This is a genomic window from uncultured Eudoraea sp., from assembly GCF_947490415.1.
In the GTDB taxonomy this organism is placed as follows: Bacteria; Bacteroidota; Bacteroidia; order Flavobacteriales; family Flavobacteriaceae; genus Eudoraea.
The window spans coordinates 230,687-346,029 of sequence record NZ_CANLGX010000001.1; the positions used below are offsets into that span (position 1 = coordinate 230,687).

At 37.5% G+C, this 115,343-nt stretch carries 97 protein-coding genes (2 of these 97 running past the window's edge); 58 read left to right on the top strand and 39 right to left on the bottom strand.

The window, feature by feature from the left end:
* The 5 genes from Q0874_RS00990 to Q0874_RS01010 all read right to left on the bottom strand — a co-directional run.
* Positions 1-871: the start of an alpha-amylase family glycosyl hydrolase gene (locus Q0874_RS00990; protein ID WP_299158210.1), read on the bottom strand. Its footprint begins 923 nt before the window's first position; 871 of the gene's 1,794 nt are visible here — the first part of the coding sequence; it begins with the start codon at positions 869-871; its stop codon lies off the left edge, out of view.
* A gap of 88 nt (positions 872-959) precedes the next feature.
* Positions 960-2,849 carry a glycoside hydrolase family 13 protein gene (locus tag Q0874_RS00995; protein WP_367275378.1) on the bottom strand — a complete coding sequence of 630 codons (1,890 nt, stop codon included), beginning with the start codon at positions 2,847-2,849 and terminating at the stop codon, positions 960-962.
* 73 nt (positions 2,850-2,922) lie between these two features.
* Complete coding sequence (locus tag Q0874_RS01000; protein WP_299158213.1) at positions 2,923-5,238, bottom strand: glycoside hydrolase family 65 protein; 2,316 nt, start codon at positions 5,236-5,238, stop codon at positions 2,923-2,925.
* Between the two features lie 75 nt (positions 5,239-5,313).
* Complete coding sequence (gene pgmB / locus Q0874_RS01005; RefSeq protein WP_299158216.1) at positions 5,314-5,985, bottom strand: beta-phosphoglucomutase; 672 nt, start codon at positions 5,983-5,985, stop codon at positions 5,314-5,316.
* Positions 5,986-6,005: 20 nt separating this feature from the next.
* Positions 6,006-7,037, bottom strand: coding sequence for a LacI family DNA-binding transcriptional regulator (locus tag Q0874_RS01010; protein WP_299158219.1), 1,032 nt, complete (start codon positions 7,035-7,037; stop codon positions 6,006-6,008).
* Between the two features lie 354 nt (positions 7,038-7,391).
* Here Q0874_RS01010 and Q0874_RS01015 point away from each other — a divergent pair, with 354 nt between their 5' ends.
* The 17 genes from Q0874_RS01015 to Q0874_RS01095 all read left to right on the top strand — a co-directional run bounded on the left by Q0874_RS01015 (position 7,392) and on the right by Q0874_RS01095 (position 34,649).
* Entirely contained in the window at positions 7,392-10,484 is a 3,093-nt protein-coding gene (locus Q0874_RS01015; protein WP_299158222.1) for a SusC/RagA family TonB-linked outer membrane protein, read from the top strand.
* A 17-nt stretch (positions 10,485-10,501) separates the two neighbouring features.
* Positions 10,502-12,118 carry a RagB/SusD family nutrient uptake outer membrane protein gene (locus Q0874_RS01020; protein WP_299158225.1) on the top strand — a complete coding sequence of 539 codons (1,617 nt, stop codon included), beginning with the start codon at positions 10,502-10,504 and terminating at the stop codon, positions 12,116-12,118.
* A gap of 123 nt (positions 12,119-12,241) precedes the next feature.
* Entirely contained in the window at positions 12,242-13,726 is a 1,485-nt protein-coding gene (locus tag Q0874_RS01025) for an FGGY family carbohydrate kinase (protein WP_299158227.1), read from the top strand.
* A 1-nt stretch (position 13,727) separates the two neighbouring features.
* Positions 13,728-15,053 carry a xylose isomerase gene (gene xylA / locus Q0874_RS01030; protein WP_299158230.1) on the top strand — a complete coding sequence of 442 codons (1,326 nt, stop codon included), beginning with the start codon at positions 13,728-13,730 and terminating at the stop codon, positions 15,051-15,053.
* 105 nt (positions 15,054-15,158) lie between these two features.
* The gene (locus tag Q0874_RS01035) at positions 15,159-16,811 is read left to right on the top strand and encodes a sodium/sugar symporter (RefSeq protein WP_299158233.1); all 1,653 of its coding nucleotides are present in this window, start codon (positions 15,159-15,161) and stop codon (positions 16,809-16,811) included.
* Positions 16,812-17,005: 194 nt separating this feature from the next.
* Positions 17,006-20,311 (top strand): VCBS repeat-containing protein, encoded by a 3,306-nt coding sequence (locus Q0874_RS01040; RefSeq protein ID WP_299158236.1) that lies wholly within the window; start codon positions 17,006-17,008, stop codon positions 20,309-20,311.
* Positions 20,312-20,316: 5 nt separating this feature from the next.
* Positions 20,317-23,676 carry a VCBS repeat-containing protein gene (locus Q0874_RS01045; protein ID WP_299158239.1) on the top strand — a complete coding sequence of 1,120 codons (3,360 nt, stop codon included), beginning with the start codon at positions 20,317-20,319 and terminating at the stop codon, positions 23,674-23,676.
* The gene (locus Q0874_RS01050; protein WP_299158242.1) at positions 23,669-26,923 is read left to right on the top strand and encodes a VCBS repeat-containing protein; all 3,255 of its coding nucleotides are present in this window, start codon (positions 23,669-23,671) and stop codon (positions 26,921-26,923) included. Before Q0874_RS01045 ends, Q0874_RS01050 begins: the two co-directional genes overlap by 8 nt.
* A gap of 2 nt (positions 26,924-26,925) precedes the next feature.
* Positions 26,926-28,272, top strand: a complete 1,347-nt coding sequence (locus tag Q0874_RS01055; protein WP_299158244.1) for a vanadium-dependent haloperoxidase — start codon at positions 26,926-26,928, stop codon at positions 28,270-28,272.
* A 4-nt stretch (positions 28,273-28,276) separates the two neighbouring features.
* The gene (locus Q0874_RS01060; protein WP_299158245.1) at positions 28,277-29,176 is read left to right on the top strand and encodes a GyrI-like domain-containing protein; all 900 of its coding nucleotides are present in this window, start codon (positions 28,277-28,279) and stop codon (positions 29,174-29,176) included.
* Complete coding sequence (locus Q0874_RS01065; protein ID WP_299158247.1) at positions 29,169-30,017, top strand: hypothetical protein; 849 nt, start codon at positions 29,169-29,171, stop codon at positions 30,015-30,017. The genes Q0874_RS01060 and Q0874_RS01065 overlap by 8 nt, the downstream gene beginning before the upstream one ends.
* Before the next feature lie 95 nt (positions 30,018-30,112).
* Positions 30,113-30,658, top strand: coding sequence for a lipid-binding SYLF domain-containing protein (locus Q0874_RS01070; protein ID WP_299158249.1), 546 nt, complete (start codon positions 30,113-30,115; stop codon positions 30,656-30,658).
* Positions 30,659-30,821: 163 nt separating this feature from the next.
* Entirely contained in the window at positions 30,822-31,460 is a 639-nt protein-coding gene (locus Q0874_RS01075) for a porin family protein (protein ID WP_299158252.1), read from the top strand.
* 4 nt (positions 31,461-31,464) lie between these two features.
* A complete protein-coding gene (locus tag Q0874_RS01080; RefSeq protein WP_299158254.1) occupies positions 31,465-32,514 on the top strand; it encodes a hypothetical protein in 1,050 nt (349 codons plus the stop codon).
* Between the two features lie 205 nt (positions 32,515-32,719).
* Entirely contained in the window at positions 32,720-33,130 is a 411-nt protein-coding gene (locus Q0874_RS01085) for a hypothetical protein (RefSeq protein ID WP_299158257.1), read from the top strand.
* A gap of 1 nt (position 33,131) precedes the next feature.
* Positions 33,132-33,692 carry a DUF4136 domain-containing protein gene (locus Q0874_RS01090; RefSeq protein WP_299158260.1) on the top strand — a complete coding sequence of 187 codons (561 nt, stop codon included), beginning with the start codon at positions 33,132-33,134 and terminating at the stop codon, positions 33,690-33,692.
* A gap of 78 nt (positions 33,693-33,770) precedes the next feature.
* Complete coding sequence (locus Q0874_RS01095; RefSeq protein WP_299158263.1) at positions 33,771-34,649, top strand: transporter; 879 nt, start codon at positions 33,771-33,773, stop codon at positions 34,647-34,649.
* Between the two features lie 8 nt (positions 34,650-34,657).
* On the opposite strand, the gene Q0874_RS01100 is transcribed toward Q0874_RS01095, so the two are convergent.
* Positions 34,658-35,308, bottom strand: a complete 651-nt coding sequence (locus tag Q0874_RS01100) for an outer membrane beta-barrel protein (RefSeq protein ID WP_299158266.1) — start codon at positions 35,306-35,308, stop codon at positions 34,658-34,660.
* A gap of 203 nt (positions 35,309-35,511) precedes the next feature.
* Between Q0874_RS01100 and Q0874_RS01105 the strand changes: the two genes are divergently transcribed.
* Both Q0874_RS01105 and Q0874_RS01110 read left to right on the top strand, forming a co-directional pair.
* Positions 35,512-36,195, top strand: a complete 684-nt coding sequence (locus tag Q0874_RS01105) for an autotransporter outer membrane beta-barrel domain-containing protein (RefSeq protein WP_299158269.1) — start codon at positions 35,512-35,514, stop codon at positions 36,193-36,195.
* Positions 36,195-37,316 (top strand): BamA/TamA family outer membrane protein, encoded by a 1,122-nt coding sequence (locus Q0874_RS01110; RefSeq protein ID WP_299158272.1) that lies wholly within the window; start codon positions 36,195-36,197, stop codon positions 37,314-37,316. The genes Q0874_RS01105 and Q0874_RS01110 overlap by 1 nt, the downstream gene beginning before the upstream one ends.
* A gap of 32 nt (positions 37,317-37,348) precedes the next feature.
* On the opposite strand, the gene Q0874_RS01115 is transcribed toward Q0874_RS01110, so the two are convergent.
* Positions 37,349-38,026 (bottom strand): potassium channel family protein, encoded by a 678-nt coding sequence (locus Q0874_RS01115; RefSeq protein ID WP_299158275.1) that lies wholly within the window; start codon positions 38,024-38,026, stop codon positions 37,349-37,351.
* Between the two features lie 274 nt (positions 38,027-38,300).
* On the opposite strand from Q0874_RS01115, the gene Q0874_RS01120 reads away from it, so the two are divergent.
* From Q0874_RS01120 to Q0874_RS01135, 4 genes are all read left to right on the top strand, one after another.
* Complete coding sequence (locus Q0874_RS01120; protein ID WP_299158278.1) at positions 38,301-38,939, top strand: hypothetical protein; 639 nt, start codon at positions 38,301-38,303, stop codon at positions 38,937-38,939.
* Positions 38,940-39,065: 126 nt separating this feature from the next.
* A complete protein-coding gene (locus Q0874_RS01125; RefSeq protein WP_299158281.1) occupies positions 39,066-40,088 on the top strand; it encodes a trypsin-like peptidase domain-containing protein in 1,023 nt (340 codons plus the stop codon).
* 47 nt (positions 40,089-40,135) lie between these two features.
* Positions 40,136-40,807, top strand: coding sequence for a lipoprotein (locus Q0874_RS01130; RefSeq protein WP_299158284.1), 672 nt, complete (start codon positions 40,136-40,138; stop codon positions 40,805-40,807).
* Positions 40,808-41,048: 241 nt separating this feature from the next.
* Positions 41,049-41,600 (top strand): lipid-binding SYLF domain-containing protein, encoded by a 552-nt coding sequence (locus Q0874_RS01135; RefSeq protein WP_299158287.1) that lies wholly within the window; start codon positions 41,049-41,051, stop codon positions 41,598-41,600.
* Between the two features lie 137 nt (positions 41,601-41,737).
* Here the strand turns inward: Q0874_RS01135 and cls are convergent, their stop codons facing one another.
* The 4 genes from cls to Q0874_RS01155 form a co-directional block, all read right to left on the bottom strand.
* A complete protein-coding gene (gene cls, locus Q0874_RS01140) occupies positions 41,738-43,174 on the bottom strand; it encodes a cardiolipin synthase (protein ID WP_299158290.1) in 1,437 nt (478 codons plus the stop codon).
* A 364-nt stretch (positions 43,175-43,538) separates the two neighbouring features.
* A complete protein-coding gene (locus tag Q0874_RS01145; RefSeq protein WP_299158292.1) occupies positions 43,539-45,044 on the bottom strand; it encodes an arylsulfatase in 1,506 nt (501 codons plus the stop codon).
* 355 nt (positions 45,045-45,399) lie between these two features.
* Complete coding sequence (locus Q0874_RS01150) at positions 45,400-46,083, bottom strand: hypothetical protein (protein ID WP_299158295.1); 684 nt, start codon at positions 46,081-46,083, stop codon at positions 45,400-45,402.
* A 103-nt stretch (positions 46,084-46,186) separates the two neighbouring features.
* Complete coding sequence (locus Q0874_RS01155) at positions 46,187-49,882, bottom strand: metallophosphoesterase (protein ID WP_299158298.1); 3,696 nt, start codon at positions 49,880-49,882, stop codon at positions 46,187-46,189.
* A 324-nt stretch (positions 49,883-50,206) separates the two neighbouring features.
* Here Q0874_RS01155 and Q0874_RS01160 point away from each other — a divergent pair, with 324 nt between their 5' ends.
* Positions 50,207-51,394, top strand: a complete 1,188-nt coding sequence (locus tag Q0874_RS01160; RefSeq protein ID WP_299158300.1) for a Pycsar system effector family protein — start codon at positions 50,207-50,209, stop codon at positions 51,392-51,394.
* Between the two features lie 13 nt (positions 51,395-51,407).
* Here the strand turns inward: Q0874_RS01160 and Q0874_RS01165 are convergent, their stop codons facing one another.
* Complete coding sequence (locus Q0874_RS01165; protein ID WP_299158303.1) at positions 51,408-53,777, bottom strand: GAF domain-containing protein; 2,370 nt, start codon at positions 53,775-53,777, stop codon at positions 51,408-51,410.
* 115 nt (positions 53,778-53,892) lie between these two features.
* Here Q0874_RS01165 and Q0874_RS01170 point away from each other — a divergent pair, with 115 nt between their 5' ends.
* The gene (locus Q0874_RS01170) at positions 53,893-54,795 is read left to right on the top strand and encodes a metallophosphoesterase family protein (RefSeq protein WP_299158305.1); all 903 of its coding nucleotides are present in this window, start codon (positions 53,893-53,895) and stop codon (positions 54,793-54,795) included.
* 62 nt (positions 54,796-54,857) lie between these two features.
* Here Q0874_RS01170 and Q0874_RS01175 read toward each other — a convergent pair whose 3' ends face one another.
* From Q0874_RS01175 to Q0874_RS01190, 4 genes are all read right to left on the bottom strand, one after another.
* Positions 54,858-55,580, bottom strand: a complete 723-nt coding sequence (locus tag Q0874_RS01175) for an energy transducer TonB (protein WP_299158308.1) — start codon at positions 55,578-55,580, stop codon at positions 54,858-54,860.
* A gap of 200 nt (positions 55,581-55,780) precedes the next feature.
* A complete protein-coding gene (locus Q0874_RS01180) occupies positions 55,781-57,367 on the bottom strand; it encodes a Gfo/Idh/MocA family oxidoreductase (protein WP_299158311.1) in 1,587 nt (528 codons plus the stop codon).
* Entirely contained in the window at positions 57,364-57,858 is a 495-nt protein-coding gene (locus Q0874_RS01185; RefSeq protein ID WP_299158313.1) for a DoxX subfamily, read from the bottom strand. Before Q0874_RS01185 ends, Q0874_RS01180 begins: the two co-directional genes overlap by 4 nt.
* A gap of 300 nt (positions 57,859-58,158) precedes the next feature.
* Positions 58,159-59,418, bottom strand: coding sequence for an aminotransferase class V-fold PLP-dependent enzyme (locus Q0874_RS01190; RefSeq protein ID WP_299158316.1), 1,260 nt, complete (start codon positions 59,416-59,418; stop codon positions 58,159-58,161).
* 159 nt (positions 59,419-59,577) lie between these two features.
* Between Q0874_RS01190 and aqpZ the strand changes: the two genes are divergently transcribed.
* The 5 genes from aqpZ to Q0874_RS01215 all read left to right on the top strand — a co-directional run bounded on the left by aqpZ (position 59,578) and on the right by Q0874_RS01215 (position 64,367).
* Complete coding sequence (aqpZ, locus tag Q0874_RS01195; protein WP_299158320.1) at positions 59,578-60,267, top strand: aquaporin Z; 690 nt, start codon at positions 59,578-59,580, stop codon at positions 60,265-60,267.
* Between the two features lie 107 nt (positions 60,268-60,374).
* Positions 60,375-61,691, top strand: a complete 1,317-nt coding sequence (locus Q0874_RS01200) for a gluconate:H+ symporter (protein ID WP_299158322.1) — start codon at positions 60,375-60,377, stop codon at positions 61,689-61,691.
* Positions 61,692-61,701: 10 nt separating this feature from the next.
* Positions 61,702-62,166 carry a RidA family protein gene (locus tag Q0874_RS01205; protein WP_299158324.1) on the top strand — a complete coding sequence of 155 codons (465 nt, stop codon included), beginning with the start codon at positions 61,702-61,704 and terminating at the stop codon, positions 62,164-62,166.
* An 11-nt stretch (positions 62,167-62,177) separates the two neighbouring features.
* Positions 62,178-63,290: a D-TA family PLP-dependent enzyme gene (locus tag Q0874_RS01210; protein WP_299158327.1), complete on the top strand. Its 1,113-nt coding sequence runs from the start codon at positions 62,178-62,180 to the stop codon at positions 63,288-63,290.
* Positions 63,291-63,299: 9 nt separating this feature from the next.
* Positions 63,300-64,367 (top strand): membrane dipeptidase, encoded by a 1,068-nt coding sequence (locus Q0874_RS01215; RefSeq protein ID WP_299158330.1) that lies wholly within the window; start codon positions 63,300-63,302, stop codon positions 64,365-64,367.
* 68 nt (positions 64,368-64,435) lie between these two features.
* Here Q0874_RS01215 and Q0874_RS01220 read toward each other — a convergent pair whose 3' ends face one another.
* The 4 genes from Q0874_RS01220 to Q0874_RS01235 all read right to left on the bottom strand — a co-directional run bounded on the left by Q0874_RS01220 (position 64,436) and on the right by Q0874_RS01235 (position 69,970).
* Positions 64,436-65,215, bottom strand: a complete 780-nt coding sequence (locus Q0874_RS01220; RefSeq protein WP_299158332.1) for a hypothetical protein — start codon at positions 65,213-65,215, stop codon at positions 64,436-64,438.
* A 129-nt stretch (positions 65,216-65,344) separates the two neighbouring features.
* On the bottom strand, positions 65,345-65,722 hold the full coding sequence (locus Q0874_RS01225) for a HEPN domain-containing protein (RefSeq protein WP_299158333.1): 378 nt from the start codon (positions 65,720-65,722) through the stop codon (positions 65,345-65,347).
* Positions 65,723-65,791: 69 nt separating this feature from the next.
* Positions 65,792-69,322 carry a pyruvate:ferredoxin (flavodoxin) oxidoreductase gene (gene nifJ, locus Q0874_RS01230; RefSeq protein WP_299158335.1) on the bottom strand — a complete coding sequence of 1,177 codons (3,531 nt, stop codon included), beginning with the start codon at positions 69,320-69,322 and terminating at the stop codon, positions 65,792-65,794.
* Positions 69,323-69,619: 297 nt separating this feature from the next.
* Positions 69,620-69,970, bottom strand: coding sequence for a 4Fe-4S dicluster domain-containing protein (locus tag Q0874_RS01235; RefSeq protein WP_299158337.1), 351 nt, complete (start codon positions 69,968-69,970; stop codon positions 69,620-69,622).
* A 164-nt stretch (positions 69,971-70,134) separates the two neighbouring features.
* Here Q0874_RS01235 and Q0874_RS01240 point away from each other — a divergent pair, with 164 nt between their 5' ends.
* The 15 genes from Q0874_RS01240 to Q0874_RS01310 all read left to right on the top strand — a co-directional run bounded on the left by Q0874_RS01240 (position 70,135) and on the right by Q0874_RS01310 (position 83,920).
* Complete coding sequence (locus Q0874_RS01240) at positions 70,135-71,991, top strand: 2-oxoacid:acceptor oxidoreductase subunit alpha (protein ID WP_299158339.1); 1,857 nt, start codon at positions 70,135-70,137, stop codon at positions 71,989-71,991.
* 2 nt (positions 71,992-71,993) lie between these two features.
* Positions 71,994-73,007, top strand: coding sequence for a 2-oxoacid:ferredoxin oxidoreductase subunit beta (locus Q0874_RS01245; RefSeq protein WP_299158341.1), 1,014 nt, complete (start codon positions 71,994-71,996; stop codon positions 73,005-73,007).
* A 13-nt stretch (positions 73,008-73,020) separates the two neighbouring features.
* Entirely contained in the window at positions 73,021-73,371 is a 351-nt protein-coding gene (locus Q0874_RS01250; protein ID WP_297705655.1) for an NADH-quinone oxidoreductase subunit A, read from the top strand.
* A complete protein-coding gene (locus Q0874_RS01255; RefSeq protein ID WP_367275401.1) occupies positions 73,362-73,943 on the top strand; it encodes an NADH-quinone oxidoreductase subunit B in 582 nt (193 codons plus the stop codon). The genes Q0874_RS01250 and Q0874_RS01255 overlap by 10 nt, the downstream gene beginning before the upstream one ends.
* 7 nt (positions 73,944-73,950) lie before the next feature.
* Entirely contained in the window at positions 73,951-74,412 is a 462-nt protein-coding gene (locus tag Q0874_RS01260) for an NADH-quinone oxidoreductase subunit C (protein WP_299158345.1), read from the top strand.
* Between the two features lie 6 nt (positions 74,413-74,418).
* Positions 74,419-75,540: an NADH-quinone oxidoreductase subunit D gene (locus Q0874_RS01265; RefSeq protein WP_299158347.1), complete on the top strand. Its 1,122-nt coding sequence runs from the start codon at positions 74,419-74,421 to the stop codon at positions 75,538-75,540.
* Between the two features lie 9 nt (positions 75,541-75,549).
* Entirely contained in the window at positions 75,550-76,614 is a 1,065-nt protein-coding gene (nuoH, locus tag Q0874_RS01270; RefSeq protein WP_299158350.1) for an NADH-quinone oxidoreductase subunit NuoH, read from the top strand.
* Between the two features lie 4 nt (positions 76,615-76,618).
* Positions 76,619-77,095, top strand: coding sequence for a 4Fe-4S binding protein (locus tag Q0874_RS01275; protein ID WP_299158352.1), 477 nt, complete (start codon positions 76,619-76,621; stop codon positions 77,093-77,095).
* Between the two features lie 2 nt (positions 77,096-77,097).
* Positions 77,098-77,622, top strand: coding sequence for an NADH-quinone oxidoreductase subunit J (locus Q0874_RS01280; RefSeq protein WP_299158353.1), 525 nt, complete (start codon positions 77,098-77,100; stop codon positions 77,620-77,622).
* A complete protein-coding gene (nuoK, locus tag Q0874_RS01285) occupies positions 77,619-77,936 on the top strand; it encodes an NADH-quinone oxidoreductase subunit NuoK (protein ID WP_299158355.1) in 318 nt (105 codons plus the stop codon). Before Q0874_RS01280 ends, nuoK begins: the two co-directional genes overlap by 4 nt.
* Before the next feature lie 11 nt (positions 77,937-77,947).
* The gene (gene nuoL, locus Q0874_RS01290) at positions 77,948-79,867 is read left to right on the top strand and encodes an NADH-quinone oxidoreductase subunit L (protein ID WP_299158358.1); all 1,920 of its coding nucleotides are present in this window, start codon (positions 77,948-77,950) and stop codon (positions 79,865-79,867) included.
* 9 nt (positions 79,868-79,876) lie between these two features.
* Positions 79,877-81,364: a NuoM family protein gene (locus tag Q0874_RS01295; protein WP_299158360.1), complete on the top strand. Its 1,488-nt coding sequence runs from the start codon at positions 79,877-79,879 to the stop codon at positions 81,362-81,364.
* Positions 81,365-81,386: 22 nt separating this feature from the next.
* Positions 81,387-82,814 carry an NADH-quinone oxidoreductase subunit N gene (locus Q0874_RS01300; protein WP_299158362.1) on the top strand — a complete coding sequence of 476 codons (1,428 nt, stop codon included), beginning with the start codon at positions 81,387-81,389 and terminating at the stop codon, positions 82,812-82,814.
* Positions 82,815-82,819: 5 nt separating this feature from the next.
* Positions 82,820-83,152 (top strand): hypothetical protein, encoded by a 333-nt coding sequence (locus Q0874_RS01305; protein WP_299158364.1) that lies wholly within the window; start codon positions 82,820-82,822, stop codon positions 83,150-83,152.
* 78 nt (positions 83,153-83,230) lie between these two features.
* A complete protein-coding gene (locus Q0874_RS01310; protein ID WP_299158366.1) occupies positions 83,231-83,920 on the top strand; it encodes a hypothetical protein in 690 nt (229 codons plus the stop codon).
* Between the two features lie 12 nt (positions 83,921-83,932).
* On the opposite strand, the gene Q0874_RS01315 is transcribed toward Q0874_RS01310, so the two are convergent.
* Together Q0874_RS01315 and Q0874_RS01320 are read right to left on the bottom strand one after the other, a co-directional pair.
* Positions 83,933-86,122, bottom strand: coding sequence for an acylase (locus Q0874_RS01315; RefSeq protein ID WP_299158368.1), 2,190 nt, complete (start codon positions 86,120-86,122; stop codon positions 83,933-83,935).
* A gap of 15 nt (positions 86,123-86,137) precedes the next feature.
* Positions 86,138-86,374, bottom strand: coding sequence for an alkylphosphonate utilization protein (locus tag Q0874_RS01320; RefSeq protein WP_299158370.1), 237 nt, complete (start codon positions 86,372-86,374; stop codon positions 86,138-86,140).
* Positions 86,375-86,525: 151 nt separating this feature from the next.
* Between Q0874_RS01320 and Q0874_RS01325 the strand changes: the two genes are divergently transcribed.
* Positions 86,526-88,262: an ABC transporter ATP-binding protein gene (locus Q0874_RS01325; RefSeq protein WP_299158372.1), complete on the top strand. Its 1,737-nt coding sequence runs from the start codon at positions 86,526-86,528 to the stop codon at positions 88,260-88,262.
* Between the two features lie 59 nt (positions 88,263-88,321).
* On the opposite strand, the gene Q0874_RS01330 is transcribed toward Q0874_RS01325, so the two are convergent.
* The 7 genes from Q0874_RS01330 to Q0874_RS01360 form a co-directional block, all read right to left on the bottom strand.
* Positions 88,322-88,561, bottom strand: a complete 240-nt coding sequence (locus tag Q0874_RS01330; RefSeq protein ID WP_299158374.1) for a NifU family protein — start codon at positions 88,559-88,561, stop codon at positions 88,322-88,324.
* Positions 88,562-88,563: 2 nt separating this feature from the next.
* Positions 88,564-89,703 carry an Mrp/NBP35 family ATP-binding protein gene (locus tag Q0874_RS01335; protein ID WP_299158376.1) on the bottom strand — a complete coding sequence of 380 codons (1,140 nt, stop codon included), beginning with the start codon at positions 89,701-89,703 and terminating at the stop codon, positions 88,564-88,566.
* A 157-nt stretch (positions 89,704-89,860) separates the two neighbouring features.
* Positions 89,861-90,208: an MGMT family protein gene (locus Q0874_RS01340; RefSeq protein WP_299158378.1), complete on the bottom strand. Its 348-nt coding sequence runs from the start codon at positions 90,206-90,208 to the stop codon at positions 89,861-89,863.
* A gap of 1 nt (position 90,209) precedes the next feature.
* Positions 90,210-90,839 carry a LysE family transporter gene (locus Q0874_RS01345; protein WP_299158380.1) on the bottom strand — a complete coding sequence of 210 codons (630 nt, stop codon included), beginning with the start codon at positions 90,837-90,839 and terminating at the stop codon, positions 90,210-90,212.
* A 3-nt stretch (positions 90,840-90,842) separates the two neighbouring features.
* Entirely contained in the window at positions 90,843-91,514 is a 672-nt protein-coding gene (gene trmB / locus Q0874_RS01350) for a tRNA (guanosine(46)-N7)-methyltransferase TrmB (protein ID WP_299158382.1), read from the bottom strand.
* A 56-nt stretch (positions 91,515-91,570) separates the two neighbouring features.
* Positions 91,571-92,632 (bottom strand): ATP-binding protein, encoded by a 1,062-nt coding sequence (locus tag Q0874_RS01355; protein ID WP_299158384.1) that lies wholly within the window; start codon positions 92,630-92,632, stop codon positions 91,571-91,573.
* On the bottom strand, positions 92,632-93,318 hold the full coding sequence (locus tag Q0874_RS01360) for a response regulator transcription factor (protein ID WP_299158387.1): 687 nt from the start codon (positions 93,316-93,318) through the stop codon (positions 92,632-92,634). The genes Q0874_RS01355 and Q0874_RS01360 overlap by 1 nt, the downstream gene beginning before the upstream one ends.
* 271 nt (positions 93,319-93,589) lie before the next feature.
* On the opposite strand from Q0874_RS01360, the gene Q0874_RS01365 reads away from it, so the two are divergent.
* The 3 genes from Q0874_RS01365 to Q0874_RS01375 all read left to right on the top strand — a co-directional run bounded on the left by Q0874_RS01365 (position 93,590) and on the right by Q0874_RS01375 (position 95,470).
* Positions 93,590-93,901, top strand: a complete 312-nt coding sequence (locus tag Q0874_RS01365) for a T9SS type A sorting domain-containing protein (RefSeq protein ID WP_299158389.1) — start codon at positions 93,590-93,592, stop codon at positions 93,899-93,901.
* Between the two features lie 189 nt (positions 93,902-94,090).
* Positions 94,091-94,414, top strand: a complete 324-nt coding sequence (locus Q0874_RS01370; protein WP_299158392.1) for a T9SS type A sorting domain-containing protein — start codon at positions 94,091-94,093, stop codon at positions 94,412-94,414.
* A 78-nt stretch (positions 94,415-94,492) separates the two neighbouring features.
* Positions 94,493-95,470, top strand: coding sequence for an acyl transferase (locus tag Q0874_RS01375; protein ID WP_299158394.1), 978 nt, complete (start codon positions 94,493-94,495; stop codon positions 95,468-95,470).
* Between the two features lie 24 nt (positions 95,471-95,494).
* On the opposite strand, the gene Q0874_RS01380 is transcribed toward Q0874_RS01375, so the two are convergent.
* Both Q0874_RS01380 and tyrS read right to left on the bottom strand, forming a co-directional pair.
* A complete protein-coding gene (locus Q0874_RS01380) occupies positions 95,495-96,253 on the bottom strand; it encodes a sterol desaturase family protein (protein WP_299158396.1) in 759 nt (252 codons plus the stop codon).
* 13 nt (positions 96,254-96,266) lie between these two features.
* Entirely contained in the window at positions 96,267-97,565 is a 1,299-nt protein-coding gene (tyrS, locus tag Q0874_RS01385) for a tyrosine--tRNA ligase (protein ID WP_299158398.1), read from the bottom strand.
* A gap of 100 nt (positions 97,566-97,665) precedes the next feature.
* On the opposite strand from tyrS, the gene Q0874_RS01390 reads away from it, so the two are divergent.
* Positions 97,666-98,685, top strand: a complete 1,020-nt coding sequence (locus tag Q0874_RS01390; RefSeq protein WP_299158400.1) for an NAD-dependent epimerase/dehydratase family protein — start codon at positions 97,666-97,668, stop codon at positions 98,683-98,685.
* Here the strand turns inward: Q0874_RS01390 and Q0874_RS01395 are convergent.
* From Q0874_RS01395 to Q0874_RS01405, 3 genes are read right to left on the bottom strand one after another with little or no spacing between them, the layout of a single operon-like run.
* On the bottom strand, positions 98,664-99,047 hold the full coding sequence (locus Q0874_RS01395) for a DUF4296 domain-containing protein (RefSeq protein WP_299158402.1): 384 nt from the start codon (positions 99,045-99,047) through the stop codon (positions 98,664-98,666). The genes Q0874_RS01390 and Q0874_RS01395 overlap by 22 nt on opposite strands.
* Entirely contained in the window at positions 99,047-100,381 is a 1,335-nt protein-coding gene (locus tag Q0874_RS01400) for a dihydroorotase (protein WP_299158404.1), read from the bottom strand. The genes Q0874_RS01395 and Q0874_RS01400 overlap by 1 nt, the downstream gene beginning before the upstream one ends.
* A 3-nt stretch (positions 100,382-100,384) precedes the next feature.
* Positions 100,385-101,107: a polyprenol monophosphomannose synthase gene (locus Q0874_RS01405; protein ID WP_299158407.1), complete on the bottom strand. Its 723-nt coding sequence runs from the start codon at positions 101,105-101,107 to the stop codon at positions 100,385-100,387.
* 133 nt (positions 101,108-101,240) lie between these two features.
* On the opposite strand from Q0874_RS01405, the gene Q0874_RS01410 reads away from it, so the two are divergent.
* The 3 genes from Q0874_RS01410 to Q0874_RS01420 are packed head-to-tail and all read left to right on the top strand — an operon-like array spanning position 101,241 to position 104,313.
* Positions 101,241-102,905, top strand: a complete 1,665-nt coding sequence (locus tag Q0874_RS01410; protein ID WP_299158410.1) for a glycosyltransferase family 39 protein — start codon at positions 101,241-101,243, stop codon at positions 102,903-102,905.
* Positions 102,905-103,561 (top strand): DUF4271 domain-containing protein, encoded by a 657-nt coding sequence (locus tag Q0874_RS01415; RefSeq protein WP_299158412.1) that lies wholly within the window; start codon positions 102,905-102,907, stop codon positions 103,559-103,561. Before Q0874_RS01410 ends, Q0874_RS01415 begins: the two co-directional genes overlap by 1 nt.
* A 5-nt stretch (positions 103,562-103,566) precedes the next feature.
* Positions 103,567-104,313 (top strand): uroporphyrinogen-III synthase, encoded by a 747-nt coding sequence (locus tag Q0874_RS01420; RefSeq protein ID WP_299158415.1) that lies wholly within the window; start codon positions 103,567-103,569, stop codon positions 104,311-104,313.
* A gap of 40 nt (positions 104,314-104,353) precedes the next feature.
* On the opposite strand, the gene pckA is transcribed toward Q0874_RS01420, so the two are convergent.
* The gene (pckA, locus tag Q0874_RS01425; RefSeq protein WP_299158418.1) at positions 104,354-105,949 is read right to left on the bottom strand and encodes a phosphoenolpyruvate carboxykinase (ATP); all 1,596 of its coding nucleotides are present in this window, start codon (positions 105,947-105,949) and stop codon (positions 104,354-104,356) included.
* Between the two features lie 92 nt (positions 105,950-106,041).
* Positions 106,042-106,425 (bottom strand): DUF423 domain-containing protein, encoded by a 384-nt coding sequence (locus Q0874_RS01430; RefSeq protein ID WP_299158421.1) that lies wholly within the window; start codon positions 106,423-106,425, stop codon positions 106,042-106,044.
* 81 nt (positions 106,426-106,506) lie between these two features.
* On the opposite strand from Q0874_RS01430, the gene Q0874_RS01435 reads away from it, so the two are divergent.
* The gene (locus tag Q0874_RS01435; RefSeq protein ID WP_299158424.1) at positions 106,507-107,880 is read left to right on the top strand and encodes a saccharopine dehydrogenase family protein; all 1,374 of its coding nucleotides are present in this window, start codon (positions 106,507-106,509) and stop codon (positions 107,878-107,880) included.
* Positions 107,881-107,929: 49 nt separating this feature from the next.
* On the top strand, positions 107,930-108,400 hold the full coding sequence (locus tag Q0874_RS01440) for an Lrp/AsnC ligand binding domain-containing protein (protein ID WP_299158427.1): 471 nt from the start codon (positions 107,930-107,932) through the stop codon (positions 108,398-108,400).
* A gap of 27 nt (positions 108,401-108,427) precedes the next feature.
* Here the strand turns inward: Q0874_RS01440 and Q0874_RS01445 are convergent, their stop codons facing one another.
* From Q0874_RS01445 to leuS, 3 genes are all read right to left on the bottom strand, one after another.
* Complete coding sequence (locus tag Q0874_RS01445; protein WP_299158430.1) at positions 108,428-109,132, bottom strand: zinc metallopeptidase; 705 nt, start codon at positions 109,130-109,132, stop codon at positions 108,428-108,430.
* A 92-nt stretch (positions 109,133-109,224) separates the two neighbouring features.
* Positions 109,225-110,325 carry an alanine dehydrogenase gene (gene ald / locus Q0874_RS01450; RefSeq protein ID WP_299158433.1) on the bottom strand — a complete coding sequence of 367 codons (1,101 nt, stop codon included), beginning with the start codon at positions 110,323-110,325 and terminating at the stop codon, positions 109,225-109,227.
* A gap of 324 nt (positions 110,326-110,649) precedes the next feature.
* Positions 110,650-113,484: a leucine--tRNA ligase gene (gene leuS, locus Q0874_RS01455; RefSeq protein WP_299158435.1), complete on the bottom strand. Its 2,835-nt coding sequence runs from the start codon at positions 113,482-113,484 to the stop codon at positions 110,650-110,652.
* An 80-nt stretch (positions 113,485-113,564) separates the two neighbouring features.
* Here leuS and Q0874_RS01460 point away from each other — a divergent pair, with 80 nt between their 5' ends.
* The 3 genes in view from Q0874_RS01460 to Q0874_RS01470 are tightly spaced (at most 9 nt apart) and all read left to right on the top strand, a layout consistent with a single transcriptional unit that may run on beyond the window.
* Positions 113,565-114,443, top strand: a complete 879-nt coding sequence (locus Q0874_RS01460; protein WP_299158438.1) for an ABC transporter permease — start codon at positions 113,565-113,567, stop codon at positions 114,441-114,443.
* Between the two features lie 9 nt (positions 114,444-114,452).
* Complete coding sequence (locus tag Q0874_RS01465) at positions 114,453-114,725, top strand: DUF3098 domain-containing protein (RefSeq protein ID WP_299158440.1); 273 nt, start codon at positions 114,453-114,455, stop codon at positions 114,723-114,725.
* On the top strand, positions 114,726-115,343 hold the 5' portion of the coding sequence (locus Q0874_RS01470) for an undecaprenyl-diphosphate phosphatase (RefSeq protein WP_299158442.1). It continues 177 nt past the right edge of the window; the window shows 618 of its 795 coding nt (coding positions 1-618); its start codon is at positions 114,726-114,728; its stop codon lies beyond the right edge, outside the window.

The following is a 115,343-nucleotide window of genomic DNA, read 5'->3' on the forward strand; positions in this document are numbered from 1 at the left end:
ATCCATCCACCCCCATCTCCAACCAATACAAGGCAATATCTTTAAATTTTTTCCATGAATCGGGAATGTCCTTATCCGACCAAAAAGCGTAGTGGGCTTTGTAATCCTTTTGAGCATATTCATCGGGCAAGGTTTCAAAATCATACGACCCATCCGGCCGAACCCCATAATTAATTTTCACAGTTTCGTACCAATCATTAAAATCCGGCTGGGCAAGACGTGAACCATTCCCCGTCCATTTTGCCGGATTCTCATCAAATTTACCATCTGCCAAAGGGTGCTTTTCGCCACCAAGAGGTAAGTAACCGTTTTGCCATACCGGCACTTTGAAGGATTCTTCTGTTATATAATAATAATTGTTATCCTTATGGTATTCTATTGTAGTATCGTCCTTTGCTCCAAATGGTTCTTTCCCCTTTGGTGTTGACCCGCCTTCGTATTTTCGCGCAACATGATTTGGAACTATGTCTATCAACAATTTTAACCCCACATCGTGCGTTCGCTCTATCAAAGATTTAAATTCTTCCAATCGATTAATCGGGTCATCTGCCAGGTCAGGATTAACGTTGTAGTAATCTTTAACTGCATAGGGAGATCCTGCCCTGCCTTTCACGACATCCGGGTCATCATTAGAAATATTGTATGCCGTATAATCTGTTACCACTGCATGATGCGGCACCCCCGTATACCATATATGGGTAATACCAAGATCTTTGATCTCCATTAAAGCCTTATCCGTAAAATCAGAAAATTTACCAACCCCATTTTCCTGGATAGTTCCCCAGGGTTTATTAGTGGTGTTTGTATTTCCGAACAAACGTGTAAACACCTGATATACTACTTTTTTATTTGATTGATTTAAGCTCTTCATTTTTTTAATATTTGTCCGTTCTTTTTCCTCAGCACACCCTAATATAAATACAAAGCAACTTAAAATAACCAATACAATCTTTTGCATCCTAATTAGATTTTTTGCTGAGTATTAGTACTCCATTATTTTTTAAATGCAATTCATTTTTCAAAAGAACTTCTTCTGAGGTAAGAATATCTTTAAATCTATTCCCAATAAGATTCATTTCATTAAAACGTTCCAAGTTTAATGTATAAGGTATCTCGTTTTTGTTTAGTATTAGCATTACTGTTTCATCTTTATTCTGCCTGAAAATGACATAAACCCCATCCTTTGGGGCGAAATGCGTGGTTTTGCCAGTTTGAATTGCCGTACTTCCTTTTCGATAGTTCACTAATTTTCTTGTAAACTCCTGCATTTCTTTCTGTTCCCTGGTAAGGCCCTCACCAGTAAAAGCGTTAACACTATCGTTTTCCCATCCCCCCGGAAAGTCAGACCGGATAAGACCATGGTCTCCGGGATTATCACTATTATTTAATAAAACTTCAGTGCCATAATAAATTTGAGGTATGCGAGGAGCTGAGATTATAAATGCCAGTGCCATTTTGGTTTTTTCAAAATCTTCATTCAACTGTGTAAAAAGACGGTCCATATCATGATTATCTCCAAAAAACAAAATCGAAGAAGGGTCGTAATATGCAAAATCATTGGCAAGTCCTTCATATAATTTTACCAATCCGGAATCCCAATTCTCCTCCGCATTAAGTGCTTCAATTAATGTACGCTGTAAGGGAAAATCCATTGTTGTTTTAAGGTTAGATTCGTAACCATCTGAATTGGTTACCCCTTGTTGCCAATAGCGAACCAAAAGTGGGTTATAAGTCCATTCCTCTCCAACAATATTAAAATTTGGATATTCGTGCATAATGCTCCCGGCCCATCTGCTCATAAATTCCTTATCTGGATAAGGATAGGTATCCTGTCTGATCCCGCCAAGTTTTAAAGTCTCTATCCACCAAATACTATTCTGAATAATATAATTGGCCATAAATGGGTTGTTTTGGTTTAAATCTGGCATTGAGGGTACAAACCATCCATTATCCATTAGATATTTATCAGCTTTTGAAGCGTAAAGATCCTGATTTACCGTGCGCCGGTGATTTGTAACCTTCGCATCTGCTCCTTCCTCATACTCTGATTGAAAGTTTACCCAATCGTGGAACGGTAAATCTGACATCCACCAATGATTGGCCCCGCAATGATTGGCAACCTGGTCCATGATTAATTTTATTCCATTTTCCGCCGCTTTCTGCGAGAGCATAATATAGTCCTCCAGATTTCCAAAACGTGGATCTACCCGATAAAAATCGGTCATTGCATAGCCATGGTACGAAGACTGGGGCATATCGTTAATCAATAAAGGGGTAGACCACAAGGCAGTAAACCCCATGGAAGCTATATAGTCTAAATGATTAATAATTCCTTGAATATCCCCTCCATGACGCGCATAGTCATCTTTCCTGTTGATCTTTTTTTCAAGAAGTCCTGGGACAATATTTATTTCAGGATCACCATTGGCGAAACGATCCGGGGTAATTAAATAGATTACATCTGAAGAATCAAAACCCAAATATTCCTCAGATAGTTTTTCTCTTCTGTTTAAAGGATATGAATAAGAGATTTGATTTCCGCCCTCAGTGGTGAGCAAAATTTCCATTAGACCGGGGAGAGTATCTGCAGAAATCGTAATATCCAGGAATAAATAATTCGGATTTTCAGCCCTATGGAAGGCTTCCAGGCTAACTCCATTGTATAGAATTGACGGGGTAGTTGTGCCAATTCCACTACCATGCAACATTAGCTGTAATCTGGCATTCTTGAACCCCAGCCACCAATTAGGAGGCTCAACCCTATCTATCTGAGCGGATGAAAAAGATACCATCAAAAAGAACATGCCAGTTAAAACATTTGATTTTATTAACCATCCAATTTTCATCATGGGTTAATTTCTTGTCAAATACAATCTTTATAAAATGATTCAATAAGGTAAATAAATTATCAAACAGGATTTTTTAAGTGTTTTGTTCTATAGTTTCCTGAGATGGTTTTAAAAGTACCCTTTTGCCATTTACCCGTATAGTCATTTCAGCAGCCCCATCATGTTCAAAACTAGTCTGATTTTTGGTGACATTAACCTTAATAATCCGATTTCTGAAATTTACTTTAAATGAATACGATTTCCACTGACTTGGAATTTTCGGAGCAAAAGACAATTTATCATCTTTCATTCGCATTCCTCCAAATCCCTCTACGATACTCATCCATGTTCCCGCCATTGAAGTGATATGTAAACCTTCTTCAACCTCTTTGTTATAATCATCCAGATCCAGTCTTGAAGTACGTAAATAAAACTGGTACGCCTGCTCCATCCTGCCTAATTTTGCAGCCTGAATACTGTGCACGCAAGGCGACAAAGACGATTCATGGACGGTAAATGGTTCATAGAAATCGAAATGTCTTTCAAGTTCTTCTAAACTGAAATGATCTTCAAATAAATAAAATCCTTGTAAAGTATCTGCCTGTTTTATGTAGGGTGAACGCAAAATCCTGTCCCAGCTCCATTTTTGATTAATTGGTCTTTGGGAAACATCAAGATCTTCTACTGTGATAAGTTCTTTGTCCAAAAATCCATCTTGCTGAAGGTAAATATCCAATTCGTCTGAAAAGGGAAAGTACAAATTTTGTGAAATCTCTTCCCACTTATCAGTCTCTGCCGGAGTAAGTGAAGTGCGCCCAATGATCCTGGTATAGTCTTCTTTATACCCTTCTTTTATCTTTTGCAGCTGTTCCAGCGTATATTCCATACACCATTTTGCAAGGTAATTGGTATACCAATTATTATTGACATTGTTTTCGTATTCATTGGGTCCCGTTACCCCAAGTATTACAAACTTGTTTTTGTCTTTTGAAAATGTAGCTCTTTGTCCCCAGAAACGGGAAATCCCGATTAATACTTCGAGACCCATTTCAGGAATATATGAATAGTCTCCTGTATATCGGTAATAATTGTATATGGCAAATGCAATTGCTCCATTGCGGTGAATTTCTTCAAAAGTAATCTCCCATTCATTATGGCATTCTTCCCCGTTCATTGTTACCATTGGGTATAAGGCTGCTCCATTAACAAAACCCAATTTCTGGGCATTCTCAATAGCCTTTTCCAGATGATTATACCTATACTGCAGCAGATTCCTGGCCACAAGGTGATCTTTGGTCGCCATATAAAAAGGAATGCAATAGGCTTCAGTATCCCAATAGGTACTGCCCCCATACTTTTCTCCTGTAAACCCTTTTGGGCCTATATTTAGTCTGGAATCCGTGCCTAAATAAGTTTGATTTAAGTGAAATATATTAAATCTAATGCCTTGCTGAGCTTTCACATCACCCTGAATGCTTATGTCACTCATCTCCCAAATTTGGGCCCAGGTTAATATTTGTTTTTCCAATAATTTATCGAACCCAATGGAAGAAGCAGATTTAAGGGCCTTTTTTGCGGCATTCACCAATTCATCTGGCTGGTGATCTCTGGAAACGGTATAACCTCCATATTTATAAAAAGTAACCGCTTCACCTTGTTTAACCGCATGAGTATATTCATGCCCAACCCATAATTCTTTGACTTCTTCTGTAACATCAACAGGGACTTCTGTACCATTAGAAGTTAACTGGCATTCCATAAAAGTGCAAACCTCAAAGTGGGTTTTCATGGTATGAGCTTCTATAAAAGCCTGTTTCCCTGCAGAACTCACCTTAGTAACATTCCAGAATTTATCGGCCCAATTACTGTCCTCATTGGTAATACCATTATCTAAATATGGCACAAAACGAACAGATGCATTTCTATCTACTGGTGTAATTTTATACTTTATAGCCCCTACTTCATCAATATCCAGGCTTAAAAACCGAATTACTTCAACATCAACTGTAATAGAATTGGGTAATGTAGCGGTGAAATTTCTTTTATACCAACCCCCCTTCATATTGAGTTCTCGCCTGAAGCCGGTAATATTCGTGCACGTATTAAGGTCTAAAGGCTCTTCATCGACATAAACGTTAATCCCAATCCAGTTAGGTGCATTTAAAACTTTGGCAAAATATTCCGGGTAACCATTCTTCCACCAACCTACCCTTGTTTTATCCGGATAGTAAACTCCAGCAATGTAGCTCCCCTGAAACGTCGGACCGGAGTATTGTTCCTCAAAATTTGCACGCTGCCCCATGGCACCATTTCCAATACTAAAGAGGCTCTCGGAAGATTTTACGTTCTCCTTGTTAAACCCTTCCTCAATTATAGACCATTCGTCTGCTATTATATATTCTTTATTCATATTATAATACGTTAAAACCTTTATCTAAGAATTGATTAAAATAGGCAAATAAGTATAATTTGCAGGATAAATACCTTAATTTTTACTCTTTAGTACTAAAATTAGGTCATTTAAAAACCCTAGATCTATTTCAGTGAAGTTATTAAAACCGTGGTCGGCATCAGACAAAATATTCACGTCTCCAATACCTATGCTTTCCATACCTGCGGCGTTGGCGGCCTCTATTCCGGCTAGTGCATCCTCAAAAACAACGCAATTTTTGGGTTTTACCCCTATTTTTTTTGCGGCTATCAAAAAGACCTCAGGATCAGGTTTAGCTTTGGTTACCTGTGTGCCATCTACAATAGCGTCAAAATAAGACATTAACTCAACCTTTTTTAAAATTGAAACAGCATTTTTACTTGCAGAACCAAGCGCCATTGGAATTCCTTTCTCTTTAAGATATTCTAAAACCTTGGGCACATCAGGAAGTATTTCACTTTTGTCCATTTTGGAAATATATTTCAGATAGTCCTCGTTTTTTTCCTGCAACCACAGGTCGAATTGTTCTTTTGAAACGGAAATATTTCCCATTTCCAATAAAATCTCGAGACATCTTTTACGACTTACACCTTTGAATTTCTCATTATCATCTTCGGTGAATTGAATACCGAGTTCATCGGCCAGATTTTTCCAGGCCAGGTAATGGTATTTTGCGGTATCGACAATTACTCCGTCTAAATCGAATATAAATCCGGTTTTCTTCATTTGACTATTAATGTGTGTAATTAGTTAATTGTAGATTCTCTTTCTATCAGCGTTGCTTCGATAACTTCCGTTCTAAAAGTTTCTTCTTCCAATTCCTTTTCATCATCTCTTTCAATCTTCTCAATGAGCATTCTGGCAGCAATTTCACCCATTCGTTCTCCATGTTGGGCAACCGATGTAAGTGCAGGTGTAGCCAGTTTAGACAAAATACCATCCGTAAACCCAATAAAAGCAACGTCTTCCGGGATTCTCAATCCATTTCGCTGTGCTATCCTCATAGATCTGACTGCAAAAATTTCATTAACACATAAGACCGCATCCAAATTAGTTGTTGCAAAGAAGGTTTCGCTCATTATTTCATCTTCGAATTGATAAGGCAAACGTAAAATTAAACTTTTATCCAGTTCAAGGTTGTGATCTTTCAGAGCCTGGTAATAACCTTGAGCTCTTTTTTCACTTACATTCAAATAACTTTCGGTTGTTACCAGTGCAATTCGTTTTCTGCCATCGTCGATAAGTTTTTTTACCGCCATATAAGCCGCTTCAAAGTCGTTAATAACTACCTTATCACAGATTACTTCATCCGTAACCCTATCAAAAAGAACCAGCGGCATACCCTGATCAATTGTTTCCTTTAAATGGTGGAAATCATTTTTTAGCTGTGTTTCTGCAGATAGAGCCATAATGAAACCATCAATACTGCCATTTGCCAATAACTCCATATTGATCACCTCCTTTTCAAAAGATTCATCAGATACACATGCAATAACATTGTACCCCTTTGTATCTGCAAATTGCTCTATCCCTCTAAATACTGTAGTGAAAAAATGATGAACTATATCAGGAATGATTACCCCTATATTTTTAGTACGCCTGCTTTTAAGGCTTAAAGCAATATTGTTAGGTTTGTAGTGGTAAAGTTTAGCAAAGGCCTGAATTTTTTCTGTTGTATCCTTGCTTATTTCTCGACTGTTTTTCAGGGCCTTCGAAACTGTTGAAATAGACACTTCCAATTCCCTGGCAATTTGTTTAAGAGTAATCTTTTTTTTCAAATCTTAAAGAATAAAAATATTCCAAATGTTAAAGCAATTAAAATTAGCCAACTTATAAATATATTCTTTTTTAACATATAAAAATGCCCATAACCATTTAAACTAGTATCTTTATAAGCTTGCGGAATAAAAAAAATACTATATTTGTTCCGTTTTTAACAAAGTTTGAACCCATAAAATAGGGATAACATAATTTTGCCAATCCGATATTGTCAGACTGTTATTTAACAAAAGTTATTAACACGAAACCGTTTTCGTTGTTAATACGTGTTGTTAACAGAATGACATTAACATATTTTTTACATAGGTTTAACCTTTGATACTAAAATTAACTAAACTCAAAATTAACTTTTTATGAAGATTACGCTACTAAAGAGCTTTTTATTGGTTGGAGCTATTTTAAGCTTCGGACTTGCAAAAGCGCAAGAAGTATCAGGTACAGTTTCTGATGCAAATGGTCCTTTACCAGGGGCCAGTGTTGTTGTAAGAGGAACTACCAACGGTACACAGACAGACTTTGATGGTAACTTTACAATAAACAATGTGGACAGCGATGCCACTCTTGTTATTAGTTATATCGGTTACACTACTCAAGAAGTCGCATTAAATGGAAGAACTACTGTTAATGTAGTTTTGGCAGAAGATGCACAGGCATTGGATGAAGTAGTTATCATAGGTTATGGTACTACTACGGTTAAAGATGCAACAGGTGCTGTCTCAGCAATTAATTCTGAAGATTTTAACGGAGGTATTATTGCTTCTCCGGAGCAACTGATCCAGGGTAAAACTGCAGGGGTACAGATTACTCAGTCTAGTGGTGAGCCTGGTGCCGGAGTAAACATTAGGATCAGGGGTGCTAACTCCATCCGTTCCAACAATAGTCCGCTATTCGTTGTAGATGGTGTTCCTCTGTCATCTGAATCTACCACTCCTGGTGGTGGTGATATAACTGGTGGCGAAAATGCTTCAAGAAATCCATTAAATTTTATAAACCCCTCTGATATTGAAAGTATCTCTATCTTAAAAGATGCCTCTGCAACAGCTATTTATGGGTCCAGGGGAGCTAACGGGGTAGTAATCGTAACCACAAAAAGTGGTAAAACTGCTTCAGGTGGTGTATGGGAATTAGACCAAACCCTCAGTATTTCAACACCAAGACAGAATTTTGACCTTCTGGATGGACCAACATTTCTTGCACAGACTGCCGAATTTCGTGGCCAGGATATCGCGAACGATATTAATGCAGGCTCTAATACAGACTGGCAGAAAGTAGTGCTAAGAACCGTGGCTTCTCCTGTTACCAATTTATCCTATTCCAATAATTATGGTAGCGGTAATGTAAGAGGAACTTTCTCTTATGGAAAACAGTTTGGAGTTATTCAAGGTTCTTCTCAAGAAAGAATAACAGGAAGGGTAAATATAAATCAACGCTTTTTGGATGACAGGCTAAAATTTGATTTACAAGCCTCACTTGCGCGTGTCAATGATTTAGCCCCTCAAATTAGTGGAGGTTCCGGTGCCAGTGGTAACTTAATTGGAGCCACATATTCCGCAAACCCAACATGGCCTAACAATCCATCATTTGTTATTGCAGGTAACCTTTTAAATCCTGCCAACCTTTTGGCTTATTACCGCCAAAAAACCAATACAGACAGGTTTTTAATCAATTTTGCGACTTCTTATGATATTATCGATGATGACGATAATGAACTGAGAGCTAAAATAGCTTTGGGTTATGATGACTCTGATGCTACAGCAAGCGCAACTATCTCACCTCTAGTCACAAATCAGAACAGGGTAAGTGATAACGGGCAGGCCTCGTTTAATGAATTGCGGGCTACAAGTAAATTACTTGAGGCGACCCTTAATTGGCAGAGAGATTGGACTAACGTCTCTTTGGATGCGATTATAGGTTTTACCTATCAGGATTTTCAACGACAAGGATTCAATTCTCAGGGTTGGGGTACACCTGAAGTTAACCTGGACCAAATGGGTACAAACTTAAGACAAGACATAAATAATGCAGCTAGTACCATCGCAGGCCCATACCAACAATTTGGTTATGATGTTAACGGTACTTTTGTAAACACTCTTAACCCATTCAATGATAGCGCAGTGCTTGGCTCCGTTCAGGGCAGACAATATGCCGCTGTCTGGGTAAATAACTACAACAATACTGATGAATTACAATCGTACTTTGCAAGGGCTAATGTAAACCTGCATAACAAATACCTATTTACTGCAACTTTTAGAGCAGATGGTTCGTCTAAATTTTCACCGGACAACCAATATGGTTATTTCCCATCAGGTGCTTTTGCGTGGAAAATTAATGAAGAAGAGTTTATTGGTCCTGCCATTTCTACATTAAAACTAAGATTAAGTGGAGGTATCACAGGTAACCAGGATGGTTTATCATATGGTCAGTTTATTAAAAGACAACGTTTTGCTGACCCGAGTATTAATGATGATGGTAGTATTAACAGACCAGGTCTGGAAACCGTAGCAGTTCAAAATCCAGATTTAAAGTGGGAAGAGACCACTGATTTGAATGTGGGAATTGATTTTGGTTTCAACCTAGATCGTTTTACAGGCTCACTCGACTTCTACAAAAAGGAGACAAAAGATCTTTTGTTCAGACAAGCGGCGGCTGCGCCGGCTTTTGATCCTTTTGTCTTTAAGAATCTTGAAAATGGTAAATTAGTCAACCAGGGAGTAGAATTGGCCGTTGCCTATGATTTTATTCAAAATGATAAATTAACTTTTTCAGGAGCATTTAATATCTCTTATAACGATAACAAGGTTAAAGGACTAGAAGGTACAACTGCAGATTTCGGAGAAATTAATGGTCCGGGGCTTACCGGTGCTTTCGCCCAACGTCTGGGAGAAGGAATATCTATTTTCTCCTACTATATGGCAACATATTCTGAGGATGCCAACGGAAACCCTAACTTCAGTGCTGACGATAAAGATTTTGTTGGCGAAGACGCTGTGCCTGATGTTCTTTCGGGACTTACACTTAACTTAAATGCGGGCAGATTTGACGCCAATGTCTTCTTTGCAGGACAGTTTGGGTTCTCGGTATACAACAACACAAGAAATGCCTTCTTAAACAGGCCTACCTTCTTAACTTCCAGAAATACAGATGCCGAAGGTTTAGCGCTAGTATCGCAAGAAGTTTCTACGCTGTATTTAGAAAAAGGCGATTTTGTTAGATTACAAAACGCAACGGTTGGCTATAATGTGCCTCTTAAGGAAGGAACGTTTAAGAATTTAAGGTTCTCAATAACTGGACAAAATTTATTACTGTTTACTGGCTATAGCGGTCTGGACCCTGAGGTTTCGGCTAACACAGGTGATTTTGGTACTGGTATCCCTAGTCAGGGAATAGATTATACCACATTCCCAAGACCACTGACAGTGACTTTAGGTATAAATGCTAAATTTTAATTTAAAAAAAAACTGCAATGATTAATTATTTAAAAACACGATCAAAAATTTTGATGTTTTCGTTACCGGCATTGGCACTTTTTTTCTCATGTACCGATCTGGAAATCGAACCAACCGATTCTTTGCTTGCCACTAACTTTGAGGGTATTGCAACTGCCGAAGAAGCGGCAAGTCAGGTTACTTCTATGTATAATTCCATAAACGGATTCATTGGTGACCAGGCTAACCTTTATGCGCTTAGTGAAGTTACCACAGATGAAATGTTAGTTCCTACAAGAGGTTCTGACTGGGGAGATAATGGTATATGGAGACAATTGCATCAGCACTCATGGACTCCGGATCACCAGTATATTACTACTGTTTGGAATCAATGGAATGAGCTTCAGCTCGTAGCGAGTGAAGTATTAGACTCCAGGTCTGCATCTTCGCCAGATTCAAGGGCAGCTGCATCATTCTTCAGAGCTTTAGCGGTATATGTAATATTAGACAATTTTGGCCAGGTGCCTATCAGGGATACTGAGGCTCCACCATTGACGGATCCTGAAGTTTTGACTGGTGAAGATGCCATAGCTCTTATAGTTTCCGATTTGGAAGCCGCTATTTCAGGTCTTCCCGCTACGGGACCTTCAGGTGCAGAAAACGTAAATGTCTCAAAAGCTGCAGCCCGATATTTATTGGCTAAAACTCATTTGAACAGACATATTTTCAACGGATCTGGCAGCCCTGATGCTGCAGATATGGCAAGGGTGATTACCCTGGTAGATGAAATTACTGCCGATGGTTATGAATTAGAGGAGGGATACTTTGACATATTTAGAGATACCCCGGATAATGAAACCATATGGTGGATCAATACACAGGTTGGTAACAGGATTTGGAATGGTTTGCACTATAACCTTGTTACACCAGAGCAATCGGGTGGTTGGAATGGCTTTTCTACCTTATCTGAGTTTTATGATTTATTTGAAGGACCAGAAAGTAATTTAGAAAATGCTGGGCCCAGGGATGAAAGAAGAGGTTTTGTACCTCTTCAAGGTTTACCTGCCGGAGTTGATGGCACCGTTGATGATAATGATGATGGAATTGCGGACGGTACCAATATTGGTTTTGGTTTCCTTAAAGGACAGCAATATGGCCCAACGGGTGCACCGCTCACAGAGCGAGGTGGCGCGCCTTTGGTTTTTTCCAGAGAATTTGTTAGTACTGTCGATGGCCAACCAAGCCTTTTAGATAATGATGAAATAACAGGTATAAGAGTACTTAAGTACCATCCCAGCTATGGTGGTTTCGTTTCACATGAAGTCTTCTTCAGATATTCTGATGCTTATTTAATGAAGGCAGAAGCCATGCTTAGAAGCGGAGGCGATGCAACGGCAATGGTTAATGATCTGCGTGTTTTACGTGATGCCAGTCCTATAGCCACTGTAACATTAGATGATTTGATAGATGAAAGAGGTAGAGAACTATATATAGAGTTTTGGAGGCGTAATGATTTAATCAGATTTGGTCAATACACGCGCGATTGGGAATTTAAAGACCCTGCCGCTATTGGTAACTCAGATCGTGAATTATTCCCTATTCCTGCTACACAGATTATTCTTAACCCTAATTTGGTTCAGAATCCTGGATACTAAGAAGTTTCTTTAAGTTTATTTTTAAAAAAACCCTGATCTTAAGATCAGGGTTTTTTATTTTTAATACCTTGGCATATAGCCATAAAAATAATATCTTACCGTGTCAAAAAACTATCCAAAAATATGTACACTTTAGGCTATGATCTTGGAAGTTCTTCAATAAAAGTAGCTTTAGTAGAGATAACCTCCGGTAAAAGCCTGGCCGTAATAAGTGAACCTAAAAAGGAAATGAATATGCTCTCCGTTAAAAAAGGGTGGGCAGAACAAGATCCTGATGATTGGTGGACACATCTTTGTAATGCCACAAAACAAATACTGAAAGAAACTAAAGTTTCTCCAGATCAAATAAAAGGAGTTGGCATCTCTTACCAAATGCACGGCCTTGTTTTAGTCGATAAGGATGGTATTCCTTTAAGAAAATCAATTATATGGTGCGATGGAAGAGCTGTTGATATTGGAAGAACAGCATTTGATGATCTGGGCCACGATACCTGTGCAGAAAAACTTTTAAATTCCCCTGCAAATTTTACAGCGTCTAAATTAAAATGGGTAAAGGAAAATGAACCCGATCTTTATAAAAATGGCTTTAAAGCCATGCTCCCTGGCGACTATATCGCTTACAAGTTAAGCGGGGAAATAAATACCACCATTTCTGGTCTTTCGGAAGGTATATTTTGGGATTTTAAAAAAGAAGAAATTGCCAGTTGGCTTTTAGACTATTATGGAGTAAATGAAGTGCTTATCCCTGAAATTGTAGCTACTTTTTCAGATCAGGGTCACATTACTGCCAAAGGAGCTTTGGAAACTGGTCTGGCAGAAGGCACTCCTATTCTTTACCGCGCCGGTGATCAACCCAATAATGCCCTCTCATTAAACGTATTTAATCCGGGTGAAGTAGCAGCAACCGGAGGTACCTCCGGTGTGGTTTATGCAATTACTGATAATCTGTCTGTTAAAGAAAGTTCACGCGTAAATAATTTTGCCCATGTAAATTATTCCCCCGAAAAGATGCGTATTGGTAAATTGCTATGTGTAAATGGGGCAGGAATTATGTACAGATGGCTATTGAATAATTTAAAAATTACTTCCTACCAGGAAATGAATGAGTTAGCTGCTAGAGTGCCTATTGGTTCTGAAGGAGTTATTATTTTACCTTTTGGCAATGGCCCGGAACGAATGCTAAACAATAAAGATTTAGGAGCACAAATAGGAAATATAAACTTAAATATTCATTCTAAGGCACATCTTTGCAGGGCTGCTCTTGAAGGAATTGCTTTTTCTTTTGTTTACGGGATGGAAATATTAAGGGCAGATGGCATCAAAGCCAAAGTAATCAGAGCAGGTAATGATAATTTATTCAGGTCTGCTATTTTTTCAAATACCATAGCTAGTTTAATAAATCAGGAAATTGAAATTTATAACACCACCGGTGCTATTGGTGCTGCTCGTGCCTGTCAGCTACATAATGGAAACTATGCTGCTTTCGGGAAACAAATTATGGATAATGATTATATTATGAGTTACTCACCCTCCTCTGAAAAAGAGGAATATAAAATGGCTTATGAACTCTGGAAAAATGAACTGGAATTAAAATTAAAAAACAATTAATATGGCACTTATTGGCAACAAGGAATTTTATAAAGGAATAGGCGAAATACCCTTTGAAGGCAGAGAATCTGATAATCCGCTGGCATTTAAATACTATAATCCGGAACAGCTTATAGCCGGTAAAACCATGCGAGACCACTTAAGATTTGCTGTGGCTTACTGGCATACCTTCTGTGGTGTAGGGGCAGATCCTTTTGGCCCGGGTACACAAAATTTTCCCTGGGATAATTTTAGTGACCCTTTAGATGCAGCTAAAGCAAAGGCCGATGCTGCCTTCGAATTTATAACAAAAATGGGGTTTGACTATTTCTGTTTCCATGATTTTGATCTGGTAAGAGAAGGGAACTCATTTTCAGAATCTGAGAGGAGGCTTTCAGCCATTGTCGACTATATTAAAGAAAAAAAAGCGGCTTCAGGAGTAAAACTTTTATGGGGGACCGCCAATTGTTTTTCGAATCCCAGATATATGAATGGCGCCTCTACCAATCCGGATTTTAATGTATTGGCCAGAGCAGGTGGACAGATAAAACTAGCTCTGGATGCTACTATGGCTCTCGATGGCGAAAATTACGTTTTTTGGGGAGGTCGCGAAGGGTATATGTCTTTATTAAATACAGACATGAAGCGGGAATTAGACCATATGGGCCGTTTTTTGGCAACAGCAAGAGATTATGCCAGAAAACAAGGTTTTAAGGGAACTTTCTTTATAGAACCTAAACCCATGGAACCTATGAAGCATCAATATGACTTTGACGCCGCAACGGTAGTTGGCTTTCTGCATCAGCATGGCTTACAGGATGATTTTAAACTGAATCTTGAAGTTAACCACGCTACCCTGGCCAGTCACACCATGCAACACGAAATGGAAGTTGCCGCCGCTCATGGCATGCTGGGCAGTATTGATGCAAATCGGGGTGACTATCAAAATGGTTGGGACACAGACCAATTCCCTAATAATATTACTGAAGTTACAGAAGCCATGCTAACATTTCTTAAAGCAGGAGGATTGCAAGGGGGTGGAATTAATTTTGATGCTAAAATAAGACGAAATTCCACTGATCTGGACGATGTATTTTATGCTCATATTGGTGGCGCAGATACCTTTGCAAGAGCACTGCTTATTGCCGACAAGATTATGACTTCTTCCCCCTATAATGAATTGAGAAAAAAGCGTTACCAGTCCTTTGATTCAGGTAAAGGAAAGGATTATGAACTTGGGAAATTAGATTTGATAGATCTGTATGAAATTGCAAAGTCAAATGGTGAATTGGAATTGCAGAGCGGCAAACAGGAATTGTTTGAAAATATAGTTAACCAATACCTATAGCCATAAAGTTAAAACCTAATAAATAATATGGCATTTTTTTAATTAAAGAAGAATTTTACCTAAATTCAACAATTAGCATTTATTAAACCACCAACCAAACTAATTATGACATCATCTTTCGGATTTTGGGATTATTTTATTTTTATAGCCTATGCCTTCCTGATTTTAGGAGTAGGTCTATGGGTTTCAAGAGATAAAAAAGGGCATCAGAAAAATGCTGAAGATTATTTTCTGGCAAGTAAATCATTGCCATGGTGGGCAATTGGCGCGTCCTTAATCGCGGCCAATATTTCAGCAGAACAGTTTATCGGGATGTCAGGTTCAGGTTTTGCCGTTGGCCTGGCAATTGCCTCTTATGAATGGATGGCAGCTATTACTTTGCTTATAGTAGGTAAATACTTCCTGCCTATTTTCATTGAAAAAGGGCTGTATACGATTCCGGAATTTGTAGAGCAAAGGTTTTCTACGAATTTAAAGACCATCTTAGCGGTATTCTGGATTGCGCTCTACGTTTTTGTAAACCTCGCATCTGTATTATACTTAGGTTCACTTGCATTGGAAACCATAATGGGGATTCCCATGGTTTATGGTGTAATTGGGCTGTCTTTGTTCGCAGCTGCCTATTCCCTTTATGGGGGCCTTTCCGCTGTTGCATGGACCGATGTAATTCAGGTTATATTTCTGGTCTTTGGCGGTTTAGTGACATCATATTTAGCACTAAATACAGTCTCAGACGGGCAAGGAGTTATAGAAGGTCTCAAAATTGTTTACGATACAGTCCCTGAGAAATTTGTTATGATATTGGACAAATCCAACCCGGAATACGATAATTTGCCGGGTATCGGTGTTTTAGTTGGCGGACTATGGGTTGCCAATTTATATTATTGGGGTTTTAATCAGTATATAATACAACGAACACTGGCTGCGAAATCACTTAGAGAATCACAAAAGGGAATTATTTTAGCTGCAGTTTTGAAACTTGTTATTCCAGTAATAGTTGTGGTTCCTGGTATTGCGGCCTATGTAATGATTAATGATCCGGAAACTATGGCCAGATTAGGCGATATAGGCATGCAGAATTTGCCTTCGCTGGAACAGGCAGACAGGGCATACCCCTGGTTACTGCAATTCCTGCCTGTCGGGCTTAAAGGAGTGGCTTTTGCAGCACTATCTGCCGCTATTGTTTCGTCTCTGGCGTCGATGTTAAATTCTACATCCACCATTTTTACAATGGATATCTACAGGCAATATATCAACAAAAACGCATCAGACAAGACAACTGTAAATGTTGGTCGCCTGTCAGCTGGAGTCGCATTGGTAATTGCATGTATCATGGCTCCTTTATTAGGTGGAATTGATCAGGCCTTCCAATTTATTCAGGAGTACACCGGTTTGGTGAGTCCTGGTATATTAGCAGTTTTCATACTGGGCTTGTTCTGGAAAAAAACTACGAACAAAGCCGCTATTATTGGTGCCCTTGTTTCGATCCCAATAGCCCTCTACTTCAAGATTGCGCCTAATGGCTGGTCTACAAGTTCCTTTTTTCTGGATGTCCCGTTTTTAGATCAAATGGGGTACACCGCACTTCTGACCATGTTGGTCATTGTTATTGTTAGTTTATCACAAAATAAGGGCGCAGATGATCCTAAAGGCATTCCTTTTACCAAAGATCTTTTCAAAACGAGTCCAAAGTTCAACATTGGGGCATTCGCCGTGATGTTAATCATTGCAATGCTTTATGCGCTCTTTTGGAATTAATGCCTTGTAGTAAATAAAATAAAAAGAAGGATTGAAAATCATCAATCCTTCTTTTTTCTTATTATGATTATTAGTTAATTGTTAGGCTCTGGCAACAACCTCATTTTTAACATGATACTTAGTATAACATTAACTCGGAATACATTCTTATTTCTGCTGGTTTCATTATCTTGCCGTCCTATTTTGGAGCATAAATGAAAAGGATCTTAGGACTTTCTTTAAGCATAATTGTACTTTTAGGTGCTTGTGACGAAAAGAAGGAGAAACTGTTTAACAAAGTTACCTCTGCTCATTCCGGAATTTATTTTAAAAACCAGCTAATAGACACCCCAGAACTTAATATTCTTAACTATCTGTATTACTACAATGGAGCCGGGGTCGTTTCGGCGGATTTTAATAATGATGGACTGGTAGATCTTTATTTTACGGCCAATCAGGGTGAAGACAAACTGTACATTAACAGAGGAGGCTTAAAATTTGAAGATGTCACCAAAGTGGCTAATATTCATAATCCCGGAAACTGGACGACAGGAGCTACGCATGTAGATATTAACCATGATGGTTTACTTGACATTTATGTTTGTAAAGTCGCCAATTACCAGGGAATGAAAGGCAGAAACCTGCTTTTTATAAACAAAGGCGCTAATGAAGAGGGCATTCCAAAATTTACCGAAGAGGCATCTTCCTATGGCCTTGATTTTAGTGGGCTTTCAACTCAGGCTGCATTTCTTGATTTTGATCTGGATGGGGATCTGGATATGTATCTCTTAAATCATTCCGTGCATCCCAACAGAACTTATGGTAAAGGATCGCAACGTTTAGAAATAGACTCACTTTCCGGTGATCGTCTCTATAGGAATGATGATGGAATGTATAAAGATGTTTCAAAAGAAGCTGGTATTTTCCAGGGTAAAATTGGATATGGTTTAGGACTCGGAGTTAGTGATATTAATGACGATGGATATCCTGATATTTATGTAGGTAATGATTTTTTTGAAAATGATTATTTGTATATAAACCAAAGGGATGGAACCTTTAAAGAACTTATTTCATCAGATAACAGACGCCTGGGGCATACTACGCATTACTCAATGGGTAACGACCTGGCTGATGTAAACAATGATGGATTAACCGATATCCTTTCTTTAGATATGCTCCCGGAAGATTTGGAAACTTATAAAACATCCGGATTAGAGTATTCATTTCCAACCTACCAATACTATTTAAAAAATGGATACGCCCCTCAGTATATGCAAAATACCCTACACCTAAACCTAGGTACTGAAAATTTTAGTGAAATAGGAAACTTAAGCGGGATTTCTGCTACAGAATGGTCATGGGGGGTTCTCACTGCAGATTATGACAATGATGGTTATAAAGATATTTACATATCCAATGGCATTAAAGGGGCTACGAATGATATGGATTTTATAAGTTACATAGCCAATGAGAATATTCAAAAAAGAATAAGTGCAGGAATGTCCCAAACTGATATGGCTTTTATTAAGGAATTACCCGAAAAGAAAGCTGCAAACTATCTCTTTAGGAATGACAAAAATCTTTCTTTTAAAAATGTTACTAAAGAATGGTATCATGAAGAAGCTTCATTCAGTAATGGCTGTGTTTATTCAGACCTGGATAATGATGGAGATCTGGACCTTGTGGTTAATAACCTTAATGAAGAGGCCTATCTTCTGGAAAATAAGTCGGATTTAAATAAGGATAGCAATTACATTACGATCTCCTTAAATGGAGAAATGAAAAATAGGTTTGGTATTGGTGCCAAAGTGATGGCTTATACGGCATATGGAATTTTGAAACAAGAAAATTTTGTAAACAAAGGATATTTATCGGCTGTTTCCAATAAAATTCATCTGGGTGTTGGCCAAGTTACTTTAATAGATTCCATAAGGGTAATATGGCCTGATGGGAAGTACCAAACAATAAGGTCTGTTAAATCAAATCAGGACCTGGTAATCGACGAACAATTTGCCCGTGGTAATTTTTACAAAAAACCCTTATCCAAAAATAAAAGTTTCCTTGTCAACACTTCTGAAACATTAGATTTTAGGCATCAGGATCCTGCAACTCTTGAATTCAACAGAGATCCCCTGGTGCCCTTTGCAAATACAAATGAAGGTCCTGCCATTTCTGTATGCGATTTTAACAAGGATACCAGAGATGATCTATTCATTAGTGGTGCTAAGGGGCAAGCTTCCGCACTCTTTTTACAGGATAGTTTAGGTAAATTTATTAGTGTTCAGGAAGCTGTTTTTGCGCCGGATGCCATAAGCGAAGATGTGTCTCATGTATTTTTTGATGCCAACGGAGATCAATATGATGATTTATTGGTTGTTAGTGGCGGTAATGAATTTAAAAATGGCAAACCCCTTCAGCCAAGGCTATACCTGAATAATAAAGGTACCTTTAAAATAGATTCTATGGCATTTAGGAATATTCAACTTAACGCCTCAATGGTCACTGCCTCCGATTTTGATAATGATGGGGATTTAGATATAACTATAGCTTCAGACCAGCTACCTTTGATATTTGGGGCTATTCCAAATCAATATTTACTTAAAAATGATGGCAAAGGTAATTTTGAAGATGTAACTGCAGAAAAAGCTCCGGAATTTCAAAAAATGGGGCTTGTCAAGGACTTACTATGGAGAGATATCGACGATAATGGATACAAAGACCTTTTGGTCGTTGGTTATTGGATGCCTGTATCTGTTTTTATGAATGATGGCACTAAATTGAAATTGCAAAATAACAATGGCCTCGATTTTACCAATGGTTGGTGGAATACCATTATAGCGGACGATTTTGATAATGATGGAGATACAGACTTGGTCTGTGGAAATTGGGGTCTGAATACTAAATTAAAAGCATCTAAACAATTCCCGGTATCACTCTATAGCTTTGATTTTGATGAAAACGGTACTGTAGATCCTATTGTTACCTACTTCCATAAGGATAAAGAAACCCCGTTTGCATCCAAGGATGAGTTGGTAAAGCAAATGCCTTATTTAAATAAAGAATACCTCTCATATAGGAATTTTGCAAAGGCCAGCCTGGAAGATCTTTTTACTGCCAGCAAATTAAGTAAGGCCAGTAAAATGTATGCATATGAATTAGCTAGCTGTTATTTTGAAAACGATGGTAATGGCACATTTAAAAAGAAGCTATTACCACCTATTGCACAGGCCTCTTCTATAAAGGCCATAGCCGTTGATGACTTTAACAAAGATGGGTTTCAGGATATGTTAATTGTAGGTAATAATTATGAAATTAGCACCCAATTAGGTAGGATGGATGCCTTGCATGGCGTAATTTTGCAAAATGATCAAAAAGGAGGTTTTGTAAAGGTTAACCAGCAGAATTTCGATGTTCCGGGACCGGCAAGAGATCTTAAAAATATTACTATAGCAGGACGTGACTACTACATTGTAACCATTAATAATGATTCTCCTATTATTTTGGCAAAAAATAACGAATAAACTATATGATAATATCAGGATTAAAAAGAATAGCAGGTCTTATACTTTTACTTTCAATTACCATATCGTGTAATTCAGAAAAGGAAAATTCTAAGGATGATACAAATATTCAAAAAACACTCTTTACACTTCTGCCTTCGGAGCAAACGGGCATTGACTTCCTTAACAAAGTTGAAAATCAAAAAAACTTCAACATCTTTAAATATAGAAATTTCTATAATGGCGGCGGAGTAGCCATTGGGGATATCAACAATGATGGATTGGCCGATATTTATATGACCGGCAATATGGTTTCCAACAGACTTTACCTCAATAAAGGCGGTTTAAAATTTGAAGATATCTCAGAAAAAGCCGGAGTTAAAGGATCCAAACCGTGGTCTACGGGAGTTGTTATGGTTGATATAAACCAGGATGGGTTGCTCGACATCTATGTGAGTAACGCGGGTAATATGAAGGCAAATAATCATGATAATGACCTTTATATAAATAATGGTGACCTCACTTTTACTGAAATGGCCTCGGATTATAATTTGGCCAAAACAGGGTTTTCTACCCATGCCTCGTTCTTTGATTATGATAAAGATGGGGATCTGGATGCATATATCCTCAACAATAGCAACATTCCTGTAAGTAGTTTGGGTTATGCAGAACAAAGAAATACCAGAGCTCAGGACTGGGAAGGTGTCCCCGATATTTTTAAGGGTGTTGGAGATATGCTTTTGAGGAATGATAATGGAAAATTTGTTGATGTAAGTGAAGAAGCAGGGATCTATGGAAGTCTGATTGGATTCGGATTAGGGGTTATGATTACTGATATCAATAAAGACCTGTATCCGGATATCTACGTGTCTAATGATTTTTATGAACGGGATTATCTATACATTAACAATCAGGATGGTACTTTTAATGAGGAGATCAAAGATTGGACTTCCCATCTCTCTTTATCCGCAATGGGTATTGACATCTCGGATATTAATAATGACGGTAACGCCGATATTTTTATCACAGATATGCTTCCGGAACCTGATCATAGGGTAAAGTCGGTTATGGAATTTGAGGGTTACAATATTTATAAATTAAAACAAAGCAAGGACTTTTATCAACAGTACATTCAAAACACACTTCAGCTAAATAACGGGAACGGATCGTTTTCAGAAATTGCCTATTTCAGCGGAGTAGATGCCACAGATTGGAGTTGGGCCGGACTTCTTTTTGATATGGACAATGACGGACTTAGGGATATTTATATTACCAATGGCATGAATCACGATCTTACGGACCTGGACTTTAACGATTTTTTTGCCAATGAAATCATTCAGAAAATGGTGCTTACCGGGAAGAAAGAGTCTATAGATTCTATCATCAATAAAATGCCTATCCGACCCCAACCCAATTATGCCTATAAAAATAATGGAGATCTAACATTTTCGAATGCTAATAAAGATTGGGGATTCGAAATACCCAGTTTATCCAATGGTGCTGCATATGGAGATCTCGACAATGACGGGGATCTGGATATTGTGGTCAATAATGTCAATATGGAGTCCTTTGTTTATGAAAACAATGCTACTTCGCTCACGGAAAACAACTATATAAAACTAAAATTTGAAGGTGCAAAAGAGAATAAATTTGCTGTTGGAACAACAGTGATGCTTTACTATGACAAAAATATAATATTACAAGAATTAGTGCCCTCCAGGGGGTTTCAATCTTCTATGGACCATGTAATGACCATAGGTTTAGGCAAATTCAAAACCATTGATTCTCTGAGGGTTATTTGGCCTGACGATAAAACGGTAAAGTTAGAAAACGTTGTTGCTAATCAATTCTTAACCATTAAACATTCTGATGCCGAGGAGGTATATACCCCTATTATTAAAGAAAAGAAATCTACATTATTAAAAGAAATCCCAAATAATCAACTTATTGCTCATAAAGAGAATGTATATAATGATTTTGATTATGAAGGCCTTATCTATAAGAAACTGTCACAGGAAGGGCCGGCCCTTGCTGTAGGTGATATTAATGGAGATGGCAACGAGGATGTCTTTATCGGAGGAGCTAAAAATGAGTCTGGGATTGTCTACCAACATAGTGGAAATGGAATGTTAAAAGTTACAAATCAAAACTCGTTAGAAAAAGATGCCGAATATGAAGATACGGCTGCCGCTTTTTTTGATGCTGACGGGGATTCGGATTTAGATCTTATTGTTGGTTCAGGTGGGAATCAGGTTGGTGAAGAAAAAAACTATAGGGCACGACTATATTTAAATAATGGTAAAGGCACTTTTGTAAAGTCCTCAGAAAAACTTCCTTCAACTTTCACGAATATTTCGATCATAGCTCCTTTAGACTATGATAATGATGGTGATACTGATCTATTTATAGGCTCCAGAAGTGTAGTAGGTACTTATGGAATTGATCCAGATCATTTGTTATTGGAAAATAAGGGTGATGGCACTTTTGAAAATGTAACAGAAAGAAATGCCTATGACCTTAAAGATGCCGGAATGATTACAGACGCCGTTTGGGCAGATATGGATGGGGATTCTAAAAAAGATCTGATTATTGTGGCGGATTGGGGTACTCCGAAGATTTTTAATAATTCGGGCCGACGCTTGTCCAGGAAGGCTTCCATGCTCGATAGCCTTCATGGATGGTGGAATGTAGTAGAAGCCGTGGATATAGATAAAGATGGAGATAACGATCTGATCTTAGGCAATCAGGGAGCTAACCTCCACTATAGGCCTGCTATGGATAGACCAATGAAGATGTGGGTTAATGATTTTGATGAAAATGGTACCATTGAACAGATAGTTACCCAGAATATTGATGGGAAGGACTATCCTCATCATCAGAAAAAGGATTTAACCACTCAAATGGTAGCATTAAAAAAGCAAAACTTAAAGGCTTCTGAATATTCCAAAAAAACCATATCTGAGTTATTCCCTGTACAAATTATAGAGAACTCAATTATGAAAAAATCGGTCATCTCAGAATCCATTATTGCCGTTAATGAAGGTGACGGCAATTTTACGGTAATAAAACTTCCCTCAAGGAGTCAATTGTCTTGTATTTGCGGTATTACATGTGCAGATGTAAATAGCGATGGTAATTTAGACCTGATAATGGGAGGTAATGATTTTGAATTTAAACCGCAGTATTCCAGATTAGATGCCAATTACGGTAATGTTCTGCTAGGCGATGGTGCATTGGGCTTTGAATGGCAGGACTATGATACCAGTGGTTTCTTTATACGGGACGAGATTAAGCATTTGAAGCAGTTTAAAGATAAAACGGGAAAGACTTTTATTATCGTTGCTATCAATGAGAAAAAACCTAAGATATTTGAACTCAATGAATAAATTTCTAATAGGTATTCTTTTAATTTTAATAGTGATAGGTTGTGGTTCCAAGGAAGGTGAGTTATTTTATAATCCAACTCCCAAAGAAACGGGATTGTTGTTTGAAAATACACTTACAGAAACAGACGATCTCAACATATTGGATTACCTGTATTTCTATAATGGCGGGGGTGTAAGCACAGGTGACATTAATAACGACGGCCTTGCAGATATCTTCTTCTCCGGAAATATGGTTAAGAATAAACTATATCTGAACAAAGGAGGACTCAAATTTGAAGATATTACAGAACAAGCGGGTGTGGCTGGCAATAGCACCTGGAATACAGGAACCGTAATGGGTGATGTGAATGGTGACGGCCTATTGGATATCTATGTATGTGCTGTGGTTGGGATTAACGGTTTTGACGGTTACAACGAACTTTTTATCAATCAGGGAGATTCAACTTTTGTAGAAAGCGCTGAGGAATATGGTCTGGATTTTGATTCTTTTAGTTCTTCGGCTACATTTTTAGATTATGACCTTGATGGTGATCTGGATATCTACCTTCTAAATCATGCGGTACATACTCAGGAATCTTTTGGTAAGGCAGATCTTCGATATAAAAGGAATTACCAGACCGGAGACAGGTTACTTCGAAATGAAAATGGAAAATTCATTGATGTAAGTGAAGAGGCTGGCATCTATGGTGGTGTAAATGGATATGGCCTGAGCGTTGCCGTTTCGGATTTTAATCAGGATGGATACCCGGATATCTACGTGGGCAATGATTTTCATGAAGATGATTACTATTACCTGAATAATGGTGACGGGACCTTTACTGAAGGTATTAAGAAGTATTTTGGGCATACCACCAGATTCTCTATGGGTACAGATGTTGCAGATATTAATCATGACGGATGGCCGGATATTCTGTCTTTAGATATGCTTCCCGAAGATGAAACCGTTCTTAAATCTTCAGAAGGAGATGACAATATTCAAACGCAGAAATTAAGAATCGAAAAGTTTGGTTACCACTACCAGTTTACAAGAAATATGCTGCATTTAAACCAACCGGGAAGTAGCTTCGCTGAAATAGCTTTATACAGCGGTATTGCTGCTACAGACTGGAGTTGGAGCGGACTTTTTGGAGATTATGACCAGGATGGGGAACAAGATTTATTCATATCCAACGGTATCCCTAAACGCCCCAATGATCTCGATTTTATAAATTTTGCGTCCAACGACCAGATTAAGAAAAAGATTAACAACACAAAACTGGTAGATCAACAGGCTCTTAATATGATGCCTTCGGCTAAGGTGCATAACTACCTGTTTAAAGGAACATCTGATCTATTATTCGAGGACAAATCAGGATCATGGATTGTTAATGACACGCTTATTTCCGGGGCTACCGCGGTAGCGGATTTTGACAATGACGGAGATCTGGATCTTGTAACCAATAATATAAATAGCCCTGCCAGTATATATATCAATAAAACGGATGGGAATAACAACTACCTGAAAATTAAGCTAAAGTATTCATCTCTGAATTCATTTGGTATTGGAACTAAATTGTTCTCGTACCATAATGGTATTCTGCAATATAAGGAATTATACCCTGTCAGGGGATTTCAATCATCTTCGGAACCTATAATTCATTTTGGTTATGGTAAATCCAAGACGATAGATTCTCTAAAAATAATCTGGCCTGATGGCCAATTTCAGAATCTAAAAAACGTAAATACCAATCAAACAATAAGTATTTCACCAGAAAATACAAGCCCTTTTGATTATGGATCGCTTCAGCCTTTAAAGATTCAAATCTTTAAAGAGGTTCAAGATAATCTTGGGATCAACTTTACACATAAGGAAGATAATTATGTGGATTTCAACAGACAAAAACTTATCCCCTATCAAATATCCGACAGGGGGCCGGCAACGGCAATTGGAGATATTAATAATGATGGTAAAGCTGACATTTTCTTTGGAGGCTCCAAATTTATTCCTTCCAGAATCTTTTTACAGACAGACTCTTTGTATATGGAAGAAATAATCCCTGAAATTTTCAGAGATAGCATAAAAGAAGATGTTGCAGCCGTTATTGCGGATTTTACTTCCAATGGCAAAGCTGATTTATTTTTGGGTTCCGGGGGTGCTGATTTCTATAATAAAATGACCCCTTTGTTAGATACTTATTATGTTCAAAACGATTCCGTTTTTGAAACCGCCGTACTTCCTGAATATTTTGAGAATGCTTCCGTAATAGAAGTCAATGACTTTGATAGTGATGGGGACCTGGACATTTTTGTTGGCAACCAGGCAGTATCCAATGACTTTGGCAAAATTCCTCTTTCGTATCTTCTGAAAAATAATAATGGCCAATTTACCATTGAAAATAACAAAGGATTACAAAATGCAGGGATGATTACAGATGCCTTGTGGGAGGATTTTAATGGAGACGGTCTTCAGGATCTCATCGTGGTAGGCGAATGGATGTCTCCTAAATTTTTTGCCAATATCAATGGTGAACTTGTTGAAAAGAAAGTATTAGACAAGGAAATAAATGGCCTTTGGCAAAGTGTTACGGTTTTTGATATTGATGGGGATGGTGACAAGGATTATCTATTGGGAAATTGGGGAGTAAATAATAAGTTCAGGGCATCTGAAGACTTCCCCCTAAGGATGTATTATTCAGATTTTGATGATAACGGAAGTACCGAAACTATTGTTGCTATTCCTAAAAACGGAAAATATTTTCCACTTGAAGGATTAGATGGTATTGCCGGACAAATAGTAGCGTTACGTAAAAAATTTACCAATTACCGTGATTTTGCGGGCAAAACCATGGAGCAGATATTTGATAAAAAAACACTGGCTAACGCAACTGTTTTAAACGTATCTGAATTGAGATCAGGATACCTCGAGAATAAAAATGGTAAGTTTACCTTTGTGCCATTTGAAATGGATTTACAGTTGGCCCCTATCATGGATTTTCTTGCTTTCGATTTTGATCAGGATGGAATCGAAGAAGTTTTGGCCGCAGGCAATTATTTTGGGGTTAAACCTTACCATGGACGTTTTGGTTCATTTCCCGGGGCTATGATAAAAAGCAAAAATGACGTAATTTTGGGACATAAGATGGGGCTGGATCTTTCACAAAAATCAACACGTCATCTTAATATAATTACTTTAAACAACCAACCTTATTTACTGGCAACCTTCAATAACGAGAAGGCCCGCGTTTATGCATTAATAAAACAAAACTGAAAATGAAGAAGACATTAGTAATTTTGCTGGCAATAGGAGCTCTTGTGGCCTGCAATAAGAACGAAGAACCCATTGTTGTTACTCCAAATGAACTGCATATGGCCATAAACCAGGTTACAGAGATTATGATCCATGATATTTTTTCTCCACCTGTTGCCAGTAGAATCTACGCCTATCCAAATATTGCCGCCTATGAAATAATAGCGCTAAATGATGAAAATTACCTTTCCCTGGAAGGCCAGGTTCACGAACTAACAGCTATCCCCAAACCAGATGCATCAAAACCGGTGAATTATTCCTTAGCCGCCTTAATAGCTCATATGGATGTAAGTAGCAGAGTAATATTTTCTGAGGATAAACTGGCAAGCTTTAGAGATAGTCTGTATACGGTCTGGGAATCTCAAAATGCAAGAGAATTTAATGCCTCCAAGGAGTATGGAAAGCAGGTTGCCGAGCATATTGCAAAATGGATGAATGGCGATAATTATAATCAAACAAGAACAATGCCTAAGTTTACAGTTGATACGGATGACCCCTCAAGATGGCAACCCACCCCGCCGGCTTATATGGATGGGATAGAGCCGCATTGGAATAAGATACGTCCTTTTGTGATAGATTCATCAAACCAGTTTATCCCCACTCCTCCCCCTCCTTTTTCTATGGAAGAAGGTTCTGAATTTTACAAAGAAGTAAAAGAAGTTTATGACATTAGCCTGGAAATTACTGAAAAGGGAGATGCCTCTGAAGAAATTGCCATAGCACAGTTTTGGGATTGCAATCCATATGTTTCCGTAACGCGTGGTCATTTGATGTTCGCGACTAAGAAAATTTCTCCCGGAGCCCACTGGATTGGTATAGTTAAAATAGCTGCCAAAAACACAAATAGTGATTTTAACAAAACCGTATACGCCTATACTAAAACATCCATGGCCATAGCCGATGCTTTTATTAGCTGTTGGGATGAGAAGTACAGAAGTAACCTTATCCGGCCTGAAACTCTGATCAACGAACATATTGACGAAAACTGGAAGCCTGTATTACAAACCCCTCCATTTCCGGAGTACACCAGTGGGCATAGTGTAGTTTCCGGAGCAGCTGCAACCGCACTTACTGATATTTTTGGTGACAATTTTACCTTTGATGATGATACTGAAGTTCCCTATGGACTGCCTACCAGAAGTTTTAATTCATTTAATGAAGCTGCAGATGAAGCGGCAATTAGCAGAATGTACGGAGGAATTCATTACAGAAAAGCCGTTGCAGTTGGTGTAAAGCAAGGAAGAGATTTAGGCAAGTTCGTATTAGAAAATCTTACTATGACCAAGAACCCCAATTTAGTTTCCAATTAGTTATATGAAAAAAGTCATTTTAGTTTTAGGGGTGCTCTTACTTGCAGGCCTTGTATGGTATTTGTTTATAAAACCCTATGATTATGTGGTATCTTTTAAAGCCAGAACGTTTCCCGGAACCATTAATCAATCACTAAAAATTTGGAATTCTACTCTGAAAGATGCCCAATTAGTGAATCAGGAAGGTCTAACTCACCTGGAACAAAATATAAAATTCAACGATTCTACATATTTATATCAATGGGATATTATTCCACTAACGGACTCTACTTCGAAGGTAAAGGTTTATGTAAAGGATCTTGATCATAGTTTTAAAAACAAAATTGCAATTCCATTTTTCAATACAGATTTTGAAAAGAGAACCGTAAGCACGGTTAAAGATTTTAATGAAAAACTAAATGAACATATAGATAAATTCAGGGTTAAAATAACCGGTAAGAGTGAATTGTCGTCAACGTATTGTGCGTATGTTTCTGTGAAGACCACTCAATTTGGAAAAGCAAAGGGTATGATGTACAATTATCCTCTACTAAATACTATCCTCGCTAATAACGGGATTGAGTTAAATGGAAGACCATTTTTAGAGGTCACACAATGGGACAAGGAAACAGACAGTATACAATTTGATTTTTGTTATCCGATTATTAAATCGGATTCATTGCCTCAGCATCCGGATCTGAAGTATAAACAGTTCAATTCAAGAGATGCACTTATGGCTGTTTATAATGGCAATTATATAACTTCCGACAGAGCCTGGTATGCTCTTTTGGATTATGCCGATAAAAATGATATTGAAGTTACAGGTCTGCCTGTAGAAGTTTTTCATAATAACCCTAATATGGGTGATGATGCGCTTAATTGGAAAGCTGAGATTTATTTTCCTTTAATAAATGTAGATGACTAGATATGTTGCCATCTTAATATTTAGCTTTTTGACAAGTTGTGCCAACTATGGTCAACTTACTTACATCACTAAACTCCCTAAAAAACTGGATGAAAATTCAGGAATGGCAATTGGAAAAGATTCAACCGTATGGCTAGTAAATGACGGTGGTAACCAGGACAAAATATATCAGATAACTAATAAGGGAAAGATCATAAAGGAACTTGAAGTAAAAAATGCCAAAAACAAAGATTGGGAGGATTTGGCTAAGGATAAAGATGGTAATGTTTATATAGCCGATACAGGAAATAACGCAAATAAGAGGAAGGACCTGGTTATCTATAAAATTCCAGATCCCGGTAAAGAAAAAGGAGATAAGATTGAAGCAGAACAAATAGCATTCAATTTTCCAGATCAAAAAAAATTCCCTCCTAAAAAAAGTAAATTGTTATACGACACGGAGGCAATTTTTTATGCTAAAGACAGCCTCTATCTTATCACAAAAAACAGATCCCAACCCTTTAATGGAAATGCCCGGATATACAGAATTCCATCAAAAAAAGGGAACTATAAAGCCAATTACCTCGGAGAATTCATTCCCTGCACGGATATTTCTGCCTGTAAAATAACAGCAGCGGATATTTCCCCGGACGGCAAAACTATCGCGCTGTTGGGCTATGGTAAATTATGGCTATTCACCAATTTTGATCTTTCAAATTTTTTCGAAGGGGACCTTAAAACAATTGATCTGGGTATTAGAACACAACTGGAATCAATTTCTTTCTTAAATAATAAAACATTGCTGCTTTCAGATGAGCAATTAAATAAAACGGGGAGAAATTTATATTCATTTAGCTTCTAAGGATCTTTGCCGTTTTTTTTCTATTTAAATTGTTGGGCTTTAACTAATTAAATTTATATCTTGACCTTCTATAAATGTTAAAAAATAGTTTTTCTATGAAAACTTCACACTCAATTAAATTACCAATTTTTACTTTATTTCTGTCATTAATTATTTCTTCAACAACCTATTCTCAGGCGGGTTGGAATCCTGAGTTGGATAGCGACTGTAAAGAGGCAATTTCTGAAATGAAAAAGGATGCGCCCAAACTTGATAGCTATTTTTCCAAGGCTTATGGATATGCCATATTTCCAAAAATCACCAAAGCTGGCTTAGGATTTGGAGGAGCCGGAGGGAAAGGCATAGTATATCAAGGGGGTAAAGCTACAGGAGAATCAAAACTTGGACAAGCTTCCTTTGGGCTTCAGGCTGGAGGTCAGCAGTATAGTGAATTAATATTCTTTGAAGACAAAGGAGCTTACGACCGTTTTACCGGAGGTAAGTTTAAATTTGACGCTCAAGCTTCTGCTGTAGCCATTACAGAAGGTGCCGCTGCCGTGGCTCCATACCAGGATGGTGTGGCCATATTTACCCGCGTTAAAGGAGGTTTGATGTATGAGGCCTCTGTAGGTGGGCAGAAGTTTACTTTCGATCCTTATTAAAACTTGACTTCAGATGGTCAACAAACCTTAAAAAGATCTTATTAATATATATACGAAAAATAAATATTATTATATTTTTTTAATACTACTCTTTAATGTGTGGTGTGGTTATTCTCAAGTCCTTATTGCGGCAGTTTTTGGAGATAAACTAAATTCACCAGATTTGGAGTTTGGTCTTGAAGGGGGATATAATTGGTCTGAAATTTCGGACCTAAACAATGGAAAAAGTCTTTCAGAATTTAACCTGGGTTTTTACTTTGACATCAGGTTAAAAAACCAATGGTATCTGGATACCGGAGTATTGGTAAAAGGCAGAATGGGAGCCGCAGAATTAAGCACAGAGGATCTCTCTCTTCTAGGAATTACTTTACAGGATGAAGAAGGCGATTATAGCCAAAAAATCAGCTATTTTATGGTTCCTGCCCTTTTTAAATATCGTTTTAAAAACAAAATTTATCTTGAGGCAGGGCCACAATTCAATCTAATGTATAAAGCTTTTGTTGAGTTTAATGCTGAAGATGGTGATATTGATGTACGCACAAGACAAAATAATAAGGACGCTATTAATCGATTAGGAGCAGGGGTAACATTTGGCGCTGGTTACCGACTCTCTGACCGAGCAGCGGGTATTACTTTAGGCCTAAAATATTATTACGGTTTTACCAATGTTTACAAAGATATAAGTGGTCCTAAAAACAGTTCGTTATTTTTAAAATGTAATATTCCTATTGGCGTAAAAAAAAGTCAGGAATTAAGGAAACAAAAGGCATTAGAAAAAGAAAATGCTCTAAAAAAAGAATAAAAAAATGCAGCCATTAAAAATCTTTTTTCTATTCTTCGTCTTATTGGGAATAAATACTGTTTCCGCTCAATATGCGACGACCAAAGTACGTTCAAAGCATCAGGCTTATACAGATAGTCTAAAACAGGTAAAATATGATAACGTACTACCCATTTGGGGACAAAAAGCCTATAAAAAGGGATTTGATATACCCTATCCTACAGGCGCTATGATCAATTTTGTCTGGGTAAGGCAAGGTTTATTGATTGATAATATTTCCTTAGGATTAAAAACAGACAATACAGACATACCCCTTACCGAGGTAGACTTTATTAAATTCGGCAATAATTATTCAGAAGCGAACACCGTGTTGTTTAGACCCGATATCTGGGTATTTCCCTTTTTAAATATATATGGCCTTTTTGGCTTAGGGTCTTCCAGAACGGAGGTTAACTTAACTATTCCCACAGAATTAAGATCTGTGGTAGATCAAAGACTTACCACCTATGGTTTTGGTGCGACGGCTGCCGGAGGAATCGGCCCTGTCTGGATTGCTGTCGACGCCAATATCAGTTGGAGTAAACCAGAATTGTTGGATGATCCGGTAACAGTTAAAACCTTTGGAGTAAGGGTTGGCCATAATTTTGTGCAGGATGATAAACCCTATAGAAATTTTGGAGTGTGGATAGGTGCTATGAAGGTAACCCTCGGCTCTGAAACAGTTGGGGCTATCCAATTAAAAGATGCCTTACCCCCAGAGGTTTTTGAACGCGCACAGGAGATAGAAGCCAATTATTTTGAATGGTTAAATTCCCTCAATCCTAATAACCCTATTGATGCAAGAAAAATAGAAATAGCTAACGAGGTCCTAACCCCTATTTTTGAACGTATCGGTGCTGCCGATGGCGATGCCATTGTTCGTTATAGCCTTGCAAAGAAGGTAAAGGAGCCATGGAATGGAGTAATAGGAGCTCAATATCAACTTAACAAGAATTGGATGTTCAGAGCAGAAGGTGGCGTTATAGGTGATAGAAAATCTTTACTTCTTTCCGTAAACTGGAGATTTTTACTTTAGAAAATAAAACAAGATCGGCTACTATGCGTTATATATTTTAGTTTTAAAATATAATAACTGTTATTCAATTCTTTTATATGTTTATTTTTGTGATCGTTAAGTCGAAATTAATCCCCTTAGCGACTGGCAACAAGAATTATACGCGTATCTAACGAATTTTGCATTGATCATTATACCCTAAAAAATTCTCTAAAACCAATTTTCTATGACTCGAATTAAACTAGTTTTATGCATTACTGGCCTTCTTATATTCTCCAATATAAAGGCACAGGAGCTCAGCAAAGAAGAAAGAAAGGTTCAAATTTTTTCATCAGAAGAAAAGGACAACCTTCAACTCTGGTTTCATGATGAAGTGAAAAGAATGGACCTCAATGAAGAGGAAATGAGTCAATACAGCAGTATTATTGTTTATTATATAGCTAAAATTTCGCGCTTAGATGATATGGATAAAGAGTATTCAGAGGAGCGATTTAAAAAGGAATTAAACAGTTTATTAGCCAAACAGGATAAAGAGTTAGAAGATTTACTCACTCCGGAGCAATTTGAAATACATAAAGAAATTTATGGTGAATTTCTAAGGTCGGCCTATAGGAGATGGGGAATAACAAATGACTAATATGGGATTACTATTTAAAAAATTAAGTGTTGTTTTCCTTTTTTGTGCAATTCCTTTCTTAGGAATGTCCCAACTCCTGGTTTCCTATAATAAAGCTTCCAAGGTAGATTTTAAAAAATATAAAACCTATCAGGTATATGGTCTTAATGTTGCAACTATTCCCGAATTTGAACCCAGAAAAGAGGCCTTAAATTTTTTAATTACGGAGATTGACAGTCAAATGGATGCAAGGGGTTATGAAAAAGTCAAAGCAAATCCCGATTTAATCCTCAATATTGGGGTTGTGATTTCTGCAGAACAAAAGACAAGGCAAACTGATATTAGAGATGCTCCAAGATATATGGGAGAGCGAAATTACCATTGGGAATCACAAGAAATTGTAGTTCAAAACTATAACGCAGGAACCGTGATCCTGGATGTTGTTGAAAGTGAAAATAACAAAATGATCTGGCAGGCCGTATCCAAGGGAATGATTTCAGAATCAATGGATAAAAATAAAATTAGGATCACAAAAGCGGTTAAAAAAATGTTTAACAAATATCCGGTTAAGATAAAGAAGTAAAAATATATTTAAACTAGCTCATGACATATGGTGAATAAAAAACCATTAATTCTTAAATGTATTTTATCGTGCTGCGTTATGCTTTATCTGCAGCAGGGCTTTACACAGGATGTAGAACCTCGCAGATGGGCGTCAATACCTTTAGGTCTAAATGTGATAGGTGCAGGGTATGCTTATACTTTCGGGGATGTCTTTTTTGATCCGGTCATAGGGGCAGAAGATGTGACTTATCGCGGTAACGGCTTGGTTGCTTCATATGTACGACCCTTTAGATTGGGAAATAAATTGGCTCGGGTAGACGTATTACTGCCTTTTACTTTTTCACGATGGGAAGGTCTTTTAAATGGTGTCGCCACGAGTGTTAGCAGAACTGGTTTCGCGGATCCAAGAGTAAGATTATCATTAAATTTAACAGGACCACCACCCTCAGGGCCTAAGGAATTTCAAGAATACCTGGCTACCCACCCGGTTTTCACAACCTTTGGTGTTTCTTTGGCCGTATCCCTGCCTTTTGGGCAATACTTTAATGATAAATTAATAAATCTGGGGGGTAACCGTTTCGTCATAAGACCACAGATAGGAATGGTTCATTATTGGGGGCCCTGGTCATATGAACTTACAGGCTCTCTAGTCATTTATTCCACTAATAATGACTTTTTTAATGGTGGAGAATTAAAACAAAAGTCTCTTTTTGCATTACAGACCCATCTGATAAGGCAATTTGACAAACGCTTTTGGGCTTCAATAAGTGCCGGATATAACCAAGGAGCATCTTCTGTGGTGAACAAGCAATTTAATAATGATCAAAGAGCCAACTTTATAGGTGCCGCCTCTATTGGAAGCAGTTTTGCCGGAAGCCAGGGTCTTAAACTGGCATATGTCTATTCAAAAGCTCAAAGGGATGTGGGCTCCACCACCAATAGTCTTCTATTGGTTTGGACAGTAGTCTTTAAATAAGGTGCCTGTTAATCAAAGGTAAAAACCAAACCTCCGCTAACTCCACCCATAAGAGTTGTACCTGATACTGCAACACCGCCACCAATACCTCCGGGGCCTCCGGCAACATAAAGACCTCCCCACGAAACAGGAAACATAAGGTCTCCTTGTATTTTAATCCCAACCACATCACTTACATTAAATATGACTCCGCCTTTAATAGCAAATGAAAATTCAGTAGTGGAACTTAAACTTCTATTGATCACTGCCGTATTCTCATTTTTAGGTGTAAATACGACAACTCCCGCACTCACCCCAAAAAAAGGCGTCATATCACTAGACGTATCAAAATACCTGGAACTACCCAGATGAATCCAATCCATGGCTAAATCGGACAAACGATCTTCTGCAGGACTTATCACAAAATCTCTGATAAATAGTTCTGTGTCCATTTTCATATACGTTAATTCAAGCATAACACCATTGTTTACTTCAAAACCGGCAATCCCTCTAAAAAATCCACCGTCTGATGCCTTTAAATAATTGGATCCGTAATTTAATTTAGTGCCAAATTGATACCCATAATCTAATGATAAATCTATGCGCTGCGCTTGTGCCTGAAATACAAAAGCAGATAAGGTTAGAAAAATTACTAATTGAATTATTTTTAATTGCCTCATATTGGTTTGTGTTAACTGGGTTTTCTTTTTTTTATAGTTTTGGAGCAAAATATTTCGGGCAAATATACAGTGATTATCTATATTTTCAATTCTAAAATAAATACTAGTGTCGACAAGAATAAATACTAGTGTAGACAAGGAAGTTTAGAGGGATTTTGCGTAAATTTATATATTACGTTAATAACCTGGTTTAATTAAAAGCAATGCAGAAATTCATCGCATTTTTCAAAGTGTTTGTGTTTCTGTGCGTGGCTTTCAGTGGTACTTTGGTATATTCTCAAAATACAGTTCCCTCAGACACTGTAGCCTCTGTACTTACACCTTTCCGCAAAGGACGTTGGTTAACTTCTTTGTCCGGAAGTATTAGCAGCTCCAGTTATGAATTAAAATCAACCAAAGACAAAACAATATCCAATGAGTTTGGAATAAACCTGTCAACAGGCAAATTCTTTAAAGACAGATGGTTTTTTGGGGTTACTTTTCAGGGGGAGAAGCAGGAAGCGAGAGGCGACATAAATACTGTTGGTGAGTCTTTATATATTGGTCCTCAATTTGCCCGGTATTTTACAAATAATAAAGATGGTTCACTATTTTTGAATGTTTCCCCAGGTTTTGTTCTCTATCGCAGTCTTGCCACCATAAATGAAATTCCCGATTTTAGAGAAGAATCTGAAGGAAATGGATTTGGCACTCTGGTTAGTTTAGGATATTCATATGTTATTCGGGATTTAATATCCTTAAACATTGGTTTTAATCTTCAATATGCCTGGATTGGTGCAGATACTTTTAACGAAACGGGGGATATGATTGGCACAGAAAATATTACCATTAGTAATATTTCATTTACTTTCGGATTTGGTGTAATTCTTGACGATTTTTTCTTCTGATGAAAAAGCATATTTTATACATAAGCCTGCTTATTGTTTTACTGTCTTCGACAGTGTATGCACAGCGTAACAATGAAGATGGCTTTATTCAATCTGATACCATTAGAAAAGGCAAAAGTCTTCAGTTTGTGGCATTACCCATTGTCTTTTATACCCCGGAAACCAAATTTGGATTTGGAGGGGGTGGCCAGCTTTTTCTGCTTAATAAAACCAATGAATACAATCAACGTTTGTCCAATATTTTCTTTAGTGCAATCTATACTTCAGAGAGTCAATTTATATTTGAAGCTACCCCACAAATCTATCTGGGACAAGGAGATTATTTTATTGATATGTTTTACACCTATAGGGTTTTCCCAAATTCTTTTTGGGGCATTGGACCTTCAACCCCAGAAATAAATAAAGAATCCTATAACCAAACCACTAATAAATTTGATATAAGCCTATATAAAAGATTACCCCCAAATTTAAATTTTGGATTGTCTGTTAATTATGCAAATTATCAGATCACTGAAGTTCTGGAAGGTGGCATTTTAGATTCCGGGACTATACCTGGCAGTGAAGGCGCAGTGATAAGTGGACTGGGTGCCATATTTAATTTGGACTCCAGAGATGATATTGGCGCACCCCAATCTGGTAATTATCTGAGTTTAGCAGCGCGATTTTCAAGTGAACTCTTTGGGGCGACCCATGCTTTTAATAAGTTTATTTTAGATTTAAGAACGTATCAACCGTTAGCAAAAAAAAGTATCTTGGCGTTTCGCATTTATGTAGAAAATAATTTTGGTGATGTCCCATTCCAGGGTATGGCCAGTTATGGCGGCAGTAAAAATGCCCGAGGTTATTTCAATGGCAGGTTTATTGACAAGCACATGTATATTATTCAAGCAGAATATAGATGGCGATTTAAAGAACGATGGACTTTAGCCGGTTTCGGATTGTTTGGCAGTGTAAATGACCTTGGCGGTGATCTTTTTAGCTTTGATAACATGAAACCTAGTGTTGGTGGGGGAATACGTTTTAAGCTTATTAAAGATAAGAGCACCTGGCTTAGGCTAGATTACGCGAGAGGGCTAGATGGCCAAAATGGTATTTACTTCGGTGTTAATGAAGCTTTTTAAATAAATTTCTCAAGTACAGGTTCTACTGCTTTTCATTCCAACTTACCACTGTGCCTGATATACTTTTCTACAACCACAGCAGTAACTATAACAAGATAAAATTGTCCCAGAAGTCCTATAATCACTGAAGCATTGCGAGCAAGCTGGGATACAGGTAATATATCCCCATACCCTATTGTTAAAAGTGTAATGAAGCTGTAATACATTAAATCATCCCCGTTTCCCTCATTATTCAACTGCTGACTGACCAGGCCAGAAAAAGAATCAGGTTCTATAATCTCAACAGACATGCAAATAAAAAATCCTACAATACCTAAACTAATATAACCACTCATAAGGCCAAATATTACTCCTCTGGTCACCTTCTTACTTTTCCAAACCTGGGTAATAATCTCATAAGTTACAATGGAATAAAATAAAAATAAAATGCCAAATCGTATATAAGTCAATGATTTTTCATCTATAGTTAAAAGAGAGGAAAGTATGTAGATGAAAATGATTGTGAAAAATAAGAAAACAAAGAGGTTTTTTACTTTCTTTTTCTTCCAAATTAATAGAATACCTGCCAGTATATTTACGATAAAAAATAAAGGGTTAACAAAAACAACAAATAATTTGGAGGGTATGAAAAGTGTTCCGAAAAGTATAAACAAAAGGCTGACAAGAAATATGGTAAATCTGTATGGGTATAAATCAAATAAACGTTTCATTATTCTACTAATTCTTAATTAAAAGGTATTCATTTAAATAAACCTTTATGAAATGTTCCAAAAGTTAGGGAAGGATATGTATTTGTGTAAATATACTTTTTTTATTTGATCGATAAGGGAGTATAAATAAGGCTATGGCTTTGATAATTTTTTCTAAAAAACCTTTGCACAACAAAATCTTAACATGTTTTACATCGAAGCAAGTTGAATTAATAGGTTGTATAAGTTGATGATTAAGCTTAATTTTCAAAGCCCAAAAAATTCATCGAATTTTATGATTAAAAATTTTGTCATTATATGGTTTTATACCAATTTACTTATGGGTTGCGGGAGTTCCTATCTCAGGGAATCAACCAATGTCAGTAACATCAAAAAACAATATGACAAGATTTTGGTAGTGGCCCATACCAAAGACAAAGTAGCCCGGATAAGAGCAGAAGGATTGGTCGTTAAAGAACTGGGGCTACGGGGCGTAAAAGCTGAATCCTCTGTAGATGTGATTAAACCCGAAAACTTTTCCCAGAAAATGTCGGAGAAGGAAATTGAAACCTTAATTTCTCAATTACTTGATGCTGATTTCTCAGGTGTATTAATTACCAATGTAATAAACACAGAGCAGTACAAAGATGTTATTCCTGGAGGCAGCAATGTGGAATACCAACCCCCTCAATATGGTAGGTTTGGCCTGTATTATAGTTATTACCCTGCAACCTCCTGGGAACCTGATCGCATAGTAACAAGTGTGGACTATACAGTAGAAAGCTGTTTATACGATATAACCGTGACTCAGAAGGACAATTTACAGTGGGTTGGCAGATTTAAATTGAAAAACCCTGAGGATATAAAGGAAGCTATAGCTCAATATTCCAAAGAGCTTTCAGACGCCTTACTAGAACAAAGTATTATGCCTTAAATAGGTTCCGCGATGTGAAAGAAATAATATCTTCGGCCAATGATTTGGCAAAGACCTTACGATGACTTTAATGAAAATTTTAATATAAGCTGCGATCTTAAATACAACCTCTCCAAAAAAGTTAAAATGAAAAATATATTCTTAGTACTTACATTCCTCATTTCCCTTAACTCAAGCGCCCAAAATCTGGCAGAGTTATATAAAGAAGTTAATTCCTCGGTAGTAGTTATAAATATCATTAATGTTTCCAGGGAAAGTGAAGGAGAATATATTCAGGTCGTCACAGAGGAATCTCAGGGTTCTGGAGTATTAATAGCTGAAGAAGGCCTCATATGGACTGCGGCCCACGTGGTACAAACTGCGGAAGAAGTTCAAATTGAGTTTCTTGATGGTGATATTTATGAAGGGACCGTTTTAAGCTCTGTTGCCCAAGCCGATGTTGCCCTCGTAAAAATAAAAGGAGATTTCCAGCTAAAGAATAAAAAAGTTGCCCTTATTGGAGATTCCGATAAAATATCTGTGGGCGAAGATGTCTTTGTTCTAGGCGCACCTCATGGTTTTAAACAATCGCTGTCACGCGGCATCCTCAGTGGCAGGTTTGTTCCTGTGCATCTAAGCAATGATTTTGTAAAGATTGAATTTCTGCAAACAGATGCTTCGATCAATCCTGGTAACTCTGGGGGTCCTATGTTCAACATGAAAGGTGAAGTAATAGGAATAGCAAGCAGAATATACAGCAACTCAGGCGGATTTGAGGGAATTGGTTTTGCGATGTCATCCAATGTGGCAAATAAATTACTTATGCAGGAGCCGAGTATTTGGGGAGGTATGGAATCAATATTAATCGACGGAAACCTTGCAAAAGCCCTTAATGTGCCACAGGAAGCAGGCTTATTGATCACAAGTTTATCATCTAAAGGCTCGGGCAGTGCATTAGGCCTAAAGGGCGGTACTATTTCGGCCAAAGTTGAAGAAACAGAACTGACCATTGGAGGAGATATTATTTTGGAATTAGCCGGTATAACGATTAAAGATATCAACTCTATTTTCCAAATAAGGAAGATAATAGCTGAAGCTCAAAAAGGGGAGGTCATTACAATGACTGTTCTTAGAAACGGAAGAATTGGTAAAGCCGAATTTATCAAATAGGATTGATTCAAAAAATTATCTATAAATTAGCCGTTCAAATAAAAAATATGAAAAAGATATCACCTTTTATTTTACTGCTTGCTGCATTCTTTTTAACTGGTTGCTCAAGTTTTAAAATTATTAAATCCTATAAATCCGATTCTGTTTATACAATGCAGGATAAAAACATTTTGGTTGTTGGCAGATCAACAAAGAAGGATGTGAGGATGGCTTATGAAGACGCTATTACCAAAAAACTTGTTGCCAGTGGGTATAAAGCAACAGCCAGCTATAAAAAATATCCCGATTTCAAACCAAACACTAAGGTATCTGATGACCAAAAACAGCATATCCGAACTATTTTGGAAAAAGACGGATATAATGGAGTTGTACTTACCTTATTAAAGGATATTGTAGTTAATTCGCGTGAGGTGGGTGCAGAACAGTATGATGCTGCGGTGATTTATGGTGGCGCAAGTATGCCCTCGGTTTATGGAGGATTTTATGCTTATTGGGACTTGCCTGGCTCATATTCCGTCGATCAGGTTGCTTTAAAGCAAGAGGGTACTACTATTACTTCAAAGCTCTATACACTTGAAACTGTAATCTATAATTTGGACAAGGAAGATGGCGAGCAGCTGGAGGCGTGGATAACCGCATCAATTGAAAACCCCGACAATGTAATAAATACAGCAACTGCATATGCAAATTCTATTGCAAAAGGTTTTAAAGGTAAGTAGTCCACTTATTAATTTCACCGGCATTACTTTAATTATTCTATCAGGATATATCGGCATAATTATTGGATCTAAACAACCAGAAATATTTCAATAAATTTGGGATACTTTCCCTTGTTTTTTGTACCTTTTTAGCCTTTTAATAGCGGCCAAATATTACATTAAATTTTTGACTAATATTGGCGCTAAAATACTGTATAATAAAAAGTTCCTAAAAATAATTTAATAACTTAATAAAATTAAAATGAACACTATCCATCTTAAAAAAACGAATTTTTTAGTACTCTTTGTATGTTTTGTTTTTTCGCTTACTTCTTATGCCCAACTAGCGGGCTGGAAACCAGAATTGGAAAAAGACGCCAAAGAGGCTTTAAGCAAAATGATTTCAGACGCTCCAAAATTACAAACCTTTAAAGATCAGGCCTATGGCTATGCTGTTTATCCCAAAATAACTAAAGCAGGATTAGTAATTGGCGGTGCAGGTGGAGAAGGAGTAGTTTACAAAGGTGGCGCAATTACCGGTTCTTCTAAATTGGGACAGGGCACATTCGGACTTCAGGCAGGGGGCCAACAGTATAGTGAAGTAATTTTCTTTGAAAATAAAGCAGCATATGATAAGTTTACAGGAGGTAAGTTTAAATTTAGCGGTCAGGCCTCTGCAACTGCTATTTCCTCTGGTGCTTCCGTTGATGTCGCTTATCAGGATGGAGTTGCCGTTTTTACCAGGGTAAAAGGCGGACTTATGCTGGAAGCCTCTGTAGGCGGACAACATTTTTCTTTTACACCAGTAGAATAAATTATAATAATACCTCAATAATTTAAAGGCCTGGATATCCGGGCCTTTTCTAATTAAAATAGCCTGTCTATTGATTTAACTACCTGGCATCCTTTACACATCTGAAACCTACATGGTTAAAAAAGGAAATAGCTCCTCTACATCAAAGGACTGCTTAATCTTGCCAGTTTTTCTTTTACCCTATCAATTTGAGGCCTGGCTGAATGTTCTTCAAGCGTTAGCTGCTTGCTGTTTTTTTGAAATGCCGAGAATTGCTTTTTCATAGTAATTGTTTCTTCCTTACTATAAATAAGGGCGTTCACCTCAAAATTTTGTTCCAAACTCCGAATGTCCAAATTGGCAGTTCCAATTGAACAAACGGAATCATCTGAAAGAATTACCTTCGAATGGATAAAACCTTCCTGAAACAAATAAATCTTAACCCCTGCCATGAGAAACCTGCTAAAAAATGATTGTACTGTCCAATGAATCATGGCCGATTCAGAATTCCTGGGAACTATTATCCGCACATCTATGCCACTTAAGGCAGCGGTTTTAATGGCTAATGAAAGAGTAGAATCAGGAACCAAATAGGGATTCACAATATACACATACTCTTTTGCCTGATATAAAATATACAGGTATTGTTGCAGGATATTAGGATAATCAGCGTCTGGTCCACTGGATACAATTTGGATAGGGGTGTCTCCCATGTTATCCATCAATTTAAACATGTCCGGTTTAATCAAATTTTCCCTGGTGACAAAAAGCCAATCTGAAAGAAAGACAAAATGAAGGAAGTTTACGCTCATTCCCTGAATCATTAAATGAGTGTCTGTCCAGTGGCCCAAAACCTCATCACCTCTAATATATTTGTCATCTACATTTATTCCACCCGTAAAACCAACTAAGCCATCCACAATTAAAATCTTCCGGTGATTACGATAATTTAAACGGGCCAACCTGCCAAACCTGACGGGCATAAAAGGAAATATCTGCACCCCAATTTCCCGGAATTTATTTATCATCTTATTTGATAAATCCCAACTGCCCAGGGCATCATAAATAAGTCTTACTTTAACTCCCTGTGCTATTTTCCTTTCGAAGAGTGTGATAAAACGATCTGCCAATTGTCCATCAATGAAAATATAGTATTGCAGGTGAATATATTTTTCTGCATTCTCACAAGCCTCAAAAATGGCCTCAAAGGTGTCTGGTCCATCATTGAGTATCCTAACCTTATTGTTAAAAGTAATGATAGAGCTGTTAACTCTGGTGAGTAATCGTATAAGGTTTAAATAAGCAGGGGTTACATCGTGTCTTTTTAATAAACTTAGTTCTGCTTCTGCTGAATACTTCTTAACAAAATTCTCGAATTGAATGTAATCAATCTCTTTTTTCAGATCGAAAAGCTTTTGTCTTCGAAGATTGACTCCAAAAAAGAAATACAACATTGCCCCAATAAAAGGAATAAAAATAATAAGCAGTATCCATGCCCATATGCGTATGGGTTTACTGCCATCCTTAATTAACAAATATAAGGAGGTGAGCGTAAGGGCAATTTCCACCAGTGTGATAAGGAGAACCCATGTCATATTAAAATATTAACTATTAATTTATTCTTCAATATATCTCAATTTTCTTAACTCCTGTTAATTTTATGCCCCTTTATCCATTCCCCGCTTAACCTTATTATCTCCACCCAATCTTCGTCCTTAATGTATATAGATTCATGCGTTCCGCCAATTCCCTCATTGCCTTGAGATTCTCATTCATATTAAATTGATTTTTATAGATAATAACCTATCACAAATATGATTTGGTATTAATCTAAAAATTAAAAACCCTGCATCCAAGTAAGACTTGATCATACAGGGTTTTAAAATCTAAGCTGTCCACTGCCGGTATTTTATTATGAAACACCCACAATTAAACTTATTATCCTGGTTTTACTAGATTCTAATTCTGTGGTCTGGACCCCAGGGTCTTCACCACTTTATCTATTCCAAGAGAACTGCCCGAGACAGGCGGGAATTCCTTAAAGGTTGCCAGAAACTTACCCACATAAGCCTGGGCAGGTACAAAAAGCCACATATTATCCCCATACCATCTGGTATACATTGAAGATTCCCATGAGACTTCAAAGGGATCTGCTCGTAAGTTGATTACCAACGGCCATGATGGGGTTTTTCTGAAGCCTTCGTTGATAGAGCCTTCCATATAGGAAAAATGTAGTTTCCAGTTATTATACCGTACAGCATTAAGATTACCTGCAGCATCAAAATAGAAGATCTCTTTCCTTGGGCTTTCTTTGACTTCTCCCTTCCAAAAAGGCATTTGGTTATAGCCATCTAAATGCACTTTAAAATTCTTGCCGTTAGCCTCATATCCTTTCAATAATCGTTCTTTCACATCCGGAACTCCGGCCGCTGCCAATAAGGTAGGCATCATATCTTCATGGGAATGGATTTCATTGAAAATTGTCCCCGGTTTTATCACTCCGGGCCAGCGAATAACGCAAGGCACCCTAAAACCACCTTCCCAGGTAGAGCCTTTCTCACCTGCAAAAGGGGTAGTCCCGCCATCAGGCCAGGTAAACTTCTCAGCCCCATTATCTGTAGAATACATGATGATGGTATTGTCTATGATACCCAATTCTTCTAATTTCTTTAAAACACGGCCTATGGCTTTATCGTGCTCTACCATCCCATCAGGATAAAGGCCTATGCCTGTTACACCTTCACTTTCTTCCTTAAGATGGGTCCAAACATGCATTCTTGTGGCACTTAACCATACAAAAAATGGTTTCCCCGCATTATGGGCTCTTTCTATAAAGGATATGGCGGCATCTGTAAACTCGTCATCTGCGGTCTCCATTCTTTTTCGTGTCATTGGGCCGGTATCCTCTATTTTGCCATCCGCATAGGAATGCAATACTCCTCTGGGACCAAACTCCTTATGAAAGGCAGGGTCTTTTGGATAATAGTAGGTTTCTGGTTCCTCTTCCGCATTTAAGTGATATAGATTTCCAAAAAATTCGTCAAAACCATGGTTGGTTGGTAACATCTCGTCCCGATCCCCTAAGTGGTTCTTGCCAAACTGTCCTGAGGTATACCCCTGGTTTTTCAATAATTCAGCTATGGTAGGCTGGTTGGCTTTAATCCCCTGAGCGCCCCCTGGCATACCAATGGTTAACAAACCTGTCCTAAAAGGATGCTGCCCTAAAATAAAAGCCGCCCTTCCGGCCGTACAGGATTGCTGTGCATACCAATCGGTAAAAACAGCCCCTTCCTTACCAATACGATCAATATTTGGGGTTTTATAGCCCATCATGCCCTGGCTATTGATACTGATATTGGAATATCCGATATCATCACCCCATATCACGAGGATATTCGGCTTTTTCTGCGCAAAACCAATAGCGATAAACGCCATAAAAAGTAATAAGAAAATTTGTTTTTTCATAAGTGCAATTTTTTTGGTTTATAATATAATTGAGGGGAAACAATTGAAGTGCTAAAGATAATATAATGTATTAGAAATATTTAATTAAGCAGGCTGGTTTTTGGGGACATTTCATGATTTTTAATACAAACCCGAACATGTTGATTACTATGAACGCTCTTCTTAGTGTTGTCTTAAAATGCAGCGCACATTAAAAGAATATTCTCTCTATACATCATGGTTTTTGCAGTTCAGTTCCTGTAATGTATGAAGGTAAGGTAGCTGATGTACATTGGATACGGATAAACCAGCATTCAAATTTTTTGCTCAAATCTTTTTACATTATAGCAGAGGCTTAAAAAATGGCAGGCCAGAGCTATTTCTCGAAAGCTTTTACCATAGTTTCTACATACTTTTGAGCCGTTTTATATGCTTCCTTAGGATCATCCAATTCGGATGTTACTACAGCCACTAATTGGTTTTCCTCGGGCTCATCAAGATTATAAAATACGGTCTCTAAAATATACGTAGTTGAAGTACTGGTGGATGTAGAAGTGGGAATATAGCCTCCAAATGAATCATAGTAAGAACCATATGCATAAGGAGTCCTGTAATAACTATTAAATCCGCCGTAATAACCTGGATATCCGTAACCCCCTGATACACCCATGTAAACTCCGCTACTGGAGGTTGTGGTTGTACTCTCCTGATCCTTTACAACAACAATAACAATTCCATTATACCCTTCACTATCCAGAATGCTTTGGACAAAAGCTACCCGTTCTTCTGTAATTTCCTTGTTCGTATAAATTTTTGGAAATTTTTTAAAACTTTCTGAAGCCTTGTAGCCTTCTGCCCTCAATTCATTGGCGAGCGCTTCTTCAAAAGCTATTCTGGCGGTATTGTCGGCAGTTCTTGCCAAAACCAGAATATTTTTTTCCTTGAATTTAGCTATAGTCTCTTCTTCCGCGGTCCAGGAGTCTCGAACTTTTACACTACCGCAGTTTTGAAACACAAATGAGAAAACAAGCAATACTAGTATGGTAAGATTTTTTTTCATAACAATTAGAGAAATTATAGATTTTTTATTTAAGTGGACCAAGCTACTAAAAATATACCACCTAATTGTGCTGGATATCTAATTATATTACATTTGAATCTTACTATAACCCCAAAATAAATCCAAAATAAAATCGCAGTCCATCATCTGAACTAAATAACCCAAGATTAGCAGTGATCAAATCTGCACCATTTACAAAAACACCGCCCCCCACAGAGGTATTCCAGCTTTTTTCATTAAATGCAGGTTCCACAATCAGGCTGTCGTCTACCCAGATTCTGCCTACATCAAAACCACCAAATATACCCACCTCAACCGGTACAAGGCCAGTTTTATATCTTTTAAAGTTAAAGCGCAGATCAGAACTCTGATAAAATGATGATTTTCCCGTAAAACGTTGGTTTCTATAACCTCTTAAGCCGTCGTCTCCCCCTATACTCGCTGCCTGATAAAACTCAAAATCATCACCAAAAATTAGATGAGCCTTAGATTTAGTGGCTAAAACTAATTGCCCGTTTGGTGATATCTTGTATGCAAAACCAAGCGTTGGGATTAAATACCCAAATGTATTTGAATTCTCAAGATTGGATGTAATTCCGGTTTGTAATTCCGCTTCCATACCCAAGGTGGGGAAAGCGGGGTTATCATTATTCGCATAACTATAAACCGCTTCGGCACCCACAAAATTGTTTTTTTCTTCCTGAGGTATAAAATCCGAAAACAAATTGATATATCTTCCTTCAGTCTCTTCCAACTCGTAGGATTTATAGTTTACCCCTATACCAAATTCTCCCCCATTCTCGCCATGCCATACCAAACCTGCAGAACCTCCTAATGTTCCCAGTTTAACGCGATTGTAATTCAGATCAAAATTTTCCTCATCATCGGCATTAGGATTCGGGGTTGAATTTCCAAATCCAAAAAAGTTTATACTGTAATTAGGGCTTGTAAATACCCCATTAATCGCCAGATTCCATTTACCCACAACATGAGCAAATTCGCCCCAATATCTCAAATCAAAACCACCTGTAGAAGTATAAAGGGCGGCAGCTATCCTGTTGGTAGACGTAAACGGATTTCGTTCAAATCCATAAGCGGTATGAGCACCAATAACACCTATTTTGAAGCCATCATCCGGGTTAATTCCAAGTAGTGGGAGTAATGCATTAACATTATACTTTGGTTTTCTATAATCATAATTATTATTCTCATAATCGTCTCTGATATGTTGCTTACCCTTATTGGTAATCAACGTATTAGGTTTACTTTTAAAATCATAGATATGTGTTTTTTGCCCATTTACCACCTCATATCTATCATTATTAGAACCCCCAATAACCCGGAGTTTTATCAGGTGGTCTCCATTGCCCGAAACGTGAAAATAATCTTCATCATCCAGACCATATATCCAAATTTCTTTCGTGCTGCCAACCTCAAATGTCCGTTTAAAAAATACCGGTCCCTTTTCACCTTTTTTAATCCGGTATCCGGTAACTTTTGTCCTACCTTCAGGCATTCGTTCAATTTCAAACCAATCATCCTTATCTGTACCTCGTACTACTGCATATTTGTTTACCACTTTGAAATACGCATCGGAAATTTTTCGCAAATTAGAACGCCTTCCTTTTAACTTGCGCTTTATATCCTCCATATTCTCATCCTTCACTTCGTCAGGCAACTTTTCAAATGCGGCTTCTATTACCTCATCTGTTATATGAGAGACTACATAAGCCGCTTGTTCATCCCAAATTGCCTTATCTGATTCTTGTATCACGACAACATCAAGTACATATGGATTTAAATTGCTCCATTGAACATCTTTAATATCCTCATCGTATGAATTTAAGACACGTGCGGGAGCTGCCAGTAACGTAGCCAGCCCCAGGGCAAAACCATCATTCATAATTGAAAATGCCTGATCGCGATCTCTGGGTACCGGCTTATAGGTAGTCACCCCATTTTCTTCAAAAACGGCCCAGCGCCACTGATCCTGATGACGATCCCAATCTCCTAAAAGCATATCAAAAAGTCGGGCACGCACATAGGTGGTTTCATCTACCCTGTGATTTTCATTCTTTTTCAATTTGTCGATCATATCATGAGTACTGATCATCTCATTGGCATAGCCAAAACTGGCTTTATCGCCATGGCCGTCTGCTGTCCTTTCCTCAATCGTATACAATGCGTCGCCAAATTCATTGTTAAAACGGCCTATTGCATTTTGTTTTGGCACATAAAACAATTTAGGATTGGTGTGGTATATCCCTACGGCATCAGATAAATCTCCTATAATAAATGGCATATAAGGATGATCTCCCGTAAATACGTCTAATATAAGTTCCTCTGTTTTTGTATTTTTAAACTCGTCCTTAACATATTGATCCTTAAAACCAACGGATTGTATGTAGAGTAGTGCATCCTTCCGCATTCCCCGCATAATATATTCCTGCCCTTTCTTATTTACGAAACGCAATGAACTAGACTGGTGCCCTCCTCCTTTTCGCACAGGACTTAGTCCGCCGTAGAGGGTATCCAGGTTAACGGTTGGAACGGTTACTTCCGTACTAAATAATTTTCGATAACGTTCTCCCCATAGCCATTTAAACGTTTTACCTTTAGTTGTTTCTTCTTTGGTATAAATTGAAGTTGTTTTTTCTCCCGGGAAGTTAGCCGGATAGTCAATTGCAATTGGACGATCTTCAGTTAATACCTGAGTTTCAAATACTATTTTATCCTCTTTGGAAGAATAAAAACTCAGGTGAGAAGAACCATCCTTATAAACATCCAATCTTGCGTAACCGGGAGATCCATAGGAAAATTGGCCTCCGCCCACATTCCGGGTAGGTGTAGTTTTAGAGCCTGCCCCACTAACTATTTGAGGCAAACTTTCCTCAACCAAATATTGAAGGCTGTGTTCATGGCCAGAAACAAATATTACTTTATCATTTTCCTGAGATAAGGTAATTATTCGATCTCTAAACTCATCATATCTTTTGTATTGTATATCTGCCGGAGAAACGCCACCTGCGCGTCGGAGGACATTTTTTAAAGTCCCTAAAATTGGAATTGGGGTCATATGCTGACCAACTGAAAACTGGCCCCCATGCGGTCCATTTGTAAACAAGGGGTGATGCATGGCAACAATTGTGGTTTTACCTCTGGCCTTTTTTATTAGACTTTCATATTCAATAAAGAAACGGCCACGGGTTCCAATTTCACATTCATCATTCAATGTAGGAAACTTGTCCCATTTGGTGAGATACCATTCAGTATCAATGATAATTAACTCCACATCATCATTAATTTCTACTTTTCGTATTGGGCAGCCATCCTCAGGAAGGAAGGTGTTTTTACCAAGTTTGTCTTCAACATACTCCTCCTGGCGTTTGAGACCTTTAGGGCCTTCACTGTACCAATCGTGATTTCCCGGAATAAAAATTGTTCTCCCGGCAAAGTCTTGTACCGCATCTGTTTGTACATTCAGCTGATGTTCTGCAAATTCTCTGCCTTCTGCACCTCTTTTGGGCAGACCTTTTGGATAGATGTTATCACCCAAAAATAAGGCTGTACTGTTTTTAGAGGCCCCTTTCAATACTTTTTCAAAATCTTGCAGTGCCTCAGATTTTGATCCTAAAGGTGAATTCCCCGCATCTCCTATTAAATAAAAAGTGTGTTGTATATCACTTTCAGAATGTCGTGGAATCATAGCCTCTTCCTTGTACTGGGCCTTGTACGTAGCACAGGAATATAATACTAAAAAGCTGACTATTAAAGTCAGTGACTTGGATATACTGTTCATTTTCAAAGCAAAAGACTATAGCCTGGTTGAATTAACTGAATCATTACCTATTTGCCAAAACACAACTAAATTTTACAAAGATCTTGTATGGTTTGACTTTTAAAATTCCCATTTAATTAGGAAAATATAAGCTATAAAGATAACCAATCCACTAGAATTGAAAACAACTAACCAAAAGGTCGGTGATTGGAATAAAATGAAGTTAATTCTCGGAGAATTACATTCCTGATTGATATTTAAATAGATCCAAATAAACTTGGTTGAAGTTAGATAACTTTAGATGAAACCATATAATTTGTAATTTTTGTTTTATAAATTTGAAACATGTCTGAAATTCTTTTAAAAACCGAAGCCTTTGTCGTTGATTTATTATCGACCAAGTTGGACGAAAAATATCTTTATCATAACCTGAGACACACCCAACGGGTAGTAAAAAGCACCCGGGAATTGATAGAAGCTCATACGATAAATGATAGGGAAAAGGAATTCCTGTTATTGGCCTCCTGGCTGCACGATACGGGTTATACAAAGGGTCACGAGGAGCACGAAAGTAGTAGCTGTAAAATTGCAGCTGAATTTCTGGAAAAGGAAGGTTATGATGCGGAGGGAATTGAAAATGTACAAGCTTGTATAATGGCTACAAGGAGGCACTATGAACCCAAAAGTTTGAGTGAACAGATTATACGCGATGCCGATGCCTCACATTTCGCACAAAAAAGCTATTTGGAAACTTGTGAACTGCTGCGGGAAGAACTTTCACTGTTGGGGATTGCTAATTATACTGTTAAAGAGTGGATGGAGGAGAATATCAAAATGTTCAGAACGGAACACCATTATTATACAGATTATGCCAAAGCAAACTGGCTCGAGAGAAAAGACAAGAATCTGATGATTCTTTTGAAAGAGGTAAAAAAAGAAAAAGAAATTGCCAAAAAAGAACAATTAAAAGCAAAATATAAAACTGAAAGTCCGGATAGGGGCATACAAACTTTATTTAGGGTTACCTTAAAAAACCACATTACGCTAAGTGATATTGCAGATACTAAAGCAAATATTTTGCTATCTGTTAACGCAATTATGATTTCTGTGGTACTGTCCAACCTAATACCAAAACTAGATAACCCCTCCAATGCTTATCTCATCTACCCCACTCTAATTTTTTTATTCTTCACCCTGACTTCAATGGTGATGGCCGTTATAGCAACCCGTCCTAATGTAGGCAGCGGTAAATTTAGCAAGGCTGATGTAGCCAATAAAAAGGTGAACCTCCTATTCTTTGGTAATTTTCATAAAATGAAACTGGAAGACTATGAGTTGGCCTTACAAGAATTGGTAAAGGACAAAGATTATATTTATTCATCGCTCACTAAAGACCTCTATTTTCTTGGCTTAGTGCTTCACAGAAAATATAAGATCCTGCGCTGGACTTATTCTATATTTATGGTAGGGATTATAGTATCCGTAATCGCTTTTGCTGTTGCTTTTAACTATTTAGGTAAAATTCAGTACTAATCTCGAAGCCTTTCTAGGCTTTTAATTCATCCATCAAATCCTCATAGGTAAAGGTTTTTTCTTCTTCCGTATTTTTACTGTAGAGAATCTCAGCCCTTATTGCCTTAAGCCCCGATACACCCTGAAGACCCTCCAATTCTACTATTTCAATATTATTAGTAAAATATCCTTTAGATTTCAGGTAAGAAATATATCTAAGATATTCCAGTTCATCTTTTTTCTGAGAGTAAACTATAGACAGCTTCCCTTTTTGGGTTAGCCTTTGATTAGTTCCCTTGATATATGACTTGTCAATGCGCTTTTTTATTATTTCATATCGGGCATTATAGGTACCATCCACATCAAATCGTTTTTCATCCATTCTGAAGCGAATAGATAAGGATGTACTATATACCAGAATAAGCGAAGCCACGTCGAGCTGTACGTCCAATTCCGGTTTAAGGCTGTAATACTTGTTTTCCATCTCGCACATCACCTGCAGCTGCCATAATCGAAGATTCTTTAAGTATAAAGTATCAAAATCCCTGTCTTCTGCAATAGAACTTCCAATATACATATTATGTTCTATGCCATCTGTCTTATAGCGTTCGTAAAAGTGAGGAAACATTTCCTGTGCTGCTTCCTGATGCTTATCAATTACAGAGGCCAGTTTTTTATTAATCCGCATCACGCTATCATCATATTGTTTTCTATGGTCATAGTAGGAATGTGTTTCCGAATTAATGGTTTTTTCATATTCCTCTACCATTTTAGTTACTTCATTATTTTGCTTTTTTAGATGTGTGAATATCGGTAATACATCGTCATTAACGAAGTCGAAAATAGTCTGTTCGCTATTCGAAAATAAGGTCTCTTTAATATCTTCTGTAAAAATGTCTATTCTGTAAATCAGTTCTTCGTAAATAGGTAAATCTTCAAATTTCAATGCAGCATTCAATACTTCTTTGATATTCGACAATTGAATCATCAGATCTCGCTGAATAGCGGTATTCCTGGACTGTGAAGAGGCTTTTATGTCGATTTGGCCGTATAACGGATATACATCATGAAAGACTATTTCTTTAAATGAAGGTTGCCTGCCCTCTATTCCGTCAATAATAAATTGTTTGGCTTCCTCTTCAAATCGCCAGTGAACAGATTTATGCACCGAAGTACATTCATTTTGAATAATAGCGTCTATTAAATTTTCCTCTTCAATTTTAGAGCGCACTACGGCAGCAACAATATAGGGCATTACATCATCCAGCTTGGTTGCGTTAACCCCATTTAACTCATTTTTTCTAGTGGATACCAATTCCAGGACTCCTAAAAGTTCTCCTTCATTAACGATAGGCGCAAAAATTGCACTTTTTATTCCCTGTTCAAACAAGCCTTTATAGGGCTCAATCCCATCAGATAATTTATAATATTTATCAACATCAGAGACCGTAAAATATCCCTTCTGATTCACTATTTTATCATAGGATCCTATGCATAAGGCATGATTGCACTGCTCAGTATCTTTCCCTCTAAGCAGAAAGCTTTCCATTCCATTGCCATAAACACGTTCTAACCGATCATCTTTTGAGTTATAGGTGACGAAACCTATTTTTAATTCTTTTATTTTAAAGAATGATCTGAAGGTGTCCTGCAAATCAGAGATAAAGGTTTCGCTTCCTCTTTTATCACTTGAGATAAGATTTGTTTTAATTTCAGATATGGTATGTTCGGTTGTTACATCAAACATATTTGAGATTACAAAACCTTTGGAAATAAAACTATTTGGAGGAATCATTTCCTTCCACAATTGCAAATCTTCGGGATTTTCTAAAAGCTTATCAACATCTTCCTGGGTTAACTTTTTAGACAATTTTGTAGGAAGTATCTCCATAAAATCGGCATTGTATAAAATACGGTAATGGCGCATTATTCCATTCGCATCCGGTATATCATAAAAGTATGGCCTGCTAAAATCAAGGTTAAATCCATAATGGAATTTAAGAATGATAGTACTTGCCATAATATAATTTATTCCTTCATCCTGATTGCGTATAAAAGGTTGAAAATCTATACCGGCATTTTCCAAAATCTTTTGAAATCTTTTGGACTTATTAAATATAATATCGAAATAGGGTAGTGAAGCTGCTTTAATTTCATTTTCGCTCAGTACTTCAGTAAATGAATCCTGCAAAATAATATGAATAACATCTTTATATTTTTCTAGAAGTTTAATATCTGAAAACCCATCCCTTAATTCTGGATAAGGTGCCTGAGCTTCCAATATATATTTAGCCCTGGATGATAGTAACATATCATCGCTTTTGGCCATTATATCATACTGCTGTAATAGCTTATCAAAGCTAATGACCATTTGCAGTGGCATATCTTTATTTATAGATCCCATAATGTTATTTGTCTACAGCTTCGCGGTAAAATTACAAAACTATTCGATTTCTTTTTGTTAAAGGAATTTTCACGGTGTTCCGTGCATTTTTTGGATATTTATGCAAATTTCATTCATGTCTTCAGATAAGAGACTTAATAACGCATACAAAAGGGCTAAAACCTTAGCATTTGATGACATGTCAAAGTTTATTCTTTTTAGTGATTGTCATAGGGGTGATAATAGTTTTTCCGATGAGTTTGCCAATAACCGAAATATCTATTATCATGCTTTGAAACATTATTATAATAATGGGTTCCAATATTGTGAACTCGGAGACGGAGATGAGCTCTGGGAGAATCTAACTTTTGAAGCCATCTTTGAAGCCCATAAGAATATTTACATGTTAATGAAACGTTTTCATGAGGAAAACAGGTTGCATATGATATTTGGCAACCACGATATGGTATACAGAAACCCGGCATATGTAAAAAAACATCTTTATACCTACTTTGAGCCCAAAGATGAAAAGGAAACCACTTTATTAGATCAATTGCAGTTTCATGAAGCAATAGTCTTAAAACACAGTGAGAGCGGACAAGAGCTATTTTTAACTCATGGGCACCAGGCCGATTTTATGAATTATCACGGATGGCGGTTTAATCGATTTTTGGTGCGCGTTCTCTGGAAACCCCTTCAAGTTTGGGGCATAGCTGATCCTACCAGTCCGGCCAGGAACAACCGTGAATTAATAAAAGTGGAGAAACGGATTAAGAGATGGATTTTACGAAACAACTTAATAATAACCGTAATGGGTCATACACACAGACCCAGATTCCCGGAACCCGGTGATATTCCCTTATTTAATGATGGAAGCTGTGTACACCCAAGGAGTATTACGGGGATTGAAATAGAACACGGAGTAATTTCACTTATAAAATGGCAGATAGCAACAAAAGAAGATGGCACCCTTCAGGTTGTAAGGGTTTTACTGGAAGGGCCTCAAAAGTTGACGGATTATAAACAAAATGAGGATTGATTCTTTCCAATACCTGGGTATTAGTTGAATCAATCCTCGGGAAATAGTCATGTTCTCTATTTCTATTGAATCATAAAGTTAATAGGGATACTATAAGGAACTTTAACTGATTTTCCGCGTTGCATCCCAGGAGTCATATTTGGGAGTGCAGCAATAATTCGTTCTGCTTCTTTCTCCAATAATTTGTCTGGGCCTCTTGACCTTATAGCCTCTACATGACCTTTAGAATTAATCATAAATTGCACAAATACTTTTCCTTTTATTCCAAGTTCAAGTGCACTCTCCGGATAATTAAATTCTTTAACGATATGAGCTTGTATCATTTTTTGAAAACAGGCTTTTCGTTCATCATTTCCTTGTGCACTCTCACATCCGGGATAGATAGGAACATTTTCTATAATTGCAAAGGGAACTACAATATCTTCTTCTTCTTCTCCAACTTCCACGTCGTCAACGGCTATTACCTCTTCAATCACTGATTCCTGACTAGTTTCTGTACTCTCAATAATTGTTTCTTCTATTTCCTCTGTGTCTTCAACTACTTCAATTACCTCGGGAGCGGCTGGGGGTGGTGGCGGAGGTGTTGTTTTTATAATCTCTGTTACCGGTACATCTTCCTTAAGGTCGTCCACCGCCTGAGCAATGTCCAGAGTTGTAGTGTCGCTAGGATACGATTTGTATTCCAACGCGCGCCAGGTCAAAAATAGAACGACTGTAAGTCCTATTACAAAATACAGCCCACTATTTCTATTCAAATCGAATTTTGGGTTTTTTTTGACTTGCATGACTATTTGTATTATGATATACATAAAATTACGTCATGTAGAATGCAGATAATATGATATTTATCAGGTTTAATTCTCTATTTCATAAATTTGCGCTATCTAAAAAATAAGGCATAAACAAGTAATCAGGACTAAAAAGAGCCCTGATTACCTGAATTATAAGTCGGCAGATTCACATATGAAGAATATGCCTTTCTCTATTAAATACTGGATAATAGCACCTCGTCAAAATTAATACCTTCAATGGGTACAATTCGTTGTTCAACAGGGTCCCAGTCTATTCTTCTACCAAGTTTATAGGAAAGTCCAGCCATGTGTGCTGATATTGCTTCGTCAAATCCTTCGTTTATTCCGCAACTAACTTTGTCTCCATTCCTTGTACTGCTGAGCCATTCCCTCAGATGAAGAAATGTTGAATCAACTCTTGCTCCGTTAATATAGGTCCACATTAGGCCCTTATCCGCAAAATATTGGGATGTCGCTGAAGAAACCGCATCGGGTACACTAGCCCCCGGATTGTAGGTATAAATCGGAACCGATGGTTTCATTTTCTCAGATTCAATCTGGTCAGCATATTTTGTGGACCTGCTATCAGGCCATATTGTGAGCCGGTTACCCAGTTCCATGGTGCCATCATGTCCCATAAGAATAGTTGGCCTACTAAAGCCATTGCCTAGGGTCGCACTGTAGACAAAAGTCATTCCTTTTTCCTTACCCTTTTTCTGACTACTCCCTGTGCTATAATCCGGAAACTCCATATTTACCTGAAGTACATCAGGAACATTACGTCCATCATTATGGGTATATATTCCTCCTGAAGTGCTGACAGAATTTGGGATACCCATCTGCAATACGCAATTAAGACGATCATAATCATGCGTTAACAAATCGCCGGAAAGACCAGATCCGTATGCCCACCATTTTCTCCATCTGAAAAAATGATTTTTATTAAAAGGTATTTTTGGGGCAGACCCTAAAAATTGATCCCAGTCTATTGTTTGAGGATTTGCCTCATCTTCTATATGATAATTCCATGCACCGTTATCATCGTTCCTGTTGGTATTAGTCTGAACAAGAGAAACATGACCAAGTACTCCTTTAGACACGATATCCTGTGCCGTTTGAAAACTTAAAGTTTGTCTGTGTTGGTGACCAACCATTAGTACCGCCTTAGACTTTTCAGCGGCTTCCTTTAGCCTGTAAGTCTCTTCAACAGTATGTGTCATTGGTTTTTCCACATAGGCATGTATCCCATTTTCAAGCGCGTCAATGGCCATAGGTGCATGCCAGTGATCCGGGGTAGCTATAATTACCGCATCTACTTTCCCGCTGCGGATCATTTCCTGATAAGTCATAAATCTAATCACCTTGGTGTCCTCCGTGGAAAAAGATTTAATTACCCGGTCTGCCCTGACATCATATACATCACAAACTGCAGTGAGTTTTACATTTAGTTTATCCTGATTCATAAAATCTTTCAATCGGGAATGATTAGGATCTTCCTCTGCAGCCAATCTCATTTCTTCCAACCATTCTTTTGTTGCAAATCCTAATGCTCTGCATAATTGCTCTCCCCTAATTCCAAAACCAATAATTCCTACCCTTACAGGATCACCGCTTATTGCTTTTACTGCTGAAGGTAATGAAGGCTGTATATTTAATTGTTCAAGTATGGCTTTACGCTCCCTGTTTTTGGATACCGAATTTGAAGCACCCGCCCACCATACAGCACCTAGAATAGGAATTCCGCCTAAGCCTTTAATTACATCTCTTCTTGTCCATTTCATAAGGTTTCAGTTTTAGTTTGTTCTTTGTTTTTATTAAATAGGTGTGATAGACCAAAAGTTTGACCGGTTGGAAATTGATAAATAACCATACAGGCAGCAAGTTCTATTAAATTTTTATTGACAAACCAATAACTCCCCTCAACATTTAATTGCTGTAGCCAGGGGAAAGGAGGGTGTGCCAAATAATACAAAGCAAGTAATAGAATCCCCACTAAAGCACCTTTTTTCTCAAAAATCCCTAATAAAAGAGTAATCCCCACAAACATCAGCGCTAACCAATTAAGGGTGTCTGCCCAACCAATTAAGGGTTCTTTTGCGATTGCCAAAAACATAGGTTCCAGCGGACCTTGCGCTGTAGCCAGGTAACCAAATGAGGTCCAGTCAGGATTGTAAAGCTTTATAACACCTTCATATAAAAAGTGCCAGCCAATAAGTACACGCATCAACACAATACTGTGTTTTAATTGCCATTTTCCTTTAGTTTCAGTCATATTGTTTAGTTAAAGTTATGAATCCGTTTTCTACCTTAGAAGGTTTTTTATTTTGGTTTTAATATCGCAAGCCTTGGTTAAATACAATAACAGTAGCTATGCTCTATAATATATTTTACTAATAAAAGATTTGGGAAATTACTTCTTTCCGTACTAACAAAACCTTATAAATTTTAGCCTTTTAAATAGAACAAAACTGATCAAAACTAGACCCTCAACCCTAACTTTCCTATGACAAATATCAGGTTTCTCTATTGGCGATGCCATCTAAAATATTTGGGCCTTATAGCTATTAAAACCTCATGTTCTAGAAGCCAATGTATTCATAGCTTCTACAAAAGTATCCAGTTCTTTTGTAGTTGTGTATACATTAGGAGTAATTCTACATCCATGAACGTTGGCATTATCTATAGCTACGGTAAATATATAAAATTCATTAAAAAGAATTTTTGCCAACTCTGCAGGAGCTATTTTATCAATTCCCACATTGGCAATCCCACAACTTCGATAATCCTCAACCGGTGTATTTACATTGATATTTTTTACATTCCTTAATTTTTCACTCCAATACCGCTGCAAGAACCTTAATCTTTTTTCTTTTCTTTCCAGGCCAATCATTTCCAGATAATCTATTGAGTCTTCAATAGCAAGATCGGTATAAACCGGGTGAGTGCCCGTATGATTCAACCTTGTAATATCATTTGGATCCCGGTCATGTTCTGCTAAAAGTGGCCAAATTTTGGATATCTTATCGCTAGCAACATATAGTAATCCGGCACCTAAAGGTGTGCTTAACCATTTGTGAAGACTGGAAGCGTAGTAATCGCAGTTCAGATCATCTATCTTCACCTGAATATGGCCAATACAATGAGCTCCGTCAACCATGACCTCAACACCATGTTTATGTGCCATATCACAAATCTTTCGGATAGGTAGTATTTGTCCTGTAATGTTGATCATATGGCACACCATAATTAATTTGGTGTTAGCCGTAATCTGTTCCTCGTACAGTGCAACCAATTCATCATCCGAAACCGGATGGTTAGGCAAGGAAACTATTTTATTGACAACCCCGTACCGTTTTGCGATCAATGCAAAATGATCCTGCATGGAGCCGTAATCCTGTTCTGCAAAAATTGCCTCATCATTCTCGTTCCATGGATAACCCCCAATTATCAAGTCCAAAGATTCCGTAGTGTTACGAGTAATGATCAATTGATCAGATGAGCAGCCAACCAAAGCCGCTAAACGTGTGGTGACTCGTTTTTTATTTTCCCACTGAACCGTTCTCATATAGTAGGAGCCCTCATAGTTAATGTTTTTAACATGCTCCAGAAACCTGCTCATGGTTGGCTGAGGGGTAATATTGTAGTATCCGTTTTCCAGGTTTATATACTCAGGCTTTAACAGATAATCTTTCCTGATGCCCTTCCAGAAATCCTCTTCGTTATTCCCATAATCCCGCTGAAATTCAATTTCCCTTGCATTCAGGTTATAGGGCAGAAAAGGCGTAATTGCTACCATCTTACCCATACTTTTTAAGAAAGCCCTTTTATCCATCCCTTCTATATTACATACAAGATAATAAAAGCAATTCAATATTTATTAATTGTAATTTTTAAGTAATCAATATCATTTTCTGATCAGGTGTTCAATTCCAACCTTTATTAAAAATGTTTATCTTGAAAAAAATTATTAATTAACCAACAAAACAAAAAAATGAAAAAACTACTAGCAGAATTTATTGGCACCCTTTGGCTGGTGCTCGGTGGATGTGGAAGTGCCGTACTGGCGGCAGCGTATCCGGAACTTGGAATTGGTTTCTTAGGAGTATCCCTTGCTTTTGGTCTTACAGTGCTGACTATGGTCTACGCAATTGGTCATGTTTCCGGTTGTCACCTTAATCCCGCTGTTTCTATTGGGCTATGGATAGGTGGGCGTTTTGAAAGTAAGGAATTGATTCCTTACATAATTGCGCAGGTATTGGGAGGTATTGCCGGAGCCGGGATATTATATCTTGTTGCCACTGGTAAATCCGGATTTGAAATTGGCGGATTCGCCAGCAATGGTTACGGGGAACATTCCCCGGGGGGTTATAGTATGTTAGCTGCCCTTATTACAGAGGTAGTTATGACTTTTATGTTCCTTATCATTATCCTTGGGGCAACGCATTCGAAAGCTCCGAAAGGCATGGCAGGTTTAGCTATTGGACTTGGGCTTACACTAATACACCTTATAAGTATCCCGGTTACAAATACCTCTGTTAATCCTGCCAGAAGTACTAGTCAGGCTCTTTTCGCGGGCGACTGGGCAATTGGCCAGTTATGGCTTTTTTGGGTAGCCCCCATAGTGGGTGCAATATTAGCAGGTCTCGTTTATAAATATATTTCACCAGAAAGTAAAAGTTAAAATAATAAGGGGCCAAATTGGCCCCTTATTATTGTTTTTACCAAACGCACTTATTTCTTTTATGAAATAGTATATTTATTTTTTAAATACCAAAACCAGCTCTCAGCATGCCATTACTAATAGTAATTATAGGAATATTACTTCTGTTTATCCTGATTGCCAAATTTAAACTTAATGCTTTTATAACATTTATCATTGTTTCTCTGTTTGTAGGCATTGCAGAAGGAATGACTTTGGAAACCGTGGTACAATCCATTCAGAATGGAATAGGAAATACGCTTGGTTTTCTGGTTATGATTTTGGGTCTTGGTGCCATGTTAGGGAAATTGGTAGCCGATAGTGGAGCCGCACAGCGTATTACCTCCAAACTGGTAAGTAAGTTTGGAATAAAAAATATTCAATGGGCCCTGGTACTTACTGGATTTATCGTGGGTATCCCAATGTTCTATTCAGTGGGGTTTGTTATTTTAGTCCCTTTAGTCTTTACCGTAGCTGCAGCCACGGGACTACCCCTTTTATATGTGGGATTACCAATGTTGGCTTCACTGTCTGTAACTCATGGGTATCTTCCTCCGCATCCGGCTCCAACTGCAATTACCGTTATGTTTGATGCAGATCTGGGTAAAACCCTGGTTTATGGGATCATAATAGCAATCCCGGCAATAATTATAGCAGGTCCTTTGTTCTCGAGAACCATTAAAAATATTAAGGCAACCCCTCTAAAGGAATTTATAAATCCCAAAATATTGAAAGACCATGAAATGCCGGGCCTAGGAATAAGCATCTTTACTGCCTTATTACCCATTTTGCTTATTGCGACAGCCACTTTGGCCGATCTTTTTTTACCGGAGGATTTTTACCTTAACCCAATTATAGGTTTTCTTGGCAATCCAGTGATAGCGATGCTTATTGCTGTACTAGTTGCAATTTATACCCTGGGACTTGCCCGTGGTAAAAAAATGCCAGAAGTAATGGTTTCTGTTAGTAGTTCAATTTCCGGAATTACTATGGTACTTTTGATTATAGCGGGCGCAGGTGCTTTAAAACAAGTTTTAATAGATAGTGGCGTAAGTGATTACATAGCTGGCATGCTACAAGGATCTGCCATTTCTCCGTTGATATTGGCCTGGTGCATAGCAACGATCATAAGGGTTTGTGTGGGGTCTGCAACCGTTGCTGGCTTAACAGCGGCAGGGATAGTTTTACCTTTGGTTTCCAATCCCGGGGTAAGTGCAGAATTAATGGTTTTGGCCATAGGGTCGGGGAGTTTAATGTTATCTCATGTAAACGATGGTGGATTTTGGCTTTTTAAGGAATATTTCAATTTGTCTGTAAAAGATACGCTGAGAACATGGACTATAATGGAAACAACTGTAGGCGTTATTGGCCTTATTGGTGTATTGGTACTCAACACATTAATTTAAATCGAACGATATGAACAATTTACCATCACAACGAATAGAAACTTTAGGGTTGATTTTGCCTCCGGCTCCTCCTCCTGCAGGGGTATACAAACCTATCTTAGTAGTAGATAATTTTCTTTATGTTTCCGGTCAGGGGCCAATGCAGGCCGACGGAACCTACATGACAGGGAGAGTTGGAGATGATCTTACTCTGGGACAGGGTAAACTGGCAGCGGAACAAGTGGGCTTGACAATGCTTTCAACGATTAAAACTCATTTTGGAGATTTGGACAGGATAAAAAGAGTAGTAAAGGTACTGGGCATGGTGAATTCTACTCCCGATTTTGGGCAGCAACCCCTGGTGATAAACGGCTTTAGTGAACTCATGGCTGATGTGTTTGGAACAGAAAATGGCGTAGGTGTTCGCAGTGCTGTGGGTATGATGCTACCTGGTAATATCCCGGTTGAAATTGAAGCTATGTTTCAACTGCATTAAACAGATTTAAAATGGCAGGTAAAAATTGGTATGAACTGGATAATCCCGAAGAAATAGTTTCTCCCTCTTTATTGGTATATCCGGATAGAATTGAAAAAAACATTGAGTTGATGATTTCAATGATTGGGGATCCCTCCAGACTTCGTCCGCATATAAAAACCCATAAAACAGCGGAAATTATAGAGATGCAAATGCAACATGGTATACAAAAATTTAAATGTGCCACCATTGCCGAAGCAGAACTTTTAGCACAATGCGGCGCCAAAGACATACTACTGGCCATGCAACCTGTTGGCGCTAATTTAAACAGGTTTTTTAAACTGATTGCCTCCTATCCCAATTCTGAATTTTCAACTATTGTGGATAATGAACTTACCATTGGCCTTATTTCAAAAATGGCCGCTTCCAATAACATAACTGCTGCATTATTCCTGGACCTCAACACCGGTATGAACAGAACGGGGATAGAACCAAATGACCATGCGGTTGAGTTGTTTAAGCAAATTGAAGAAGACCCAAACTTAGAAGCACGTGGCCTTCATGCCTATGATGGCCATATCAGGGATACTGATTTAAAACTTCGAATACAAGTATGTGACGCTGCTTATAAATTAGTAACAAATCTTAAAAGCAAAATCGAAGCTATAGGGATAGAAGTAAAAACACTGGTTATGGGAGGATCACCTTCTTTTCCTATTCATGCCGCAAGACAGAATGTAGAGACCAGTCCCGGAACAACATTGCTTTGGGATGAGCGATATGGAACTTCTTTTAAAGACATGCCATTTTTACCTGCAGCGGTATTACTTACCAGAATTGTCAGCAAACCTAAAAGGGGAGTGATCTGTCTGGATTTGGGGCATAAAGCAATTGCTCCCGAGATGGATTTTCCAAGGGTAAAAATCTTTGGACTGGAAGATGCAGAGCAAACCGGGCAAAGTGAAGAGCATTTAGTGCTGCATTATGCCAAAAGTGAAACCTTGAAAATTGGGGATGTTTTTTATGGTATTCCTATGCATATTTGCCCCACTGTGGCCAAATATTCCAAAGTTCTGACTGTTAAGGACCATCAAATAACAGGGGCATGGAAAATTGCCGCAAGAGATCATCAAATGCAAATTTAAAAAGCACATATGTTTATTTTTGACGCACATCTTGATTTAGCGATGAACGCAATGGAATGGAACCGCGACCTAACCTGGTCCGTTGGGGATATCCGGGCGAAGGAGGAAGGGATGACTGATAAACCCGATAGAGGTAAGAATACAGTTTCCCTGGACGCAATGCGCGAAGGTAATATAGGCTTGTGTATGGCTACTCAGATCGCTCGATACGTAAAAAAAGAAAATGAACTCCCTGGATGGAATTCAGCCTACCAGGCCTGGGCACAAACTCAGGGTCAACTCGCCTGGTACAGAGCCATGGAAGCCATTGGAGAAATGGTTCAGATTACCAATCTGACAGAATTAAATAGCCATTTAGACCTTTGGAATTCTTTGGATAACAGCAAAAATCCCATTGGCTACATTCTTAGTCTGGAAGGAGCCGACTCTATTATTACCCTTGATCATCTAGAGAAAAGCTATGAACAGGGCCTTCGAGCCATCGGGCCTGCTCATTATGGACCTGGGACCTACGCTCATGGCACAAATTCCATTGGAGGAATAGGCCGGAAAGGAAAAGAGCTTTTAAAAGAGATAGCACGGCTCAATATAATTCTTGACACCACCCATTTATGTGATGAAAGTTTTTGGGAAACCATGAAGGTCTACCATGGGCCTCTTTGGGCCAGTCATAATAACTGCAGGGCACTCGTAAACCATAACAGGCAATTTTCAGATGAACAGCTTATTGAGCTTATTAGAAGAGATGCAGTAATTGGTATTGCCCTGGATGCCTGGATGATGGTACCTTACTGGGTCAAAGGAAAATCCACTCCTGAAAGTATGGGTCTGACTCTGGAGCATATGGCAGATCATATAGACCATATTTGTCAACTTGCCGGTAACGCTTTACATGTAGGAATCGGAACAGACCTGGATGGCGGATTTGGAAGAGAGCAAAGTCCGGCTGATATAAATACTATTGCCGATTTACAGAAACTACCCAATTTGCTTCATAAAAGGGGTTATAAGAATGAGGATATTGAAAACATTATGCATGCAAATTTCATGCACTTTCTTAGAAAGACCTGGAGCTAATCACAAAAAAATCCTCCCGGTATTTTGGGAGGATTAGGTTCAATAACCATTTGAAATTATTTGCTGAACTAGCGTACTTTTCTGACTAAAGTAGCATGGGTAACTGATTTTAGGTCTCTAAGCGTATTCATTTCCTGATATGCTTTTTGCTGAGCATCAGTTACTGGACCATTGCTCCCTCCGTTAAAAAATTGATCATAACCGGTATACATATCAAACACAATATGTGTGGCATATGCCTCCGTAGCATAACCTAACATATTCCTCAACATACCCCAACTTGCGCGGCCACCTGATTCTACATCGCTTTGATGAAATGGTTTAAAGACTTCAGATTCCATTTTCTCATAGGCTGCTGATTGTCCCGGTTTCGCCTTCATAAAGTTAATTACTGCCAGAGTTCCAATAGGCATATCAAAATCATCTTTGGTTAAATCAATTTGACGAAGGAATACCCTATGTGTCAAATCCCGGCTTTTTGCGGTCATCTCCATTTTTGCGTTGCTTTCTGCCTCAGTTAAATCTGGATAAGCACCGTTCCACGCCTTCATAAAATCTCCTCCATCCATCATTTTTACCGGATCATTGTAGAGACTAACTGTCATATACTGAGATCCCTGCTTTTGTCCACTCGGTTCAAGACGCCAAAGATCCCAACCAATGCAGTCCCCATTTTTAACTCTTTGTACATGTACTTTTTCCCAAAATGCCTCTGTTTCTAAATAAGCAGTGCCCTGGCCTTCATCTACATGCATAAACTCGAATAGCAAAAATAGAGGTTCTTCCTCCTGTCCGATAGCGACGGTAGTGAACAAAGCCATTACCATAATCATAAATAATTTTTTCATCTTCTTGAATATTATTGGTTTAATACAAGTAATGAAAAGATTATAGCAATAGGAAGTATTCTAGGACGAATACAACTTATTAATGTCCCAGGCAAGGGTTCTTTTTACCCAATGAAATTACAATAGTAATCAACTAATGATTTTTTCCTCCCTTAGAAACGTATCAAGGCTATCTGCAATGTTAAAACATCTGCTTACGTTGGTTACGCTGCTGCAGAACCTTGAATCTAATTGATGGGCCTCGCATTCAAAGCCGGATAAATTTACTTTTTCAAAATTCCTGTTCACAGCTTTACATTGTTCATATAACTTATCAACAGATGCGCTTGCGTCCGGCTCTATATCATTTTCTATTAAAAACCCCTTTAGGTAATTATCGATGGCAATATGAGAATTCTGGCATACCATAAAAGCAACAACGTCTTCCGCAGGCCTGCATAATTCATCATTGGCTTCTTTCAGTTTTTGAATGGCAGTCTCGTAGAGCCTTTTTGCTTTGTCTTCCATAAACTGTGTTAATTTAGAATTGACTTTAAATACTACATTGTTATTTATCTCTTTATCTGAATGTCAGAGTTACATATCCCTAAAAAGTTCCAGGCGTTCCCATTTGGTTTCTACCTCTTCCTGAGCCTGCTTCAAGAGATCTGCACCTAATTCAGCATTTTCTTTTACTACCCTTGTAAAACGGGTTTCATTATACATAAAATCACTAAGCGGAGCGGTGGGTGCCTTCGAATCTAATCTGAACTTCTTCCCTTTAGGTTTAGAAGGATCAAACCTGAATAATGGCCAATACCCGGTCTCAACTGCCTTTTGCTGTTGCAATGCCCCATCTTTTAGGTCATATCCGTGTTCGCCGCAATGTGAATAGGCAACAATTAGTGATGGCCCGGGATAGGCTGCAGCCTCTTCAATTGCTTTGAGCGTATGAAGGTCCTTCGCGCCCATTGCTACCTGAGCCACATATACATTCCCATAAGAAACGGCCTGAAGAGCCAGACTTTTTTTACCTGTTCGTTTTCCGGATACTGAAAACTTAGCACTTGCCCCTAGAGGAGTAGCTTTAGATGTCTGACCTCCTGTATTAGAATATACCTCGGTATCCAGAACCATAATATTCACATCTTCACCTGAAGCCAGGACGTGATCAACGCCTCCAAATCCTATATCATAAGCCCAACCATCGCCACCAAGTATCCAGACTCCTTTTTTACGGAGATATTCTGTAAGTTGACCTAGTTTTACTGCGGCCGGATTATCTTTTTTCTTTGACAATATTTCTTTAAGTTTATCAATATCAGCAAATTTCTGGCTTCGTTCCGCTTCCGTTTTTTCCGGATTGTTAAGAATCGTTTCTGTCAATTCAGCGCCAACCACATTTTTAAGCTGCTTTAATAGATTCACCGCAATTTCCTGCTTCTTGGTTAGAGCCAGTTTCATTCCAAAACCAAACTCGGCATTGTCTTCAAATAAGGAATTTGCCCAGGCAGGACCTCTTCCCTCCTTGTTGGTTTTGTAAGGCGTTGTTGGAAGATTCCCTCCATATATTGAGGAACAACCTGTTGCATTGGCAATGAGAATACTATCACCGTATAATTGGGTTAGCATTTTAATATAAGGAGTCTCACCACATCCAGAGCAGGCACCTGAAAATTCAAATAACGGCTCTAAAAACTGAGAACCTTTAACATTGGTGATTTGCAAGGCCGCTCTGTCATAGTCTGGCATGTTGATAAAATAATCCCAGTTTACATTTTCCACTTCATCAAAATCAAGTTTCTTCCTCATATTGATGGCTTTAAAATCCTCAATTTCCTTACTTTCAGCAGGACAAACGGCTACACAAAGGTCACATCCAGTACAATCCTCAGGAGAAACCTGTAATACATAAGATTCTGTTTCTGCGGTAAATGGTCTTCCCTTGGCAGGAACTGATTTCAAACTACCCGGAGCATCTGCCATAACTTCATTAGGAACGACTTTAGCTCTAATTGCAGCATGCGGACATATGGCTACACACTTATTACACTGTGTACAAAGTACTTCATCATCCCATATGGGAATATAATTGGCTATCCCGCTCTTCTCGTATTGGGTAGTGCCGGTTGGGAAAGTCCCATCTACCGGAAATGCACTAACCGGCAATTCGTCTCCATGCCCTCCTAATATTTTTTCCAGTACGTCCTTAACAAAACCATCCGGAGCATTGGTCATTGCGGAAAGTAAACCTTTCTCACTGCTCACTTCTTTTGGATAGTCTACCTGATATAAATTCTCTAGTGATTTGTCTACAGCATTAAAGTTCATCTGAACTACAGCATCACCTTTGTGAGTATATGATTTAACAATGGCATCCTTTATTTTTTGAATAGCCTCATCTTTAGGCAGAATGCCGGATATTGCAAAGAAACAAGTTTGTAATACGGTATTTGTTCTTTTCCCAAGATCAGCTTCATGGGCCACTTTTGTAGCATCCACTACATAAAATTTTGCCTCTTTTTCAATGATTCCCTTTTGCATCTTTTTGGGTAATTTATCCCAAATATCCTCTTTAGAAAAAGGAGAATTTAACAGGAATGTGCCTCCGGGTTTTAAATCGGCTAGCATATCATATCTTTCAATAAAATTAAATTGATGACTTGCTATAAAATCGGCTTTGTCTATAAGATATGAAGAGTAAATTGGTTCCGGACCAAAGCGTAAATGCGAAATAGTCTGTGCACCCGCTTTTTTGGAATCATAAACAAAATACCCCTGAACATAATTGTCCGTGGTATCGCCAATTATCTTAATGGAGTTTTTGTTCGCTCCAACAGTACCATCAGATCCAAGTCCATAGAACATACAATTAATAGTTGTACTTCTCACATTAAAATTATTATCGGATTCCAGACTGGTATGAGATACGTCGTCATTTATACCAACAGTAAAATGATTTTTGGGTTTATCCTTCCTTAGTTCATCAAATACGCCTTTTACCATTTGAGGTGTAAATTCTTTGGACGACAAACCGTATCTGCCTCCTATAACTGATATATTTCTATGGCTCTCTACCAGGGCAGTAATCACATCCTGATACAATGGTTCGCCCGTGCTTCCCGGTTCTTTAGTTCTGTCCAGAACTGCAATCTTCTTTACAGATACAGGTAGGCTTTCTATAAAATGAGATACAGAAAATGGCCTGTATAATCGAACAAACACTACACCAACCTTCTCATCTTTATTTACCATTGCCTCAACGGCTTCTCGTACAGCTCCCTGGCCAGATCCCATAATTACTACAACACGCTCGGCCTCAGGGTGACCTAAATAATAAAATATGCTGTACTTTCTACCTGTATGCTTGTAAAATTCATCCATGACTTCCTGTACAATTCCAGGTACTTTTTCATAGAAAGGATTAGCTGCCTCCCTGGCCTGAAAGAAAACATCGGGGTTTTGAGATGTTCCTCGTATTACAGGATGATCCGGATCCAATGATCTTTTTTTATGTTCCATGATCTTATCCTCAGGCATCATCGCTTTAATTATATCATCCGGAATTGCATCAATCTTGGAGATTTCGTGTGAGGTCCTGAACCCATCAAAGATGTTTAAAAAAGGAACTCGCGAACGCAGAGCAGCCACTTGAGAAATAAGTGCAAAGTCCATGGCTTCCTGAACTGACCCTCCAAACAGCATAGAAAAACCGGTTTGTCTTGTTGCCATTACATCAGAATGATCCCCAAAAATAGACAGGGCATGGGTTGCCACTGTTCTTGCTGCCACATGAATTACAGAAGGCAACAATTCGCCTGCAATTTTATACATATTGGGTATCATAAGAAGCAACCCCTGGGATGCAGTAAACGTAGTAGTTAATGCCCCAGCCTGCAAAGAACCGTGTACCGCACCGGCAGCTCCGCCTTCACTTTGCATTTCCACTATACGCGGGATATTCCCCCAAATATTATTTTGTCCTTTAGAACTATAAACATCCACATGTTCCCCCATAGGCGAAGCCGGGGTTATAGGATAGATTGCACATACTTCATTCGTTTTATGAGCAACTCGTGCAACAGCCTCGTTAGCATCGCAAATTAACTTTGGAAATTTTTTCTTCATGGTGATTTTATTATTAAAGAAACAGGCAGTTTAGAAAAAATAAGAACCATTGTAAGATGTTCTTATTCCAAGAACTGCAAGTGATAAAAATTTTAAATTTCCGATAAAATTAGGGCCATTACCAAAAGTATACTATGACAAATGTCAGGTATTTGAGTGCTGGAAAAACAGGTAACGAAGTGTGAATTCTGAAAAGAAAAGGACCAGAGCTATTTCAGATGATTTGTTCAATCCTTTAAATAGCAACGCCCGCTGCAAATTCAAGCGGGCGTTTATTTGTTTTTATGCCAGGAAGGGTTATTCGCCGTGCATCCAGACTTTTTTTGCTAATAATTCTTCCTCAGTTTCCACGTGGTCCTCATCAGGGACACAGCAATCCACCGGGCAGACAGAAGCGCATTGAGGTTCATCATGAAAACCTTTGCACTCTGTACATTTGTCAGGAACAATAAAATAAAATTCGTCTGAAATAGGTTCGTTCTCTGCATCAGCATCAATCTCTTCCCCAGATGGTGATGTTACCATTCCGCTCAATGAAGTTTCGTCTGAATATGACCACTCCTGATCTGGTTCATATATTGCATTATTCGGGCATTCTGAAACACAAGCATCACAGTTGATGCATTCATCTGTTATGATAATAGCCATAATTATATGTTTTTGAAATAATTGTCCGTAAATTTAATGTACCACAAATATCCATCTAATGATAAAAGTCATATTTCTTTATAAATGTCCAATTTATATTTGGCACCAATATTTTGATCAGATGGGATTTAAGATAAAAATAAGCAAAAAATAAATATGTATAGATGATTGCTTCAAAAACAAAACAAAAACAGGAGGTTCTGGAAGCCGTAGTAGTTAGATTCGTTGGTGATTCCGGTGATGGTATGCAATTGACCGGAACACAGTTTTCTGACACATCTGCTATGTTCGGAAATGATATTGCCACTTTCCCGAACTACCCTGCCGAAATTAGAGCCCCCCAGGGGAGCCTTTATGGCGTATCGGGTTTTCAAGTCCATATTGGCAGTGTTGAAATAAGTGCCCCGGGAGAAAATGTAGACCTTTTGGTTGCCATGAATCCTGCCGGGCTCAAAACTAACTTACATGCTGTAAAGCCTGGCCATACGATAATTGTGGACACAGATGCCTTTTCCAAAAAGAATTTAGAAAAAGCGCAGTATGAATCCAATCCCCTCGAAGACGGAAGTTTGGATAACTATCATGTGATAGAAGTTGCGATGACATCACTCACAAAAGAAGCACTAAAAGAGGTTGAGGGATTAGATAATAAAAGTATCACCAGGAGTAAAAATATGTTTGCCCTTGGAATGGTCTATTGGATGTACAACAGGTCTACAGAGCATACTATAGAATTTTTCAATAAAAAATTTAAGTCTAAACCAGAATTAATTGAAGCCAATACAAAGGTGTTAAATGCAGGTTTCTATTTTTCGGAAACCCTGGAATTAATTCCCAATTCCTATACAGTTGCTCCCGCTAAAATGGCAGCTGGTACTTACAGAATAGTTATGGGAAATACAGCCACTGCGTGGGGATTTTTAGCAGCTGCAGAAAAATCTGGTCTGGAACTATTTTTGGGTTCATATCCTATTACCCCTGCTTCTGATATTCTTCATGAACTGGTAAAGCATAAGCACTTCGGGGTTAAAGCTTTACAGGCTGAAGATGAAATTGCAGGCATCACATCTGCTATTGGCGCGGCTTTTGCCGGCGATTTAGCCATTACTACCACTTCAGGTCCTGGTTTGGCTTTAAAAGGCGAAGCCCTGGGTCTTGCAATGATACTGGAATTACCATTAGTTGTTGTTGATGTCCAAAGAGGAGGCCCGTCTACAGGCCTGCCTACTAAAACTGAACAGTCAGATTTGCTCCAGGCTTTGTATGGAAGAAATGGTGAAAGTCCGGTCATTATTATAGCAGCCAGTACTCCTGCTAATTGTTTTAATTATGCCTATGAAGCATCAAAACTGGCTATTGAACATATGACTCCGGTTATTCTATTGACAGATGGTTATATTGCCAATGGTTCTGCGCCCTGGAAAATAAAATCTGTGTCTGAAATGCCCGAAATAAAAACCAGGCTAATTAAAGAGGCAAAAGAAACATGGAATCCTTATGACCGGGATGAAACGACTCTGGCACGTGACTGGGCAATTCCCGGAACCTTTGGATTGGAACACAGAGTAGGTGGCCTGGAAAAAGATAAAGTGACAGGTCAGGTATCTTATGTTCCTGAAAATCATGAATATATGACCAGAATCAGAGCTGAAAAGGTAAAAAGAGTAGAAAATTATATCCCATTACTGAAAACAGAATTTACAGATGAAGGTGATTTACTGGTTATTGGATGGGGCGGCACCTTTGGCACATTATACTCTTCGTTAAAAGAGTTAAGACAAGAAGGATATTCCTCTGTTGGCCTTGCACATTTTAACTATATAAATCCCTTGCCGAAAAATACGGAGGAGGTCTTAAAAAGATTTAAAAAAATTGTAGTCTGCGAATTAAATACAGGCCAGTTTGCTTCGGTTTTAAGGATGAATTTTCATGGTATTGAGTTTTTACAATATAATAAGATACAAGGATTACCTTTTGGTAATAGTGAGCTTATAGAAGAATTTAAAAAAATAATGAAATAGCAATGGAGACAACAGCAACACCGAAATATACATTTAAAGATTTTGCCAGTGATCAGGAAGTAAGGTGGTGTCCCGGTTGTGACGATTATGTCATCCTCCGCTCCATGCAAAAGGCACTTCCCGAAATGGGCCTTAAAAAAGAAGATGTCGTATTCATTTCCGGAATAGGATGTTCTTCCCGTTTCCCATATTACATGAACACGTATGGAATGCACAGTATTCACGGCAGAGCACCTGCAATAGCTTCAGGGGTTAAACTTGCCAATCCTGACCTCAGCGTTTGGATTATAACCGGAGATGGGGATTCCATGGCCATAGGGGGTAACCACTTTATTCATTTACTCAGGCGAAATCTGGATTTGAATATTATAATGTTTAATAATGAAATTTACGGCTTAACCAAGGGACAATTCTCCCCTACTTCCCTTGTTGGCCAAAAAACAAAATCTTCTCCTTATGGCAATACACAACCTCCATTTTTACCGGGAGAATTGGCTATTGGTGCGCAAGCCCGATTTTTTGCCAGAATTGGCGGAAATACTCCAAAAGAAATGACAGACTTGTTCATTAAAGCCGAAAAATTTAAAGGCACTTCTTTAATCGAGGTCCTTCAAAATTGCCCGATTTTCAATGATGGTTGTTTTTCAAAATATACTGATAAGGCCGTGAGAGAAGACAAACAATTATTTGTTGAACATGGAAAACCGATGATATTTGGCAAAGAACGAAACAAAGGGCTGGTCTTAAACGGATTAAAATTAGAAGTAGTGACTATAGGAGAAAACGGAGTTACCGAAGCTGATCTGCTTGTTCATGATGCCGAAGAAAAAGACCCTACCTTACATCAGATGCTGGTAAGGTCTGAATATCCATTAGTAACCGGTATCATTAGAGCTTTTCCGGATGTTACTTTCGAAGAAAGGGTTAATGAATTAACGGCCGCTGTTAAAGCTGGTTCCAGCTTTGCAAAGACTGATGATTTATTCTTCTCCGGAGAAACTTATGAAGTTAAATAACATAAATTAGTTTATGGGTTCTGAAGCCATTATTGTATTTTTTCTTGCTGGAATTGTCCTGGTCGCAGGAGCAAATTTTTTATCAAATTTAATTTCACACAAATCAGATAATCCTCAAAAGCGGGAACCTTATGAGAGTGGTATGACCACTATCGGGCCAACATGGGTTCAGTTTAAGGTGGGTTATTATTTATTTGCTATACTATTTTTGATTTTTGATGTTGAAGTGGCCTTTTTGGTTCCATGGGCTGTTGTATTTAAAGATATTGGAGCAATTGCATTTTTTGAAATATTAATCTTTCTTGTCATTTTAGGTTTGGGCTTACTATATGCATGGAAAAAAGGAGCATTAAAATGGGAGTAGATAAGACAAATGACCCAATGAGTCAGCCTGGGAAAGTACCTGAGGACTTTCCAGGAAAAGTAATCCCGGCAGGCAACGGTGCTAATGTTATCGTGACATCTTTAGATAAAATAATTAACTGGGGCAGATCTAATTCTCTTTGGTCATTATACTTTGGAACAAGTTGTTGTGCTATTGAAATGATGCAGACCGGTGCAGCGCGGCATGATTACTCCAGGTTTGGTTTTGAAGTTGCCAGACCTTCCCCCAGACAAGCTGATTTGATAATAATAGCGGGGACAATAGTTAACAAAATGGCTCCTGTGCTCAGACGACTATATGACCAGATGGCTGAACCCAGATATGTTATCGCCATGGGTGCCTGTGCTATTTCCGGAGGTCCTTTTTTCTATAATACTTATTCAGTGGTAAAGGGTGCAGACCATGTTATCCCTGTTGATGTATATGTGCCTGGTTGTCCTCCCAGACCTGAAGCATTGTTAGAAGGTATGCTGATGCTACAGGATAAGATAAGGACAGAAAATATGAAACATAAAAAAAATCCAATTGACGGGTTTGATGAAGGCTTATAGAAAATAGATGAAAAACGAAGAATTACAGGAATTAATAGGCAATTGGAGCCCCAATTTAGAATTTACTGAAGAAGGGTCCCAATACCTTAATGTAACGGTTCCCAAAGAAGAATTGCATGCTATCATGTTCAAATTGAAACATGATGATCAATCAAGTCTTGATTATTTGTTTTGCTTAAGTGGGGTAGATTGGGGTGAAGAACTGGGAGTTGTTTACCATTTAGAATCCACAAATTTCAGGCACAGCCTGGTAGTAAAAACGCAAATAGCAGAAAGAGAAAACCCTGTTATAGCTTCAGTCTATGATATATGGGCAACTGCTGAGTTTCACGAACGTGAAGTATTTGATTTTTTTGGAATAAATTTTACCAATCATCCTAACCTTAAACGCCTTTTCTTAACGGATGATTGGGTTGGTTTTCCATTACGAAAAGATTATGAAGACAACATTAATATGATTATCAAATAATCAGTTATGGAAACAGTCACCCTGAATAGCAACTTTAAATCTGAAGAATATTTTATAAACATGGGGCCGCAACACCCTGCTACCCATGGTGTCCTCAGGCTTTTGCTTACAATAGATGGTGAGATTATAAAAAAAGTGGAACCAGACCTGGGTTATATTCATCGTTCTATTGAAAAAATGTGTGAACGCGATAGTTATCAGCAAATCGTTCACTTAACAGATAGGATGGATTATTTGTCGGCCAACATTAATAATGAAGCTGTTTGCCTTACCATTGAAAATGCCTTGCAACTTGAAATTCCAGAAAGGGTTAAAGTAATAAGAACAATTATTGGTGAACTTACCAGAATATCCTCACATTGTTTATGGTGGGGAGTTATGGGTATGGATGTTGGTGCGTTAACCACCTATTTTTATGGCTTTAGAGACCGCGAACTCCTTAATGATATATTTGAGGAAACCTGTGGTGCCCGCCTAACGATGAATTATAATGTCCCAGGCGGACTAATGTTCGATATTCATCCCAATTTTGTAAAAAGGGTTAAAGATTTTATTGCCCATTTCAAGACTAAACTTCCGGAATACGACCGCCTATTAACAGATAATATCATTTTTCAAAAAAGAGCCATGGGTGTAGGTATCCTAAGCAAAGAAGACGCTATATCCTATGGCGCTTCCGGACCTGTAGGCAGAGCTTCAGGGTATTCCTGTGATGTAAGAAAACACCATCCCTACAGTGCTTTGGATAAAGTGACCTTTAATGAAGCATTGAGAACAGAGGGCGATACTTATGCACGATATCTGGTGAGAATTCAGGAAATGTGGGAATCTATGTCAATTGTGGAGCAATTAATTGACAACATCCCGGAAGGAGAACACAGAGTAGCAACAAATGCGGTAATAAAACTTCCAAAAGGAGAATATTACCAAAAAGTGGAAACAGCCAGAGGCGAATTAGGTGTATATATAATTAGTACCGGATTAAAAAGTCCGTATCGTTTGAAATTCAGGTCCCCCGGTTTTTCAAATCTTTCATTGCTTAACCATATTGCAGTTGGTGGAAAAATAGGCGACCTGGTAGCTACTATGGCAACCTTGGATCTTGTTATTCCCGATATAGATAGATAAAAGAATACTATGAATAGTGCTTTAAGTATCACAAAAAATATTCACGATTGGCTCTTTAGCATTATGCCTGAAACGGCAGCCAATATTGCTGAGATGGTATTGATAGCCCTTGTTTATCTGGGAATTTTTGCAATTGCCGGTTTGTTCCTTGTATTACTGGAAAGACGGGTTGCTGCCTGGTTTCAATTAAGGATAGGACCTAATAGGGTTGGTTTCCAGGGTTTGTTACAAACAATGGCCGATGCCATAAAGCTTCTTTCCAAGGAGTTAACCGGTACTACCAAGGCAGATAAATTCCTGTATAATTTAGCGCCGTATTTTGTGATAATCTCTTCGCTAATGGCATTGAGCGTCTTTCCTTTTACCAAGGAATTTCAGGCATTCGACATTAATATTGGAATCTTTTTTTTAATTGCTGTTTCATCCATAGGAGTAATAGGTATTTTATTAGGTGGATGGAGTAGTAACAACAAATTTGCTATGATCGGTGCAATGCGAAGTGGTGTACAAACCATTAGCTATGAACTCTCAATTGGTTTATCACTCCTAACCATGGTTCTAATAACGGGAAGCCTTCAACTTTCTGAGATTGTAGAAGTTCAAAAGTCGGGTTGGTTAATTGTTCAGGGGCATATCCCTGCGATTATTGCCTTTATGATATATATGATTGCGGGTACTGCTGAAACCAACAGGGCCCCTTTTGATATGGTTGAAGCCGAATCGGAATTGGGGGCCGGATTCCATACTGAATACTCAGGGATGAAGTTTGCCTACTTCTTTTTAGCCGAATTCATTAATATGTTTATTATTGCAGCCATTGCCACAACTATATTTTTTGGTGCCTGGTTGTCTCCCTTTGGAATTACGGAATCTATTCCTTTGTTGGGAGTATTTTGGTTTTTGCTTAAAGCTCTTATCCTTGTTTTCTTAATGATGTGGTTTCGGTGGACGTTCCCCAGGTTAAGAATAGATCAACTTCTTACCTTGGAATGGAAGTATTTATTGCCTTTAAACCTGGCAAATATTATGTTAATGGCCTTACTCGTTTGGCTTAATTTAACTATAAGTTTTTAAAATTATGAGTTACTTTTCAGATATCTATAGAGGCATAAAAACCTTGCTCACCGGAATGAGTGTTACCGGGAAGTATTTTGTGACATCCAGGAAAGGTGCCATTACTCAGCAATATCCCGATAATAGAGAAACTCTTAAGATGTTCGATCGTTTTCGCGGTGAGGTCATTATGCCACACAATGAAAATAATGAACATCGATGTACAGGCTGTCAAAAATGCGAAATAGCCTGTCCAAATGGAACCATTGAAATCATTTGGGACAGGGGTATTGATGAAAATACTGGTAAAAAGAAGAAAAAAATAGATCAGTTTGTATATCATTTAAGCATGTGTACCATGTGCGGACTCTGCATAGATGTCTGCCCTACAGATGCAATTAAATGGGGGCAAAATTTTGAGAATTCTGTATATGACCGAACTGCCCTTACAAGAGTTTTAAACGAACCGGGTTCCACGTTAGAAGCCGGTGTAGAAGATTAAATATGGAAAGAATTGTTTTTTATTGCCTGGCCGCAGTTATTATTGCTTTTGGTGTAGCTTCAGTAACGAGCAGAAAAATGCTTCGTTCTGTGATTTACCTTTCTTTTGTTCTGATAAGTATTGCCGGGATATTCTTTTTAGTGGATTATAATTTTCTTGCTGCAATTCAACTCACAGTCTATGCCGGTGGAATTGTTGTGCTCATCATATTTTCAGTATTACTGGTGCACCATATTGAAATGGAATTGGAAATGGCTAAAGCATCTAAAAAGATAGTGACGGCTATTGCTTGTTTAATAGGTCTGGGCGTTTTTTTAACGGCTATTTACTCCTATGATTTTAATGTGATCAATAACTCTTTAACCACAACTACTGCTGATATTGGTACCGGCCTGTTAAGCTATGAGGCCGGGGGATTTATATTGCCATTTGAGGTAATTAGCGTACTCTTATTGGCATCAATGATAGGTGCTATAGTAATTGCCAAAGGGAAAAAGTTAACTGAGAAAAATAATCAACCACAATGATACACGGAATAAGTATATATGAAATTCTTACTGTGACTTCAATCCTGTTTTTTATAGGGGTATATGGCTTTATCACAAGAACCAATCTCATTTCCATTTTAATTTCCGTAGAATTAATTCTAAATGCCTCAGTTGTAAACTTCGTGATCATTAACAAGTATTTGTTTCCTGAAGTCCTGCAAGGCGTTTATTTTTCAATTTTTATTATTGCCGTAGCTGCTGCAGAAACAGCTCTTGCCGTGTCTATTATTATTAATCTATACAGGCAAATAAGCTCGGTGGAAGTCAAGGACATTGAAACTATGAAATATTAATACGACCGGGCATGAATCTAAACCACATCATCTTAATTCCTTTAATACCCCTGGCGGTATTTTTGATCCTCGGTATTTTTTATAACAAAATTAAACCCGCAGTTTCGGGATATGTAGGAGTTTTGGGTTTACTTACTGCCACCGGCTTAGCATTTTATTCTGCCTATAATTACTTTATTGTAATCGGAAAAACAGAAGGAGTTTATCAAACTATCGTAGAAAAAACAGTTTGGATGAACTTTACAGATAGCCTGCGAATTGATATGGGAATCCTTATAGATCCTATTTCTGTTATGATGCTGATTGTAGTTTCTGTTATATCTTTAATGGTTCATATTTATAGCAGGGGATATATGAAGGGCGATCCGGGTTACACCAAATATTTTGCCTTTCTATCCTTGTTCACATTTTCCATGTATGGCCTGGTTTTGGCAACCAATCTATTCCAAATATACATCTTCTGGGAATTGGTGGGGGTCTCCTCCTATTTATTAATTGGCTATTATTATACAAAGGAATCTGCTGTTGCGGCAGCTAAAAAAGCCTTTGTTGTTACCCGTTTTGCGGATCTGGGATTTCTAATTGGTATCCTGATAATTGGATACTATACCGGCACATATGATTTTGAAACTTTGAATAACCCTGAAGGAACAAGTATTTTAAACTGGGCGTCCACCTCGTTCATGGGACTCTCTGTTCTCACCTGGGCGCTTCTTCTGATCTTTATTGGAGGAGCCGGAAAATCGGCTATGTTTCCGTTGCATATTTGGTTACCCGATGCTATGGAAGGGCCCACTCCGGTTTCGGCATTAATCCATGCAGCCACCATGGTAGTTGCGGGTGTGTACCTCGTAGCTCGTTTATTCCCAATGTACTATTTTATTGAGGATGGCTTTGCATTAAATATTGTGGCTTTCGTCGGGGCCTTTACAGCTCTTTTTGCGGCTGTAATAGCGATTACGCAAACAGATATTAAAAGAGTATTGGCTTTTTCAACCATGTCCCAATTGGGCTATATGATGCTTGCACTCGGTGTTTCAGGATATGAAGGTCATGAAGGTCTGGGCTATATGGCATCTATGTTTCACTTGTTTACTCATGCCATGTTTAAGGCCCTGTTGTTTTTATGTGCAGGTTCTGTAATTCATGCAATTCACAGTAATTTCCTTAAAGACATGGGAGGATTACGAAAATACATGCCCATTACCAATATTACATTCTTAATAGCCGCGCTGGCAATTGCCGGCGTACCCCCATTAGCCGGATTTTGGAGTAAGGATGAAATTCTAGTCGCCGCCTTTGAACACAATACTTTCTTATATGTAATTGGGCTATTCGTTGCTGGACTTACGGCATTCTACATTTTTAGAATTTACTTTGGAATATTTTGGGGTAAAGAAGGCAATTATAAAGATAAACCCAATGAATCTCCTGGATCTCTGACCGCACCTCTTTTGATATTGGCATTTTTTAGTATCGTTGGCGGATTTATCCCTTTTAGTGAATTTATAAGTGCAGATAAAGCCGGGTTTGAAACTCATGTTAATTATCCATTGGCTGCTATTGCCGTTTTTGCAGGATTAATTGGAATTGCTCTTTCCTGGATGTTTTATAAAAAAGAAAATGAACTCGCAGACAAATTTGCAAACGGTTTCGGAGCATTCTACACATGGGCATATCATAAATTTTACTTTGATGAATTATATCTGTTTGTAACCAAAAGAATTTTGTTCAATGGTATTGCAAAGACTGCCGCAAGATTTGATAAAAAGTACGTTGATGGGACAATGGTTGGAATAGGAAATCAAACTCTTAATACTTCTGAGAAAATTAAAGGTATACAGTCTGGTAAAGTTCAGGATTATGCTTTCGCATTTATTGCCGGAGCGGTTGTACTTGCCATTATTTGTATCTATTTATGGACGAATTAAATATATAATATGGATATTTTATCCCTTTTTATTGTGGTGCCGGCCTTAGCCGTCTTGGTTTTGATTTTTACCAAAAATCTAAAACAGGCCAGAATGGTTGCATTAGCGGGAAGTCTTGTACAGCTGGGAATGGCAGTTAATCTGATTTTTTCTTACCTCAAGGAAATAGAGACCAATGATGCTATTATGGTCTTTACAAAAGATGTGGTCTGGTTTAAAAATTTTAATATTCATTATAACATTGGGGTAGATGGCATTTCCGTTGCCTTGCTGCTATTAACCGCCATTGTAGTACTAGCGGGTGTCTTTATTTCTTGGAAAATGGAAGATTTGCCAAAGGAGTTTTTCATCTCGCTGATAGTACTTTCTATTGGTGTGTATGGCTTCTTTATTTCTATTGACCTCTTTACAATGTTTGTATTCTTTGAGATTGCGGTTATCCCGATGTATTTATTAATAGGTATTTGGGGTACTGGGCCAAAGGAATTTTCTGCAATGAAACTAACCCTCATGCTCATGGGTGCCTCTGCTGTTCTGCTGGTTGGAATTTTGGGGATTTACTTTAACTCTAATGCAGACGGGGGAGCATTAACATTTAACATTCTGGAAATAGCCAAAGTAAATATTCCTTTTGAAGTGCAAAGATTGTTCTTCCCAATTACCTTTATTGGCTTTGCAGTCATTGGAGCTTTGTTCCCTTTTCATACCTGGTCTCCCGACGGTCATGCTTCAGCCCCTACAGCAGTTTCAATGTTACATGCCGGAGTATTAATGAAACTAGGCGGATATGGTGTGTTTAGGGTAGCTATATTCTTATTACCCGAGGGAGCCTTACATTGGTCCTGGTTTTTTATTATTCTATCTGCCTTTGGTGTCATCTATGGAGCGTTCGCGGCTATTAAACAAACAGATTTAAAGTACATCAATGCCTATTCTTCCGTAAGCCATTTGGGACTAGTTCTCTTTGCTTTGCTTATGTTGAATAAAACGGCCTGGAATGGTGCCATATTACAATCGCTCTCACATGGTTTTATGACAGCACTTTTCTTTGCCTTAATAGGCATGATTTACGGTAGAACACATACCCGTGATGTCACCAAACTGGGGGGGTTGTTAAAGGTAATTCCTTTTATATCGGCAGTTTATGTTATTGCCGGTCTGGCTTCATTAGGATTACCTGGTTTTAGCGGTTTTGTTGCTGAAATGAACATCTTCGTGGGGGCCTTTGAAAATGATAATGGCCTTTATAGAATTGCAACCGTAATCGCCGTCTCTGCTATTGTAGTGACCGCTGTATATATATTACGTGTTGTGGGTATCATGTTAATGGGCCCTGTAAAAAATGAAGCCTACTTAAATCTTGAAAGAGTACAATGGTATGAAAAACTTGGTGTTTTATTACTCCTTTTACCAATAATAGCTATTGGTATTGCACCCTTGTGGTTAAGTGAAATGATACTGAAAAGTCTGGATCCGTTTTTAAAGGGAGTGTTATAAACTGAATATTAAATAACCAAAAATGAATTTTAGCAGCTTTTTATTAATGAGACAAGAAATTGCCTTACTGGCAATTATCCTGATTCTGGTTATAGCCGAGATTTTTATCCCTAAAAACAGAAAAGCCAGCATTGTACACCTTACTGTATTTTTGTTTGGCATACACACAATTATTGGATTTTTTCAGATTGATGAAAGTTATCTATTTGGAGGAATGTTTCGCACCAACCACCTGATTCATTTTTTCAAAAACGTATTAAACATTGGTGTGCTTATCTTATTACTACAGTCTGCAGACTGGATACAGGAAAAAATAATGAATCAGAATAAGGGTTCTGAATTCTTTATCTTGTTGTTCTCATCCTTGTTGGGTATGTATTTTATGATATCGGCAGGTGATTTTTTAATGTTTTATCTGGGACTTGAGTTATCCACACTTCCGGTAGCCGCTCTTGCTGCTTTTGAAACTATGAAAAGGATTTCAAGTGAATCGGGGATTAAGCTAATACTTTCATCCGCGCTTGCATCCGGAGTTTCATTATTCGGAATTTCTATGCTTTATGCCACTACTGGCTCTATATATTTCAGTGAAATTGTTCAAACGCTCTCTTCCACCAACCTAACGCTGCTGGGTATGGTATTGCTGTTTGCCGGCATAAGTTTCAAGATTTCTCTGGTACCATTTCATTTTTGGACTGCGGATGTTTATGAAGGGGCCCCTATTAGTGTTGCCTCTTATTTATCAGTTATATCTAAAGGCTCAGCTGTTTTTATTTTAATGATCTTATTATTTACAGTTTTACAGCCATTGGTTCATATTTGGGAAAACATGATTTATATTATTGCCATCGCAACAATGTTTATTGGCAATTTGTTTGCTTTAAGACAGCAGAATATGAAGCGCTTTTTGGCATTTTCATCTATAGCTCAGGCTGGATTTATTTTACTGGGGTTAATTGAAGGTTCTCAATTAGGCACAGCCACAGTGGTATACTTTGTACTTATATACATATTCTCCAATTTAGCAGCTTTTGGCGTAGTACAAGCAATTTCCTTACAAACCGGCAAGGAGCAAATAAAAGATTATGAAGGATTATACAGAACTAATCCAAACCTGAGTCTGGTGCTAATGCTTGCACTTTTTTCTTTAGCCGGCATTCCCCCGGTGGCAGGATTTTTTGGAAAATTCTTCCTATTTACAGCTGCAGCCAGTAAAGGGCTCTATTTACTTGTATTTTTAGCGGTAGTGAATGTAACTATTTCTTTGTATTACTATTTATTGGTGGTAAGGGCAATGTTTTTGCGAAAAGGTGATAATCCAATTCCTTTTTTCAGAAATAAATTTTATATGAGAATTGGTCTGGCAATTACGGTCCTTGGCATTTTACTACTTGGTATATACAGTCCCTTATACGATTATATTTATGAATTAAGTAGTGCTTTTAATTAATGGTTATGAGTTTAGGAGGCAAACATTTATTTGGTAGTATTGACGAAACGAGGGTAACTTTTGTAGAAAAAAAAGTAACTAAAGAACGTGTTGAATTTTTAAAAAAACTTCTGGAGCACAACGGATTTGAGGTTCTTATTCAGGAAGAAAAGCGAGCTTCAGAAGAAGAACCGCAATTATACACTTTAGGAGTCACAGATATGGTATTCAATCCCACTATCTGGGTATATCAGCGAAAGCTTAAAACTTTTGACGGGCACAAGGTTACGCCCGATTATTGGGAACAGCGTTCAGAAAATACCCCTCCACAATATTGGAAAACCCCGAAAGACAATTAGCTTGTCTTGTCTAATAATTGATGTTTTTTCCTCAACAAAATCTTAATTTCATCGATTTTAACAGCAAATTAAGCCCCTATGGCAAGGTATTTGCTAAATTTACCCCGTAGAATTAAGGTTATGAAACACCAATATATACTAGCATTATTTCTTTTATCAGTTATTTATGTGAACGCACAAACTGATTTTCCAAAAAACCAGCCTTTAAAAATAGAGGCTGATAAAGATTTGGATTTAAAGAGTAATCCCAATAGTGGAACAGCCTTAAAAATGCCATCGCTGCTGGATTATAGCCCCAATGCAAGTATTAAAGAAACCAAAAATTCAAGAAATGTAAAAATGCTTCCCGAAAAGGAGTTGAAGCAAGCAGGTTTTGATTTAAAATTGGATACTAAAGTTGGTGAGCGCCAAAATGCCAATTCCAAAAAGCACTTTGGAAATATGTATTTGGGTGATGTGAAAACTGGTGGTAATTTCGTGGGGATAGTCTGTCGCGATCATGAATATGTTGATGGTGACCGTGTTCGAGTATACGTAAATGGCGAAGTGGCTGAGTATAATATCCTGCTTACAGGAAGTTTTAAAGGCATAAATATAGACCTGCAAAAAGGCTTTAACCGATTAGATTTCGAAGCTTTAAACCAGGGTTCTTCGGGGCCGAATACAGCTCAGGTAGATGTTTATGATGATAAAGGAGAATTGATTCATTCTAATCAATGGTTGCTTTCAACAGGATCAAAGGCATCTTTAATTGTTGTCAAACAATAAAACAACTACTCCTTATTCCATCCCCGGCTTATATGAAATCTTTGCTCTTTTAAGTACATCTTCTTTGTAGTATGCTGCTTCTTTAAATTTTACCTTGGCGTAAGGAATTGTCTGATCATCAAAATGAGGTGATTTTGGATTACCACTTTGACCCCCTGCCAAAATTGTTTTAGCCCTGACTTTTGGGCCAAATTCTACTACGGCCACAAAACTATTTCCCCTGGTACCATATAACTTTTTTGTATTATTGTTATATCTGGCGCCATATGCTGCAAGTGCACCCCAGCGACCAGATGCGAATCCAATTGGAATACTTGGTTTATTATCATCAAAAGCTTGCCGTATATCACCATTTAAACGCTGATACCTGTTAACCTCGCCCCAGGGAATATTCCAATTTCCAAAATCACTTTCCAATTGTAACACTACCTCTTTAAAAATTGACAATCGCTCTTCCAACGGAGATTCCGAACCGAAATAGGACATTAATTCCATATCGCTCATAGGAGCTGGTCGTATTCCTTTTTTACCATACAATGTCCCGTAGAAATGTGCCAGGGTCATGGCTACAGATTCTTCTGAAGTTCTGTAATCCCAATTACGAAGTATTTGAATTGCCCCGGCCAACTCAGGCATTTTAGTTTCTGATTGGTCATAAGCAGATACCAACCCGGGGATTAATTCTGCAAAAGATGGAAGGTATGAATCATAAGCAAGGGAAATAAGGCTATCTATAGTATACCCACTTCTGTCCCTAAGTAATTCAATAGCATGGATCCCTCGAAAATTTTCACGGTCTACAGACATATACTTCGGGTAATTTTCTCGTTTTGGACTATTTTCCAAAGCGGCTGTAAAAGGAGTAGAGTTACAATTTTGAATCCATCCATTTTTAGGGTTTAACACAAGTATATTTTCATCTACGGTATGTAATCCCTTCCAATCAGTCTTAGGATTACTCCCATCAACAGGTTGGCTAAAATCAAAAATAGTATCCCTGACGGGCACAAAATTCCCATGAAAATAGGCAATATTGCCTTCGGAGTCGGCATATACGGTATTATTAGAGGAGTTGGTGCGGATATCCATCATCTTACGAAAACCACTATAGCCCTTTTGTTTGGTTCTTATATAGGATTGTTCCAATGCCTTTACTGGTTCCCACATCATTGCAGAAGCCACAGGCGACTCATTAATTTTATGTGTTATAGGTCCGTGGTGTGTGCGGTAGACGGTAAATGTTTTTTCTTTTATTCCTTTTTCATCCTTATATTTTAAAATGATCTCCTTTTCAATCACGGGGCGTAATTCCTCTCCATATACATAAAAAAGTTTGTTGTCTATTTCTTCAATTACCTCAACAAATTCGTCCATAACATCTGTATAAGTAGAGGTATGCATCCATCCCGTTTTCTCATTAAACCCCTGATAGACAAAAAACTGTCCCCAGGTAACTGCACCATAAGCATTAAGACCTTCTTCACTTACCACATGCACTTCTCCCCTGAAATAAAAAGAAGTATGTGGATTTATGAGTAACATGGCGTTGCCACTTTGTGTTAGTTTTCCGGAGATAGCAATACCATTGGAACCCTGAGGTTCCAATTCTTCATTACGTTTTTTTATTTCGGCCTCTTCAGCTTTTCCAAAAACTACTCCTTCTTCATAAAAAGCGCGTATTTTATCTGTACTTATCCGTTCAATATCTCCCCCAATGGAGCCTTCGCTAAAATACATCGGCATCCAGGGTTCAAATCGGGTTATTAGCTTAGGCTTCACCTCGGGATGCGTATACAAGTAGTAATTTATCCCATCAGCAAATGCATCGCAAAGTTTCTTCAACCAATCCGGACTCTTTTCATAATTGGCAATTGCCTCTTCCTTACTCATGAACATATTGGCCCGTAAATCGCTATACAATGCCTCTTTTCCCTCAACTTCGGCCAATCTGCCAATTGCCCATATATAATTCTGTTCCACCCGGTTAAAATCGTCTTCACATTGGGCATACAATAGACCAAATACGGCATCTGCATCGGTCTTACCGTAAATATGGGGGACGCCAAAATCATCTCTGATAATTGTAACATTCTCTGCTCGTTCCTTCCATTGATCTATTTCGGAATGTCCATTTATGGTTTTACATGAAGTGATAAGTGCAAGGGATAGAATTAAAATATAGTTAATCAAAGGAAATTTCATAGGTGATTTCTGTATTTATATTAGGGAAAACATTAGTGCATTTAGGCTTTTTTTTAAAAACTGGGTTTTGAGAACAATCTGACTTTTGCCTATTCTACATTCCACTTCCTGAGGATTGTTAGTTAACCTTATATTCTTTATGATATTACCTCGTTTTAAGGTTTTAGACATCCCTTTTATTTTCAAGTCCTTGATAACATGTACATTATCTCCATCTTCAAGAATATTTCCATTGCTGTCTTTTGATTCCATAATTTATTTTAAGTATTTGTGAAAATAAAAGTATTAAAACTTATATGCTAATTCTTCCTTAAAATATGACCAGGTCATATGGATTTGGCCAATGGACGGCAATTTTACTGTAAATTGCAGCCTTTCTTAATAAAATATAGCTAAATCTCCAATGTCCGATAAAAGAGTAAGTATCCTAAAAGCATTCAAAACCATCATTTGGCCCAGAAGGAATCTGGTTTTTATAGGTTTGGCATTGATAATAGTGAGTAAAGCTGCCAGTTTTGTTGCCCCATTGTCCCTTAAATATTTAATGGATGACATTATTCCCAATAAAGACCTGGAATTCCTTAAAATTCTCTTAGGAGTAGTCATCATTGCGATTTTAGTACAGGCTGTTACTTCTTTTCTTTTAACTAAAATACTTAGTGTTCAGGCCCAATATATGATCTCGGAATTGCGGGCTCAGGTACAAAAGAAAATTTTGTCTTTGCCAATTCGATTTTTTGATAATACAAAGTCGGGTGAATTAGTATCCAGAATAATGACTGATGTAGAAGGCGTACGAAATCTAATTGGTACAGGGTTGGTGCAATTGGTGGGGGGAACAATTACTGCGGTTGTTTCTTTGATTCTTCTACTGAATATAAGTCCCAGCATGACTCTTTTCGCATTAATCCCTCTTGCTATTTTTGCGGTTATAGCACTAAAGGCGTTTAAAATAATTCGACCTATATTCCGCAATCGGGGGAAAATTAATGCGGAGGTTACCGGGAGACTTACAGAAACACTTGGAGGAATAAGAGTAATTAAAGGATTTAATGCCGAAGAACAGGAACATATGGTTTTTGAAGAAGGTGTGCTCCGGTTGTTTGAAAATGTAAAAAAAAGTCTTACGGCAACCGCGTTTATGACCAGTTCTTCAACTTTTCTCCTTGGCCTTGCTACCACAGGTATAATGGGTATGGGAGGATATAAAATAATGATCGATGAGCTCACGATAGGTGAGTTTTTAACATTTACCTTCCTTTTAGGATTGATGATCGCCCCAATAGTACAAATGAGTAATATTGGGAGTCAGCTTACTGAAGCACTGGCCGGACTTGACCGAACAGAGGAGTTGATGAATATGCAGCCCGAATCCAATGAAGAGGTGCGTACGTTATCGTTGAATGGCATTAGAGGAGATATGATATTTGATTCTGTTTCATTCGCATATGAAGAAGAAAAAGAAGTAATACATGATATTAGTTTTTCAGTAAATGCGGGCACAGTTGTAGCACTCGTAGGGAGTTCAGGTTCAGGAAAAAGCACCATTGCCGGACTTGCTGCAAGTTTTCTAACTCAGCAAAGCGGTAAAATTACTGTAGATGGTAAGGATTTATCAAAGGTAGACCTTAATAGTTTTCGAAAACATTTAGGAGTAGTCTTACAGGATGATTTTTTATTTGAAGGAACCATACGGGAGAATATTTTGTTTCCCAGACCAAACGCCTCTGAAGCTCAGTTACAGGAAGCTGTTAAAGCGGCCTATGTTGATGAATTTACAGATCGTTTTGAAGATGGTTTGGATACACTAATTGGTGAGCGGGGCATAAAGCTGTCTGGAGGTCAAAGACAGCGTATAGCCATTGCAAGGGCCGTTTTAGCTGATCCCCGAATATTAATTTTAGATGAAGCAACCTCAAATCTTGACACCGAGAGCGAAGCTTTAATCCAAAAGAGTTTATCAAATCTAACAGAAGGAAGAACGACATTTGTAATTGCCCACCGATTGAGTACCATTAGAAAAGCCGATCAGATTTTAGTAATTGAGAACGGTAGAATTGCAGAACAAGGTACACATGAATCACTTATTGCAAAAGAAGGAAGATATTATAATTTATTTACCTATCAGGCAAGAATTTAGTGATACAGACTGAGCTGAATATAGCTGTTATGTCCGTAATAAGCTAAGAGGCGTATATTCTAATCAATATTGATCACTTTCTCTATTTGTGGAGCGTGTTTTTTAATTGTCATTTCCACCCCACTCTTCAGTGTCATCTGGTTAACGCTGCACCCTACGCAATTTCCTTCAAGCTTTACTGTTACAAATTTATCGTTATCAATAGATATTAATGAAATATCTCCCCCATCACTTTGTAAAAAAGGGCGGATTTCATCCAGCGCTTTTTCAACAGTAATTTTGAGTTCCTCAGATGTCATGATTATTTCTTTTTAACAGCAGCACAACCAGCCATTGTTGTTATCTTAATTGCTTCAGTAGGTGGTAAGCTTTTGTTTCGTGAAACAACTTCCTGAACCACGTTCTTGGTAAGTTCTTCAAATGCCATTTCTACCGGAGTGGCGGTTTGAAGAGCAGCAGGCCTTCCAATATCTCCGGCCTCACGAATACTTTGAACTAAAGGTATTTCTCCCAAAAAGGGAACATTAAGATCCGCAGCCAGGTTTTTTGCACCGGCTTTACCAAAGATATAATATTTGTTGTCTGGAAGCTCCTCCGGGGTAAAGTAAGCCATATTTTCAACAATTCCTAAAACAGGTACATTGATGGCTTCCTGTTGAAACATTGCTACTCCTTTACGCGCATCCGCTAACGCTACCTCCTGAGGTGTACTTACAACGACAGCTCCTGTAATCGGCATAGATTGCATAATACTTAAATGTATATCACCTGTACCGGGTGGCAAATCCACTAACATAAAGTCTAATTCTTCCCAATGTGCATCAAAGATCATTTGATTTAAAGCTTTTGACGCCATAGGCCCTCTCCAGATTACTGCCTGATTAGGTTGAGTGAAAAAACCAATAGATAAAAGCTTTACCCCATAGTTTTCTATAGGTAACATTTTTGAATTTCCATTTATAGTAGTTGCTAAGGGCTTTTTATCTGCTACATCAAACATAATGGGCATAGAAGGACCGTAGATATCTGCATCCAGCAAACCAACTTTAAATCCCATTTTAGCTAATGTCACCGCCAAATTAGCGGTTATCGTAGATTTTCCGACACCACCTTTCCCAGAAGCTACAGCAATTATATTTTGTATCCCAGGTATTGGTTTCCCCTTAATTTCATTAACATTCGCCTTAACCGGAGCATCAACCTTAATATTTACCGTGATTTTTGCCTTTTCATAAACCTCCTTGTGAATTGCTTTTAAAATTTCCACTTCGGATTTCTTCCTTGCCTGGAGGCTTGGGTTATTTATAGTAATATCTACTACAACCTCATCACCAAATACCTGAATATTATTGACAGCGCCACTTTCAACCATATTCTTTCCCTCACCCGGCACTGTAATAGTTTCAAGGGCTTTTAGTATTTCTTTCTTATCCAACTTCATGAGCTAAGGTAATTATGTGTTTATGTAAAATGATTCTAAACAACAAAGATAAGTTATAGGTGTGAAACTATAAAGTTGTGGTATTGAAAAGGACAATATCAATATAGATTTGCCAAATATAGGATAGGTGGTGGTCTAAATTTCTATGGATACAACCCTAAAAGTTATCAAAAGGCATCTCTTTGGCAGGATCCCAGAAGTATTTTTCAAAATTCACAATTTGATTATCCCGTATTACAAGGCCCTCATTTTCCAACAATTGTTGCATTAAGTTGGTGCCATCAAAGTGATGTTTGCCGGTTAATAAACCCTTTCTATTTACAACCCTATGTGCAGGAACCCCTTCAATTGCCCCTGCTCCATTCATAGCCCAACCCACCATTCTAGCACTTCTGGCCGCCCCCAGATACTTTGCAATGGCCCCATAGGAAGTAACCCTTCCAAAAGGAATCTGTTTAGATACCCGGTAAACTTTTTGAAAGAAGTTTTTGTTTTCCGAATCCATATTATTTATAAAATACCCTGAATATGGTTATTACGAGTAAGACCAGCATTAGTAAACTAAGAACGTAATTCGAATTTTTAGAAAAGCGGTCTGTTTTAGCTTCTAATTTATAAAAATACACGGTGTACAAATACAGTACTGTGAAAGTGCCACTTCCGGCAGCTATAATAAATGTAAGAATATCCCAAATTTCAAATTTAATCCAGCCAGATGCATTCCACATGGCATTAAGCCCACTGTAGTAAGGAATGGTGAGCAAATTAAGTGCCGCAAGCAGCATTCCTTTAAAATAACTATTCTTCTTACTAACCTTTACAATTTTTATTTTTTTCGCTTTTTCACGCCTGGCTGAAATAAAAAAATAAAGGGCAAAAAAAGCAAAAACACCGAGCGCAATCTTCAGTAGTAAATCTATAATTTCAGGATGTCTGTATAGGTATTTTGAAATCATAACCGCAACGTAAGCCTGCATCATTATCATGGTAGCTACACCGAGACTAAACATGATTCCGTTCAGTTTTCCCTTTTTAACACTTGTTTTGGCCGCATTCATATTTAACAATCCGGGAGGAACCGTTGCCATAAAAGCAGCCGAAAAGGTGACAAAAAAAAGTATGATTAAATGCGCCATTGGTTAATTGACCGTAAACTTTATGTATGTAATTGGTTTTCCTTTTTCAAGATACTGCTTTTCATAGAAAGTTTGTATATCCATAACTTCTTTTGGGCTACCCTCATTCCTGTAAATATCATGATTTGCGTATAATATTTCGCAACCCAAGCCATGCAACAATCCCAACGTGTACCCATGCAAAAATTCACTATCGGTCTTTAAATTTATTACACCTTTATCTTTAAGCACAAACTTATACTTCTGTAAAAAAGCCATGTTGGTCAATCTATGTTTAGTTCGTTTATACTTTAGTTGCGGATCCGGAAATGTAATCCAGATTTCATCTACCTCATTTTCAGCAAAAATTAAATCTATCAATTCTATCTGGGTACGTAAAAATGCAACATTCTCTAAATTCTCCTCCAGGGCCGTTTTGGCGCCTCTCCATAACCTGGCACCTTTAATATCCACACCTATAAAATTTCTGGAAGTATTAAGTTTAGCAAGACCAATTGTATATTCCCCTTTGCCACAACCCAATTCTAAAACTATTGGATTATCATTATTAAAAAAACTCCTCCATTTTCCTTTTAAAGGAAATTTGCCGTCAATAAGTTCATCCCTGCCAGGTTGAATAACATGGCTAAAAGAATTGTTTTGTTCAAATCGTTTGAGTTTATTTTTACTTCCCAAAGCAAAGGGTATTAATTTGTATCAGCAAAACTAAGGAATTCTTTTGGAGAGCAGATTTAGGTGTTCTTGGGTTTCGCTTTTTCTAATGTAAATGAAAATTCAGATCCTACATCCACCACACTTTCAACATATATTTTTTCGCCATGCGCCTCTATTATATGTTTTACAATGGACAAGCCCAGGCCGGAACCCCCTTCTTTCCTGCTGCCACTTTTATCAACCCTGTAAAAACGCTCAAAAAGTCTAGGGATATGTTCTTCTGGAATTCCTTCACCATTATCAGTAATTCTGACAATCACTTTATTCCTTATTAGATTTTCCACACTCACTTCTGTAGTACCATCATGATGTCCATATTTTATAGAATTCACTATCAAATTAGACAACACCTGCTGTATTTTATCCCTGTCTGCCCTAACATAGACCGGAGCTTCATAATTCATGTCAAAAGTAAGCGAGATGTTCTTTTTGCCGGCCTTTATCTCCAATAGCTCAAAAACACTTTGTATAAGTTCAATAATATCAAAATCACTTAACTCTAAATTGAGGTCTCCAACTTCTAACTTTGTTATCAGATCAAGGTCCTTGATAATATAAATAAGTCGTTCCACCCCTTTTTGGGCTCGCTGCAAATATTTTTTCCGAACTGCTTTATCTTCCAAGGCACCGTCGAGAAGTGTAAGAATATAGCCTTGTACTGTAAATAAGGGAGTCTTGAGTTCGTGTGAAATATTACCTAAAAAGTCCTTCCGGTATTCCTCGCGGATTTTTAGTGTATCTATTTCTATTTTTTTGTCCTTTGCAAATTTTTCTATCTCCTCCGTCAGAGTTTTCATATCTGTTGTAACGGGATGGGCAGTAAAAGAAGAAGACTCCAACAAAGAAACATCATCATAAATTTTCTTAATCCTGCGGTAGATATATCTCTCGACACGAACCTGAATTGTAATAAATGTTACTGCAAAAACAATTATTGTAAAAAAAAGTAACATAAGCCAGGTGTCTTCCAGCTGTTTTTGGTATAACAGAAATAAACTTAAAGATAATGCAAGAATAATAGTAATTATGAGGGCGGCCCGGAAGGCAAATTTATATGACTTTTTTAACCTTGTAGACATTACAGTACAAACTTATAGCCCACACCCTTCACAGTTTTAAAATGATCATCACCAATTTTTTCGCGTAGTTTTCTAATATGTACATCAATTGTTCTTCCTCCGACCACTACTTCCTGACCCCATACTTTATCCAATATAACTTCACGCTTAAATACCTTATCCGGTTTTGAGGCTAATAAGGCTAAAAGCTCAAATTCCTTTCTAGGTAGAATAATCTCTCTTCCGTTATTAACTACTTTGTATTCTTCGCGGTTAATTTCAATGTTTCCAACCTTGAAGATATCTTCATTCTGGTTCTTTTCTTCATTTAAGCGCCTCAATAAGGCTTTTATCTTACTTACCAATAGTTTCGGTTTTATCGGTTTGGTGATATAATCATCTGCACCGGCGTCAAAACCCGCTACCTGAGAGTAATCTTCTCCTCTGGCTGTTAAAAAGGTAATTAAGGTATTCTCTAATCCTTTTGTATTTCGTATGATCTCACAAGCTTCGATCCCATCCATTTCGGGCATCATGACATCCAAAATAATCAAATTCGGTGTTTTTTTCTTTGCCTTTTCTACACCTTCAATTCCGTTCTTAGCAGTAAATACCTGATATCCCTGAGAGGAAAGATTATATTTGAGAATCTCCAAAATATCCGGTTCATCATCTACAATTAGAATTTTAATGTCCTGCTTTTTCATGGGCCTATTCTTTGATCATTCTGACCAAAAGTAAAGATAATACTAATATGCTTTAATTACTTAACATTGATTTAATGCTGATAACATTAAAATAACACCAAAGAGGCAAAAATTGGGATTTTTAAAGTTCAAATGTAATTTAATAGTATCTGTTCATGTAGTGTATCTGTTCATGCATTTTATCGAATTTTAATGATTTAAAAAATTCATGGAGTATAATGCAGAACTAAAATTTCTATATTTGTGATAATTAGTTTGTTGAATAGTATTTATGAAGAAATTCTACCTCGTTTTTTTCTTTCTTTTTATCTCTTTTAGCTACGGCCAGGCAGTACAAAATGTTGGTGGTGAAATTGAGGGTTTTAAGCTATACCCAAATCCTGTTACCACTGGAAAAGTATATATCCAAACTGCATTGAATGCCCCGAAAAGAATACTCATCTTTGATGTTTTTGGCACTCTAAGACTTGAGACAACAATTCTAAGAAAGGAGTTGAATGTCTCTAATTTTGTTGCCGGGGTGTATGTACTTAGAGTATATGAAAAAGATAGAGTAGCAACTAGAAAATTGATAATTAAATAGTTCTACTTGCTCAAAATAAGCCGGTTAAACTTCCTTCAAAAATTTGATTTTCATCGATAAAATGCATAATTCATCGATTAACGTTACGGCTATAATAGTTAACCTACAAAAATTTAGCTTTCACAACAATTTCTATTAGGGGAAAAGCTATTATCTTATATTTACCTAGTTGATCCCAAATCAATGTTGATGCAAAAAGCCTACTTATTTTTTTTACTGGTTTTTACTTTAGTGCTTTCCGGGCAGGAAAAGCTTCCGGCTATAGATGAAAAGGATCAGGAATCTTCTAATTTTACGCTATATCCAAATCCCGCTATTGATGGTATCGTTTACATTAAAACTTTAAATAACAGGAGTAAGGATGTAACCGTATACGACGTCTTTGGTAAAATAGTACTTCAGGATCGGATTTCAACAAATATGCTCAATATAGGAAGGCTTTCACCAGGTGTTTATGTAATTCAAGTAATAGAGAATAACAAAACGATGACCAGAAAACTGGTTGTAAAATAGTATTTCATATATATCCATTATTGCGCTCTCTGGAGGAGCCTTTTTTATTTTAACTATTTTTGTAGTCTTCAAGTCGATATGGATATCAATAGAATTTTTGAGATCACAAACTCATCTCAGTTCAACAAGCTTGCATTGGAAATTTTTAATTTTCAATATGACAACAATACTATTTACCGGAATTTTTGCGATTATTTGGGCAAATCTAAGTCCAATGTAACTACAGTAAAAGATATTCCATATTTACCGATTGAATTTTTCAAATCCAAAAAAGTAATAACGAAGAACCAAAAACCCCAGATCGTTTTTGAGAGCAGCGGGACAACGGGACAACTTGTTAGCAAACATTATGTATCAAACCTGGCTATTTACGTAAAAAGTTATTTGAAAACCTTTGAGTATTTCTATGGGAATATTGAAGATTATTGTGTGCTTGCATTATTACCTTCTTATATGGAACGGGAAGGCTCTTCACTTATCTATATGGTAAAAGACCTTATAAAGAAAAGCAGGCATCCAAAGAGTGGTTTTTATCTTGATAACAAAGTCAATTTATTGAAGACCCTTATAAACTTGGATCAATCTGCTGGTAAAAATATCCTTATTGGTGTTTCATATGCCTTGCTGGACCTTTCCGAAGATCACTCAATAAATTTAAAAAATACAATAATTATGGAAACAGGCGGGATGAAAGGGAGGAGAACGGAATTGGTGCGTGATGAATTACATAGTATTCTTAAAAGAAGTTTTGGCCTGGATGCCATTCATTCAGAATATGGCATGACTGAACTTCTTTCTCAGGCATATTCCAAGGCTAACGGAATTTTCAATTGTCCTCCCTGGATGTCAGTCTCTATACGCGAAACAGAAGATCCTTTGACAACTGAAACTTTTGGCAAAATAGGAGGTATAAACATTATAGATCTCGCCAATATTTATTCCTGTTCGTTTATTGCAACACAGGATCTTGGAAGGGTTTATAAAGATGGAAGTTTTGAAGTATTAGGCAGATTTGATCATTCAGACGTTCGCGGTTGCAATTTAATGGTCCTTTAGTGTTGAGGCTAAAAACTAGTTAAATCACTTCTTAACACTTTCAGGACTTTCCGTACCCATCCACTTATCCCAAAATGTAAAGTATAATCCAAAGTTATAATTAAATTTTCTGTGATGCTGATCGTGATGAGTAGCGCCAATGATCCAATGCCCAAACCACTTTCCATATTTTCCTGAAGGGTATATTTCAACTCCGGCATGATTAATTGTTGCTGAAATTGTCATGATCAGCAGCATAAATAGTAAAGCATAATAGTGCATAGGTACAACCAAAACTATTAACGGAAGAATAATAGCCTGTAACACCGTCTCCAATGGATGAAATGAGAAAGAGGTCAATACTGAAGTGTGTACACTTTTATGATGAATCTTATGAAAATACCTGTAAACAGATGGCTTGTGCATCCAACGGTGTATCCAATAATAATAGGTATCCTGAATGAATAAGGTTAATAAAACACTTATCGGCAAATACCATAATGGATAGGCATTTATATCCACATAGATTGCTGTAGCCCCTATTGACCATAAAAAATAAATGAATATTCCAAAAATCGCAAAAATCAACCCGCTTATTGCCGACCAATACAATTCCTTGTATAATTGCTTCTTCTTTAATGCAGTATGATCTAATATTCTTTTATCAAATCTTTTTCGGAACAAAAAGAAAAATGCATAGTGATATGCTCCTGAAACAATCAAAAAGCGAATAAATATGATCAGAAAGAGAACAAAAGTTAAAAGTAGTACCGCACTAAAGTCAAAAAAATCAATTTCCTTCATTTATATCCCCCATTTATGATTTTACAACCAGGATAAAATAATTCTTTTTACCTCGCTGAAGTAAAACATATTTGTTGTTTATCAAATCTGTTTCCGTTATCAAAAAATCTTCTTTTACTTTTTCTTTATTAACGGAAATAGCATTTTGTTTTAGTTCCCTCCGTGCTTCGCCATTTGAACCCAAAAAACCTGTTTTGGCAGACAATGCTGCAATCATATCCAATCCATTTTCCATTTCAGATTTGGAAATCTCTGCTTGTGGGACTCCGTCAAAAACATCTAAAAAGGTATTCTCGTCTAAGCCCTTTAAATCTGTAGAAGTTGATTTTCCAAAAAGAATAGAACTGGCAATCACGGCATTTTCAAATTCTTCTTTGGAATGAACCATAATGCAAATTTCTTGTGCCAGGCGTTTTTGTAGTATTCGTAAATGAGGTGCCTGAGACTGTTCGGCAATCAAATCTTCAATTTCATCTTTAGGTAAAAAAGTAAAGATTTTAATGTATTTTTCTGCATCTTCATCTGATGTATTCAGCCAATACTGATAGAATTTATAAGGCGAGGTTCTATGCGCGTCCAACCAGATATTACCCCCCTCTGTTTTTCCAAATTTGGTTCCATCGGCCTTAGTAATAAGAGGGCAGGTGAGTGCGTATCCTTTACCCCCCCCAATTCTGCGAATAAGTTCTGTTCCGGTCGTAATATTTCCCCATTGGTCACTCCCACCCATTTGAAGTGTACAATTATAATTTTGAAACAGATATAAAAAATCATACCCCTGAACTAACTGATATGTAAACTCAGTAAAAGACATACCTTCTTTTTCATCTGGCGATAACCTTTTCCTGACAGATTCTTTGGCCATCATATAGTTTACGGTAATGTGTTTGCCAACATCACGAATAAAATCCAGGAAAGTAAAATCTTTCATCCAATCATAGTTGTTCACGAGCACCGCAGAATTTTCTGCCAGGCTATCAAAATCAAGAAAGCGGGACAATTGCTCCTTTATTGCTTCCTGGTTTAATCGCAAGGTAGTTTCATCCAATAAGTTTCGCTCAGTTGATTTACCGGAAGGATCACCTATCATACCTGTAGCTCCACCAATTAAAGCATAAGGTTTATGGCCAGCGAGCTGAAAATGCCTTAACATCATTACACTTACCAAATGACCAATATGAAGTGAATTTGCGGTTGGATCTATCCCAACATATGCAGATTGCATCCCAGTAAGCAGATGCTCTTCGGTTCCAGGCATAGCATCATGTACCATTCCCCGCCATTTTAGTTCCGAAACAAAGTTTGAAGTCATTTTGTAATCTATTAAAATAGTTGCTGCAAATATAATAGAAATAGCCAGCAGCTTTCCTCATTGATCAAATTTATCCAACCGAAATGAGTAAATTAGGCCCATGATTTTAGTAACAGGAGGAACCGGGCTTGTTGGATCCCATCTTATATTGTATTTGCTCAATAAGGGGGCATCTGTTAAAGCTATTCATCGAAAAAATAGCAATATTCAAAAGGTAAAGGAGGTATTCTCATATTATCATGAAAATTCGGAGGTGTTATTTAATAAGATTCAATGGATAGAAGCTGATATTAATGATATCCCTGCTCTCGAATTGGCATTTAAGGAAGTTACTCTGGTTTATCATTGTGCTGCATTTATTTCGTTTGATCCTAGTGATTTTAATTCTCTACAAAAAATAAATAAAAGGGGTACGGAGAATATTGTAAATATATGTATTGATAAGAATATCAAAAAATTGTGTCATGTCAGTTCTACCGGAACAATAGGCAAATCTACAACAGGTGAAATGGTCAATGAAGAAAATGAATGGAATGACACCTACGCAAATGTATATGCAACTTCAAAACACTTTGCCGAAATGGAAGTCTGGCGGGGGGCTCAGGAAGGTCTCGCTATGGTAATCGTCAACCCTGGCGTTATCCTGGGTCCGGGATATTGGGAAAGTGGTAGTGGGTTTCTCTTTAAAACGGCTGCAAAGGGTATGCGGTTTTACTTTCCCGGTGGTACAGGATTTATATCAGTGGGTGATGTTGTAAAAATAATGGTACAACTAATGGATTCTCCCATTAAAAATGAGCGCTTTATTGCTGTAGCAGAAAATTTGTCTTTTAAAAGTATTTTAGAGACCATCTCGCACGGGTTTAACAGGCCTTCCCCCAAGATAGGGTTGAAATTTTGGCAATTGGAAGTTTTCCGGAGAATGGACTGGTTTATAAGTTTATTTATATCCAAAAAAAGGAAGTTAACTAAGCAAGGGCTCACATCTTTGCGCTATCCTCAAGTTTATGATAATTTAAAAGTACAGGAAGCACTTAACATCGAATATGAACAAATACAATCATCTGTTTCCTTTTCATGTCAAAAATATATGGAGGCTCACTCTTCCTCCTTCTCCTGAATTAAACTGTCTTTTTTTTTATCTGCCAGTTTTTGAAATCGCTCCCTTTCTTTTATAATCCTGTCTTCTAGTTTCTCATAAATATCTTCATATTCCAGAGGTTTGGATGCGTAATATAAATCACTGGATACAAATTGCATACTATCAATTTCATATTTATTATAAATAAATTCCATGGGGACAAAATTCTTATTTTCCATTGCATGAGGCCCAGTAGATTTTGCGGCATCTATAATAGCCAGATCGTAAAGGATATCAATCATTTTCTCTTTGGAAATAAGATTCACGGGCTTATCAATGACCTCTTCTCCACATGAGAAAAGAATGATAAATGTTATTAAAAAAAATATCTTCCGCATCATTATCTATCAAAAGTAAGCCTTTTAGCATTCCTGAAACTGGAAAATTGTCCTTTATCATAAGCCAAATGTCCATTTACAAAAGTGTGTGTGATTTTTGTTCTAAACCTATTACCATCAAAGGGTGACCATGCGCATTTATAGGCAATATTGTTTTTATCGACTGTCCAGGGTGAGTTCATATCTACTATTACTAAATCTGCATAATAACCCTCCCTTATATAACCGCGTTTTTCAATTTGAAACAATTTAGCAGGATTATGACACATTTTTTCAACCACTTTCTCTACATCAATTTTTCCTTCCAAAGATTTTTCCAACATAGCAGGTAATGCATGCTGAACCAGAGGGCCACCAGAGGGTGCCTTCATATAATTATTTTTCTTTTCTTCTAAGGTATGCGGAGCATGATCTGTTGCCACAACATCAATTCTATCATCCAGCAGTGCTTGCCATAATTGATCCCTGTCTGCAGAGGTTTTAATTGCAGGATTCCATTTAATTAACATTCCCTTTTCCGAATAATCCTGATCTGAAAACCAAAGGTGATGAATACATACTTCTGCCGTAATCTTTTTTTGTTCTATTGGAATGTCATTTCTAAAAAGATGGGTCTCTTTGCCTGTCGACAAATGAAAAACGTGTAATCTTGCTCCCGTTTTCTCTGCAAGGGCAATCGCCCGGGATGAAGAAAGGTAACAGGCCTCTTCACTTCGTATTAAAGGGTGAAATTCTACAGGAATATCATCTCCATATATGGCTCTGTATTTCTGGGTGTTTTCTCTGACGGTTTTTTCATCTTCACAATGCACCGAAATAACCAGTTCTGTATTATTAAATATTCGCTCGAGAACCTCTTCATTATCCACCAACATATTTCCGGTTGAAGAACCCAGAAATAGTTTTATACCCGAACAGGCATACTTATCTAGTTTTTTTATTTCCTCCAGGTTGTCATTAGTACCGCCAAATAAAAAGGAATAATTAGCGTATGACTTCCTGGAAGCCAGTTCAAATTTTTGCTCCAATTTTTTAATGGTGGTAGTTTGCGGATTCGTATTTGGTTGTTCCATGTACGAAGTTATTCCACCTGCGATGGCCGCCCTGCTTTCTGAAGCTATATCCCCTTTATGGGTAAGTCCGGGCTCTCTAAAATGTACCTGATCATCTATTATTCCGGGTAAAACAAAATTTCCGGCTGCGTCAAGAATTTTAGCCCCGTTCGTAGAAAGGTTACTGCCAATTTTTTGGATAATCTCATCTTGAATTAAAATATCCGACTCAAATCTTACCCCTTCATTTATGATAACAGCATTTTTAATGAGTGTTTTATCCATAACTTAATTTTTAGCAAATAAACTTCTAAATTTCATAGTAATAACACCAAATATGGCTTCCCAGATAATTGATGAATTCATTTTAGATTTACCTTGCTCCCGATCTGTAAAAATGATGGAGATTTCCTCAATTTTAAATTTTTTAAGGTATGCCCTAAATTTCATTTCTATCTGAAAAGCATATCCAACAAATTTTATGGCATCCAGGTTTATCGCCTCCAAAACACTCCTGTGATAGCAGACAAAGCCGGCAGTGGGATCATGAATTCGCATTCCGGTAATTAATTTTACATAAAAAGAAGCTCCATAGGATAATAAAACCCTATAAAGTGGCCAATTAACAACATTTACCCCTTTTTTATAACGCGATCCAATTGCCACATCTGCACCATTCAAGCAAGCCCTGTATAATCTTAGCAGGTCTGAAGGTTTGTGTGAAAAATCGGCATCCATTTCAAAAATGTAGTCATATTCTCTTGCCAATGCCCATTTAAAACCATGAATATAAGCAGTACCTAAACCAGATTTCTCTTTTCTTACTTCGAGAAACAACTGTTTGGGATATTTATTTTGTAATTCAATGACTTTATTAGCAGTACCGTCCGGAGAATTATCATCCACAATCAGGATATCAAATTCTTTTTTAAGTTGAAAAACAGCATCTATTATAGCTTCAATATTTTCAATTTCATTAAAAGTTGGAATAATTACTAAGCTATCTGTCATTTGGCTTTTGGCAATTTTAACAAAAATACTACTTTAAAAAGTCAAGCAGAAAATACCAAAGTAATTTTATCGTTTCTTTAAAGGAATTAATTAGTCCAATAATTTGTAATTTTAAAGCGAATCTGCAACCGGAATGAAACTTAAACTACCCAGAATTTTCATTTATTTATTAGCATCAATTTTTTTATTAAACCTATTACAAGGTTATTTTACTGAGCTAATTTTTGATGAAGCTTATTATTGGTATTATGCACAGCGTATGGCTTGGGGCTACTTTGATCATCCGCCAATGGTTGCTTTGATTGTCAAGATAAGCAGCCTGTTTTTTGATGGAGAACTAGGAGTTCGCTTTATAAGCAGTGTTCTTTCTGCTGGCACTTATATAGTCCTCTGGTTTTTAATTGATAATCATAGAAAGAATAAATATGTACCCCATTATTTTATATTGATTTTCTCTATGACCCTTATTCATGCCTATGGATTCCTAACATTACCCGATACCCCATTACTTTTTTTTACTGCCTTATTTTTATTGATATATAAGAAGTTTATAAACGCCCCTTCCATTGGTTTATCTGTCCTTTTGGGAATTGTTATGGCTGCCTTAATGTACAGTAAATATCATGCTGTTCTGGTTATACTGTTTGTATTGATGTCTAATCTGCGGCTTGTCTTTAACAGATATGCCTGGCTTTCTGTTCTAATTGCATTAATATGTTATACCCCCCATTTTATATGGTTAATTGACAATGACTTTGTTTCAATAAAGTATCATTTGTTTGAAAGGCCAAACAGGGCCTACGAATTTGGGGATTTTACACTGGGGTTTTTTGTGAACCTGATAGTGCTTTTCGGCTTAACATTTCCATGGATATACAGAGCGTTATTGAAAACAAAAAAATCAGATAAATTTAATAAAGCGCTTTTGTATTTAATTTATGGAGTAATTGCATTCTTTTTTATTTCCAGTTTTAACAGACGAGTACAAACGCAATGGTTAATTGTTATTTGTATTCCAATGATTGTAGTGGTATACAATCAAATACTCCAGGATAGAATCACCAGAAAATGGATCTTTAATCTTGGAATAGCTAATATCATAATTTTACTGTTCCTCAGAATAGGTCTGATTTATGCTCCTCTTTTCCCCATTGTTTATGAAACCCATGGAAATAAAGATTGGGTAAATGAAATAAGCTCAAAAGTCGGGACAATTCCTGTAGTTTTTGAAAATTCCTATACCGAAGCACCTATGTATACTTTCTATTCTGGTAATACTTCTTATTCACTAAACAATATCAGGTACAGGCAAAACCAATTTACGATTGACCAGTCTGAAGATCTGGTACAAGGGCAAAAAATACTTTATGTATCCAAATTCATGGATAAAGGTGACATCTCTTATTACGATGCAAAAGGAGAGCCGCATTATGGTGTCTATATTGAGGATTTTGAATCTTTTAGAAAGTTGAGAACTATTATTGATACCCCTCTTGAATTATTGAAAGACAAGAGTTTAAATTTTAAAATATACAATCCATACACAACGGATATCGAAATATCAAAACTGGAATTTGGGATAGTTTTTCTTAACAAATACAAAAATTTCAGAGAGGTACAAGCAATTCAAGCCAGCCCATTGCAGGAAGAGATGAACGTTCTTAAATCTAAAGATACAACGAGCTTTAAATTTTTAATGCCTGAACCAAAAATAAATGATGCACACTATTTTAAGATAAGTATTTCTGAAAACGGACTTTATTGGGGTATAAATGGTGAAAACGTTAAATTGCCATAATGGAACCTGTTCATAGAGTAATCAACAATATAGATTGGATAACAGCTATTATCTTTTCCAGTATATTTTTTATGGTTATTGCTAAGAATTTATTTTACCAGAGGTTTTTAAATTTTATTATACTCCCTTTTAATAACAAGTATATTTTTATGTACAATAAAAAGGATAAACTATTAAATTGGTTCAATATCTTTTTTACATTATTCCAACTTCTGAATTTTTCACTTTTTATCTATTTGGCCTCAAATATTTTGACCATTTCAGAAAGTGACCAGTATCCTGTGGTTTTTTTAATTATTCTGGGATTTTTATTCTTGTTTTTATTTGGTAAAATATTGCTACAAATGGGATGTGGCTTTGTCTTTAATAATAATAAGATAATATCTGAATTCATTTTTAAAAAGTTGTCCTACCTTAACTACAGCAGTATCATCATGTTAGCATCCAATATTATCATTACTTATGTGCTTACAGATTCGAAAATAGTAGTGTTTGCCAGTATTTTCCTGATAGTAGTGGTAAATGTTATTGGCTGGATAACTATTATAAAAAACTATCAAAAATTAATCTCAGGCTACTTTTTCTATTTTATTTTGTACCTTTGCGCTCTCGAAATTGCACCCTTTGTAATCATTGTGAATTATCTAAAAGACTAAGGTACATGAAGATAAAAACGATTTTGGTGTCCCAGCCAGAACCTAAAATGGAAAATTCTCCTTACCTAAGGCTAATTGAAAAGGAAAAAGTTAAGGTAGACTTTAGGCCTTTCATACATGTTGAAGGGGTTGACGCCAAAAGTGTACGACAACAAAAGATTGATCTTAAAGATTATTCCGCTATAATCCTTACCAGCAGAAATTCTGTTGATCATTTCTTTAGAATAGCTGAAGAAATGCGTTTTAAGGTTCCGGATACCATGAAATACTTCTGCCAATCTGAGGCAGTAGCTTTTTATCTTCAGAAATATGTTGTTTACAGGAAACGAAAAATTTATGTAGGCAAAAGAAATTTTAGTGAATTACTTCACTTATTTAAAAAATACAAGGAGGAATCCTTTTTACTGCCTTCGTCAGATGCATTAAAACCCGGCATTCCGGAAACATTAAATGAACTGGGAATTAATTGGAATCGGGGTATTTTCTATAAAACGGTTATTAGCGATCTCTCTGATTTAAGAAATGTCTATTACGACGTTCTGGTATTTTTTAGCCCGTCGGGGATAGAATCATTACTTAAAAATTTTCCTGACTTTGAGCAAAAAGATACAAGAATTGCGGTCTTTGGGAATTCAACTGTCGTCGCGGCAACGGATGCAGGCCTGCGAATAGATATAAAGGCACCGACACCGGAAACTCCTTCCATGACCATGGCTTTACAGAAGTATATTACCAGCGTCAACAAAAAATAAAAACTCAATAAAAAGGTCTCAGTAAATGAGACCTTTTTAATTAATAGTTATAACGCTGGGGTCCTCCTCGCCTGATTTCTTCACTGGCATAGGACTCGAACTTTTTAAAATTCTCACGGAAAGCATTGGAAAGTTTAAATGCAGTATCATAATAAGCTTTATCATTATTCCAGGTTGCTCTCGGGCTTAAAACATCAGTAGGGACACCCGGGCAGGTTCGTGGTTGTGCAACACCAAACACAGAATGAATATGGTACGTATCATAGGTATACAATCCTAATTCGCCATTAAGTGCAGCGCGAATCATAGCTCTTGTATATTCTAATTTCATTCGCGTTCCAACCCCGTATGGCCCACCGGTCCATCCCGTATTAACCAACCAAACACTAACCTGAGATTCTTTCATTTTTCTACTTAATACTTCTGCATATTCTGCCGGATGCAAAGGCATAAACGGCGCACCGAAACAGGCAGAAAATGAAGGTATAGGCTCTACTACCCCTGTCTCAGTGCCTGCCACCTTGGCGGTGTATCCCGACATAAAATGATATGCAGCCTGACTGGGAGTTAACTTTGATATAGGGGGTAATACTCCAAAGGCATCCGCTGTAAGGAAAAAAATATTTTTGGGGTTTTCTCCAATTGAAGGAATTTGTATATTGGAAATATGATCAATAGGATAACTGACCCTTGTATTTTGAGTTATTGATGTGTCTTCATAATCGACAATCCCTCTTGAATCTATACTAACATTTTCCAAAATTGCCCCCTTTTTGATAGCGGCATAAATCTCAGGTTCCTTTTCGGCACTAAGATTGATCACCTTGGCATAACAACCACCTTCAAAATTAAAAACTGTATTTTCTTCAGTCCATCCATGTTCGTCATCCCCAATCAATTTTCTATATGAATCTGTAGACAAAGTTGTCTTACCGGTGCCGGAAAGTCCAAAAAATAAGGCTGTATCTCCTTTTTCCCCGACATTGGCCGAACAATGCATAGGCAAAGTATTCTTATATAAAGGCAAGATAAAGTTTAAAGCAGAGAAAATTCCTTTCTTGATCTCTCCAGTGTAGCCGGTACCCCCTATCAAAGCAACTTTTCGTGTAAAATTCAGAATAGCAAAATTGTGCTGTCTAGTGCCGTCTGCCAAAGTATCTGCCATAAACCCTGGAGCATTTATCACCGTCCATTCCGGCTCAAAATTTACTAATTCCTCTTCCTGAGGCCTAAGAAACATATTATACACAAATAAATTGGACCAGGGGTATTCATTAATAACCCTTAAATTTAATTGGTAATTAATATCTGCACAGGCATAACAGTCCCTAACAAATACGTCCTTGTCCTTTAAGTAATTAATCACCTTATTATAAAGCAAATTAAATTTCTCAGGGGAGAAGGGAATATTTATATCCCCCCACCAAACTTTATCCCGGGTTATATCGTCTTTAACAATAAAACGATCCATTGGAGAACGTCCAGTAAATTCTCCAGTGTTAACAGCCAAGGCTCCGTTTGATGCCTCTTTGCCCATCCCGCGTTCAAGGGTCATCTGATGAAGTTTTTCAGGATCTAATTGGTAAAATATCCTATTGGTTTCAAAGCCATACTCTTTTAACGAAATTGATTTCATTGAAATGTCCTTTATTGCTATTTATATTGTATTCCAGTTGGTAAAATCTTGTCTAATTGTGACACCTTCATTAAAGTCATTCCCTTTAATTATTAGAATTTTCTATAAGCGCGATAACCTAATTGTAACCACCCCAAAATCAAAAGAAGCCCCCCAATAGGGGTTATAAAGCCAATAGCCCTAAAATCAAAGCCGGTCAGGCTATTTGTAGCCAACAAATAAATGGAAAAAGAGAAAAAAACAATCCCTGAAACAATGAAATAATAAACCTGTTTCTTCTCCTCTTCGGGAATACTTTTTACACTTCCAAGAATAAGTAATAAAAGGGCATGATACATTTGATAAGTTACTCCGGTCTTAAAAGTAGCTATCGCATCTGAAGATAGGAGATTCTCCAGCCCATGAGCCCCAAAAGCTCCTAAAACTACTGCCAATACTCCAAAGGAAACCCCTGTACAGAAAATTGTTTTGTTCATAACTTAAATGGCCATATTTCTGACAAATGTAACAATTTGATACCTTAGTCTCCGCAATACTTCTATTAGAAAATAAATTTAATGTCACGAAAAATATTAGTCATAGGGGCCGGAAAATCTACCTCGTATTTGTTGGATTACTTTCTGAAAAAAGCAGATTCAGAAAATCTGCATTTAACTATTGGGGATCTGAATCCCAGGATAATTTCTGATGAAATAAAAAACCATCCCTCGTGTAAAGTAATAAAGTTGGATATATTTAAGGATGATGAAAGGGAGATGGCCATAAAAAACTCGGATATTGTTATTTCCATGCTCCCGGCACGCTTTCACATAAAAGTAGCTGAAGATTGCATTCGTTTTAAAAAACATATGGTTACTGCCTCCTATATAAGTGAAGAAATTAAAGCATTAGATGCTACTGCTAAAAAAAATGGCTTGGTTTTTATGAACGAAATAGGTTTAGACCCTGGTATAGACCATATGAGCGCCATGCAAATAATTAATAGAATAAGGGATAAGGGAGGCAAAATGCTATTATTTGAATCATTTACTGGCGGTCTGGTAGCTCCTGAAAGTGATACTAATCTATGGAATTACAAATTTACATGGAACCCCAGAAATGTTGTACTTGCCGGACAAGGTGGAACTGCTAAATTTATACAGGAAGGTTCCTATAAATATATTCCTTATCATAAATTATTCAGACGAACCGAATTTATGAATATTGAAGGTTATGGAACTTTTGAAGCATATGCAAACAGAGATTCTTTAAAATATAGGGAAGCATATGGGTTGAAGAATGCACTAACTCTTTACAGAGGCACCATGAGACGCGTTGGATTCTCAAAAGCCTGGAATATGTTTGTTCAGCTAGGCATGACAGATGATAGTTATACCGTAGAAAATTCCGAAGGAATGTCCTACAGGGAATTTATTAATCTTTTTCTACCCTATTCACCCACGGATTCCGTTGAACTTAAACTCAGACACTATCTCAAAATTGATCAGGATGATATTATGTGGGAAAAACTGCTGGAGTTAAACCTGTTTGATTCGGAAAAAATTATTCATATAAAAAATGCTACTCCGGCTCAGATGTTGCAAAAAATATTGGAAGACAGTTGGACCATGGCGCATGACGATAAAGATATGATCGTCATGTACCATAAATTCGGATATGAACTGAATGGAAAAAAACAACAGCTGGATGCCAATATGGTGGTGATTGGTGAAAATCACACCCATACAGCAATGGCCAAAACTGTTGGCTTACCTGTGGCTATTGCTACCTTACAAATACTTAATAAAAAAATTTCCACCCCAGGTGTCCAGATACCTATATTAAAGGAAATATATGAACCAATCTTAAAGGAGTTAGTCAATTACGGAGTAGAGTTTAAGGAGTATAACAAACCTTATTTAGGTTATAATCCTGATTCTGTAGCAGGTTAATATTTGTAACTAAATTTGGTATCTTTAGGTATTAAATGAAAGTCCGTTCATGAAACCCAGTAATGAAAATATAAAAATTGATGGGATTGATAAAAAAATCCTAAGATTCCTTATGCAGGATGCAAGAAAGCCAATATTAGAAATTGCCAGAAATATTGGAATCTCAGGAGCTGCAATTCATCAAAGACTTCGAAAACTGGAAAAGTCCGGCCTTATTGCCGGGTCTAAATTCATTGTGAATCCAAAAGTTCTGGGTTATACAACCATGGCGTATATTGGTATTTTTCTTGATAAGGCCATGAGTAATCCGATAGCTGTGAAACAATTGGAAAAAATACCGGAAGTCCTGGAATGCCATTATACTACTGGCAATTGGTCTATCCTTATCAAAGTTCTATGTAAAGACAATGAACATCTTATGCATTTGTTAAACAAAAAAATACAGCAGATTGAGGGTGTTTCCAGAACAGAGACCTTCATATCTCTAGATCAACAAATAGACCGTCAAATTACTATTTAATAGTTCAAAAATATTCCTTTAAAAGAACTAATCTCTTCCACCGAATACCTGAAACCCCCAGTAAACCAACGAGGCCAGAGAGCCAATTGCAGCAACTACATAAGTTCTTGCCGCCCATTTCAAGGAATCCTCAGATCCCTTATATTCTTCTTGTGAAACAATGTTCTTCCTTTTTAACCAGGCCAACGCCCTGTTACTTGCATCATATTCCACAGGGAGGGTAATAAAACTAAATAGTGTGGCAAAGCCCATCATGATTAAGCCTGCTACGGCAATATAAAACCCGAATTGGCCTCCCTGCCCCTCTGTTGAAGCAGCCAATATAAGCCCTCCGAAGACTACCCATGTAGACATACCCGATGTAACGCTCACTACAGGAACTAATTTAGAACGAATTGAAAGCCATTCGTAGGCCTGTGCATGCTGAACTGCATGGCCACATTCATGAGCAGCAACAGCAGCTGCAGCCGCATTGCGCTGGTTATAAACCCCTTCACTTAGATTAACTGTTTTGGTTTTCGGGTTATAATGATCTGTAAGCATTCCAGCTGTCGAGACTACTTTAACATCTCTAATGCCATGATCACTCAACATTTGTTCAGCAATCTCTGCACCACTCATGCCATTACGCAAATGTACTTTAGAATAATAATTAAACTTGCTTTTAAGTTTTCTACTAACTAACCAGCTTACTAGGGCAATTGCGCCGAGTAATACATAATAAATTGTCATAATTTCGTTTTTTGCTAATTTAAAAGTAGTTATTAAATAACAAAAACCCGGCCAATATAGAACCGGGGTTTTTATACTGACAAAATGTACATTTACACTGCTATCTCATTCCAATTAAATGCTTCTAAAATCTCCTTGTAAACTACTTCTCCGTGTACGATATTTAGCCCTTTATGCAATGAAATATCTACTTCACAGGCCATTTCCCAGCCTAAATTTGCAAGTTTAAGGACATATGGCAACGTTACATTTGTAAGTGCCATAGTAGAAGTATATGGTACCGCCCCGGGCATATTAGCTACAGAATAATGTACTACATCATTAATTATATAAATAGGGTCTTCATGTGTGGTTGGTCTTGTAGTCTCGACACAACCACCCTGATCCACAGCTACATCAACAATTACTGTTCCTTTACGCATATCTCCAAGCATATCCCTGGTAATGAGTTTGGGGGCCTTTGAGCCTTTTAATAGCACCCCCCCAATAATGAGATCATGTGTTTTTATATGCTTTCTTATATTAAACTCATTAGAAAACTCAGTTACCACATGGCTGGGCATTACATCATTTATATAACGAAGTCTCTTCATATTAACATCTAATATGGTAACATGAGCACCAAGACCAGCTGCCATTTTTGCAGCCTGAGTTCCAACTATACCAGCACCAAGAACCAGAACTCTGCCAGGTGCAACCCCCGGAACACCGCCCAACAAAACTCCCCTACCCTTAACTGGCTTCTCCAGATATTTCGCTCCTTGTTGTATAGCCATCCTACCCGCTACTTCAGACATCGGGGTCAATAAAGGCAGGGTTCTATCTTCGTCCTCAACAGTTTCATAGGCTATGCAAACTGCCTTTCGTTCTATCATTGCTTTTGTCAAAGTTTCACTGGATGCAAAATGAAAATAGGCGAAGATAACCTGCCCTTTTTGTATAAAGTTATATTCCTTTTCTATAGGTTCCTTTACTTTAACAATCATCTCCGACAGTGCATAAACCTGCCCAATGGTATCTAATATCAGTGCACCCGCTTTTTTATAATCCTCATCAAAAAACCCGCTTCCTTCACCAGCACCAGACTGAATATAAACAGTGTGATTATACTTAACAAGTTCAAATACTCCAGCAGGTGTCATTCCCACCCTGCTTTCGTTGTTCTTGATTTCTTTTGGTACACCTATAATCATAGTATTATATTTTTAAGTTCATGTCAAAAATGTAACAATAAATACTGATAACGAAATAAAATCGACAAAATGTGGGGTAATAACTCTATAATAGTACTTTTTTGAAACTATACCCCATAAATATAAAGGGTATATTTTCTATTAATTATTATTTTATGTGTTATTGTGTATATTTTGGGGGGGGGTGTAATATGGTATATATTATAATATTCAAATATTTCGCTTATAACAGATTATATCAATTGCTCAAAAATCCGCGTTTTCATGAACCAATCATGGATCAGGAATACGGCTCTTTTAACACAAAATCTTGTTGGATAAGAATTAGCCTACGATATTCACTATTTTGCCCGGTACCACAATCACCTTTTTTGGGATTCGACCCTGAAGTTGAGCCTTAGTTTTTTCGTGGGACATAACGGCCGTCTCTATTTCTTCTTTCCCCATATCCAAAGGAAGTTCGATGGTGAAACGCATTTTCCCATTAAAGGAAATTGGATAGTACTTGCTATTTTCAATGAGGTAGTCTGCCTCAAATTTCGGAAATGGCTCCGTTGAAACAGATGCTGTATGCCCCAACTTTTCCCAAAGTTCTTCAGAAATATGGGGCGCATAGGGGGAGATTAAAATTGCAAGTGGTTCCAGTATATCCCTGCTGGTACACTTTTGTGTGGAAAGTTCATTTACACAAATCATAAAGGTTGCTACTGAAGTATTGAATGAGAAATGTTCAATATCCTCTTCCACTTTTTTTATGGTTTTATGAAGTGATTTTAGTGATTCTTTGGATGGTGGCTGCTCTGTAACCTGAAAACCACCTTCGGGACCGGTATGATAAAGCCGCCATAATTTTTTTAGAAAAGCATATACTCCTGAGATACCGGCTGTATTCCATGGTTTTGCCTGTTCCAGTGGCCCCAGAAACATTTCATACATCCGTAAGGCATCTGCCCCATATTCCTCACATATTTCATCCGGGTTGACCACATTGTATTTAGATTTGGACATTTTTTCAACCTCACGCCCCACAATGTATTTACCATTTTCTAAAATGAAGTCAGCATTTTTAAACTCTGGCCTCCATTTTTTAAAGGCTTCAATATCCAATTCATCTGAAGAATTAACCAAAGAGACATCGGCATGCAATGGACTTACATTTATATCATTTATTAATCCTTTGGATATCAATTTATTCGTTCCTTCTTCTCTATACACAAAGGCACTTGTGCCCAGAATCATCCCCTGGTTAAGTAATTTTTTGGCGTATTCCTGATGAGGAACCATTTCTTTGTCGAACATAAATTTCTGCCAAAAACGGGAGTACAATAAATGTCCGGTGGCGTGTTCAACACCTCCGATATAAAGATCTACCTGCTGCCAGTAGTTAATAGCATCTTGAGAGAAGATTTCCTTATTGTTTTCCGGATCCATATACCGGTTAAAATATTGCGAACTACCTGCCCATCCAGGCATTGTATTAAGCTCTAAAGGGAAAACTTTCACATTATCAATTAAACTATTGCTTACCACCTTAGATTTCTGTTTATCCCATGCCCACTCTGTCGCATTCCCCAATGGTGGTTCTCCTGTTTCTGTAGGCAAATACTTTTCTACCTCCGGCAGCATCAAAGGAAGGCAGTCTTCATCGATCATTTTAGGCATTCCATCAACATAAAATACCGGAAAAGGTTCACCCCAATAGCGCTGGCGGCTAAAAACGGCATCTCTAAGCCGATAGTTCACTTTACCTTTCCCCTGACCAATATTTTCCAATTCAGAGATTACTTTTTTAGTGGCTTGTTTATAATTTAATCCATTTAAAAACTCAGAATTGGCAATTATAGTCAATTCTTTATCTGCAAATGCTTCTTGGGATATATCTATTCCTTCAAAAATATTAGGAATATGGATCTTAAAATGCTTTGCGAAATCATAATCGCGTTGGTCCCCACTTGGGACAGACATTACTGCTCCGGTGCCGTAACCGGCTAAAACATAATCCCCAATCCAAATGGGTATTGATTCCCTGGTAAAAGGATGTTCAGCAAATGCGCCTGTGAAAACACCGGTAATAGTTTTTACATCTGCTAACCTATCTCGTTCTGATCGTTTGGAAGTGCTTTTAACGTAAGCCTCAACTTCCACTTTTTGTTCTTCTGTGGTTATTTTTGATACCAATTCATGCTCTGGAGCAAGAGTCATAAAACTAACTCCGAAAATTGTATCAGGTCGGGTAGTGAACACCTCAATAGGATGAGAGATATTACTATCCCCTGAAGGTATTGTGTTAAAAGTAACTGAAGCACCTACAGACCTGCCAATCCAATTTGCCTGGGCGTCTTTTAAAGACTGAGGCCAATCTACTTTTTGTAAATCATCGAGGAGGCGCTGTGCGTAAGCCGTAATACGCATGCTCCATTGGGTCATTTTTTTGCGTACCACAGGATGTCCTCCGCGTTCAGATACGCCATTAACAATCTCATCATTTGCAAGTACAGTTCCAAGAGCAGGACACCAATTAACCTCTGTATCTGCTAAATAGGTCAATCTGTACTTTAATAATATTTCTTCCTGTTTTTTTGAATTCAGCATATTCCATTCCGCGGCAGTAAATAATGGGGTATCTTCATCACAGGATGCATTGATATTGGTATTTCCTTCTTTTTTGAAAATTTCTATAAGTTGTTCTATCTCTTCAGCTTTATCCTTGCTTTTATTGTACCAGGAATTGAAAAGTTGAATAAATATCCATTGTGTCCATTTGTAATATTTTGGGTCAGAAGTGCGAACTTCCCTGTTCCAGTCAAAGGAAAACCCTAGTTTATCCAGTTGTTCTCTGTATCTGGCTATATTGGTCTCGGTAGTAATAGATGGGTGTTGTCCGGTTTGTATGGCGTATTGTTCTGCCGGTAGCCCAAAGGAATCATAGCCCATAGGATGTAAAACATTGAATCCTTTATGTCTTTTATAACGGGAATAAATATCACTGGCAATATAACCTAAAGGATGTCCAACATGAAGACCGGCCCCTGATGGGTATGGAAACATATCCAGAACATAATACTTTTCCTTATCCGAGCCATTAATTGCCTTAAATGTGTTATTGTGCGCCCAATATCTTTGCCATTTGGCCTCAATCTCCCTAAAATTATAGCTCATAATTTTTGTTTATAACCGATACCGCGCAAAAATAAGTTTATTCAATTTACTTTCCTATTTTTACGTATTCATATCCCACTATGAGCAAATCTTTTGAACGCTATCAAAAACGCAAATTGATCTCTTCCTACTTTTCAGTGGTGTTGAGTATTGGTCTCGTGCTTTTTTTATTAGGTGTTTTAGGCCTTTTAGTGCTAAACACCAAAAAATTAGCAGATCATTTTAAAGAACAAATCAAAATATCTGTTTTCTTAAAGGATAATGCCAAGGAAGTTGAAGTTGATCAGTTGCAGAAAAGCCTGGTAATGTCAGATTATACCAAATCTGCCGTCTATGTCTCCAAAGAAGAAGCGGCTGAGGTGCACAGTGCGGAAATTGGTGAAAACTTCCTTGAGTTTTTGGGTTATAATCCTCTTAAAAATTCAATTGATGTGGCTTTAAAAGCAGATTTTGTTTCTACAGAACAAGTAGAGGAAATTGCAACTGAACTTGCCAAAAAGGACTATGTTGAAGAAGTAAGTTATGATAAGCCTCTAATTGCGCTGCTTACAGATAATGTAAAAAGGATTTCCTTCTGGATATTAGTCGCTAGTGCTGTTTTTACACTAATCGCTGTTTTATTAATTAATAGTTCTATCCGCTTATCCATATATTCTAAACGCTTTATTATAAAAACAATGCAAATGGTGGGTGCCACAAAAAGGTTTATCAGAAGGCCTTTTATTTGGACAAATATTAAATTAGGAATGCTTGGTTCATTAATAGCACTAATAGCGTTGGGAACTGTTCTTTATTATGTTGATATGAATTTTCCAGAATTAAATCTTTTACAGGACTTTACGATATTGAGTATCCTTTTTGTAGGTGTTTTTGTTTTAGGCGTACTTATTTCATTAATAAGTACTTATTTTGCAACCCAACGCTTTCTTAATCTCAGAACAGATGATTTATATTATTAAATTTGCAGCATGAGTCAAAAGCAAAAAAATAAACAAAATCAGGCCCCAAAGCCTGAATTTATCTTCCAGAGAAGAAACTACCTCTTTATGTTTATAGGGCTTGCCTGTATGGCCCTTGGTTTTATATTAATGAGCGGAGGAGGAAGTGATGACCCTAATGTATTTAATCCGGATATATATAACTTCAGAAGAATTCGATTGGCGCCAACTTTAGTCCTAATAGGTTTAGGGATCGAGATATATGCCATTTTATTAAATCCACATAAGAAGAAAAACGATTAATTGGAAATCATAGACGCAATTATCCTTGGCATAGTCCAGGGATTAACAGAATTTTTACCTGTTTCATCCAGTGGTCATCTGGAATTAGGAAAGGCAATTTTAGGCGATAACTCTATCCCCCAGGAAAGCTTGCTGTTTACTGTAGTGCTTCATTTTGCCACCGCCCTAAGTACAATTGTGGTCTTTAGGCAAGACGTATGGGAAATTATCAGAGGTTTATTTCAATTTAAGTGGAATGAGGAAACGCGTTTTTCTTTAAAGATTGTCATATCTATGATCCCTGCTTCAATTGTGGGACTGATTTTTGAAGAACAGCTAGAAGGTTTTTTTGGTGGCAATGTAGCATTTGTAGGCTACATGCTTCTTATTACAGCACTACTCCTATACCTTGCAGATAAGGCCCGAGAAACTCAGAAAAAAGTAACCTATTTAAATGCTTTTGTCATAGGTGTATCTCAGGCAATTGCAATACTACCGGGTATTTCCAGGAGTGGGGCTACGATATCCACTTCTGTATTGTTGGGTGTAGATAAGACTAAAGCTGCCCGATTTTCATTTTTAATGGTTGTACCCCTTATAATAGGTAAAATGGCCAAAGATATTATTGGTGGGGAACTC

Bases quoted from the DNA above. Each gene is read 5' to 3' on its own strand.
- Q0874_RS00995 (WP_367275378.1), bottom strand. From the start codon at position 2,849: ATGATGAAAATTGGATGGTTAATAAAATCAAATGTTTTAACTGGCATG.
- Q0874_RS01000 (WP_299158213.1), bottom strand. From the start codon at position 5,238: ATGAATAAAGAATATATAATAGCAGACGAATGGTCTATAATTGAGGAA.
- pgmB (WP_299158216.1), bottom strand. From the start codon at position 5,985: ATGAAGAAAACCGGATTTATATTCGATTTAGACGGAGTAATTGTCGAT.
- Q0874_RS01015 (WP_299158222.1), top strand. From the start codon at position 7,392: ATGAAGATTACGCTACTAAAGAGCTTTTTATTGGTTGGAGCTATTTTA.
- Q0874_RS01020 (WP_299158225.1), top strand. From the start codon at position 10,502: ATGATTAATTATTTAAAAACACGATCAAAAATTTTGATGTTTTCGTTA.
- Q0874_RS01025 (WP_299158227.1), top strand. From the start codon at position 12,242: ATGTACACTTTAGGCTATGATCTTGGAAGTTCTTCAATAAAAGTAGCT.
- xylA (WP_299158230.1), top strand. From the start codon at position 13,728: ATGGCACTTATTGGCAACAAGGAATTTTATAAAGGAATAGGCGAAATA.
- Q0874_RS01035 (WP_299158233.1), top strand. From the start codon at position 15,159: ATGACATCATCTTTCGGATTTTGGGATTATTTTATTTTTATAGCCTAT.
- Q0874_RS01040 (WP_299158236.1), top strand. From the start codon at position 17,006: ATGAAAAGGATCTTAGGACTTTCTTTAAGCATAATTGTACTTTTAGGT.
- Q0874_RS01045 (WP_299158239.1), top strand. From the start codon at position 20,317: ATGATAATATCAGGATTAAAAAGAATAGCAGGTCTTATACTTTTACTT.
- Q0874_RS01050 (WP_299158242.1), top strand. From the start codon at position 23,669: ATGAATAAATTTCTAATAGGTATTCTTTTAATTTTAATAGTGATAGGT.
- Q0874_RS01055 (WP_299158244.1), top strand. From the start codon at position 26,926: ATGAAGAAGACATTAGTAATTTTGCTGGCAATAGGAGCTCTTGTGGCC.
- Q0874_RS01060 (WP_299158245.1), top strand. From the start codon at position 28,277: ATGAAAAAAGTCATTTTAGTTTTAGGGGTGCTCTTACTTGCAGGCCTT.
- Q0874_RS01065 (WP_299158247.1), top strand. From the start codon at position 29,169: ATGACTAGATATGTTGCCATCTTAATATTTAGCTTTTTGACAAGTTGT.
- Q0874_RS01070 (WP_299158249.1), top strand. From the start codon at position 30,113: ATGAAAACTTCACACTCAATTAAATTACCAATTTTTACTTTATTTCTG.
- Q0874_RS01080 (WP_299158254.1), top strand. From the start codon at position 31,465: ATGCAGCCATTAAAAATCTTTTTTCTATTCTTCGTCTTATTGGGAATA.
- Q0874_RS01085 (WP_299158257.1), top strand. From the start codon at position 32,720: ATGACTCGAATTAAACTAGTTTTATGCATTACTGGCCTTCTTATATTC.
- Q0874_RS01090 (WP_299158260.1), top strand. From the start codon at position 33,132: ATGGGATTACTATTTAAAAAATTAAGTGTTGTTTTCCTTTTTTGTGCA.
- Q0874_RS01095 (WP_299158263.1), top strand. From the start codon at position 33,771: ATGCTTTATCTGCAGCAGGGCTTTACACAGGATGTAGAACCTCGCAGA.
- Q0874_RS01100 (WP_299158266.1), bottom strand. From the start codon at position 35,308: ATGAGGCAATTAAAAATAATTCAATTAGTAATTTTTCTAACCTTATCT.
- Q0874_RS01105 (WP_299158269.1), top strand. From the start codon at position 35,512: ATGCAGAAATTCATCGCATTTTTCAAAGTGTTTGTGTTTCTGTGCGTG.
- Q0874_RS01110 (WP_299158272.1), top strand. From the start codon at position 36,195: ATGAAAAAGCATATTTTATACATAAGCCTGCTTATTGTTTTACTGTCT.
- Q0874_RS01115 (WP_299158275.1), bottom strand. From the start codon at position 38,026: ATGAAACGTTTATTTGATTTATACCCATACAGATTTACCATATTTCTT.
- Q0874_RS01120 (WP_299158278.1), top strand. From the start codon at position 38,301: ATGATTAAAAATTTTGTCATTATATGGTTTTATACCAATTTACTTATG.
- Q0874_RS01125 (WP_299158281.1), top strand. From the start codon at position 39,066: ATGAAAAATATATTCTTAGTACTTACATTCCTCATTTCCCTTAACTCA.
- Q0874_RS01130 (WP_299158284.1), top strand. From the start codon at position 40,136: ATGAAAAAGATATCACCTTTTATTTTACTGCTTGCTGCATTCTTTTTA.
- Q0874_RS01135 (WP_299158287.1), top strand. From the start codon at position 41,049: ATGAACACTATCCATCTTAAAAAAACGAATTTTTTAGTACTCTTTGTA.
- cls (WP_299158290.1), bottom strand. From the start codon at position 43,174: ATGACATGGGTTCTCCTTATCACACTGGTGGAAATTGCCCTTACGCTC.
- Q0874_RS01145 (WP_299158292.1), bottom strand. From the start codon at position 45,044: ATGAAAAAACAAATTTTCTTATTACTTTTTATGGCGTTTATCGCTATT.
- Q0874_RS01150 (WP_299158295.1), bottom strand. From the start codon at position 46,083: ATGAAAAAAAATCTTACCATACTAGTATTGCTTGTTTTCTCATTTGTG.
- Q0874_RS01155 (WP_299158298.1), bottom strand. From the start codon at position 49,882: ATGAACAGTATATCCAAGTCACTGACTTTAATAGTCAGCTTTTTAGTA.
- Q0874_RS01160 (WP_299158300.1), top strand. From the start codon at position 50,207: ATGTCTGAAATTCTTTTAAAAACCGAAGCCTTTGTCGTTGATTTATTA.
- Q0874_RS01165 (WP_299158303.1), bottom strand. From the start codon at position 53,777: ATGGGATCTATAAATAAAGATATGCCACTGCAAATGGTCATTAGCTTT.
- Q0874_RS01170 (WP_299158305.1), top strand. From the start codon at position 53,893: ATGTCTTCAGATAAGAGACTTAATAACGCATACAAAAGGGCTAAAACC.
- Q0874_RS01175 (WP_299158308.1), bottom strand. From the start codon at position 55,580: ATGCAAGTCAAAAAAAACCCAAAATTCGATTTGAATAGAAATAGTGGG.
- Q0874_RS01180 (WP_299158311.1), bottom strand. From the start codon at position 57,367: ATGAAATGGACAAGAAGAGATGTAATTAAAGGCTTAGGCGGAATTCCT.
- Q0874_RS01185 (WP_299158313.1), bottom strand. From the start codon at position 57,858: ATGACTGAAACTAAAGGAAAATGGCAATTAAAACACAGTATTGTGTTG.
- Q0874_RS01190 (WP_299158316.1), bottom strand. From the start codon at position 59,418: ATGGATAAAAGGGCTTTCTTAAAAAGTATGGGTAAGATGGTAGCAATT.
- aqpZ (WP_299158320.1), top strand. From the start codon at position 59,578: ATGAAAAAACTACTAGCAGAATTTATTGGCACCCTTTGGCTGGTGCTC.
- Q0874_RS01200 (WP_299158322.1), top strand. From the start codon at position 60,375: ATGCCATTACTAATAGTAATTATAGGAATATTACTTCTGTTTATCCTG.
- Q0874_RS01205 (WP_299158324.1), top strand. From the start codon at position 61,702: ATGAACAATTTACCATCACAACGAATAGAAACTTTAGGGTTGATTTTG.
- Q0874_RS01210 (WP_299158327.1), top strand. From the start codon at position 62,178: ATGGCAGGTAAAAATTGGTATGAACTGGATAATCCCGAAGAAATAGTT.
- Q0874_RS01215 (WP_299158330.1), top strand. From the start codon at position 63,300: ATGTTTATTTTTGACGCACATCTTGATTTAGCGATGAACGCAATGGAA.
- Q0874_RS01220 (WP_299158332.1), bottom strand. From the start codon at position 65,215: ATGAAAAAATTATTTATGATTATGGTAATGGCTTTGTTCACTACCGTC.
- Q0874_RS01225 (WP_299158333.1), bottom strand. From the start codon at position 65,722: ATGGAAGACAAAGCAAAAAGGCTCTACGAGACTGCCATTCAAAAACTG.
- nifJ (WP_299158335.1), bottom strand. From the start codon at position 69,322: ATGAAGAAAAAATTTCCAAAGTTAATTTGCGATGCTAACGAGGCTGTT.
- Q0874_RS01235 (WP_299158337.1), bottom strand. From the start codon at position 69,970: ATGGCTATTATCATAACAGATGAATGCATCAACTGTGATGCTTGTGTT.
- Q0874_RS01240 (WP_299158339.1), top strand. From the start codon at position 70,135: ATGATTGCTTCAAAAACAAAACAAAAACAGGAGGTTCTGGAAGCCGTA.
- Q0874_RS01245 (WP_299158341.1), top strand. From the start codon at position 71,994: ATGGAGACAACAGCAACACCGAAATATACATTTAAAGATTTTGCCAGT.
- Q0874_RS01250 (WP_297705655.1), top strand. From the start codon at position 73,021: ATGGGTTCTGAAGCCATTATTGTATTTTTTCTTGCTGGAATTGTCCTG.
- Q0874_RS01255 (WP_367275401.1), top strand. From the start codon at position 73,362: ATGGGAGTAGATAAGACAAATGACCCAATGAGTCAGCCTGGGAAAGTA.
- Q0874_RS01260 (WP_299158345.1), top strand. From the start codon at position 73,951: ATGAAAAACGAAGAATTACAGGAATTAATAGGCAATTGGAGCCCCAAT.
- Q0874_RS01265 (WP_299158347.1), top strand. From the start codon at position 74,419: ATGGAAACAGTCACCCTGAATAGCAACTTTAAATCTGAAGAATATTTT.
- nuoH (WP_299158350.1), top strand. From the start codon at position 75,550: ATGAATAGTGCTTTAAGTATCACAAAAAATATTCACGATTGGCTCTTT.
- Q0874_RS01275 (WP_299158352.1), top strand. From the start codon at position 76,619: ATGAGTTACTTTTCAGATATCTATAGAGGCATAAAAACCTTGCTCACC.
- Q0874_RS01280 (WP_299158353.1), top strand. From the start codon at position 77,098: ATGGAAAGAATTGTTTTTTATTGCCTGGCCGCAGTTATTATTGCTTTT.
- nuoK (WP_299158355.1), top strand. From the start codon at position 77,619: ATGATACACGGAATAAGTATATATGAAATTCTTACTGTGACTTCAATC.
- nuoL (WP_299158358.1), top strand. From the start codon at position 77,948: ATGAATCTAAACCACATCATCTTAATTCCTTTAATACCCCTGGCGGTA.
- Q0874_RS01295 (WP_299158360.1), top strand. From the start codon at position 79,877: ATGGATATTTTATCCCTTTTTATTGTGGTGCCGGCCTTAGCCGTCTTG.
- Q0874_RS01300 (WP_299158362.1), top strand. From the start codon at position 81,387: ATGAATTTTAGCAGCTTTTTATTAATGAGACAAGAAATTGCCTTACTG.
- Q0874_RS01305 (WP_299158364.1), top strand. From the start codon at position 82,820: ATGAGTTTAGGAGGCAAACATTTATTTGGTAGTATTGACGAAACGAGG.
- Q0874_RS01310 (WP_299158366.1), top strand. From the start codon at position 83,231: ATGGCAAGGTATTTGCTAAATTTACCCCGTAGAATTAAGGTTATGAAA.
- Q0874_RS01315 (WP_299158368.1), bottom strand. From the start codon at position 86,122: ATGAAATTTCCTTTGATTAACTATATTTTAATTCTATCCCTTGCACTT.
- Q0874_RS01320 (WP_299158370.1), bottom strand. From the start codon at position 86,374: ATGGAATCAAAAGACAGCAATGGAAATATTCTTGAAGATGGAGATAAT.
- Q0874_RS01325 (WP_299158372.1), top strand. From the start codon at position 86,526: ATGTCCGATAAAAGAGTAAGTATCCTAAAAGCATTCAAAACCATCATT.
- Q0874_RS01330 (WP_299158374.1), bottom strand. From the start codon at position 88,561: ATGACATCTGAGGAACTCAAAATTACTGTTGAAAAAGCGCTGGATGAA.
- Q0874_RS01335 (WP_299158376.1), bottom strand. From the start codon at position 89,703: ATGAAGTTGGATAAGAAAGAAATACTAAAAGCCCTTGAAACTATTACA.
- Q0874_RS01340 (WP_299158378.1), bottom strand. From the start codon at position 90,208: ATGGATTCGGAAAACAAAAACTTCTTTCAAAAAGTTTACCGGGTATCT.
- Q0874_RS01345 (WP_299158380.1), bottom strand. From the start codon at position 90,839: ATGGCGCATTTAATCATACTTTTTTTTGTCACCTTTTCGGCTGCTTTT.
- Q0874_RS01355 (WP_299158384.1), bottom strand. From the start codon at position 92,632: ATGTCTACAAGGTTAAAAAAGTCATATAAATTTGCCTTCCGGGCCGCC.
- Q0874_RS01360 (WP_299158387.1), bottom strand. From the start codon at position 93,318: ATGAAAAAGCAGGACATTAAAATTCTAATTGTAGATGATGAACCGGAT.
- Q0874_RS01365 (WP_299158389.1), top strand. From the start codon at position 93,590: ATGAAGAAATTCTACCTCGTTTTTTTCTTTCTTTTTATCTCTTTTAGC.
- Q0874_RS01370 (WP_299158392.1), top strand. From the start codon at position 94,091: ATGCAAAAAGCCTACTTATTTTTTTTACTGGTTTTTACTTTAGTGCTT.
- Q0874_RS01375 (WP_299158394.1), top strand. From the start codon at position 94,493: ATGGATATCAATAGAATTTTTGAGATCACAAACTCATCTCAGTTCAAC.
- Q0874_RS01380 (WP_299158396.1), bottom strand. From the start codon at position 96,253: ATGAAGGAAATTGATTTTTTTGACTTTAGTGCGGTACTACTTTTAACT.
- tyrS (WP_299158398.1), bottom strand. From the start codon at position 97,565: ATGACTTCAAACTTTGTTTCGGAACTAAAATGGCGGGGAATGGTACAT.
- Q0874_RS01390 (WP_299158400.1), top strand. From the start codon at position 97,666: ATGATTTTAGTAACAGGAGGAACCGGGCTTGTTGGATCCCATCTTATA.
- Q0874_RS01395 (WP_299158402.1), bottom strand. From the start codon at position 99,047: ATGATGCGGAAGATATTTTTTTTAATAACATTTATCATTCTTTTCTCA.
- Q0874_RS01400 (WP_299158404.1), bottom strand. From the start codon at position 100,381: ATGGATAAAACACTCATTAAAAATGCTGTTATCATAAATGAAGGGGTA.
- Q0874_RS01405 (WP_299158407.1), bottom strand. From the start codon at position 101,107: ATGACAGATAGCTTAGTAATTATTCCAACTTTTAATGAAATTGAAAAT.
- Q0874_RS01410 (WP_299158410.1), top strand. From the start codon at position 101,241: ATGAAACTTAAACTACCCAGAATTTTCATTTATTTATTAGCATCAATT.
- Q0874_RS01415 (WP_299158412.1), top strand. From the start codon at position 102,905: ATGGAACCTGTTCATAGAGTAATCAACAATATAGATTGGATAACAGCT.
- Q0874_RS01420 (WP_299158415.1), top strand. From the start codon at position 103,567: ATGAAGATAAAAACGATTTTGGTGTCCCAGCCAGAACCTAAAATGGAA.
- pckA (WP_299158418.1), bottom strand. From the start codon at position 105,949: ATGAAATCAATTTCGTTAAAAGAGTATGGCTTTGAAACCAATAGGATA.
- Q0874_RS01430 (WP_299158421.1), bottom strand. From the start codon at position 106,425: ATGAACAAAACAATTTTCTGTACAGGGGTTTCCTTTGGAGTATTGGCA.
- Q0874_RS01435 (WP_299158424.1), top strand. From the start codon at position 106,507: ATGTCACGAAAAATATTAGTCATAGGGGCCGGAAAATCTACCTCGTAT.
- Q0874_RS01440 (WP_299158427.1), top strand. From the start codon at position 107,930: ATGAAACCCAGTAATGAAAATATAAAAATTGATGGGATTGATAAAAAA.
- Q0874_RS01445 (WP_299158430.1), bottom strand. From the start codon at position 109,132: ATGACAATTTATTATGTATTACTCGGCGCAATTGCCCTAGTAAGCTGG.
- ald (WP_299158433.1), bottom strand. From the start codon at position 110,325: ATGATTATAGGTGTACCAAAAGAAATCAAGAACAACGAAAGCAGGGTG.
- leuS (WP_299158435.1), bottom strand. From the start codon at position 113,484: ATGAGCTATAATTTTAGGGAGATTGAGGCCAAATGGCAAAGATATTGG.
- Q0874_RS01460 (WP_299158438.1), top strand. From the start codon at position 113,565: ATGAGCAAATCTTTTGAACGCTATCAAAAACGCAAATTGATCTCTTCC.
- Q0874_RS01465 (WP_299158440.1), top strand. From the start codon at position 114,453: ATGAGTCAAAAGCAAAAAAATAAACAAAATCAGGCCCCAAAGCCTGAA.